The 114,491-nt window shown below is 70.9% G+C and carries 105 protein-coding genes and 1 tRNA gene (2 of these 106 cut by a window edge); 64 read left to right on the top strand and 42 right to left on the bottom strand.

Annotated features, from left to right (window positions below):
* The 5 genes from F4554_RS07925 to F4554_RS07945 all read left to right on the top strand — a co-directional run.
* A protein-coding gene (locus tag F4554_RS07925) for an ATP-binding cassette domain-containing protein (protein ID WP_179786785.1) crosses the window boundary here: on the top strand, nt 1-4,459 show its 3' portion. The gene continues 338 nt to the left of window position 1, outside the view; the window shows 4,459 of its 4,797 coding nt (coding positions 339-4,797); its start codon lies beyond the left edge, outside the window; the stop codon is at nt 4,457-4,459.
* Nucleotides 4,456-5,451, top strand: a complete 996-nt coding sequence (locus F4554_RS07930; RefSeq protein ID WP_179786786.1) for a prenyltransferase/squalene oxidase repeat-containing protein — start codon at nt 4,456-4,458, stop codon at nt 5,449-5,451. Before F4554_RS07925 ends, F4554_RS07930 begins: the two co-directional genes overlap by 4 nt.
* Before the next feature lie 214 nt (nt 5,452-5,665).
* A complete protein-coding gene (locus tag F4554_RS07935) occupies nt 5,666-7,111 on the top strand; it encodes a 3' terminal RNA ribose 2'-O-methyltransferase Hen1 (protein WP_202889200.1) in 1,446 nt (481 codons plus the stop codon).
* On the top strand, nt 7,104-9,626 hold the full coding sequence (locus F4554_RS07940) for a polynucleotide kinase-phosphatase (RefSeq protein WP_179786787.1): 2,523 nt from the start codon (nt 7,104-7,106) through the stop codon (nt 9,624-9,626). Before F4554_RS07935 ends, F4554_RS07940 begins: the two co-directional genes overlap by 8 nt.
* A 133-nt stretch (nt 9,627-9,759) precedes the next feature.
* Nucleotides 9,760-10,389, top strand: a complete 630-nt coding sequence (locus tag F4554_RS07945; protein WP_179786788.1) for a hypothetical protein — start codon at nt 9,760-9,762, stop codon at nt 10,387-10,389.
* A 25-nt stretch (nt 10,390-10,414) separates the two neighbouring features.
* Here F4554_RS07945 and F4554_RS07950 read toward each other — a convergent pair whose 3' ends face one another.
* The gene (locus F4554_RS07950) at nt 10,415-10,936 is read right to left on the bottom strand and encodes a GyrI-like domain-containing protein (protein ID WP_179786789.1); all 522 of its coding nucleotides are present in this window, start codon (nt 10,934-10,936) and stop codon (nt 10,415-10,417) included.
* A gap of 156 nt (nt 10,937-11,092) precedes the next feature.
* On the opposite strand from F4554_RS07950, the gene hutI reads away from it, so the two are divergent.
* Nucleotides 11,093-12,277: an imidazolonepropionase gene (gene hutI, locus F4554_RS07955; protein WP_179786790.1), complete on the top strand. Its 1,185-nt coding sequence runs from the start codon at nt 11,093-11,095 to the stop codon at nt 12,275-12,277.
* Here the strand turns inward: hutI and F4554_RS07960 are convergent.
* From F4554_RS07960 to F4554_RS07970, 3 genes are all read right to left on the bottom strand, one after another.
* Entirely contained in the window at nt 12,259-13,185 is a 927-nt protein-coding gene (locus F4554_RS07960; RefSeq protein ID WP_179786791.1) for a carbohydrate kinase family protein, read from the bottom strand. The genes hutI and F4554_RS07960 overlap by 19 nt on opposite strands.
* 64 nt (nt 13,186-13,249) lie before the next feature.
* Nucleotides 13,250-13,678, bottom strand: a complete 429-nt coding sequence (locus F4554_RS07965) for a CBS domain-containing protein (RefSeq protein WP_179786792.1) — start codon at nt 13,676-13,678, stop codon at nt 13,250-13,252.
* A 251-nt stretch (nt 13,679-13,929) separates the two neighbouring features.
* Nucleotides 13,930-14,724: an inositol monophosphatase family protein gene (locus F4554_RS07970; protein ID WP_179786793.1), complete on the bottom strand. Its 795-nt coding sequence runs from the start codon at nt 14,722-14,724 to the stop codon at nt 13,930-13,932.
* 168 nt (nt 14,725-14,892) lie between these two features.
* On the opposite strand from F4554_RS07970, the gene F4554_RS07975 reads away from it, so the two are divergent.
* The gene (locus F4554_RS07975; RefSeq protein WP_179786794.1) at nt 14,893-15,384 is read left to right on the top strand and encodes a hypothetical protein; all 492 of its coding nucleotides are present in this window, start codon (nt 14,893-14,895) and stop codon (nt 15,382-15,384) included.
* Between the two features lie 39 nt (nt 15,385-15,423).
* Here F4554_RS07975 and rsgA read toward each other — a convergent pair whose 3' ends face one another.
* From rsgA to aspS, 6 genes are all read right to left on the bottom strand, one after another.
* Nucleotides 15,424-16,473, bottom strand: coding sequence for a ribosome small subunit-dependent GTPase A (gene rsgA, locus F4554_RS07980; protein WP_179786795.1), 1,050 nt, complete (start codon nt 16,471-16,473; stop codon nt 15,424-15,426).
* A complete protein-coding gene (aroA, locus tag F4554_RS07985; protein WP_179786796.1) occupies nt 16,470-17,762 on the bottom strand; it encodes a 3-phosphoshikimate 1-carboxyvinyltransferase in 1,293 nt (430 codons plus the stop codon). Before aroA ends, rsgA begins: the two co-directional genes overlap by 4 nt.
* Nucleotides 17,763-17,832: 70 nt before the next feature.
* Nucleotides 17,833-19,158, bottom strand: a complete 1,326-nt coding sequence (locus F4554_RS07990) for an MFS transporter (protein WP_179786797.1) — start codon at nt 19,156-19,158, stop codon at nt 17,833-17,835.
* Between the two features lie 148 nt (nt 19,159-19,306).
* Entirely contained in the window at nt 19,307-19,918 is a 612-nt protein-coding gene (locus F4554_RS07995) for an ArsR/SmtB family transcription factor (protein ID WP_179786798.1), read from the bottom strand.
* A 135-nt stretch (nt 19,919-20,053) separates the two neighbouring features.
* On the bottom strand, nt 20,054-20,782 hold the full coding sequence (locus F4554_RS08000; RefSeq protein WP_179786799.1) for a DoxX family protein: 729 nt from the start codon (nt 20,780-20,782) through the stop codon (nt 20,054-20,056).
* 168 nt (nt 20,783-20,950) lie between these two features.
* Nucleotides 20,951-22,282, bottom strand: a complete 1,332-nt coding sequence (gene aspS, locus F4554_RS08005) for an aspartate--tRNA(Asn) ligase (RefSeq protein ID WP_179786800.1) — start codon at nt 22,280-22,282, stop codon at nt 20,951-20,953.
* A gap of 452 nt (nt 22,283-22,734) precedes the next feature.
* Here aspS and F4554_RS08010 point away from each other — a divergent pair, with 452 nt between their 5' ends.
* The 4 genes from F4554_RS08010 (at nt 22,735) to rsrA (ending at nt 25,374) form a co-directional block, all read left to right on the top strand.
* Nucleotides 22,735-23,484: an SOS response-associated peptidase family protein gene (locus tag F4554_RS08010; RefSeq protein WP_179786801.1), complete on the top strand. Its 750-nt coding sequence runs from the start codon at nt 22,735-22,737 to the stop codon at nt 23,482-23,484.
* 29 nt (nt 23,485-23,513) lie between these two features.
* Complete coding sequence (locus F4554_RS08015; RefSeq protein WP_179786802.1) at nt 23,514-24,176, top strand: alpha/beta hydrolase family protein; 663 nt, start codon at nt 23,514-23,516, stop codon at nt 24,174-24,176.
* Nucleotides 24,177-24,475: 299 nt separating this feature from the next.
* Nucleotides 24,476-25,090, top strand: coding sequence for a sigma-70 family RNA polymerase sigma factor (locus F4554_RS08020; protein ID WP_092656574.1), 615 nt, complete (start codon nt 24,476-24,478; stop codon nt 25,088-25,090).
* The gene (gene rsrA / locus F4554_RS08025) at nt 25,087-25,374 is read left to right on the top strand and encodes a mycothiol system anti-sigma-R factor (protein WP_092656572.1); all 288 of its coding nucleotides are present in this window, start codon (nt 25,087-25,089) and stop codon (nt 25,372-25,374) included. Before F4554_RS08020 ends, rsrA begins: the two co-directional genes overlap by 4 nt.
* Before the next feature lie 171 nt (nt 25,375-25,545).
* Here the strand turns inward: rsrA and F4554_RS33960 are convergent, their stop codons facing one another.
* Nucleotides 25,546-25,620: a 50S ribosomal protein bL37 gene (locus tag F4554_RS33960; RefSeq protein WP_378079813.1), complete on the bottom strand. Its 75-nt coding sequence runs from the start codon at nt 25,618-25,620 to the stop codon at nt 25,546-25,548.
* Between the two features lie 1,051 nt (nt 25,621-26,671).
* On the opposite strand from F4554_RS33960, the gene F4554_RS08030 reads away from it, so the two are divergent.
* From F4554_RS08030 to F4554_RS08040, 3 genes are all read left to right on the top strand, one after another.
* Nucleotides 26,672-28,015 carry an HD-GYP domain-containing protein gene (locus F4554_RS08030; RefSeq protein ID WP_179786803.1) on the top strand — a complete coding sequence of 448 codons (1,344 nt, stop codon included), beginning with the start codon at nt 26,672-26,674 and terminating at the stop codon, nt 28,013-28,015.
* Entirely contained in the window at nt 28,012-29,313 is a 1,302-nt protein-coding gene (locus tag F4554_RS08035) for an HD domain-containing phosphohydrolase (RefSeq protein ID WP_202889201.1), read from the top strand. Before F4554_RS08030 ends, F4554_RS08035 begins: the two co-directional genes overlap by 4 nt.
* Before the next feature lie 80 nt (nt 29,314-29,393).
* Nucleotides 29,394-29,609: a biotin/lipoyl-binding carrier protein gene (locus F4554_RS08040; RefSeq protein ID WP_179786804.1), complete on the top strand. Its 216-nt coding sequence runs from the start codon at nt 29,394-29,396 to the stop codon at nt 29,607-29,609.
* Nucleotides 29,610-29,686: 77 nt separating this feature from the next.
* On the opposite strand, the gene F4554_RS08045 is transcribed toward F4554_RS08040, so the two are convergent.
* The 5 genes from F4554_RS08045 to F4554_RS08065 form a co-directional block, all read right to left on the bottom strand.
* Nucleotides 29,687-30,685, bottom strand: coding sequence for a GNAT family N-acetyltransferase (locus F4554_RS08045; RefSeq protein WP_179786805.1), 999 nt, complete (start codon nt 30,683-30,685; stop codon nt 29,687-29,689).
* A 72-nt stretch (nt 30,686-30,757) separates the two neighbouring features.
* Entirely contained in the window at nt 30,758-32,467 is a 1,710-nt protein-coding gene (locus F4554_RS08050; RefSeq protein WP_179786806.1) for an acetolactate synthase, read from the bottom strand.
* Nucleotides 32,468-32,507: 40 nt separating this feature from the next.
* Complete coding sequence (gene mctP, locus F4554_RS08055) at nt 32,508-34,169, bottom strand: monocarboxylate uptake permease MctP (RefSeq protein WP_179786807.1); 1,662 nt, start codon at nt 34,167-34,169, stop codon at nt 32,508-32,510.
* Complete coding sequence (locus F4554_RS08060) at nt 34,166-34,486, bottom strand: DUF3311 domain-containing protein (RefSeq protein WP_179786808.1); 321 nt, start codon at nt 34,484-34,486, stop codon at nt 34,166-34,168. The genes mctP and F4554_RS08060 overlap by 4 nt, the downstream gene beginning before the upstream one ends.
* Before the next feature lie 254 nt (nt 34,487-34,740).
* The gene (locus F4554_RS08065) at nt 34,741-35,649 is read right to left on the bottom strand and encodes a DUF2785 domain-containing protein (protein WP_179786809.1); all 909 of its coding nucleotides are present in this window, start codon (nt 35,647-35,649) and stop codon (nt 34,741-34,743) included.
* Nucleotides 35,650-35,841: 192 nt separating this feature from the next.
* Between F4554_RS08065 and F4554_RS08070 the strand changes: the two genes are divergently transcribed.
* On the top strand, nt 35,842-37,341 hold the full coding sequence (locus F4554_RS08070; RefSeq protein ID WP_179786810.1) for a histidine kinase N-terminal domain-containing protein: 1,500 nt from the start codon (nt 35,842-35,844) through the stop codon (nt 37,339-37,341).
* A gap of 109 nt (nt 37,342-37,450) precedes the next feature.
* Here F4554_RS08070 and F4554_RS08075 read toward each other — a convergent pair whose 3' ends face one another.
* A complete protein-coding gene (locus F4554_RS08075) occupies nt 37,451-37,702 on the bottom strand; it encodes a WhiB family transcriptional regulator (RefSeq protein ID WP_092656556.1) in 252 nt (83 codons plus the stop codon).
* 421 nt (nt 37,703-38,123) lie between these two features.
* Here F4554_RS08075 and F4554_RS08080 point away from each other — a divergent pair, with 421 nt between their 5' ends.
* Complete coding sequence (locus F4554_RS08080; protein ID WP_179786811.1) at nt 38,124-38,621, top strand: hypothetical protein; 498 nt, start codon at nt 38,124-38,126, stop codon at nt 38,619-38,621.
* Nucleotides 38,622-38,667: 46 nt separating this feature from the next.
* Here the strand turns inward: F4554_RS08080 and F4554_RS08085 are convergent, their stop codons facing one another.
* The 3 genes from F4554_RS08085 to sodN all read right to left on the bottom strand — a co-directional run bounded on the left by F4554_RS08085 (nt 38,668) and on the right by sodN (nt 40,885).
* Nucleotides 38,668-39,492, bottom strand: coding sequence for an RNA polymerase sigma factor SigF (locus F4554_RS08085; protein WP_179786812.1), 825 nt, complete (start codon nt 39,490-39,492; stop codon nt 38,668-38,670).
* A complete protein-coding gene (locus tag F4554_RS33515) occupies nt 39,489-40,085 on the bottom strand; it encodes an ATP-binding protein (RefSeq protein WP_238341240.1) in 597 nt (198 codons plus the stop codon). The genes F4554_RS08085 and F4554_RS33515 overlap by 4 nt, the downstream gene beginning before the upstream one ends.
* A 395-nt stretch (nt 40,086-40,480) precedes the next feature.
* Entirely contained in the window at nt 40,481-40,885 is a 405-nt protein-coding gene (sodN, locus tag F4554_RS08095) for a superoxide dismutase, Ni (RefSeq protein WP_179786813.1), read from the bottom strand.
* A 99-nt stretch (nt 40,886-40,984) separates the two neighbouring features.
* On the opposite strand from sodN, the gene F4554_RS08100 reads away from it, so the two are divergent.
* Nucleotides 40,985-41,377: a S24 family peptidase gene (locus F4554_RS08100; protein ID WP_179786814.1), complete on the top strand. Its 393-nt coding sequence runs from the start codon at nt 40,985-40,987 to the stop codon at nt 41,375-41,377.
* 2 nt (nt 41,378-41,379) lie between these two features.
* Here the strand turns inward: F4554_RS08100 and F4554_RS08105 are convergent, their stop codons facing one another.
* From F4554_RS08105 to F4554_RS08115, 3 genes are read right to left on the bottom strand one after another with little or no spacing between them, the layout of a single operon-like run.
* Nucleotides 41,380-42,225, bottom strand: a complete 846-nt coding sequence (locus F4554_RS08105) for an amino acid ABC transporter ATP-binding protein (RefSeq protein ID WP_425546720.1) — start codon at nt 42,223-42,225, stop codon at nt 41,380-41,382.
* On the bottom strand, nt 42,222-43,193 hold the full coding sequence (locus tag F4554_RS08110; protein WP_179786815.1) for an amino acid ABC transporter permease: 972 nt from the start codon (nt 43,191-43,193) through the stop codon (nt 42,222-42,224). Before F4554_RS08110 ends, F4554_RS08105 begins: the two co-directional genes overlap by 4 nt.
* Nucleotides 43,190-44,104 carry an ABC transporter substrate-binding protein gene (locus F4554_RS08115; RefSeq protein WP_179786816.1) on the bottom strand — a complete coding sequence of 305 codons (915 nt, stop codon included), beginning with the start codon at nt 44,102-44,104 and terminating at the stop codon, nt 43,190-43,192. Before F4554_RS08115 ends, F4554_RS08110 begins: the two co-directional genes overlap by 4 nt.
* Nucleotides 44,105-44,392: 288 nt before the next feature.
* On the opposite strand from F4554_RS08115, the gene F4554_RS08120 reads away from it, so the two are divergent.
* Entirely contained in the window at nt 44,393-45,601 is a 1,209-nt protein-coding gene (locus F4554_RS08120) for an NAD(P)-dependent malic enzyme (protein WP_420360716.1), read from the top strand.
* Nucleotides 45,602-45,656: 55 nt separating this feature from the next.
* Entirely contained in the window at nt 45,657-46,631 is a 975-nt protein-coding gene (locus F4554_RS08125) for a zinc-binding dehydrogenase (RefSeq protein ID WP_179786818.1), read from the top strand.
* A 40-nt stretch (nt 46,632-46,671) separates the two neighbouring features.
* On the opposite strand, the gene F4554_RS08130 is transcribed toward F4554_RS08125, so the two are convergent.
* The 3 genes from F4554_RS08130 to F4554_RS08140 all read right to left on the bottom strand — a co-directional run bounded on the left by F4554_RS08130 (nt 46,672) and on the right by F4554_RS08140 (nt 52,393).
* Nucleotides 46,672-46,848: a DUF6104 family protein gene (locus F4554_RS08130; RefSeq protein WP_179786819.1), complete on the bottom strand. Its 177-nt coding sequence runs from the start codon at nt 46,846-46,848 to the stop codon at nt 46,672-46,674.
* A gap of 50 nt (nt 46,849-46,898) precedes the next feature.
* Nucleotides 46,899-50,705, bottom strand: coding sequence for a multifunctional oxoglutarate decarboxylase/oxoglutarate dehydrogenase thiamine pyrophosphate-binding subunit/dihydrolipoyllysine-residue succinyltransferase subunit (locus F4554_RS08135; protein ID WP_179786820.1), 3,807 nt, complete (start codon nt 50,703-50,705; stop codon nt 46,899-46,901).
* Between the two features lie 191 nt (nt 50,706-50,896).
* Nucleotides 50,897-52,393, bottom strand: coding sequence for a hypothetical protein (locus F4554_RS08140; protein ID WP_179786821.1), 1,497 nt, complete (start codon nt 52,391-52,393; stop codon nt 50,897-50,899).
* A 274-nt stretch (nt 52,394-52,667) separates the two neighbouring features.
* Here F4554_RS08140 and F4554_RS08145 point away from each other — a divergent pair, with 274 nt between their 5' ends.
* The 3 genes from F4554_RS08145 (at nt 52,668) to F4554_RS08155 (ending at nt 59,185) form a co-directional block, all read left to right on the top strand.
* Nucleotides 52,668-53,483, top strand: coding sequence for a hypothetical protein (locus F4554_RS08145; protein ID WP_179786822.1), 816 nt, complete (start codon nt 52,668-52,670; stop codon nt 53,481-53,483).
* Entirely contained in the window at nt 53,480-55,849 is a 2,370-nt protein-coding gene (locus F4554_RS08150) for a chromosomal replication initiator protein DnaA (protein ID WP_179786823.1), read from the top strand. The genes F4554_RS08145 and F4554_RS08150 overlap by 4 nt, the downstream gene beginning before the upstream one ends.
* Before the next feature lie 387 nt (nt 55,850-56,236).
* Entirely contained in the window at nt 56,237-59,185 is a 2,949-nt protein-coding gene (locus tag F4554_RS08155) for a helix-turn-helix transcriptional regulator (protein ID WP_179786824.1), read from the top strand.
* 157 nt (nt 59,186-59,342) lie between these two features.
* On the opposite strand, the gene F4554_RS08160 is transcribed toward F4554_RS08155, so the two are convergent.
* A complete protein-coding gene (locus F4554_RS08160) occupies nt 59,343-60,002 on the bottom strand; it encodes a DUF7144 family membrane protein (RefSeq protein ID WP_179786825.1) in 660 nt (219 codons plus the stop codon).
* A 346-nt stretch (nt 60,003-60,348) separates the two neighbouring features.
* Here F4554_RS08160 and dnaK point away from each other — a divergent pair, with 346 nt between their 5' ends.
* The 6 genes from dnaK to F4554_RS08190 are packed head-to-tail and all read left to right on the top strand — an operon-like array spanning nt 60,349 to nt 67,205.
* Nucleotides 60,349-62,277: a molecular chaperone DnaK gene (gene dnaK, locus F4554_RS08165; RefSeq protein WP_179786826.1), complete on the top strand. Its 1,929-nt coding sequence runs from the start codon at nt 60,349-60,351 to the stop codon at nt 62,275-62,277.
* Nucleotides 62,278-62,285: 8 nt separating this feature from the next.
* Nucleotides 62,286-62,846: a nucleotide exchange factor GrpE gene (locus F4554_RS08170; RefSeq protein WP_179786827.1), complete on the top strand. Its 561-nt coding sequence runs from the start codon at nt 62,286-62,288 to the stop codon at nt 62,844-62,846.
* Nucleotides 62,847-62,853: 7 nt separating this feature from the next.
* Nucleotides 62,854-63,936 (top strand): DnaJ C-terminal domain-containing protein, encoded by a 1,083-nt coding sequence (locus F4554_RS08175; protein ID WP_179786828.1) that lies wholly within the window; start codon nt 62,854-62,856, stop codon nt 63,934-63,936.
* Nucleotides 63,933-64,271 carry a chaperone modulator CbpM gene (locus tag F4554_RS08180; RefSeq protein WP_179786829.1) on the top strand — a complete coding sequence of 113 codons (339 nt, stop codon included), beginning with the start codon at nt 63,933-63,935 and terminating at the stop codon, nt 64,269-64,271. The genes F4554_RS08175 and F4554_RS08180 overlap by 4 nt, the downstream gene beginning before the upstream one ends.
* On the top strand, nt 64,268-66,892 hold the full coding sequence (gene clpB, locus F4554_RS08185) for an ATP-dependent chaperone ClpB (protein WP_202889204.1): 2,625 nt from the start codon (nt 64,268-64,270) through the stop codon (nt 66,890-66,892). The genes F4554_RS08180 and clpB overlap by 4 nt, the downstream gene beginning before the upstream one ends.
* Before the next feature lie 49 nt (nt 66,893-66,941).
* Nucleotides 66,942-67,205, top strand: a complete 264-nt coding sequence (locus F4554_RS08190) for a UBP-type zinc finger domain-containing protein (protein WP_179786831.1) — start codon at nt 66,942-66,944, stop codon at nt 67,203-67,205.
* A gap of 18 nt (nt 67,206-67,223) precedes the next feature.
* On the opposite strand, the gene F4554_RS08195 is transcribed toward F4554_RS08190, so the two are convergent.
* Nucleotides 67,224-68,003, bottom strand: a complete 780-nt coding sequence (locus tag F4554_RS08195; protein ID WP_179786832.1) for an MgtC/SapB family protein — start codon at nt 68,001-68,003, stop codon at nt 67,224-67,226.
* Between the two features lie 28 nt (nt 68,004-68,031).
* Nucleotides 68,032-68,631 carry a hypothetical protein gene (locus F4554_RS08200; RefSeq protein ID WP_179786833.1) on the bottom strand — a complete coding sequence of 200 codons (600 nt, stop codon included), beginning with the start codon at nt 68,629-68,631 and terminating at the stop codon, nt 68,032-68,034.
* 93 nt (nt 68,632-68,724) lie between these two features.
* Between F4554_RS08200 and F4554_RS08205 the strand changes: the two genes are divergently transcribed.
* Nucleotides 68,725-69,303 carry a hypothetical protein gene (locus tag F4554_RS08205; RefSeq protein ID WP_179786834.1) on the top strand — a complete coding sequence of 193 codons (579 nt, stop codon included), beginning with the start codon at nt 68,725-68,727 and terminating at the stop codon, nt 69,301-69,303.
* Nucleotides 69,304-69,322: 19 nt separating this feature from the next.
* Here F4554_RS08205 and F4554_RS08210 read toward each other — a convergent pair whose 3' ends face one another.
* A complete protein-coding gene (locus F4554_RS08210; RefSeq protein WP_179786835.1) occupies nt 69,323-70,564 on the bottom strand; it encodes an MFS transporter in 1,242 nt (413 codons plus the stop codon).
* Between the two features lie 82 nt (nt 70,565-70,646).
* On the opposite strand from F4554_RS08210, the gene F4554_RS08215 reads away from it, so the two are divergent.
* Complete coding sequence (locus F4554_RS08215) at nt 70,647-71,516, top strand: LysR substrate-binding domain-containing protein (protein WP_179786836.1); 870 nt, start codon at nt 70,647-70,649, stop codon at nt 71,514-71,516.
* A 4-nt stretch (nt 71,517-71,520) separates the two neighbouring features.
* Here the strand turns inward: F4554_RS08215 and F4554_RS08220 are convergent, their stop codons facing one another.
* Nucleotides 71,521-72,111 (bottom strand): dihydrofolate reductase family protein, encoded by a 591-nt coding sequence (locus F4554_RS08220; protein WP_179786837.1) that lies wholly within the window; start codon nt 72,109-72,111, stop codon nt 71,521-71,523.
* Between the two features lie 52 nt (nt 72,112-72,163).
* On the bottom strand, nt 72,164-72,526 hold the full coding sequence (locus tag F4554_RS08225; RefSeq protein ID WP_238341241.1) for a serine hydrolase: 363 nt from the start codon (nt 72,524-72,526) through the stop codon (nt 72,164-72,166).
* Here F4554_RS08225 and F4554_RS08230 point away from each other — a divergent pair.
* Both F4554_RS08230 and F4554_RS08235 read left to right on the top strand, forming a co-directional pair.
* A complete protein-coding gene (locus tag F4554_RS08230; RefSeq protein ID WP_179786838.1) occupies nt 72,517-72,735 on the top strand; it encodes a serine hydrolase in 219 nt (72 codons plus the stop codon). The genes F4554_RS08225 and F4554_RS08230 overlap by 10 nt on opposite strands.
* 2 nt (nt 72,736-72,737) lie before the next feature.
* Nucleotides 72,738-73,001: a serine hydrolase gene (locus F4554_RS08235; protein WP_179786839.1), complete on the top strand. Its 264-nt coding sequence runs from the start codon at nt 72,738-72,740 to the stop codon at nt 72,999-73,001.
* 63 nt (nt 73,002-73,064) lie between these two features.
* Here the strand turns inward: F4554_RS08235 and F4554_RS08240 are convergent, their stop codons facing one another.
* Nucleotides 73,065-73,499, bottom strand: coding sequence for a DUF6069 family protein (locus F4554_RS08240; protein ID WP_179786840.1), 435 nt, complete (start codon nt 73,497-73,499; stop codon nt 73,065-73,067).
* Nucleotides 73,496-74,530: an RNA polymerase subunit sigma-70 gene (locus F4554_RS08245; RefSeq protein ID WP_179786841.1), complete on the bottom strand. Its 1,035-nt coding sequence runs from the start codon at nt 74,528-74,530 to the stop codon at nt 73,496-73,498. Before F4554_RS08245 ends, F4554_RS08240 begins: the two co-directional genes overlap by 4 nt.
* A 324-nt stretch (nt 74,531-74,854) precedes the next feature.
* Between F4554_RS08245 and rox the strand changes: the two genes are divergently transcribed.
* Nucleotides 74,855-76,282, top strand: coding sequence for a rifampin monooxygenase (rox, locus tag F4554_RS08250; RefSeq protein ID WP_179786842.1), 1,428 nt, complete (start codon nt 74,855-74,857; stop codon nt 76,280-76,282).
* Nucleotides 76,283-76,317: 35 nt separating this feature from the next.
* On the opposite strand, the gene F4554_RS08255 is transcribed toward rox, so the two are convergent.
* Together F4554_RS08255 and arsB are read right to left on the bottom strand one after the other, a co-directional pair.
* On the bottom strand, nt 76,318-76,755 hold the full coding sequence (locus F4554_RS08255) for an arsenate-mycothiol transferase ArsC (protein ID WP_179786843.1): 438 nt from the start codon (nt 76,753-76,755) through the stop codon (nt 76,318-76,320).
* A 57-nt stretch (nt 76,756-76,812) separates the two neighbouring features.
* Nucleotides 76,813-77,934, bottom strand: coding sequence for an ACR3 family arsenite efflux transporter (arsB, locus tag F4554_RS08260; protein WP_202889206.1), 1,122 nt, complete (start codon nt 77,932-77,934; stop codon nt 76,813-76,815).
* Between the two features lie 52 nt (nt 77,935-77,986).
* On the opposite strand from arsB, the gene F4554_RS08265 reads away from it, so the two are divergent.
* The gene (locus F4554_RS08265) at nt 77,987-78,307 is read left to right on the top strand and encodes an ArsR/SmtB family transcription factor (protein ID WP_179786844.1); all 321 of its coding nucleotides are present in this window, start codon (nt 77,987-77,989) and stop codon (nt 78,305-78,307) included.
* A gap of 8 nt (nt 78,308-78,315) precedes the next feature.
* On the opposite strand, the gene F4554_RS08270 is transcribed toward F4554_RS08265, so the two are convergent.
* Nucleotides 78,316-78,759 carry an ArsI/CadI family heavy metal resistance metalloenzyme gene (locus tag F4554_RS08270; protein ID WP_179786845.1) on the bottom strand — a complete coding sequence of 148 codons (444 nt, stop codon included), beginning with the start codon at nt 78,757-78,759 and terminating at the stop codon, nt 78,316-78,318.
* A gap of 160 nt (nt 78,760-78,919) precedes the next feature.
* On the opposite strand from F4554_RS08270, the gene F4554_RS08275 reads away from it, so the two are divergent.
* A complete protein-coding gene (locus tag F4554_RS08275; protein ID WP_238341242.1) occupies nt 78,920-79,288 on the top strand; it encodes an ArsR/SmtB family transcription factor in 369 nt (122 codons plus the stop codon).
* An 842-nt stretch (nt 79,289-80,130) separates the two neighbouring features.
* On the opposite strand, the gene F4554_RS08280 is transcribed toward F4554_RS08275, so the two are convergent.
* Complete coding sequence (locus tag F4554_RS08280) at nt 80,131-80,694, bottom strand: hypothetical protein (protein ID WP_179786847.1); 564 nt, start codon at nt 80,692-80,694, stop codon at nt 80,131-80,133.
* Nucleotides 80,695-80,759: 65 nt separating this feature from the next.
* Between F4554_RS08280 and F4554_RS08285 the strand changes: the two genes are divergently transcribed.
* Nucleotides 80,760-81,353: a TetR/AcrR family transcriptional regulator gene (locus tag F4554_RS08285; protein WP_179786848.1), complete on the top strand. Its 594-nt coding sequence runs from the start codon at nt 80,760-80,762 to the stop codon at nt 81,351-81,353.
* Nucleotides 81,354-81,499: 146 nt separating this feature from the next.
* Here F4554_RS08285 and F4554_RS08290 read toward each other — a convergent pair.
* A tRNA-Arg gene (locus F4554_RS08290) sits at nt 81,500-81,571 on the bottom strand.
* Nucleotides 81,572-81,620: 49 nt separating this feature from the next.
* Here F4554_RS08290 and F4554_RS08295 point away from each other — a divergent pair.
* Both F4554_RS08295 and F4554_RS08300 read left to right on the top strand, forming a co-directional pair.
* Nucleotides 81,621-82,370 carry a DALR anticodon-binding domain-containing protein gene (locus tag F4554_RS08295; protein WP_179786849.1) on the top strand — a complete coding sequence of 250 codons (750 nt, stop codon included), beginning with the start codon at nt 81,621-81,623 and terminating at the stop codon, nt 82,368-82,370.
* A 236-nt stretch (nt 82,371-82,606) separates the two neighbouring features.
* Nucleotides 82,607-84,853 carry a glycosyltransferase gene (locus tag F4554_RS08300; protein ID WP_179786850.1) on the top strand — a complete coding sequence of 749 codons (2,247 nt, stop codon included), beginning with the start codon at nt 82,607-82,609 and terminating at the stop codon, nt 84,851-84,853.
* On the opposite strand, the gene F4554_RS08305 is transcribed toward F4554_RS08300, so the two are convergent.
* Nucleotides 84,850-87,108 carry a glycosyltransferase gene (locus tag F4554_RS08305; RefSeq protein ID WP_179786851.1) on the bottom strand — a complete coding sequence of 753 codons (2,259 nt, stop codon included), beginning with the start codon at nt 87,106-87,108 and terminating at the stop codon, nt 84,850-84,852. The two genes, F4554_RS08300 and F4554_RS08305, sit on opposite strands and share 4 nt — an antisense overlap.
* A 356-nt stretch (nt 87,109-87,464) precedes the next feature.
* Between F4554_RS08305 and F4554_RS08310 the strand changes: the two genes are divergently transcribed.
* The 25 genes from F4554_RS08310 (at nt 87,465) to F4554_RS08430 (ending at nt 111,039) form a co-directional block, all read left to right on the top strand.
* Nucleotides 87,465-88,181 carry a hypothetical protein gene (locus F4554_RS08310; RefSeq protein WP_179786852.1) on the top strand — a complete coding sequence of 239 codons (717 nt, stop codon included), beginning with the start codon at nt 87,465-87,467 and terminating at the stop codon, nt 88,179-88,181.
* Complete coding sequence (locus F4554_RS08315) at nt 88,178-89,257, top strand: class I SAM-dependent methyltransferase (RefSeq protein ID WP_179786853.1); 1,080 nt, start codon at nt 88,178-88,180, stop codon at nt 89,255-89,257. Before F4554_RS08310 ends, F4554_RS08315 begins: the two co-directional genes overlap by 4 nt.
* Nucleotides 89,258-89,437 carry a hypothetical protein gene (locus F4554_RS08320; RefSeq protein ID WP_179786854.1) on the top strand — a complete coding sequence of 60 codons (180 nt, stop codon included), beginning with the start codon at nt 89,258-89,260 and terminating at the stop codon, nt 89,435-89,437.
* A gap of 103 nt (nt 89,438-89,540) precedes the next feature.
* Nucleotides 89,541-90,941, top strand: a complete 1,401-nt coding sequence (gene lysA / locus F4554_RS08325) for a diaminopimelate decarboxylase (protein WP_337795927.1) — start codon at nt 89,541-89,543, stop codon at nt 90,939-90,941.
* 163 nt (nt 90,942-91,104) lie between these two features.
* Complete coding sequence (locus F4554_RS08330; protein ID WP_179786856.1) at nt 91,105-92,433, top strand: homoserine dehydrogenase; 1,329 nt, start codon at nt 91,105-91,107, stop codon at nt 92,431-92,433.
* 50 nt (nt 92,434-92,483) lie between these two features.
* Nucleotides 92,484-93,563 carry a threonine synthase gene (gene thrC, locus F4554_RS08335; protein WP_179786857.1) on the top strand — a complete coding sequence of 360 codons (1,080 nt, stop codon included), beginning with the start codon at nt 92,484-92,486 and terminating at the stop codon, nt 93,561-93,563.
* Between the two features lie 70 nt (nt 93,564-93,633).
* Nucleotides 93,634-94,671, top strand: coding sequence for a homoserine kinase (thrB, locus tag F4554_RS08340; protein WP_179786858.1), 1,038 nt, complete (start codon nt 93,634-93,636; stop codon nt 94,669-94,671).
* 337 nt (nt 94,672-95,008) lie between these two features.
* On the top strand, nt 95,009-97,120 hold the full coding sequence (gene rho, locus F4554_RS08345) for a transcription termination factor Rho (protein WP_337795928.1): 2,112 nt from the start codon (nt 95,009-95,011) through the stop codon (nt 97,118-97,120).
* A 200-nt stretch (nt 97,121-97,320) separates the two neighbouring features.
* Nucleotides 97,321-97,545, top strand: coding sequence for a 50S ribosomal protein L31 (gene rpmE / locus F4554_RS08350; protein WP_179786860.1), 225 nt, complete (start codon nt 97,321-97,323; stop codon nt 97,543-97,545).
* A gap of 139 nt (nt 97,546-97,684) precedes the next feature.
* The gene (gene prfA / locus F4554_RS08355; RefSeq protein ID WP_179786861.1) at nt 97,685-98,767 is read left to right on the top strand and encodes a peptide chain release factor 1; all 1,083 of its coding nucleotides are present in this window, start codon (nt 97,685-97,687) and stop codon (nt 98,765-98,767) included.
* Nucleotides 98,768-98,802: 35 nt separating this feature from the next.
* Nucleotides 98,803-99,654 carry a peptide chain release factor N(5)-glutamine methyltransferase gene (gene prmC / locus F4554_RS08360; protein ID WP_179786862.1) on the top strand — a complete coding sequence of 284 codons (852 nt, stop codon included), beginning with the start codon at nt 98,803-98,805 and terminating at the stop codon, nt 99,652-99,654.
* 109 nt (nt 99,655-99,763) lie between these two features.
* Nucleotides 99,764-100,411, top strand: a complete 648-nt coding sequence (locus F4554_RS08365) for an L-threonylcarbamoyladenylate synthase (protein ID WP_179786863.1) — start codon at nt 99,764-99,766, stop codon at nt 100,409-100,411.
* Nucleotides 100,412-100,512: 101 nt separating this feature from the next.
* Nucleotides 100,513-101,145, top strand: coding sequence for an arsenate reductase/protein-tyrosine-phosphatase family protein (locus tag F4554_RS08370; protein ID WP_179786864.1), 633 nt, complete (start codon nt 100,513-100,515; stop codon nt 101,143-101,145).
* A gap of 10 nt (nt 101,146-101,155) precedes the next feature.
* Nucleotides 101,156-102,277, top strand: coding sequence for an undecaprenyl/decaprenyl-phosphate alpha-N-acetylglucosaminyl 1-phosphate transferase (locus F4554_RS08375; protein ID WP_179786865.1), 1,122 nt, complete (start codon nt 101,156-101,158; stop codon nt 102,275-102,277).
* Between the two features lie 192 nt (nt 102,278-102,469).
* A complete protein-coding gene (locus tag F4554_RS08380; protein WP_179786866.1) occupies nt 102,470-102,937 on the top strand; it encodes a Cg1360 family ATP-synthase-associated protein in 468 nt (155 codons plus the stop codon).
* Between the two features lie 108 nt (nt 102,938-103,045).
* Nucleotides 103,046-103,267 (top strand): hypothetical protein, encoded by a 222-nt coding sequence (locus F4554_RS08385; protein WP_179786867.1) that lies wholly within the window; start codon nt 103,046-103,048, stop codon nt 103,265-103,267.
* Between the two features lie 49 nt (nt 103,268-103,316).
* Nucleotides 103,317-104,090 (top strand): F0F1 ATP synthase subunit A, encoded by a 774-nt coding sequence (gene atpB / locus F4554_RS08390; protein ID WP_179791372.1) that lies wholly within the window; start codon nt 103,317-103,319, stop codon nt 104,088-104,090.
* A 70-nt stretch (nt 104,091-104,160) separates the two neighbouring features.
* Complete coding sequence (gene atpE / locus F4554_RS08395; RefSeq protein ID WP_179786868.1) at nt 104,161-104,370, top strand: ATP synthase F0 subunit C; 210 nt, start codon at nt 104,161-104,163, stop codon at nt 104,368-104,370.
* Between the two features lie 31 nt (nt 104,371-104,401).
* Nucleotides 104,402-104,935, top strand: a complete 534-nt coding sequence (locus F4554_RS08400; protein ID WP_420360747.1) for a F0F1 ATP synthase subunit B — start codon at nt 104,402-104,404, stop codon at nt 104,933-104,935.
* Nucleotides 104,932-105,753, top strand: coding sequence for a F0F1 ATP synthase subunit delta (locus F4554_RS08405; protein ID WP_179786870.1), 822 nt, complete (start codon nt 104,932-104,934; stop codon nt 105,751-105,753). Before F4554_RS08400 ends, F4554_RS08405 begins: the two co-directional genes overlap by 4 nt.
* Before the next feature lie 47 nt (nt 105,754-105,800).
* Nucleotides 105,801-107,444, top strand: coding sequence for a F0F1 ATP synthase subunit alpha (gene atpA / locus F4554_RS08410; protein WP_179786871.1), 1,644 nt, complete (start codon nt 105,801-105,803; stop codon nt 107,442-107,444).
* Between the two features lie 3 nt (nt 107,445-107,447).
* Nucleotides 107,448-108,359: a F0F1 ATP synthase subunit gamma gene (locus F4554_RS08415; protein ID WP_179786872.1), complete on the top strand. Its 912-nt coding sequence runs from the start codon at nt 107,448-107,450 to the stop codon at nt 108,357-108,359.
* 5 nt (nt 108,360-108,364) lie between these two features.
* On the top strand, nt 108,365-109,822 hold the full coding sequence (atpD, locus tag F4554_RS08420; protein ID WP_179786873.1) for a F0F1 ATP synthase subunit beta: 1,458 nt from the start codon (nt 108,365-108,367) through the stop codon (nt 109,820-109,822).
* A 199-nt stretch (nt 109,823-110,021) separates the two neighbouring features.
* Entirely contained in the window at nt 110,022-110,414 is a 393-nt protein-coding gene (locus F4554_RS08425; protein ID WP_179786874.1) for a F0F1 ATP synthase subunit epsilon, read from the top strand.
* A 184-nt stretch (nt 110,415-110,598) separates the two neighbouring features.
* Complete coding sequence (locus F4554_RS08430) at nt 110,599-111,039, top strand: DUF2550 domain-containing protein (RefSeq protein ID WP_179786875.1); 441 nt, start codon at nt 110,599-110,601, stop codon at nt 111,037-111,039.
* A 29-nt stretch (nt 111,040-111,068) separates the two neighbouring features.
* On the opposite strand, the gene F4554_RS08435 is transcribed toward F4554_RS08430, so the two are convergent.
* A complete protein-coding gene (locus tag F4554_RS08435; RefSeq protein ID WP_179786876.1) occupies nt 111,069-111,665 on the bottom strand; it encodes a cob(I)yrinic acid a,c-diamide adenosyltransferase in 597 nt (198 codons plus the stop codon).
* Between the two features lie 196 nt (nt 111,666-111,861).
* Here F4554_RS08435 and murA (F4554_RS08440) point away from each other — a divergent pair, with 196 nt between their 5' ends.
* On the top strand, nt 111,862-113,142 hold the full coding sequence (murA, locus tag F4554_RS08440) for a UDP-N-acetylglucosamine 1-carboxyvinyltransferase (RefSeq protein ID WP_179786877.1): 1,281 nt from the start codon (nt 111,862-111,864) through the stop codon (nt 113,140-113,142).
* A 42-nt stretch (nt 113,143-113,184) separates the two neighbouring features.
* Here the strand turns inward: murA (F4554_RS08440) and murA (F4554_RS08445) are convergent, their stop codons facing one another.
* Nucleotides 113,185-114,491, bottom strand: the 3' portion of a protein-coding gene (murA, locus tag F4554_RS08445) for a UDP-N-acetylglucosamine 1-carboxyvinyltransferase (protein WP_179791373.1). It continues 16 nt past the right edge of the window; only the last 1,307 of its 1,323 coding nucleotides appear in the window; its start codon lies off the right edge, out of view — the gene reads right to left on this strand; the stop codon is at nt 113,185-113,187.

A 114,491-nucleotide genomic window follows, 5' to 3' on the forward strand; every position in this document is an offset into this window, starting at 1 on the left:
GGCCTCGACGGTTGCCAGTTCGGTCGGGTTGCATCCGTTCCTGCGGATTCTGTACTCACGGTTCGCCGAGGTCGAATGTCCCCGGTGTCACGTGCCGGTCCGCGCACTCTCCAGCGAGGAACGGCTCACCACGGCACTGGATCTGCTGGCCGGCCAGGATGAGGTCGAGGTCGCGATCGTCCGCCACCTGTCAGGCAGTCACGACCGTCTACTCGAGGGTGTCCGCGGCCAATTCGCTCAGGTGATGGTCGACGGCCGCCGGTGGGCGGCGACGCCGAGGAGTCGTGTCCCTCGCCTCGACCCAGCACTGCTGCATGACGTCGTGGTCCGTGTGGCGACGCTGCGAGCCGGCATGTCGGCGGCCGAGGTCCGGGCGGCGTTGGAGCAGGCCGACGGGCTGGGCAGGGCTGAGATCTTGCTCGGCGGGACGCCGGTGCTGCGGGCGCCGATCTGCCCGCAGTGCGGCGCGTGGGTCCGGCCGCTGGCACCGGCGGCCTTCCGTGGCGATACCGACACCTCCTCGCACCGGATCGCCGGCGTCACCCTCCAGCAGCTGCTGGGCCGATCGGTGACTGAGGTCCTCGACTTCGTGGAGCGGCTCCCGGTCGGGCCGCGTGCTCGCCGGGTTCGGGAGGAGTTGTTACGTCGGCTGCGGCCACTGGAGCAGTTGGGTCTTGGCTATCTCACGCTCGACCGGTCGATGCCGACCCTTTCGCGCGGTGAGGCGCAACGCACTCGGCTCGCGGTCGTGCTGTCGGGACGCCTGGAGGATCTGTTGCATGTCCTGGACGAGCCGACGATCGGGTTGCATCACAGCGATCTGAGCCGGCTGCTGGGTGCGATCGCGACGCTGCCCGGCCCGGTGCTGATGGTCGAGCACGACCCGGTGGCGGTCGCGATGGCCGACGATGTCGTGGAGATCGGCCCGGGCGGTGGAGCGAACGGTGGGCGCGTGGTGTTCCAGGGCCCTCCTGCAGACCTGTGGAAGGCCGACACAGCCTCGGGCATTAGCTTCTCGGCGACCAACGGACAGCATCGGCCGCACCGACCGGTATCGGAGGACCGGATCCGCATCACCGGGGCCGGGCTGCGCAATCTCCGCTCGGTCGATTGCGAGATCCCGCTCGGTTCGCTGACGGTGATCACCGGACCGTCCGGGGCCGGCAAGACCACCCTGGCTCATGAGGTGTTGCTGGCATCGCTGCGTGAGCGCGGCCCGGTCGGGTGCGGATCTTTCAAAGCGCCGGTGATGCGGGCTCGGGCGGTCGATCAGTCGCCGCTGGGCAACAACCCCCGATCGAACCCGGCAACCTACACGAAGGTCTTCGACCGGATCCGCGACGTGTTCGCCGACAAGACCGGACGGCCCGCATCGGACTTCACCTTCAACCGGGCTGAGGGTGCGTGCCCAGACTGCGAGGGCATGGGATCGGTGGCGGTCGGCATGGCCTATCTGGCACCGATCTGGCTGCCCTGCGAAACCTGCGCCGGCAGCCGGTATCGGCCGGAGGTCCTCGAAGCGACCTGGGCCGGCCGATCGATCGCCGACGTGTTGGCACTGAGCGTCGACGACGCTACAGACGTGTTCGCCGACCATCTGGCCGTGACCCGAGTCCTACATTCCTTACAGGAGGTCGGTCTGGGCTACCTGACCTTGGGACAGCCGTCGCCGAGCCTTTCCGGTGGCGAGGCTCAACGCGTACGACTGACCCGCGAGCTGGCCAAGGCCTGGGCCGGCGACCTGGTCCTGCTCGACGAGCCCACCACCGGACTGCACCCTGGCGACCTCGATCGATTGCTCTCCGTACTGGACAGGTTGACCGACAAGGGCTGCACGGTGGTCGTCATCGAGCACCAAGCAGACGTGATCGCAGCCGCCGACTGGCGCATCGACCTTGGCCCCGGCGGCGGCCCGGATGGCGGTCGTCTGCAGCACTGCGGGCCTCCCATCGCCGAGACCCTGCCAAAGGTGCGGCCACGCGCCGAGCCGAGCAAACGAGGACGATCCAGCAACGCCATCCGGGTGCAGGGTGCTCGCGCCCACAATCTGCAGGGTGTCGACGCCGACTTCGCCAAGGGCGCGTTCACCGTGGTGACGGGCGTGTCCGGGTCGGGCAAGTCGTCACTGGTACGCGACGTGGTCGCGGCCGAGGCGACCCGCCGCTTGCTGGAGTGCCTGTCGGTCTATGAACGTCAGTCGGTACGCGAAGGGCCAGAAGCCCCGGTCGACTCGCTGACCGGGCTCGGCCCGACGATGGTCATCGACGCCGCCGCCATCCGGGCACCGTCATGGTCCTCGGACGGCAGGGGTGCGACGCGTGGCACGGTTGGGCAGGCCAGCGACCTCGATCGCCTGATCTCCATCGTCCTCGCACGCAGCGGCGTACGCGCATGTCTGACCTGCGGCGGCACCAACGTGCGCAGGACGTCCCCAGTGGTCGACGCGGCGTGGAAGTGCGACGACTGTGACGCCGCCGCAGTGCCGATCGAGCCGCGTCACCTGATGGGATCGCCGGTTGCCATCTGCCCGCAGTGCCTGGGCATGGGCGTGACAAGGAAGTTCAACTTCGACCAGTGGATCGTGGACCCCGATGCGCCGATCTGTGACGGCTGCTTCGGCGGGAGTGGCGGGGGCCCGTCGGCGATGTCCTCGGCATCGATGGCACTGCTCGGCTACTTCTGCAAGGAAGGCACCGGCGGCAACGCCTCCCTGCGCGCGTTGATGGACCGCTACGGGTTCGACCTCGCAACCACGCCCTGGTCGAAACTGACCGAAGAAGCACGCCAGACGATCATGTTCGGCGACCCATCGCCAACCAGCGAGTTCTCCGTGGAGTCCTGGATCGGACTGAACCACTGGGCCCAGTACGACCTGGGCGGCGGACAGACCACGGCGTTCCCCTGCGCGGAGTGCGGCGGCCGACTCCTGCGCGCTCCCTATCTGGCGATCCGGCTCCAAGGCCACGACCGCAACGACTTGTTCTCCGCGTCGTTCGCCGAGCTGGCAGCGATACTGGCGTCGATGGATGAGCCCGAGGACCAGTCAGCGGCCGATGCCCGCGCAGCGGCACTGCAGCGCCTCGGCTTCCTGGGCTCGGTCGGGCTTGGCTACCTCAACATGAACCGGCTGAGCTGGACGTTGTCCGCCGGTGAAGCACAACGGATCAAGCTGGCATCGGTACTCGGCGCCGGCCTGGTCGGCACCACCTTGCTCCTCGATGAACCGACCCGGGGCCTGCATCCCACCGAAGTCGACGCGCTCGCCCGCACCCTGGTCGACCTGCGAGACGCCGGCAACACCGTGATCACGGTCGACCACGACCCCGCACTCATCCGAGCCGCCGACGACGTCATCGAGATCGGCCCCGGCGCCGGCCAGGCCGGCGGCCGAATCGTCGAACTCGACGACCCCCAGTCTGTTACCCGGCCGGTACTCGACGGACAAGTCTCAGTCCCGCGCCGCAGGCACCGGACACCGAATGGCTGGATGCACGTCACCGGTGCACGAGAGAACAACCTGCACGACCTCAACCTGCGCATCCCGCTCGGCGTCCAGGTCGGTTTCTGCGGCGTATCCGGCTCGGGGAAATCCTCACTCGTCGTCGACACCATCGCCCTGGGGTTGGCGCGACCCAAAACCAACATCCCGGGCAGCGGCATGATCCGCGTCCAGCCAGGAGACCACGACGAGATTTCCGGCGCACCCAGCCGGACCGTCGTCGCCGACCAGTCCCGTGCCGAGATCACCTCACCCGGCATGTTCCTCGGGCTCATCGGCGCGGTCCGGAAGGAGTTCGCCGCCACCGAGACCGCCATCGAGCAACACATCACGATCAAGGACCTCAGCTATCGCTGCGACGCCTGCAAAGGCAAAGGCATCTGGCAACAGGACATGGCGTTCCTGCCGACGGTGGCCCAGACCTGCGACGCCTGCCAAGGATCCGGGTACCGCCGTGAGGCCGCCACCCTGCTGAACCGCAACCGGACGCTCGTCGACATCGAAGCCCTCACCATCGCCGAACTCCTCGACAAATGGGGCGACCTCGACGCCGTACGTCGGGTGGGACGGGCCGCCGTCGACCTCGGCGTGGGCTACCTCGTCCTCCGCCAGCCCGGCTGGAGCCTCTCCGGTGGCGAAGCGCAACGACTCAAGCTGGCCAAGGAGCTCGCCCGACCCACCAAGGCAGCAGCCCTCTACGTCTTGGACGAACCCACCGTCGGTCTCCAGGCAACCGACGTCACCGTCCTCGTCCATGCGCTCGACACACTCGTCGACGCCGGCAACAGCGTGCTCGTCGTCGAACACGATCCGGTATTCCTGGCCGCGTGCGACTGGCTCATCGAGCTCGGGCCAGGCGCCGGACCAGACGGCGGCCAGATCATCTTCCAAGGCCCACCCGAGCAAATGACCAAAGCCGACACCCCAAGCGCGCCCTACCTGCCCGAGCCGCTGCCATGAACATCAGCACCCTGCTACTCGGCGACCCGTCCCCATCGCTGCGCTGGCGAGCCGCCCGCGAACTCGAAGGTGCCAGCGGGGAAGACGCCGACATCCGCTCCTGGCGCACCGAGATCGATCAAAGCGCAGAGATCGGCGCACTCCTCACCCAGCTCGCCGCAGCAGAAACCCGGCCCTATCTCGCGGGCTACCTGCTCTGCCAACTCGCGTACCTCGGCTACCGCGGGCCAGCCACCGCAGCCGCGGTCGAAAAGATCTTCAGCCGCCAGCAACCCGACGGCTCCTGGTCAACACCGCCCGCCGGCCTCGGCCCGATCGAGGGCGCGCGCTTCGTCACCATGCACACGGTCGTGCCACTCCGCGGGATCGCAGCCGCCGGCTTCGCGACCGATCCCCGTGCCGAACATGCCTATGAATGGCTCCTCAACGTACGTCTCCCCGATGGATCCTGGCCGGCAGGCCCCAAAGCCGACCTCGGCAAAGATGGACGTCCGACCCAACGGGAAAGGGAATACCGGCGTCTCACCCGAGGCCTCGGCTGCCGATCCGCTACCACCGGCGTTGTCGCCTGTCTGACGCTGCACCCGCAACGACGCCGATCCGACGTCGCACGGGTCGGCGTCGACCACCTCCTCGCCCGCGAGACCCGAGACGCGGCGACCCTCGGTTGGGAAGTCTCACGACTGGTCGGGTTCGAACCACCAACGGGACAGGTCACCTTCTACACCACCTTCGACCTCGTCTTCCTCCTCGACCTCGCCTCCCGATGCGGAGTCTCCCCACAAGATCGCCGAGTCCACGACCTGGTCGACTACCTGCAGACGCTGCGCGGCCCATACGGACTATGGCAACACCCCACCCACCCACAACTCTCCGGCTGGCTCACCCTCGACCTCGAAACCAGCCTTCGCCGGTTGGACGACGGGCACTGGATCGGCAACCAAGAACCAGCTAACTTCACCCCCTACCGGCGCGGCCGGCGACGATACTGACAGGCCCCGAACTGACCGAGATGGCACGACACCACGTGGCGGACATCTCGTGACTGACGGAGGTTCCTCCACAGGGCCGGGCGGTATGGCGTCAGCCAGCCGTGAACCTCGGGCGTCCGTTGACCCCGTCCTGACACGATCAATGGCCCGACGACCCTGTAGCAGTTCGTCGGCTGACACCGCGGCTCGGGACCCGATCGAGGAATTTCCGTCGATGGCGCACCGGCCCGTCGGGCAGACTGGGCGGGTGCTGCTGACCGTCTCGACCACCCACCAGCCGGCGACGGATCTCGGCTACCTCCTGCACAAGCATCCCGACCGCGTGCAGGACTTCAGGCAGTCGTTCGGCACCGTGACGGTCTTCTACCCCGAAGCCACCACGCAACGCTGCACCGTCGCGCTCCTGCTCGACGTCGACCCGGTGCGGCTGGCCCGGTCACAGGCCAGGAACGCTCCCGACTTCAGCCTCGCGCAGTACGTCAACGACCGGTCCTACGCCGCGTCGTCACTGCTGGGTGTGGCGATGGCCGACGTGTTCAGTACCGCCCGGAGCGGACGATGCGCCTCCCGGCAGGAGCTGGCCGACTCGGCGATCCCGCTCGAGATCGTCGTTCCCACGCTTCCGTGCCGAGGTGGTGCCGACATCGCCCACCGGCTGTTCGAACCCCTCGGCTGGGTGGTCGAGGCCGAGCCCATCCCGCTCGACGAGGCGTTCGCCGAGTGGGGCGACTCCCGATACCTCCGCCTTCGGCTGACCGGCGTCGTCAGGCTTGCCGACGCGCTCAACCAGCTGCACGTGCTGTTGCCGGTGCTGGACGAGTCCAAGCACTACTGGCAGGGTCCCGACGAGGTGGACAAGCTGCTGAGGTCGGGGGAGGGCTGGCTCGGCAGCCACCCGGAAGCCGCCCTCATCACCCGCCGCTATCTCGGCCGTCGCAGTGGACTGACCCGGACCGCACTGGCCCGGCTTGCCGAGCTCGGCGACGAGGTCGAGGAGGCCCTCGAGCCGGCCGACGACGAGGACCTCCTGCAGCCGGAGGAGAAGCGGGTTCCGCTCAACGTCCAGCGACACGACGCGGTCCACCAAGCCCTGCTCGACCTGGGAGCGAGGACGGTGATCGACCTCGGCTGCGGCCCGGGCCAGTTCCTGGGCCGGCTCGTGAAGACCCCGGTGTTCACGCGTATCGCGGGCAGCGACGTCTCCACCCGTTCTCTTCAGTACGCCGCCCGGCGCCTGCGTCTGGATCGGATGAGCGAGCGGCAGGCTCAGCGGGTCGAGCTGTTCCAGAGCGCCCTCACCTACGAGGACGACCGGATCGCGGGCTTCGACGCCGCCGTGCTCATGGAGGTCGTCGAGCACGTCGATCCGCCCCGCCTGGAGGCGCTCGAACGCGTGGTGTTCGGGGCGGCCGGGCCGGGGGCCGTCATCGTGACGACCCCCAACGCCGAGTACAACGTGCTCTACGAAGGACTCGCGGGCATGCGGCACCCGGACCACCGGTTCGAGTGGACCCGCGACGAGTTCACCGAGTGGTCCGGCCGCGTCGCCGCGACCTACGGCTACCGGGTCGAGCTGCGAGGCATCGGCGAGATCGACGAGACGCTCGGCGCCCCGACCCAGCTGGCGATCTTCACCCGAAAGGAGGGCAACGATGACTGACGCGGAAACCGGCACGCAGAAGGTCACCGTGCCCGCCATGGGACTCGTCGTCCTGGTCGGCGTCTCCGGCAGCGGGAAGTCCACCTTCGCCCGTACCCACTTCAAGCCCACGGAGGTCCTCTCCAGCGACTTCTGCCGTGGTCTGGTGGCCGACGACGAGAACGAGCAGTCGGCCACCCCGGACGCCTTCGACGTACTCCACTACATCGTCGGCACCCGGCTGCGCCGCGGCCTGCTCACCGTCGTCGACGCCACCAACGTCCAGCAGGCGGCGCGCGCGGGGCTGATCAAACTCGCGAAGAGCCACGACGTGCTGGTCGACGCGATCGTCCTGGACGTCCCCGAGCGGGTCGCGATCGAGCGGAACAGGCAGCGGCCCGACCGCACCTTCGGCAGTCACGTCGTCTCCCGCCAGCACCGTGACCTCAAACGGTCGCTCCGGCGACTGAACAGGGAGGGTTTCCGCCGCGTCCACGTACTCCTCGGTGCCGACCAGATCGGCAGAGTCGAGATAGTCCGGGAGCGTCCGTGGAACGACCGAAAGGAAGTCCACGGCCCGTTCGACCTCATCGGCGACGTCCACGGCTGCGCCTGCGAGCTGCGTACCCTGCTCACCGAACTGGGCTGGAAGCTCGAGTACGACGGCACCGCGGCCGTCGGCGCCACGCACCCCGAGGGCCGGCAGGCCGTCTTCGTCGGCGATCTCGTCGACCGTGGCCCGGACACACCCGGCGTACTCCGCCTCGTGATGGGCATGGTCGCGTCCGGCAACGCCCTCTGCGTTTCCGGCAACCACGAGGCCAAGCTCGTACGTGCCCTCAGGGGCGCCAAGGTGACCGTCTCCCACGGCCTGGCCGAGTCGCTCAGCCAGCTGGAGAGCGAACCGGAGGAGTTCCGTGCCCAGGCGTACCGGTTCATGGACGGCCTCATCAGCCACTACGTCCTCGACGACGGAAAGCTGGTCGTCGCGCACGCCGGGCTGAAGGAGTCCTACCACGGACGTTCGTCCGGCCGGGTGCGTTCGTTCGCGTTGTACGGCGACACGACCGGCGAGACCGACGAGTACGGCCTGCCCGTCCGTTACCCGTGGGCACAGGAGTACCGCGGCCAGGCGATCGTCGTCTACGGCCACACCCCGGTCCCGAAGGCGGAGTGGATCAACAACACCATCTGCCTGGACACCGGAGTCGTCTTCGGTGGGGCGCTCACCGCGCTGCGCTACCCCGAGCGCGGGATCGTCTCGGTCCCGGCCGAACAGCAGTGGTACGAGCCGGTCCGTCCCCTCGTTCCGTCCGCGGCGGACCGGGAGCCCTCGGTCCTTCGGATCGGCGACGTCGCCGGCACCCGCTGGCTGGAGACCACCCACGCCGGCAAGGTCAAGATCCCGGAGGAGAACGCCGCGGCCGCGCTGGAGATCATGAGCCGCTTCGCGGTCGACCCGCGGTGGCTGATCTACCTGCCGCCCACCATGTCACCGGTCGCGACCTCTAAGGCGGACGGATTCCTGGAGCGCCCTGAGCAGGCCTTCGAGGAGTACGCCGGCTGGGGCGTCTCGCGCGTGGTGTGCGAGGAGAAGCACATGGGCTCGCGCGCCATCGCGGTCATCGCCAAGGATGCCGACGCCGCCGAGCGACGCTTCGGTGTCGGGGACGGCACCACCGGAGTGGTCCACACCCGCACCGGCCGGCCGTTCTTCGCCGACACCGCCGAACTCGTCGACCGGCTGCGCCGCGCGGCCGACCCGTTGTTCGAGTCGCTGGACACCGACTGGCTCGCCCTCGACTGCGAGCTCCTGCCCTGGTCGGCCAAGGCCGTCGATCTCATCAAGGCGCAGTACGCGTCGGTGGGCGCGGCTGCCCGCAGCGCGCTGCCCGAGGCACTCGCCGTGCTGGAGCAGGCCGCGACGCGCGGGCTCGACGTCGGCGGCCTCCTCGACAGGTCGCGGCGGCGACTGGAGAACGCCGGGGCGTTCCGGGACGCCTACGCCGCCTACGTCCGGCCCACCGACGGGCTGGAGGGCGTGACTCTCGCGCCGTTCCAGATCCTCGCCTGCGAGGGCCGCGCGCTCGCGCTCACCGAGTCGCACGAGTGGCACCTCGCCGAGCTCGCGAAGCTGGAAGGCGACCTGATCACGCCGACGCGGCACCGGTTCGTCGACCTCGCCTCGCCGGACGAACGCGATGCGGCCACCCAGTGGTGGCTCGACCTCACCGCCGACGGGGGAGAGGGCATGGTGGTCAAGCCCGCGCACCTGGTGGAGGGGCGGGTCCAGCCCGGCATCAAGGTGCGTGGCCGGGAGTACCTCCGGATCATCTACGGCCCCGACTACACCGACTCCCTCGATGTGCTCCGGGAACGCCACCTGGGGAAGAAGCGCCAGCTCGCCCAGCGTGAGCACGGACTGGGGCTGGAGGCACTGACCGCCTTCGTCGGCCACGAGCCCCTCTGGAAGGTGCACCAGTCGGTCTTCGCGGTCCTCGCACTGGAGTCCGAGCCGGTCGATCCGCGGCTGTGACGGTCCGCCGTTCAAGGGTGCGGATCAGGCCGCCCACTGCGTACCCGACGCCCTCCTGGGCTGGTCGGCAGCCCGCAGCCGGACGATACTCACGGTCAGCCGGGCCAGGAGCTTCGGCAGCGGGGGGAGACGCATGGCGACAGCTACGGAGGTCTCGGCGTCGGCGAGTACGACCGGCAGGCGGCGCTGGCGGCGGGTGTGGCCGTTCGTGGCGGTGCTGCTGGCAGCAGCGGCGATGGCTGCGGGCTGGTTCGCGTACTCCTTGTCGTACGCGCCCCTGCACATCGACACCTACGCCGGCACGAAGAGTCGTTCGGTCACCCTGGAGTCCGACGACTGGGGCGCGTCGCGGTTGGTGCTGCATGGGCACCGGGGGCAACGCGGCCAGGTCGCCTACCTGCTGAGAAACGACGGCCGGCACACGGTGCGACTGTCGGGACTGGCGCCCTACGACGGCGACCAACTCCGCGCGGCAGGCTGGACGCCGTTCCTGACCGCGAACCGAGTGGGCGGCGGGCTTCCGAGCGACCTGCGGAACTTCCCCGTCACGATTCCGCCCGGCAAGGCGATCCATCTGTGGATCACCGCCGTCAGGCCGAAGTGCGGGCCGGGCACGACGACCACGGTCTGGTCGGTCCGGCTGCGCTGGTCGGCTCTCGGAGTCGAGCACCGCGACGACATCCCGCTCGGTCTCGTGGACGACCGGTCCGGCACCTACGAGCAGACCGTCATCCCGATCCAGCTCTGCGGCCCGAGGTCCTGAACGACGGGCTTGGTGAACGACGGAATCAGGCCAGGCGGAACGCCAGCTCGGTCTCCCACTTCGCCGGGTCGGGTTCCTCGGCCGGGTTGGTGTGCCAGATCTCCAGCCGCGATCCCCAGCGGTCGCCGCGTTCGGTCTTCTCGACGTCGAACACGAGGTCCCGGTCGGCGGCCCACGCCAGCAGCCTGGCGGTGACCTCGACGAGCTGGTCCGGGTGGCCGACGTGCGTCAGTGTGACGTACTTCCCGGCCGGGAGTACGCCGGCGCGGATCGGTCCGCTGTCGGTGACCGGATCGTCGGTGACCGGAGCGGCCACCGGGACGCCGACCTCGACCTCGAGCTCGCGTTCCATGTCGATGACGTGGTAGCGGAAGAACGGTGCCGACGCCGGCGCGACGCCGCGTTCTGCCAGCCGGGCGAAGATCTCCGGCATCCGGTCGGCGATCTCGTTCATGGTGTTCATCGTGACCCGCGAGGTGATTCCGGCGTAGGGCTGCTCGGGACGCTCGACCACGCGCGGATCGGCCCCGTTCGTCGGTGCGCTCATGAGGGGAAAGACCGGTCGCGCACCGGAAACTCATCGGTAAACGTCGCGGTCGCCGTCGCGACCGGTTCACGACGTCAGCGCGATTTCCGGGACTCCGCGCCCGGTCGGGTCCGGAAATCGCGGGCGGGCCGGGCCGGACTGGGGCAGGCTCGGCGGATGGTCACGGTCCTGCTGGACGACATCGGTCTGCTCGTCACGAACGACCCGGAACGCGACGATGCCCTCGGTGAGCTGCGGAACGCCGCGGTCCTCGTGGAGGGCCGTGTCGTCCGCTGGGTCGGGCCGGCCACGTCGGCGCCGGTCGCGGACAGCCGGATCGGGTGCGGCGGCCGGGCGGTGCTGCCCGGCTTCGTGGACAGCCACGCCCATCTGGTGTTCGCGGGTGAGCGGGCGGAGGAGTTCACCGCCCGGATGAGCGGCCGCCCCTACGACGCGGGCGGGATCGGTGCCACGGTGCGTGAAACGAGGGCGGCGCCGGACGAGGTGCTGCACGCCCGGGCCGGCACGCTGGTCGCGGAGATGCTCGCGGGCGGCACGACCACGGTCGAGATCAAGAGCGGGTACGGCCTGACGGTGCGCGACGAGGCCCGGTCGCTCGCGGTGGCCGCCTCCCTCACCACCGAGACCACCTACCTCGGCGCGCACGTCGTACCACCGGAGTACGCCGGTCGCCGCGACGACTACGTCGACCTCGTACGCGGCGACATGCTGGCAGCCTGCGCGCCGACGGCCCGGTGGGTGGACGTCTTCTGCGACCGGGGCGCGTTCGACGCCGACGAGTCCCGCGCGGTGCTCACCGCCGGCATCACGGCCGGGCTGTCGCCCAGGTTGCACGCCAACCAGCTCGGCCCCGGTCCCGGCGTACGGCTGGGGGTCGATCTCGGCGCCGCCTCGGTGGACCACTGCACGCACCTGTCCGAGGAGGACGTGGCCGCGCTGGCCGGTTCGGCGACGGTGGCGACGTTGCTGCCCGGCGCGGAGTTCTCCACCCGCTCGCCCTACCCGGACGCGCGCCGGCTACTGGACGCGGGAGCGACCGTGGCGCTGGCCACCGACTGCAACCCGGGCTCGTCGTACACCTCGAGCATGGCGTTCTGCGTCGCGCTCGCCGTCCGGGAGATGGGGATGACGCCGGCGGAGGCGGTGTGGGCGGCGACGGCCGGCGGTGCCCGGGCCCTGCGCCGCGACGACGTGGGCGTGCTGCGGCCCGGTGCACGGGCGGACCTGACGGTGCTCGACGCCCCGTCGTACGTGCATCTCGCCTACCGTCCGGGCGTTCCGCTGGTACGCGAGGTGTGGAAGGACGGCCGGCCGGTCTCGGGTCACGCGTGGCCGAGATAGCCCTCGCCGAGCCGGGAGGACTCCTTGTCCAGCAGCGGGCTCAGGTGCACGGTCGTGAGCGCGCGGACGGCCTGCTGCGCCCCTGCGCGCAACGCCTGCGGCGTGCTGGAGCCGGACAGGTGCGCGTGCAGGAAGCCGGCCATGAACGCGTCCCCCGCGCCGTTGGTGTCCACCACCTCGGCCACCGGAGCGGCCGGCACCCGGTGCACCTCGTGGCGGTCGTCGACGGCCACCGCGCCCTGCGCGCCGAGTGTGCACACCGCGAGGTCCGCTCCGTCCGCGACCAGGGTGTGCATGAACGCGAACGGGTCGTCCAGCCCGTCGGCGTTCATGAAGACGTACGACGCGGCGTCGATGAACGGCCGGTGGAACTCGCTGCTGCCGTCGTAGTCGTGGAGGTCGGTCCAGATCGGCACCCCGGTCTGGCGTACGCCGTCGATCAGGTCCCGGGAGTGCTCGGACAGGTCGAGGACGACCGCGCGGGCGCCGGCCAGCTGTTCTCGCAGGCCGGGATCGGGGCAGCCGCCGTCGGGCAGACCTCTGTCCGGAACCTCCGGCACGTCGAGGTAGATCGACAGCCGGCCACCGTGGGGGTCCATGAGATTCAGATGCCGCTCACTGGCGCCGGGCACCCGGCACACCCGCAGGGGGACGTCGGCCGCGGTCAGTGCGGCCCGGATGCGTTCGGCATGGACGTCACCACCGAGCACGGTGTGCAGCGTCACCGACCGGCCGAGGTCTACCAGGTGCAGCGCCTTGCCGGCCGAGGTGCCACCCACCGTCTCGACGTCGCCGTCGGCGAGCACCATGTGCGGGCGCGGCGCGGGGAGTTCGGCCACCCGCACGACGTGGTTCCACGAGGCCGGCCCGCACACGACGACGTCTGAGCCAGGACGATCGGAGTGCATGGGCGCATGGTGGTCACGCGGCCCAGGACGATCGGAATGCATGGGGCCGATGATGGCCCGGCGGTCAGGCCTGGGCGATGTAGTTCTCCAGCTGCTCGCGTTCGAACTCCAGCTCACCGATCCGGGTCTTCACCACGTCACCGATGCTGACCAGTCCGGCGAGCCTGCCGTCGACGACGACCGGGACGTGGCGTATGCGCTGCTCGGTCATCAGGCGCATCAGGGAGTCCACGGTGGCGTGTGGCGCGCAGGTGTGCACCTGGCTGGTCATGATCGTGGACACCGGCTGGTCCAGGAGCCGGGACGGGTCGGCGAGATGGCGAACGATGTCGCGCTCGGAGACGATCCCGGTGATCGTGGCGCCGTCCTCGCTGACCACGACGGCGCCGATGTTGGCGCTGTCCAGGAGTTGGAGGAGGTCGCGTACGGGGGCGTCCGGTCTGATCGTCACGACCTTGGGGCCCTTGCCGCGCAGCACGTCGCTGATCCGCATCACCGGCTCCCTTCGCACCCTGCCGGGCCGACCCGCGACCGGCACCGGCCAACTTTCCGTGCTGCGCACGCTAGCCCGGACCGGGCCGTAGAGGAATCCCCCGCGGTGGCGTATGCGCGTAATTTCCGCGAAGTCCGCCGATCCGCCCGGGGGGAGTGCTCGCCACCGACACCGGCGAGTGCGGCTTGGCGGTCACCCGATCATCGCCGAGGTGATCGCGGGGCCGGCGACCAGGTGCGGTGATCGCCGGGTCAGTCCTTCGGGTCGCCGATCAGGCCGAGGACCTCGTCGTGCAGCAGGCCGTTGGTGGCGAGCGCGTTGCCGCCGTACGGGCCGGGGGTGCCGTCCAGGGAGGTGAACCGTCCGCCGGCCTCGTCCACGATGACACTCAACGCGGCCATGTCGTGCAGTTCGAGCTCGGGTTCGCAGGCGATGTCGACGCTGCCCTCCGCCACCAGCATGTACGACCAGAAGTCGCCGAACGCTCGGGTGCGTCCGCAGGTTTCCAGCAGTCGCCCGAACCCGGCGCCGCGTCCCTCGGTGATCCACTCGCCGGGACCGGAGTACGACAGGAAGGCCTCGGGCAGCGTGGCCACCTTCGACACCTGGCACTGCTGGGCCAGCCGCAGGCTGCGCCCGGCGTGCGCACCGTCGCCCTTCGACGCCCACCAGCGTCGGCCGAGCGCGGGGGCCGACACCACTCCGACGGTGACCTCCTCCTCGACGGCGAGCGCGATCAGGGTGGCCCACACCGGCACGCCGCGTACGTAGTTGGCGGTGCCGTCGATCGGGTCGACGATCCAGCGGCGGGCACTCCAGCCGGTGCGGCCCATCTCCTCGCCCTGGATGCTGTCGCGCGGGCGGGCCCGGCCGAGAGTGCGGCGGACGGCCTCCTCGACTGCGGTGTCGGCCTCGCTCACCGGTGTCTCGTCGGCCTTCGTCGACACCTGCAGGTCCAGCGCACGGAAGCGGCTCATCGTGAGCGCGTCTGCGTCGTCGGCGATCATGTGGGCGAGCCGCAGATCTTCGGTGTGCGTCGAGGCCATGGTGCACACGGTAGTGGGCGGGCGATGATCGCACATTTCGACCCGCTGATCGAACCACCCTCCCTGCCCCCGCGTGTGGGTAGGAAACCGCCGTCGGTCACGTGGCGTCCCGCCCCGACTGTCGCCGCGCGGTGGTGACCGGTAGCAGTACGAACCCTGGAGGGTGGCATGTTCGATCGGGCCTTCGGACTTCCCCTGCACGTCCTCGTCAACCACCTGGTCGTGGTGTTCGTCCCGCTGACGGTGTTCGCTGCTCTGGCGTACGCGCTGGTTCCGCGCTGGCGGTGGCTGCTGCGCTGGCCGCTGCTGGCGGGTGCGGCGATCTCCCTGGTGGCCACGTTCGTCACCGTGCGCAGCGGCTACGCGTTGTTCGACCGGTTGGGCAAGCCGGCGGAAGTGGCGGCGCACGAACACCGCGCCCAGGTGCTGCAGTGGCTGGTGCCGGCGTTCTTCTGCTGGAGCGTGGTCTCGGCCTTCGTCCTCGGCGGGCCGGGCGCGCCGAGCCCGCGCTGGGAGCTGGGCCGGCGTCGCGCCGAGGGGATCGCCCGGCCCGTCCGGGTGGTGGTGGCGGTGGTCCTCGTCGGCCTCGCGGTGGCGACCGGGATCCAGGTCGTACTCACCGGTGACGCGGGCGCCCGCGCGGTGTGGGGCCGCGGATAGAACGGGAAGGGAAGTGCCAGGGCGTGTTCGCAACACGCCCTAATCGCCCGCGCGGAGCTCGCGGGAGTCCAGCAACCGGCGGTACGACTCCACCCGGGCGGCGTCCAGCCGGCCCTCCGCCACCGCATCGTCCAGCGCGCACTCCGGCTCGGTCCGCTGATGGGTACAGCCGCGGGGGCACTCCTCGGCCACGTCGTCCAGGTCGCCGAACGCGCCGATCAGCCGATGTGGGTCGACGTGCGCCAGCCCGAACGACCGAATGCCCGGCGTGTCCACGATCCAGCCCCCGAACGGCAACGGCAGCATCACCGCCTGCGTCGAGGTGTGCCGGCCCCGGCCGGTGACGTCGCTGACCTCGCCGGTCGCCCGGTGCGCGTCCGGGATCAGCGTGTTGACCAGCGTCGACTTGCCCACTCCGGAGTGACCCACCAGGACGCTCACGCGGCCCGCGAGCCGCTCGCGGACCAGGTCGCCGAGCTCCTCGTCGTGCCGGGTCACCACCGAGTGGACGCCCAGCGGGCGGTAGATGTCGAGGAGATCGTCGGGTGAGGCCAGGTCGGCCTTGGTGAGGCACAGCAGCGGCTCGACGTCGGCGTCGTAGGCCGCGACCAGGCACCGGTCGATCAGCCGTGGCCGAGGTGGTGGGTCGGCCAGCGCGGTGACGATCACCAACTGGTCGGCGTTGGCGACGATGGGGCGTTCGATCGGGTCGTCGTCGTCGGCGGTACGCCGGAGCACGGTGGCGCGCTCCTCCACCTCCACGATCCGGGCCAGCGTGCCCGGGTCGCCGGAGACGTCGCCGACCAGCCGCACCCGGTCGCCGACGATGACGCTGGTGCGGCCGAGCGTTCGGGCCCGCATCGCGAGCACCTGGCGGGCGCCGGCATCTGCGGCAGTCCCGGCATCCCCGGTGGTCACCGCACCGGCCTCCACCCGACAGGTGTAGCGGCCGCGGTCCCGGGTCACCACCACGGCCGTGGTGGCGTCGGTGTAGTTCGGGCGCTGCTTGGTGCGCGGGCGGGTCCGCCGGGCCGGTCGGCCGTAGCTCTCGTGGTCGTCGACCTCGAACCGGCGCTGCCGCGAACTCACGCAGCCGCCTCCTGGCCGAGCATGGCCGACCACATCGCCGCGAAGTCCGGCAGGGTCTTGCCGGTGGTGGCGATGTCCTCCACCCGCAGGTCCGGAACGACCAGCCCGAGCACGGCGGCGGCGTGCGCCATCCGGTGGTCGTGGTAGGTGCGGAAGTCGCCGCCGCGCAACGGGCGCGGTGTGATCTCCAGGCCGTCCTCGGTGTCGCGTACGTCACCGCCGAGCCGGTTGAGCTCGGTCGCCAGCGCGGCCAGCCGGTCGGTCTCGTGGCCGCGGATGTGCGCGATCCCGCGCAGCCGGGACGGTCCGGTGGCCAGCACCGCGACGGCGGCGACCACCGGGGTCAGCTCGCTCGCGTCGTGCAGGTCGAGGTCGACGCCGGCGATCCTGTCCGGTCCGCGCAGGGTGAGCCCCTCGCTGTCGAGGCGTACGTGCGCACCCATCAGGGTGAAGATCTCCCGGAGCGCGTCGCCGGCCTGCTCGGTGGTCTCGGGCCAGCCGAGCACCCGGATCCGGCCGCCGGTGACCAGGCCCGCGGCGAGGAACGGCGCGGCGTTGGACAGGTCGGGTTCCACCTCGGTGTCGTACGCCCGGACCGGACCCGGCTCCACCCGCCAGGTGTGCGCGTCACCGTCGTCGACGGCCACGCCGCGTTCGCGGAGCATCGCCACCGTCAGGTCGATGTGGGGGAGCGAGGGAACCTGCTTGCCGACGTGGTGCACCGTGACGCCGGCGTCGTAGCGGGCGCCCGCCAGCAGCAGGGCCGAGACGAACTGGCTGGACGCCGAGGCGTCGATCTCGACCGTGCCGCCCGGCATCGCGCCGGCGCCGCGCACGGTGAACGGCAACGCGTTGCGGCCGGCGTCGTCGACGGTGCCACCGAGGGCACGCAGCGCGGACAGGATGGGTCCCATCGGCCGTTCTCGCGCCCGTGGGTCACCGTCGAAGGCGATGTCGCCGCGGGCGAGCACCGCCACCGGCGGGACGAACCGCATGACCGTTCCGGCCAGCCCGCAGTCGACCCGGCCCGGGCCGCGCAACGGCTCGGGCGTGACGTTCCAACCTCGCGGCGTCTCCTCGATCCCGGTGCCGAGCGTGCGCAGCGCCCCGGCCATCAGGGCGGTGTCCCGGGCCTGGAGCGGGTGCCGGACGACGGAAGGGCCGTCGGCGAGGGCGGCGAGCAGCAGCGCGCGGTTGGTGATCGACTTCGACCCGGGGACGCGGACGTCGGCGTCGACCGCGGCGGCGGCGAGCGGCGCGGTCCACAGGTCGCTGGCGAGACTTCCCATCGAACGCCGAGCGTATCCGACCGGCCGGGATGCGTACGCCGCCGCGTCAGGCCGCGGCGGGACGTCACAGTTACAGCGGCCGCAGGTTTCGTACGCCCTTGGACAGACTGGCCACCACCGCCGCGACCGCGAGAATCCCGGCGAACGCGAGGAACCCGCCGCGGTCGCCCCACCAGGCCACGACGGCACCGCCGAGCAACGGCGCGAGCGGCTGCAGACACTGGGCGAGCAGGCCGATCGCGCTGTCCACCCGGCCCTGCATGCGGTCGGGGGTGACCGCGATCTGGTAGCCGACCAGCGCCGCGTTGAGGGTGGGTGCGGGCAGGATCGCCAGCGCCAGCAGCGCAGCCACCCGATAGCTGCCCGGCACGAACGCCGCCGTGGTGACCAGGCCGGTGACGACCCACAGGAAGCCGATGACGAGTGTCTGGACGCGGATCCGCGGCTGCAGCCACGGCGCGGCCAGCGCGCCGAGCAGACCGCCGACCATGATCGCGGACTGGACCGCTCCGACCGCCGCGGGAGGTGTCCCGCGTTGCAGCAGCACCATCACGAGGACGAACAGCACCCCCGTGAACGCCGCGTTCACCAACGGCGCGAGCACCAGCACCGCCCGCAGGAACGGCTCACCGACCACGAACCGCAGCCCGGACCAGACCGCCCGGCCGAGCGGCTCGGGGCGTTCGGTGGACTCGGCCCGCAGCGGCCGCCGGATAAGCCACACCGCGACGAGTGAGACGACGTACGACACCGCGTCGGCGAGGAACGGCGCCCAGCGGGTGACCGCGAACAACGCGCCACCCAGCGGTGGTCCGGCCAGCTCGGCCGCGTAACCGCGCGCCTCGTTGCGCGCCACAGCGGTCGGGAGTTGCCCGGCCGGGACGATGTTGCGTATCGCGGCGGTTTGCGCCGGACCGAACAACGCGCCGGCCCCGCCCTCGACCACCGCCACCGCGAGGATGAGCGGCAGCGACGCCCGCCCGCCGACGATGGCGGCCACCAGCCCGACGGCCGCGCACGCCCGCAGTGCCTCGCAGCCGATCAGGACGCGGCGCCGGTTCCATCGGTCCACCAGCGCGCCGGCCGGCAGGCTGAACAGCGTGCCCGCCGCCATTCGTACGGCGCCGACCAGCCCGGCCTGGATCGGTGAGCCGGTGAGTGCCAGGACCAGGAGCGGGTACGCCAGACCGGCGGCGCCGGAGCCGAGCTCGGAGCAGGCCTGGCCGACCCACAGCCGCCGGAAGTCGCGGTTGCGGTGCAGTGGGACGGGTGGGCCCGCCGGCGTCTCGCCGGCCCGGTCGGCGTCGTCGTGGTCGTCCTGGCCGAACCGCTCGTCCTGCGCGACTCCCTCGGCTCGCGCGTCCTGCTCGGCGTCATCGGTCGTGCCGCTGGTCATCCCGCCCCCTGGCGCAGTCCGCACCGACGCCGGCGCGACGGTCAGATGTGAAGGTAATGCTTCATATCTGACCAGGGCAAGGGGCGTTTTTCGCCCGAGCCGTGCGGTCGGTGTGGGCGCCGGAACGAGACAAGTCCCAGGGCACCCCCTAGTCGACGATCGGCACCACCAGCAGGGAGGTACGCACCCGCCGGGTTCCCTCACGTCGCCGCCGGCCCAGTCGCTGGAACGGCTCCGCGGCCGCGTGTAGCGCGGTGAGAAGCTGCTCGGTCTCGGCCGCGGTGAGGTAGGCGGTGCCGGTGTCCAGCCCGACCTTGCCGCGCCACTCAGCCTGCAGCGTGGACTCACCGGCGACGTAGGCGTCCAGCTCGGCGCGCTGCGCGTCCAGCAGCGCACCGCTGAGCAGGGTGACCGCCGCCTGCTGGGCGCGGGTGGCGAGGGAGGAGACGTTCAAAGCCTTGGCGGCCGCGCGCCAGGGCCGGGCCCGCCCGTCGGCGGCGGACTCGTCGCGTTCGACGATGCCGAGCTCGGCCAGGGCACGCAGGTGGTAGCTCATCGCGCTCGGAGTCAGGCCGGTGAGCTCGGCGAGTTCGGTGGACGTGGCCACCCGTCCGCCGTACAGCTCGTCGATCACGGTCAGGCGCGCGGGGTGACTGAGTGCCCGGATGGCGCGCGGGTCCTCGAGCGTGAGCTGGGAACGGCGCCGCCGGCCAGGACGACGTGCCGGAGACGTACGGCCTGAAGGAGTGGTGCGAGCCATGAGCCCGACCCTAGGGCAGGCGCTGGAAACTCCGGATGGTCAGCGCCGGGTGGCAGAACCCAACCGGCGCCGACCGGGCGGCGGACAGGGTCCACCGACCGGTCGGCGCCGGAAAGTCGCTCGGCCTCGCCCGGGTCAGTTCCCGATACCGGCCTTCGCCAGCACCGGCTTGGCCGCGTGCGTGGCGCTCGAACCCAGCGCCTTCGCGGCCTTGCCCGCCCGCTTCGCGTCGCGCTTGGTGCCGCGGGTGATCCGGGCCGGCTTGGCCGCCTTGGCCGCGAGCCTGGCCTCCTGACGGGCGAACAGCTTGGCGAGCTTGGCCTCCTGCCGGGCGGTCCGGGCGGCGATCTTCGCCTCCCGGCGGGCACTGCGGGTCACCCGCCTGGTCGCCGCGCGGGTGTGCTCGGCGCTGTGGCTGGCCCGCCAGGCCAGGCCCGGCTTGCCCTCGGTGTCCACCGCGGCGAGGAGCAGTCCGCCGAAGATGCTGACGTTCTTCAGGAAGTGGACCTTCTGGCTGCCGCGCGCCTCCGCGTCGCTCTCCTGCCAGAACGCGTGACCGGCGTACGTCGTCGGCAGGACCGAGGCGGCGAGCGCGAGCGCGCCCCAACGGCGGCCGACGCCGGTGGCGAGCGCGATCCCGCCGACGACCTGGACGGCGCCGTTGATGCGGACGAGGGTGCGCGGGTCCTCGGGAATCCGGTCGGCGATCGCGGGCGGCGCAATTCGCTTGGCGGTCGGCACCAGCTGGTCGGTGACCGACTTCGCGCTCGGCACCAGCGGGTCGGGGTTGCGGATCGCGCGGACCCCGTGGACCACGAAGGTCGACGCGAGCATCGGACGAGCGATCATTCGTACGAGCGTCATGGGATCTTCATACCGCGTCCGGGGGTGGTCCGAACATTCCGCCTCCCTCCGGCCGCCGACTCGCTGGCCGAATCCGGGCGGACGGCCACCCAGCGTGGCGCTCGTGTCCGGGTGCCGCGCCGATCGGCGCGGCACCCGGACACGAGGTGTTGCCGGGCAGGCCCAGCCCTAGGGCGCCAGCCGGTGCAGGTCCCGCGGGAAGAGCGTCACCTGCCGGATGTTCTCCGCGCCGACCAGCCGGGCGACGAACCGCTCCAGCCCGAACGCGAATCCGCCGTGCGGCGGCATGCCGTACCTGAACGTCTCCAGGTACGTCGCGTACGGCTCCGCCGGCTGGCCGGCCGCCTCCAGCGCCGCGACATAGTCGGCGTACCGGTGCAGCCGCTGCCCGCCGGTGACGAGCTCGACACCGCGGAACAGCAGGTCGAAGGAGTTCGACCAGCGCGGGTCGTCCGGCTGCGGGTGGGTGTAGAACGGCCGCTTGCGCATCGGATAGCCGACGACGAACACGAAGTCGCTGCCGTGCTCGCGCAGCGCCCACTCACCGATCGCGCGTTCGTGCGCGGGCGCGAGGTCCGGCTCGTCCGGGTCGGCGCCCACCAGCGCGAGTGCGTCGGAGAAGTGCAGCTCCGGCACGCGCGGTGGCAGCTTCGGCAGCTCCACGCCGAGCCGGTCCAGCGCGCCCGGTGCCCGCTCGCCGACCGCCGCCAGCATCCCGCCGACGACCGAGGAGACGACCTCCATGACGTCGCGGTGGTCCCGGACGAACCCGAACTCCGCGTCCAGCGAGACGTACTCCGCCAAGTGGCGGACCGTGTCGTGCGGCTCGGCCCGGAACACCGGACCCACCTCGAAGACCCGCTCGAACACCCCCACCATCGTCTGCTTGTAGAACTGCGGCGACTGGGCGAGGTAGGCGGGCCGGCCGAAGTAGTCGAGCCGGAAGACGTTCGCGCCGCTCTCGGTGGCCGACGCCACGATCTTCGGCGTCTGGATCTCGGTGAACGCCAGATCCGTCAGCGTCTCCCGGAACCCCGCGACGGCCGCCGCCCCCAGCTCGAACGGCGCCCGCAGCAGCGGATGCCGCAACGTGACCGGCGCGTGGTCGAGCAACGTCGGCAGGCCGGCGTTGACAGCCGGGCGCCACAGCTCGATCGGCGGGGTCGGTGCGGGGTCGGTGAGGGGTGTGAAGGTCGGCTCGTCGACCTCGACCCCTCCTGGTGCCTGCGGGTTGGCCACGGCCTTCCCGGTGACCTCGACGACTGTCTCCTCGGCGTACTCCTCGATGCGTTCCACGGTGGTCGGGTCGCGCACGACGACCTGGGCCAGACCGGAGCGGTCACGGAGTACGACGAACGTGACGGACGCGAGGCGCCGGCGGCGGTGGACCCAGCCCGCGAGCCGGACGTCCTCACCGGTCCGGGCGGGCAGCTCGGCGGCGAGAGTACGGACACCTGTCTGCTCGGAGGTCTGCTCGAAGTCCTGGACAGGTCGCTGCATGGTGGTCACCTCCCACGGGTGCGGGACCCCGGGGCTGCTGGGCAGTCTCTTGGCGGGTCCCTGCCTGGTTGCGTCCCCTGGGGTGTGGGCGAGGGGGACTCGCGGTGCCACCACACCTTCGCCGTCGATCCCGCGGAACGCGGGGCCGAAGGCCTCGTTCGGGCCCGTTGACGGGGGCCGGTCGGCGGGGCTTACTTGCCGGTCGCGAGACCGGCGTTCTTCCCCGCGGCTCGGGAGTGTCTTCGCGCCGGGGTCGGAGGCCGCCTTCTCAGCTACCGGTCGGCTCTCTGGGCTCCGGGGTGCCCGCGCTACTTGTCTCCGTCGTCGCCGTTGGCGCCCAGCGTACGCGTGGCGGCGACCGGCCCGCACCCGGGATTTGGCACCCCGCCGGGGTGTCAGAAGAATGGGGGCCGGCGCCGGTCCACCCGGACCGGTCACGGGAGGTGGTCGGTGTGTGCGGAAGATACTCGCTGAGCCGGGACCCTGAGGATCTCGCCCGCGAGTTCGAGGTCACCCAGGTCGACGTGCGGGAGAAGCTGGCCGACTTCAACGTCGCACCCACCAAGCAGGTGGCGGTCGTGGTGGACCGTCCGCCGGGCAAGGGCGACGACGCCGGGCTCGAACGCCATCTCCGTACGGTCCGCTGGGGCCTGATCCCGTTCTGGGCGAAGGACCCGAAGATCGGCAACCGGCTGATCAACGCTCGGCTGGAGACCGCGGCGGAGAAGCCCGCGTTCCGCAAGGCGTTCGCGTCCCGCCGGTGCCTGGTGCCCGCAGACGGCTACTACGAGTGGTACGGCGAGAAGAAGGGCCACAAGCAGCCGTTCTTCATCCACCGCAGCGACGGCGGCGTGCTGGCAATGGCCGGTCTGTACGAGATCTGGCGCGACCCGGACAAGAACGAGGACGACCCCGACCGGTTCGTGTGGACGTGCACGGTGCTCACCACCACCGCCGAGGACGAGCTGGGCCGGATCCACGACCGGATGCCGCTGCTGGTCGAGCCCGCGGAGTACTCCACCTGGCTGGACCCGCGCCGAGGCGACGCCGACCAACTGCGTTCGGTCCTGGTGCCCGCGGCGCCCGGACGGCTGGACGCGTACCCCGTCTCGACCGCGGTCAACAACGTCCGTAACAACGGCCCGCAGCTGCTCGATCCGCTGCCGGCGGAAGAGGCGGGCGACGTGGCGGACCCCCGTTAGGGTGTGTTCACCCTGCGGATAAGGACGTCATGAACACCGTGAGCGAACGCGTGGTGGAGACCCCGGAAGGTCCCGCCCGCCTGATCTACAACCGGGGCCGCCGGACGGCCGTAACGCTGGTCCTAGGGCACGGCGCCGGCGGCGGGGTGGACGCCTGGGATCTCGCGGTGCTGGCCGAGGCGCTGCCCGAGTACGAAGTGACCGTGATCCGCGTCGAGCAGCCCTGGCGGGTGGCCGGCCGAAAGATCGCGTCTCCGCCGGAGAAGCTGGACGTGGCCTGGATCGCCGCGCTGAACAGCATGCGCACCCGGACACCCCTGATCGTGGGCGGACGCAGCGCGGGCGCCAGGGTCGCCTGCCGGACCGCCCGAAGGCTCGGCGCCGTCGGCTGCCTGGCGCTGGCGTTCCCGCTGCATCCGCCGGGCCGTCCCGACAGGTCCCGCGCCGACGAGCTCCGCCACGCCGGAGTGCCCACGCTCGTCATCCAGGGGGAGCGGGACGCGTTCGGCGGGCCGAGGAACATGCCGAGGGGGCTGAAGGAGCAGAAGGTGGTGGCCGTGCCGGGCGCCGACCACAGCTTCGTGGTGCCGCGCTCGGCCCTGGTCACCCAGGAGGAGGCGCTCACCCTGGTCGCCGAGTCCACGCTGGCCTGGATCGCCAGGACGACCGGGGCCGAGCTGCCGCAGTCGTGAGCCGGGCCGCGGGACGTTCGGCCGAACGGCTTCCGCCGAGCGGGCTTCCGACCCGGGTGTCCGACCCGCGAGGTCTGGGAGGGTTCCTCCCGGCGACCGGGAATTCCGGCGGGCCGGGGAGTGTTTTCGGTCTCGGACGGCGCCGCGCGAGTGACGGGCGCCGTCGCGAAGGAGGCCTTGTGGTTGCCGCGTGCCAGAACCGCCCGTCGCCCTCCGCCCAGCCGCCGGAGGCGGTGGCGGCGTGGCGTGAGTGGACTCCCGAAGACGGCTCCTCCTCGGTGGGGCTATCCTCGCGGGCGATGACAGCTGCCGTGAACGCCGAGACGCCGGAGGAGCGGAGCGCCCGATTCGAGCGGGATGCGCTGCCCTTCCTGGATCAGCTGTACAACGCTGCCCTGCGGATGACCCGCAACCCGGCGGACGCGGATGACCTTGTGCAGGAGACCTTCGCCAAGGCGTACTCCTCGTTCCACCAGTTCAGCGAGGGAACCAACCTCAAGGCGTGGCTGTACCGCATCCTGACCAACACCTTCATCAACAGCTACCGCAAGCGTCAGCGGGAGCCGCAGCGCGCCGCCACCGAGGAGATCGAGGACTGGCAGATCGCGCGCGCGGAGTCGCACACCTCGGCCGGGCTCAAGTCCGCCGAGGCGGAGGCGCTGGAGCACCTGCCCGACTCCGACGTCAAGGAGGCCTTGCAGCAGGTGCCCGACGACTTCCGGATGGCCGTCTATCTCGCCGACGTGGAGGGCTTCTCCTACAAGGAGATCGCCGACATCATGGGAACACCGATCGGCACCGTGATGTCCCGGCTCCACCGGGGCAGGCGCCAGTTGCGTGAGCTGCTGCAGGACTACGCCCGCGGACGCGGGCTGGTGCCGGCGGCGGACGCGAAGGGTGGCGAGGACGCATGAGCTGCGGCAAGCCCCACGAGACCGACTGTTCGGAGGTCCTGGAGCGGGTCTTCCTCTTCCTCGACCGGGAGATGGAGGACGCGGACTGTTCGCAGATCCAGCGGCACCTGGACGAGTGCGCACCGTGTCTGCAGAAGTACGACCTCGAAGGCCTGGTGAAGTCCCTGGTGGCCCGCTCCTGCGGTCAGGACAAGCCGCCGAGCGACCTTAGGCAGAAGGTGCTTCTGCGCATCCGCGCGGTGCACGTGGAGATCAGCGAGGACTCCGGGCCGCCGGCTGGCTGAGTCCCGGCGATCCCGCGCGAGTCCGGTACGCCGGAGAACCCGAGCTCTCCAGGTTTGCCGGAGACGAAGACGGACCCCCCGCCATCGGCGGTGGGGTCCGTTCGCTTTCCAGGGCTGCCGCAGAGGTGCGCCCAGACCCTGGTGGCCTGGCCGGCTCGCTCTGGCGGCGGCTCAGGTGTTGGGGCGCTTGCCGTGGTTGGCGGCCTTCTTGCGCCGGGCCCGACGTCGCCTTCCGTTCTTCGCCATCTCGTCACCCTCTCGTGGTCCATGTGTCGCGTACGGTGCGCCGAGGCGTTCGTACGCCCCGGCATCTTCCCACGAGCCCCGATTCCCTCCGGCAGGGCATCCGGCCGACGGCGCCGAACTGAAGGGGCGGGCGTCAAAAAACCTGTGACTCTGCGTAGAAAATTTTCGCGGCCAGGATGGCTCGCAGGACAGAGATCCACTCACCATCGAACACGCACAGTGATCGACGCTCGATCGTCCGATGGAGCGACACCTGCCGGGCCGACGAGCGGCCCGACGCCGGCCGACTCCGAGCCTGTTGGCACCCGTGTACGCCTCGTGGCGCTGTTGACGCTGTGTGATTTCGGTCGGGTGATCTGCCGGATTCTCGGTCTGACCACGTGAACGAAGCGTGACCAATTCCCTCGTGGGTAGGACGCTTTGGGCGATTCTGCAGCCAAAAGCCTACCCATGAGTACTTACGAAGAGTAATTATCACTCTTCGGAGTTGCGGCTCCAGTACGGAGTTGACCGCGCTGATCTTTCCCCGTTGACTCGTCCTCGCCGGGTTACGAGCGAGCAGCGGAGCCCCGACCGAGGTGATGTTTCGGTGGCAGAAAGTGATCATCTTGCCAGCAGGCATCCGCCCCTGATGTAGCTCTCCGTGTTGGCTTCCCCGGTCCTTGTCGATTCGCCCCACGTCATCACTCGAAGGAAGGCAGGCTTATGAACGTCGTTCACACCAGCACACCGGCTGCCAGGCGCGGCTGGGAGTGGAGCTGACCGTGGGCCCGGCCGAGCAACTCGGTCAGAGGCCACCACGCACGCGTGCATGACCTGAACCTTCGAAGTACGCAAGTGCCTTCGCCAGACGACACGGCCTGTTACCCCGGCCGAAGGAGACCTGCCCGCCGGGGATGACTGCCTGCAACTGGCAGGAGGCGGTTCCGGAAACCTTGCTGATACCTGAGGAGGAGGCGACATCATGAACTGGAGCGGCTGGGAGTGGGCGTGATGATGGTTGCCACTGCGGCTAAGCTGCACCGCAGCCGGTCAGGAAGAGTGGTCATCCATGCCGAGTCGGTCCACCCGGGCTTACGTTCTGGGGTTGTGCGTGGTCGCTGCCTCGGTCTCGGTCATTTCGATCGTCAACGTCTCGCGGCCGACAGACATCGCGTGGTTCGCCGCTCTGGTTCTGCTGACCGTGCAGCTGAAGGCGCCGCTCGGCCGTAATGTCGACGTGTCGCTCACGTCGGTGGTGGCGGTGGCGACCTACCCGGTCCTCGGAATGTGGGGCGCTCCCGCGCTGATCGGCGCCTTGTTCGCCACCAGGCAACAGACCTCCCTCTACAAGCGGACCTACAACGTCGCCCAGAACGTCGTCTGTACCTTCCTCGGCGGTGCCACCTACGTCGCGCTGGGCGGTGAGGTCGGCGCGCTGGCCCGTAGCTCGTTCCCCCAGATCCTGTTTCCGATCACGCTGGCCATCGTCGCCTACCACGTGGCGAATGCCGCCCTGCTGATGGGAGTTCTCTGGCTCGACGGCGGCCGGGCGCCCGTGCGCGTACTCCGCGCCAACTTCCTCGAGGTCTTCCTCTCCTTCCTCGGCTACTCCTACCTCGGCCTGCTGCTCGCCGTGCTGTGGCTCGGCCAGCTCGGCCCGTTCGCCGGTCTGCTGCTGCTGGTGCCGTTGCTGGTCGCGCGGTGGGCGTTCGCGCAGTACGCCGCGGAGCAGAAGTCCCACCAGTCCACGCTGCAGGCACTCGCCCAGGCGATCGAGACCAAGGACCTCTACACCCGTGGCCACGGTGAGCGGGTCGCACGGGCCGCGCGGATGCTCGGCACCCAGGTCGGCTGGGACGGCGACCGTCTGGACGCCGTGGCCGAGGCCGGCCTGCTGCACGACGTCGGCAAGATCGGCGTACCCACCCGGGTTCTGCAGAAGGACGGCCGGCTCACCGAGGAGGAGTTCGAGGCCATCAAGAAGCACCCGCTGCACGGCGTCGAGGTGGTCGGCGACATCGCGTTCCTGGAAGACGCCCGGGCCGGGATCATGCACCACCACGAGCGCTACGACGGGACCGGCTATCCCTCCGGGCTGCGGGCCGGCGACATCCCGGTGTTCGCCCGGGTGCTGTCGATCTCCGACGCCTTCGACTGCATGACCAGCGTGCGTTCCTATCGCGCCGCCCGCCCGGTCCCGGAGGCACTGGACGAGCTTCAGCGCTGTCGCGGGAGCCACTTCGACCCCGAGCTTGTCGACCAGTTCGTCACCGCCGTCGAGCGCGAAGGGTGGCAGCCCGCGCCTGCGCAGCCGGTGCAGCCGGTGCCCGCGGCCGAGCAGAAGGTCGTCTTCGACCACGACGACCCGGTGCATCCGCCCCAGGTCGAGGGCTCGGCCGAGGCGGCCCCGTGAGCGGCACGCTGGCGCCGTACCGCTCCCACCCGCGACTGGACGGCTCGGTCCTGCTGTCGGTGTGCGCCGGTGTCCTGGTGCTGGTCGCGGTGGTCGAGACCGCCATGCGCGGTGTCGCGGCGCCGGCGGTCGCGGGCGTGTTCGGGTGCCTCGTCGCGGTCGGGGAAATGGTGCGGTTGCGGCTGCCCGACGACCGGGTGCAGGCGCCGATCGGGCTGGCCACGGCACTGGGGTACGCCCTGCTCAGTCATCTGCCCACCGAGGGACGGGCGTCCCACTCGATCCTGCAGACCGTCGCGGTGACCTCCGGCGGGATGCTCGCGGGCGCGCTTCCACACGTGCTCGCCGGCCGGTCGGCCGAGCTGGAGGGCATCGCCCGGCGGGTGCTCGTGGTGGCCGGTGTCGCCCTGCTGTTCCGTCCGCTGGTCCTCGACAACGACCTGTTCGCCGCGTTCGACAGCCATGTCCCCTCCGACTACGTCCTGCTCACGGTGATCGTGGGCCTGGTCGCCTGGCCGCTGGAGGCGGTGCTGGCCGCCGGGGTCGCGGCCAGCCAGCAGTGGGGGCCGTTCCGGGCGCTGCTGCGCAACGAGCTCGGCGCGTTCTTCGGCATCGGCGCGGCGATCGCCTCCACCGGTGTACTCATCCCGCTGGCCACCTGGGAGGTCGGCCTGTGGGGTCTGCCGCTGGTCACCATCCCGCTGCTGCTGGCCCAGCTGTCCTTCCGCCGGTACGCCGCGATCAGGCGTACGCAGGTGCAGACCATCCAGGCGCTGTCGCGGGCCACCGAGGTCGGCGGCTACACCGACACCGGCCACGCCCGCCGGGTCACCGAACTCGCCCTCGCCATCGGCCGCGACCTCGGTCTGCCCGAACGCCGGATGCGGGTGCTGCAGTACGCCGCCCTCATGCACGACCTCGGCCAGCTCTCCCTCGTCGACGCGATCCCCGGCGGCGCGACCGTGCTGGTGACCCCGGACGAGCGCCGGCGAATCGCGACCTTCGGCGCGCAGGTCGTCCGACAGGCCGGCGTCCTGGAGGACGTCGCGGAGGTGGTGGAGGCCCAGTCCGAGCCGTACCGCCGCCCGCACCTGCCCGACGACCCGACCGTGCCGCAGGAGAGCCGGATCATCAAGGTCGTCAACGCCTACGACGACATGGTGGGCCGGGCCACCAGCGAGGACGCGCGGCTGGAGGCCCTGGAAGGGCTCAGGCTCGGGATGGCCTACGAGTACGACCCGCGGGTCGTCGCCTCGCTGGCGAGGGTCCTGGACCGGGTGACGCCGGCTCCCCGCTGACGGCGTGGCGACCGGCAGATGACGTTGCCGGCCGCGCTCGGCGTGATTGGATGGCGGGCGGTCCAGGGGAAGGAGAGGCTGTGGCCGAGCAGGTCAGGGCGGAGATGGTCGCCAACGTCTTCGAGGTCGCGGTGCAGTCCGGCGACCCCGTACAGGCGGGGCAGATGCTGCTGGTGCTGGAGTCGATGAAGATGGAGATTCCCGTCCTCGCCGAGCACGCCGGCCGGGTGCGCGAGGTCACCGTGAAGCCGGGCGAGGTCGTCCAGGAAGGCGACCTGCTCGTCGTACTCGACTAGGGCGCAACACGCCCTGGGGCAGGCCAGGCGTTGTCGCGAACCCGCGGCCCTGAGCACGCGGTCCGATGGCCTCCCGGTCAGATCTCGCGGCGGTAGGCGAGCAGGGTGAGACCCGGCACGGGCTGCCAGTCGCGGTCCGGCACCCGGTCGAAGCCGAGGCGTTCGTACAGCCGGTGTGCTCGGTGTGCGCCCGCCGTCGTCGACAGCACCACCGCGTGGTGGCCGTCCGCGTGGGCCCGCCGCAGGATCGTACGGACGAGGAGCTCGCCGACGCCACGGCCCTGGGCGGCCGGCGCCACCGCGAGCATCCGGAACTCTCCCTCACCCGGCCCGCTCAGCTCGTGGTAGGGCGACCCGGGCGGACAGTACGTCGCCGTGCCCAGCACCGTGCCCTCGGCCTCGCCGATGACCACTCCGCCGGACTCGTCGACGGCCACCAGCAGCGACGCCTCGAGCGCCCGCCGCTTGGTGTCGAGCAGCGTCTCGGCGTAGTCGTCGGTGCCGGCCAGCAGGCCGCCGCGCTGGTAGGCCACCAGCGTCACCTGCCCGGCAGCGGAGTATTCCTCCGGACGGGCCTCCCGGATCGCCGGCGCCGACGGCAGTGAGCGGACGTAGCCACGCAGGGGCTCGCCCGACATCGTCACCCAGTCGCGCTCGGGCACCCGCACGAAGCCGAGGCGTGCGTAGCGGCGCTGGGCCTCGACCATGGAATCGGTGGTCGACAACGCGAGGGTGGCCTCCCCGGCCAGCCGGGCTCGCGCGGCGCACTCCTCGATCAGCGCGGTGCCGACGCCTCCGCGACGCGCCTCCGGAGCGACCGCGAGCATCCGCAGCATTGCCTCCTCGGGCGGATCCTCGGTCCAGCGCGTGCCGGGCAGGGTGAGCGTGGCGGTGCCGACCACCCGGCCGGCGTCGACCGCGACGAGCACGTCCGTCGCGGGGTCCTCGGCGCGGCTTCGGGTGTCGCCCAGGGCAGGGAGGTAGTTGGGATGGACCAACTGCTCGCCGCCGTAGACCTCGCCCAGCAGGCGGCTCACGGCGTCGTACTCGCTCGGGCGGGCGTCGCGGACAAGCATCCGTCCGTTATAGCCGAGGCAACCGACAGCCAACCAGACCGGCAGGACCGCCCGGGGTGCCCCGGCGGCCGCTCAGACGCCGAAGGTGGCCCTCGGGTAGACGATCTCGGGGTCGGTGAGCACGTTGAGGAGGTACGGCACACCGGAGTCGAACGCCCGGCGCAGTGCCGGGCCGATGTCGTCCGGGCGGGTGACCGTCTCGCCGGCCCCGCCCAGGGCGCGCGCCACCTCGTCGTAGCGGGTGGCCGGCGCCAGGTCGGTGGCGACGTCGTAGCCGTACAGCATCCGCATGGGGTGCTTCTCCAGCCCCCAGCAGCCGTTGTTGCCGACGACCATCACGACCGGCAGCCGGTGTCGTACGAGCGTGTCGACGTCGAGCAGCGACATCCCGGCGGCGCCGTCGCCGAGCAGCAGCACGACCTGTGAGGACGGCCGGCTCACCCGTGCGGCGATCGCCGCGCCGAGGCCCGCTCCGAGACAGCCGAACGGCCCGGGATCCAGCCAGCATCCTGGGCGGGCCGGCTCGACGTACTTCCCGGCGAACGACACGAAGTCGCCGCCGTCGCCGATGAGCACGGCGTCCTCGGCCAGCTGGCGGCGGAGCTCGCCGTAGACGCGGGCGGGGTGGATCGGGTCGGCGTCCGCGGTCAGCAGCGCGGCGTCGCGGGCCCGGGCCGCCTGGTCACTCGCCCGCAGCTCGGCGGTCCAGGACGTCCAGCCGGGGCGGCGCAGCACCTGCTCCCAGGCGGTGGCCAGGGTCGCCAGCGTGACCCGCAACGGCCCGGCCGCTGCGGCCGCGAGGGGTACGTGCCGGGCCAGCTGGTCCGCTGCGTCGGCGACGTGCACGACCTTCGCCGGCGGCGCGCCGTCGCGGCCACCGAAGGAGCCGTACGCCAACCGGAAGTCCAGCGGCGTACCCACCACGATGGCCAGGTCACAGCGCCCGACGGCGGTCGATCGGGCCCGGGACACCAGCTGCGGGTGCCCGGGCGGGAAGATGCCGCGCCCCATGCCGTTGACGACGACCGGCAGCTCGAGTTCCTCGACCAGCGTGCGAGCGGCGCAGTCGGCACGGTCGAGGTAGACGTCGGAGCCGAGCACCAGCAGCGGACGCTGGGCGGACGCGAGCAGGTTGGCGATCTCGCCGACTGCCTCCGCGTCCGGCTCGCCGAGGTCGGGCTCGGCCACCTCGGGCACCGACGCGGAGGTGCGGCTGTAGAGCTGGTCCATGGGTACGTCGAGGAAGACCGGGCCGCGGTGCCGCGTGCCCGCGAGCCGGAACGCCTGGTCCACCGCCGGGACGATCTCGTCCACGGTGGGTACGGTCGCGGCCAGCTTGGTGACCGGGGCGAGCAACGGCGGATGGTCCAGCTCCTGCAGGCTGCCCGCACCCCACCGCTGGGTCGGCGCGCGGCCACCGAGCAGCACCAACGGCGCCCCCGCCTGGTGGGCCTGGGTCACCGCGCTCACCGCGTTGGTGACACCCGGACCGGCGGTGACCACGGCCAGGCCGGGTGTGCGGGTGAGCTTGCCGACCGCCTCGGCCGCGAACACCGCGGTCTGCTCGTGCCGGACGTCGACCAGGCGCAGCGGGGGAGGGGAGGGCCGCTCGGAGCCGCCGACAGCCGCGTCGTACAGCGGGAAGACGTGGGCGCCGGACAGGGTGAACATCGCGGAGACACCGTGTGCCCGGGCCACCGCGACCGCGAGGTCGCCTCCGTGTCCTTCGCGCACCCCCGAGCTCTCGGAGCCCCCCGAGCCCGCCTGCTCGATCTCGGTCATGTCCGAAAACCTACCGTGCGGTAGTCCTCTCCCGCCCGGGTTACGCCTCCGCGGCCGCGCCGGACTTTCCGGTCGCGCCCGGGGTCACCACGTCCCGCACACCCGCCTCGCCGGCGTCGGCGAGGTAGTCGCCGGGCTCGGTGTGGTCCTGTCCGTTCGGAACCTTCAGCGCCCGCAGGACCAGGGTCGCGACCACGGTCACCACGACGTTGAGCACCCACGCCGTCATCGCGACGTAGCCCTTCTCGCCGAGCAGCGGAATGCTGGCGGTGGACCCGCCGAAGTGCTGCGCGCCGGTGAGCGGGTTGGGGATGTTGTACGCCGTCCAGGTGCCGTAGGCCATGCCGACCGCCCACCCGGCGAACAGCGCCCAGCGGTGGAACCACCGGGTGTAGAGCCCGAAGACGATGGCGGGGAAGGTCTGCAGGATCCAGATGCCGCCGAGCAACTGCAGGTTGATGGCGAAGCTCTTGTCCAGGCCCAGCACGAAGATCAGCGCGCCGAACTTCACCACCAGCGAGACCAGCTTGGCCTGCCGGGCCTCCGCGGCGTGACTGGCACCCGGGCGCAGGAACGCCTTGTAGACGTTGCGGGTCCACAGGTTGGCCGCGGCGATGGACATGATCGCGGCGGGTACCAGCGCGCCGATCGCGACCGCGGCGAAGGCCACCCCGGCGAACCAGCTCGGGAACATCGCGTCGAACAACATCGGCACCGACAGTTGCGCGTTGGGCTTGCCGTTCAGCCCGACGGGCTTGATCCCGGCCGCGATCGCCATGAAGCCGAGCAGGGCGAGCAGGGCGAGCAGGAAGGAGTACGCCGGCAGGATCGCGGCGTTGCGGCGCGGCACGGAACGGTTCTTCGACGACAGGACGGCGGTGATCGCGTGTGGGTACATGAACAACGCCATCGCCGAGCCCAGCGCCAGCGTGGCGTACGGCCAGGCCTGGCCGACCGCGGCGAAGGAGAAGTCCGCCGGATGCCCGGCCGCGCCGTCGGCGGCGGTGAACTTCTTCTCCGCCGCGTCGAAGATGCCGCCCCAACCGCCCAGCCTGGTGGGGATGTAGACGACGGCCACCACGATCACGAGGTAGATCAGGAGGTCCTTGACGAACGCGATCAGCGCGGGCGCGCGCAGGCCGGAGGAGTAGGTGTAGGCGGCCAGGACGGCGAACGCGAGGAAGAGCGGGGCGTCGGCGAGCAGGATGTTGCCCGAGCCGCCCAGGCCCATCACCTCGAACACGGCCTGGATTCCGACCAGCTGCAAGGCGATGTAGGGCATCGTGGCCAGGATGCCGGTGAGCGCGACCGCCAGGGCGAGCGCGCGGGAGCCGAAGCGTCCCTGCACGAAGTCGGCCGGGGTGACGTAGCCGCGCCGGTGCGACACCGACCACAGCCGCGGCAGGAACAGAAACACCAACGGATACACGATGATCGTGTACGGCACCGCGAAGAACCCCTGCGCGCCGGAGGCGAACATCACCGCCGGCACGGCGACGAAGGTGTACGCGGTGTAGAGGTCGCCGCCGAGCAGGAACCACGTCACCCACGTACCGAACCGCCGGCCGCCCAGGCCCCATTCGTCCAGGCTGGCCAGCGAATCACCCCGCTGCCACCGGGCGGCCTTGAAGCCGAGCACCGTCACCGCGACGAACAACACCACGACCACCGCGAGAGCGGTGGCGTCAATCCCGGGTTTCATCGAGTACCGCCTTCGGTCCGGTCGGTCGGCGTGGTCGCGGTGCCGGCGTCACCGGCTGTCATGGTCGACGTCGTGCTGCCGCGCCGGCGGTTCTCCCGTCGCACCAGCAGGTAGGCCGCGATCGTGCACAGGGCGGACATGAAGATCCACAGGATCTGGTACCAGTAGAAGAACGGGAACGCGCCGAGGCGCGGCTCCACCCGGGCGTACGACGTCACCCACAACGTGCCCACGAACGGCGCGGCGAGCAGCACCGCGACCACCACCCGGGTGGGTGTGACCAGTGGTGTGGATCCGCGTGCTGCTGGTGCCACCATGACAACCTCCGTCGGCCTACGACGCCGTCCGTCGACCCCTTCGTGCTGGACAGCCGCGACGAGAGTAGTGCCCGGCCCGGTTCAGGGAAAGGGTTCTGACCGCGACGCGCCCTGACGTCGACCATGAAGTCGCGGGAACGTGAGTGCGAAGGCGTGTGGTTCGCCGACGTTCAGGCAGGTGCGACGCCGACGTGAAGGCAGGTGCGACGCCGACGTGAAGGCAGGTGGGACGTCGACGTGAAGCGCGGGAAACGTCAGCGCGAGGGCGCGGAGAACAACCCCGGCCGGCTGGCCCGCAGCACCCGCAACAGGACCAGCAGCAGGTCGGCGCGTACGTGCGGAGGCGCTCCGAACAACGCCACGTCGCGCGGCGTCTGCTGACCGACGACTCCGAGCGCGAGCTGGAGGTGGAGCGCACGCAGGAAGGAACCGGTGTTGCCGGCGACCGGGGTGGGCCACTCCGGCCTGGGCTCGTCGTCCTCGACCGTCGGCGGAGCCAACGCGGCGGCGAGGCGTTCGACCCACGGCTCCAGCACGTCGACGTCGAGCAGGTTGCGGTGGAGCACGGTCATCACCGCGAACGCCAGCCGGTCGTCCTCACCGTTGCGGAAGTAGTAGCCGGAGGGGGTCAGCAGCCGGTCGGCCACCACGTCGAGCAGCACGGTGAGCTCGAGCTTCTCGAAGTGTTCGGAGCGGGCCAGCGCGGCGAGCAGGTCGGCGCCGTGGGCGACCGCATGCGCCCAGCCGCGCCCGTCGACGTACCCGCGTAGATCGCGTTCGCGGACGAGCCACGACGCCGCCCGGTCGCCCCAGCGGAAGATCGCGTCGGAGTGCAGCACCCGGGCCACCTGGTCGCGCAGCACCGCCTCGGCCAGCAACCTGGCGGAGCCGGCGCGCCGGAACACGGTGTCGGTGCCGTCGTCGCCGAGCCCGGTGTACAGCCCCTCGGCCACCCCGTCGCCGAAACCGGGCAGCAGGTCGTCGTAGACGCCGTCGCCGATCCAGGTGAGGAGCACCGGCCGGGCGATGCCGTCGCGGACCCGCGGGTCGGGGTCGCCGAGCATCTGCACGAGCTCGGCGGTCAGATCGTCGAGGGGGCGGTCGTCAGGCAGCCTGAAACCGCTGGCGCGGATGTGTTCCCAGTAACCTGACCGAACCCCCACGGGGACATCCTTCCAGACATACGCGTACGACGCGTGCTATCGAGGACCGCGCGGGCGTGATCAAACCGCCGCAGGCGGCGAGACTAGCGCATGCCCCGAAACGGGCTGCCCGGCTCGTGTCCTCCCGAGCCGCGCGACCGCCGGCCCGGCTTCGGGAGACGAGCCGGTACACCCGCCGGTTACGCTCTCGGCGTGCCCTCCCTCGATGACGTGGTCCGCCAGTACACCGAGCTCGCCGAGCTCGATCGTGAGTGGCTGCACCGGCTGGTGGCCGAGTGGCAGATGCTCGCGGACCTGTCGTTCGCCGATCTCGTCCTGTGGGTTCCCGACCGGGAGGGGCTGGGTTTCTGGGCATGCGCGCAGATGCGCCCGACGACCGGGCCGACCGCCCACCTCGACGACCTGGTGGGGTCGTTCGTGCCACGGGGCCGCCGGCAGTTGCTGGACACCGCCTACGACGACGGCCGGATCTGCCGGGAGGGCGACCCGGAATGGCGCGACGAGGTGCCGGTCCGGATCGAGAGCATCCCCGTGCGGCGCGCCGGCCGGGTGCTCGGCGTCATCACCCGCAACACGAACTTGCTCTCGGTCCGAACGCCAAGCCGGCTTGAGCTGACGTACCTCAAGACGGCGGCGGATCTCGCGCAGATGATCAGCGAGGGCGGGTTTCCGTTGCCCGGTGAGCGGGCCGACCTCGACGCGGCGCCGCGGGTGGGTGACGGTCTGGTCCGGCTCGACGTGGATGGGGTCGTGACGTACGCGAGTCCCAACGCGCAGTCGGCATATCGCCGGCTCGGCCTGACCGGCGATCTCCTCGGCTGCCACCTGGGAACGATCACCGCCGGGTTGCTGCCGCCGTCGCGCCGCCCGGTGGACGAGGCGATCCCGGTGCTCATCTCCGGTCGCGCGCCCCGCCAGACCGAGGTGGAGAACAACGGCGCGGTGGTCACCATGCGGGTGATCCCGTTGGTGCCGAACGCGACCCAGGTGGGTGCGCTGGTGTTGCTTCGCGACGTCACCGACCTACGCCGGCGCGAACGCGAACTCCTCACCAAGGACGCGACCATTCGAGAGATCCACCACCGTGTCAAGAACAACTTGCAGACGGTGGCGGCCCTGCTCCGCTTGCAGGCTCGCCGCATCGGGGCGGCCGGTGGCCGGGAGGCGCTGGAGGAAGCGGTCCGGCGGGTGGGCACGATCGCGATCGTGCACGAGACTCTGTCGACGGCGTTCGAGGAACGCGTGGAGTTCGACGAGGTGGCCGACCGGGTGCTGGCGATGGTGGCCGAGGTGTCGGTTCCGGAGACCAGGGTCGTGCCCCGGCGGGTCGGGTCGTTCGGTCTGCTCGGCGCGGAGACGGCGACGCCGTTGGCGATGGTGATCACCGAGGTCGCGCAGAACGCCGTCCAGCACGGGGTGGGCCGGCGGGGCGGCCGGGTCGAGGTGATCGCCGACCGGTCCGCGGGCCGGCTGCGGGTCGTCGTCGAGGACGACGGCCAGGGGCTCCCCGCGGACTTCGACGTGGAGCGCTCCGGTCAGCTGGGCCTGCAGATCGTCCGCACCCTGGTGGAGAGCGAACTCGGCGGGGTGCTGTCGATCGGCGGCCGGGAGGAAGGCAGTGGCACGCGGGTGGTGGTCGATCTTCCCGACGAGGGGCAGCCGCGCGGTCGCGGCCGGCACGCACACCTCTGACGCCGAGCGGACCTGGAAGCAGACCCGAAAACAAGCGGACCTGAAAACATGCGGACATGAAACAAGCCCCCGCCCGATGGGGCAGGGGCTGTTCCAACGCGTCGCGAAATCAGATGATGCGGGCCCGGGAGCGGGCGGCGCGGCGCTTGAGCGCCCGTCGCTCCTCTTCGCTCATTCCGCCCCAGACTCCGGCATCCTGGCCGGTTTCAAGGGCCCACTGCAGACAGAGGTCGACGACTTCACAACGACGGCAGACCGCCTTGGCCTCCTCGATCTGCAGGAGCGCGGGCCCGGTGTTCCCGATGGGGAAGAACAGCTCAGGGTCCTCGTCCCGGCAGATGGCCCGGTGGCGCCAGTCCATCAAGGCTTCACTCCTCAGTTCGTTGCGTGCCGGATCCACCGGCCTCGCAGTTGGCTTGAATTCTGCTGTGTGAACACTTTCACGATCTGTTGCGTGACAACGAGCGCACACCAGCGTCCTGGCGTCGGTCACACAAACGTGATCGCTGTACGTCAGCCCCCGGCACACGCACCGATCGGGTGCCTGCGCCTCTCTGCAGGCTCGATAGTTTCAACTCTGCCAGCGATACACAAGACCCTTTCCGCGTTATGCCGCGGAAAAGTCCATGTCGGTTACGTCACAAACCGGGCCCAACGGTCACCCTGTGTGATGTTGATCTACACGCACCGAACATGTCGTCGCAAACCACACAGGATACCGACGGGCCGGCTCGGGTCGTTCGGCGGTATCCGCCAACCGCCTGCTCGGTAACCTTCGCGGTATGTCCCGCCGACGTACCAACCCCTCACCGAAGCCGTCCACACCGGCGAACCGGCCGTCAAACCGGCCGTCAAACCAGCCGGCGAACCCTCCGGCGGAGCCGGTCTCCGGTCCGGTCGGCCGGCCCGCGCGCACGCCGGTCACGTTGATCGCCGCGGCGGTCGTGGTCGGGCTGGAGGCGCTGGGGGCGGTGGTGGCCGGCGGCTGGCTGACCGTCGAGGCGATCATCACCCGCCCGCGCGGCATGGGGATCGCCGCCAGCGCGGGTGTGTTCGTACTCGCCGCCGGGGTCGGGCTCGGTTTCCTGGCGTGGGGTCTGCTGCGTGGCCGCCGGTGGAGTCGCGGTCCGGTGGTCGCGATCCAGTTGCTGATGTTGCCGCTGGGGTACGAACTCCTGTCGGGGAGTACGACCGTCGTCGGCGTGGGCATGCTGGTGGCGGCGATCCTCACGCTGGTGCTCGTCCTGGCGCCGCCGTCGACGATGGTGTTCCGGGAGTAGAGCGCGCGCCGGTTTCGCGTCGGCCGTTCGGCGGGCCGCCGGAGCGTCAGTCCTGCAGCAGGCGTTCGCGAAGTTGCGCGAGCGTACGCGACAACAACCGGGACACGTGCATCTGCGAGATGCCGACCTCGGCCGCAATCTGTGATTGCGTCATCCCCTTGAAGAACCGCAGCAGCAGAATGCGCTTCTCCCGCTCGGGAAGCTGCGACAGCAACGGCCGCAGGGCCTCGCGATACTCCACGCCTTCCAGTGCCTCGTCCTCGGTGCCGAGGGAGTCCACGACCGCGGGTGCGTCGTCCTGCCCCTGGTCGGGTGCGTCGAGGGACAGGGTGCTGTAGGCGTTGGCAGACTCCAGCCCCTCGAGGACCTCTTCCTCCCGCACGCCGAGCTTGCCCGAGAGTTCGCTGACCGTCGGCGCTCTGCCGAGTTCCTGGGTGAGGTCACCAGTCACGGTGGCGAGGGACAGCCGCAGCTCCTGCAGCCGGCGGGGGACCCGGATGGCCCAGCCGCGGTCGCGGAAGTGTCGCTTGAGTTCGCCGACGATGGTGGGTGTGGCGTACGTGGAGAACTCCACGCCGCGTTCGGCGTCGAACCGGTCCACCGACTTGATCAGGCCGATCGTGCCGACCTGCACCAGGTCGTCCAGCGGCTCGCCGCGGTTGCGGAACCGGCGGGCGAGATGTTCGACCAGCGGCAGGTGCATCTCCACCAGCCGGTCGCGGACCTTGCCCCTGCGCGGGTCGTCGCTGTCGATGCGCCCGAGATGGGCGAAGAGTTCGCGGGTCAGCGTCCGGGTGTCGAGCACCCGGTCCCGGCCCGGCAGGTCTTCCGGCGCCGGCCCGAAATCATGCGTCACTGGGTGCTCGATCATTTCTCTGCCGCGCCTCTTCCCCGTGGCGGCAACTCCGCCGAGGTGCCGCCGGACGCGGCGTTGCCCTCGGGCGACGTTCCGGATTCGCCGGTGTGCTTACGGTGACCTCGGCTGCGCTGGCTGCGCGCGTCGTCGAGGGTGCGGACGGCGCCACCCGACGGGTGTGCCAGGCCCGCGGTCTCGCCACGCTTGGTCAGCGTGACGGTTGCCCGCTGGTGTTCGGGCTCGACGAGGGTGTCGACCTGGCCGGCGAGTGCGGTGAGCACTGTCCAGGAGAAGGAGTTTCGGGCGGGCACTCGCGGGTTGCGCGAGTGGACCGTCACCGCGACGGTGAGCTCGTCACCGGCGAGTTCGAACCGGCATCGCAGCTGCGAACCGGCCACCGCCTGGTGGAGCAGGAGTGCGCTCGCCTCGTCGACGGCGATACGCAGGTCCTCGATCTCGTCGAGGGTGAAGTCGAGTCGGGCCGCCAACGCGGCTGCCGTTGTGCGCAGGACCGAGACGTACGCGGTTCGTGCGGGTACGCCGAGCTCCACGACGTCGGTGTCCTGGTCGCCATGTTCCGCCTCGGCGCTGTGCGGTACCTCGGTCACTGGGGGTTCCTCCGCAGGTGGTTGCAGGGGGCCCTCGACGGAAGTGCGCGCGAAGGTCCGGGTGCGCGTCGTCGAGGTGGTCGAACCTGTCGGTCAGGCCTTCGGTCGCAGGCTTCGGTCGCGACAGCCCCACCGTACGCCGGGAGACTACCTGCTGGTGGCAGGTTTGGCGACGGGGAGTGCAAAGCACGTTGCTGCACGTGACAGCGTGATGCGCCCTCTGATGTGCCGGTGCGCTGCGTCTGTGCGGCGTGTCGAAGCGGGGTGTCGGTGTGTCGGTGTGTCGGTGTGCGAACGCTCTGGTGCGCCGGTGGAAAAGCACGAACCGCACCGCTCCCGCGTCGCGGGAGTCGGTGCGGTTCGTGGCCGTGCGCGGTCGCCGGGGCCGGAACGGCTCAGGCTGCCTTCTTGGTCTCCCAGAAGATGTCCGCGATCTCGTCGATCTTGGCGAGCAGCTGGTCGGCTGCCTTGAGGTCGGCCGAGCCCTTGGTGCCCGAGGCGCCGGCGAGCTTGGTGGCCTCGTTGACCAGGGTGTGCAGCTGCGGGTACTTCTCGAAGTGCGGCGGCTTGAAGTAGTCGGTCCACAGCACCCACAGGTGATGCTTGACGAGCTCGGCCCGCTGCTCCTTGATCAGCAGGGCCCGAACCCGGAAGTCGGGGTCGGAGTTGCCCTCGAGCTTCTCGATGATCGCCTTGACGGACTGGGCCTCGATCCGTGCCTGGGCCGGGTCGTACACCCCGCACGGCAGATCACAGTGTGCCGAAACTTCCACTGCCGGTGCGAACAGACGCGAAAACATCCTCGCCCTTCCTTCCCAACCGTGTCTGGGTGGTTATGTTCCCTTGCAACGTCTTGTGACACTACTACCGCATTCAAACACTGGTGAGCGGGGGAGCTTGTGCCGCGGTTCGGAATCGCCGTCGTGCGCGGCCGCTCCATGCAGCCGACGCTACGGGACGGAGACCGGCTGGTGGTGCGCTACAACACCAGCGAAACCGCAGGGGAGCCCGATGTCCCCGTCCGCCCGGGTTCGCTGGTCCTGGTCCGGCTGCCGCACCGGCCGCTGTCGGTGAAACGGCTGGTCCGCCGCGAGCCCGAGGGCTGGTGGGTGGAGCGGGACAACCCGCACGAAGGTGTCGACTCGTGGCAGGTCGGCGCGGTGCCGCCGCAGGATCTGGTCGCCGTCGTGATCAACCGGCTCCGGCTCGTCAACGCCGTCGCCCGCCGAGTACGAGCGGGCCGCGCGGACCTTCGCCGGAACCGCCACGGACACGGAAGCCGAGGGGACTGAGGTCAGCGGCCGGCCCGGTCCTCCTCCGTACGCGTGTGCAGGACCCGCTGGAGGAAGACGCGGGTGCGTTCGTGCCGCGGGTCGGTGAGCACGTCCGACGGCCTGCCGGACTCGACCACGACGCCGTCGTCCATGAACACCACGCTGTCGGCGACGTCGCGGGCGAAGCCCATCTCGTGCGTGACGACGACCATGGTCATGCCGTCCAGCGCGAGTTGACGCATCACCTCCAGCACCTCACCGACGAGTTCGGGGTCCAGCGCCGAGGTCGGCTCGTCGAACAGCATCAGCTTCGGGCGCATGGCAAGGGCGCGGGCGATGGCCACCCGCTGTTGCTGCCCGCCGGACAGCTGGGCGGGGTACTTGCGCAGGTGGTCGCGCAGCCCGACCCGCTCCAGCAGTTGCTCGGCGTGGTCGCGGGCGGCCGACCTGGACTCGCGTCGTACGCGTACCGGCGCCTCCATGACGTTCTCCACCGCGCTCATGTGCGGGAACAGGTTGAACTGCTGGAAGACCATGCCGATCTCGCGGCGTTGCGCCGCCACCTCGCTCGGCTTCAGCTCGTGCAGCCGGTTGCCGCGCTGGCGGTAGCCCACGAGCTCGCCGTCCACCCACAGCCGGCCACCGTCGATCTTCTCCAGGTGGTTGATGCAGCGAAGGAACGTCGACTTGCCCGAGCCGGACGGTCCGATCACGCAGCACACCTGGCCGGTGGCGATGCCGAGGTCGACGCCGCGGAGCACCTCGTGCCTCCCGAAGCGTTTGCGCACCTGTTCGGCCCGCACCATCTCCGCGGTGTTCGGCACGCCCTGGGTGCCGTCGGCGCCGATGCTCGCCGGTGTCGTCATGAGCCACCTGCCCCACCGCGGCCGAGCCGCATCCAGGTCGTGCGCGCCGCACCCGTGGACCGCCCCGACCGGGAGGAAGCTCCGCGGGCGAAGTGTCGTTCGACGAAGTGCTGGAACAGCATCAGGACGCTGCTCATCGCGAGATACCACAGGCAGGCGGCGACCAGCATCGGGAACACCTGGAACGTGCGGCTGCCGATGCCCTGTAACTGGAACCAGAGTTCGTACGCCGGGACGTAGGCGACCAGTGCGGTGTCCTTCAACATCGCGATGGTCTCGTTGCCCGTCGGCGGCACGATCACCCGCATCGCCTGCGGGAGGATGATCCGCCGCAGCGTGAGCGCCCGTGACATGCCGAGTGATCCGGCAGCGTCAAGCTGGCCTTGCGGGATGGACTCGATGCCCGCGCGCACGATCTCGGCCATGTAGGCGGCCTCCGACAACGCCAGGCCCAGGATGGCGGCGACGAAACCGGAGATGACCGTACGGGCGTCGAACCCGAACAGCCGGCCGCCGAGGTCCACGCCCAGCAGGTCCGCCAGCGCCCAGTCGAACGGCACACCGAACTCGAACCGCTTGTAGAGAATGCCGAGGTTGCCGAACAGCACCAGCAGCACGACGCGGGGTACGGCACGGAAGAACCAGATGTACAGCCAGGCGATCCAGGACAGGATCGGGTTGGCCGACAGCCGCATCACCGCGAGCACCACGCCGAGCGCGATCCCGATCGCCATCGCCACGACCGTGAGCACGATCGAGGTGCGGGCGCCGTCGAGGACCGGACCGGAGAACGCGTTGCGGGCCATGAAGTCCCACTGGAACGCCGTGTTCGTGAGCAGCATGTGCACGAACATCGCGGTCAGTACGACGATGACCGCGCTCGCGGCCCACCGCCACGGATGGCGGACCGGCACCGCCTCGATGGCGTCCGCCGGCCCGGACGGGGACTGGGTGCGGGTCTCGCTCATGAGGCGGCGGACTCGACCTTCACCTGGTCGGCGGTGATGGCGCCCTTCTGGTTGCCCCACTTCTTGAGGATCTTGGCGTAGGTGCCGTCGTCGATGACCGCCTTGGTGGCGGCGGCGAGCGCGTCGGCGAACTTCTTCTGGTCGTGGCCGACGATGAAGCCGTACGGCGCCTGGCCGTACGGCTCACCGAGCAGGGCGAGCTTGCCCTGGCTCTGCCGCACGGCGTACACCGCGATCGGTAGGTCCGCCGTCATCGCGTCGTACTTGCCGGTGACGACGTTGCTGGTCACCGTGTCCTGCCCGGGCAGCGCCTGCACGCCGATCTTCGGCTTGCCGGCGGCGACGCACTTCTTCGACCGGGCTTCCAGGTCGGGCACCTCGACGGTGTCCTTCTGCACCCCGACCTGCAGGCCGCAGGCGTTGTCGATGCTGACCTTCTTCGGGTTGCCCTTCTCCGTCACCCACTGGATGGGGGAGTTGAAGTAGGAGATCATCAGCACCTGCTTGGTGCGCTCGGGGTTGATCGTGAACGACGACACGCCCGCTTCGTACTTCCCCGACTGCACCGCCGGCAGGATGTTTCCGAACTCGCTCGGCACCCACTCCACCTGCAAGCCCAGCTTGGCGGCGATCGCGTCGTACAGGTCGACGTCCATGCCGATCACCGTCTTGCCGTCGGCGTCCATGAACTCGTTGGGCGCGTACGACGCGTCGGTGCCGACCCGGATCTTCTTGTCCGACCTGATCTCCGCAGGCACCATCGCGGCGAGCTTGGAGTCGGCCTTGGTGGTGACGGTCGGCTTGGCGGCGGAGCCGGACTGGCTGCTGCTGCCACAGCCGGCGAGCACGGTCGCGGCGGTGACGAGCACCGCGCACGAGGCGGTCGCGAGGCGGGTGAACTGCCTGGGCATGGCACGTCCTTCGGGTGTGAACTGCAGTTGCGGAGTGGTGCGGTCTACTGCGGGCGGCCTGCGACTTCGCGTTGTCTCCCGCGAGGCCGAACATGGTATGACAGACTCATCGGGTACGGGTGATCCCCGTTTGACGCAGCGACCGACCCGGACCCTCCCGTCGCAGCCGCGGTGTCGTCCTTCTCGAGCGCCGGCCGGGCACCGAACGCGTGCCCCCGCGCCGATCCACCCCGTTCCTTCCTCTATCTCAGGGTCCTCATGTCGACAGACTCCTTGACAGACTCGTCCGTGACCGGACTTTCGCCGTCCAACCCGGCTCCGCCGCCTGCCGTGCCGGTGGGAGGTGAGGAGGACCCGGCGTTCCCGTTCCACCGCGGCGGCAAGCTCGAGGTCGCCTCGTCGGTGCCGCTGCGGGGCCGCGACGACCTCTCCCTCGCCTACACGCCGGGCGTCGCCCGCGTCTGTACGGCGATCGCCGACTCGCCCGAACTCGTCCACGACTACACCTGGAAGTCCCGTTCGGTCGCTGTCGTCACCGACGGGACGGCGGTGCTCGGACTGGGCGACATCGGGCCGGAGGCGGCACTCCCGGTGATGGAGGGCAAGGCCCTGCTGTTCAAGAAGTTCGGCGGGGTGGACGCGGTGCCCATCTGCCTGGACTGCACCGATGTCGACGAGCTGGTGGAGACGGTGGCCCGGATCGCGCCGGCGTTCGGCGGCATCAACCTGGAGGACATCTCCGCACCTCGGTGTTTCGAGGTCGAACGACGACTGCGAGACCGGCTGGACATCCCGGTGTTCCACGACGACCAGCACGGGACCGCGATCGTCGTCCTCGCCGCGCTCACCAACGCCCTCGAGCTGACCCGCCGCAAGCCGGTGGACATCCGGGTGGTCATCTCCGGCGCGGGCGCGGCCGGTGTCGCCGTCGCGGCCATCCTGCTCGCGGCCGGTGTGGTCAACATCGTGGTCACCGACCGCGGTGGCGCGCTGCACCCGGGGCGGACCGACCTCAACCCGATCAAGCAGACACTGGCGCTGACGACCAACCCGACCGGCGTCACCGGATCACTGTCGGACGTCCTCGCAGGCGCCGACGTGTTCATCGGCGTGTCGGGCGGACAGGTCCAGGAGGAGCTGGTGGCCGCGATGGCGCCGGACGCGATCGTGTTCGCACTGGCCAACCCGACGCCCGAGGTGCACCCGGAGGTCGCCGCCCGGCATGCAGCGGTGGTGGCCACCGGGCGTTCGGACTATCCCAACCAGATCAACAACGTGCTGGCGTTTCCGGGGGTGTTCCGGGGAGCGCTGGACGTGCGGGCCACCGGGATCAGCGAGGCCATGAAGCTGGCCGCGGCCCAGGCGCTGGCCGGGCTGGTCGGAGGGGACCTCGCGGCCGACCGGATCATCCCGTCGCCGTTCGACGCCCGGGTGGTGCCCGCCGTCGCGGCGGCGGTCGCCGACGCGGCACGTGCCGAGGGGCTGGCCCGGCGCTGAGCCCGCGCCGCCGGGAGTGCCTGACGCCGACCGGCCGGATCGGTAGGGTCGGAGCGTGTTCGCCGCCTACGCCGCACGACTCGATGCCCGTGACCCGCTGTCCGCGCTGGAGTGGGGTGAGCGCCCCGAGCCGGAGCCGGCGCCGGACTGGGTGCGCGTCGACGTACGCGCCACCGCGCTGAACCACCACGACCTGTGGTCCCTGCGCGGGGTCGGCCTGGCCGAGAAGCAGCTCCCGATGATCCTCGGCTGCGACGCCGCCGGCGTGGACGAGGACGGCAACGAGGTCGTCGTGCACGCGGTCGTCGGCGACCCGCACTGGCGCGGTGACGAGACGCTGGACCCGCGGCGCTCGCTGCTGTCCGAGCGGCATCCGGGCACCTTCGCCCAGCAGGTGGCGGTGCCCCGCGCCAACCTGCTGCCCAAGCCCGCCTCGCTGTCCTTCGAGGAGGCGGCCTGCCTGCCCACCTCGTGGCTGACGGCCTACCGCATGCTGTTCACCCAGTCCGGCCTGCGTCCGGGCGACACCGTTCTGGTCCAGGGGGCCGGCGGCGGCGTGTCGACCGCGCTGGTGGTGCTCGGCAAGGCCGCCGGCCTGCGGGTCTGGGTGACCGGGCGGGACGAGGCCAAGCGGACGCGCGCGGTGGACAAGCTGGGCGCGGACGCCGCGTTCGAGTCCGGTGCCCGGCTGCCTGAGCGGGTCGACGCGGTGATGGAGACGGTCGGCGAGGCCACCTGGAGCCACTCGCTGAAGTCGCTGCGACCGGGCGGGACGCTGGTGTGCTCGGGTGCCACCACCGGTCCGAACCCGCCGGCCGAGCTGAACCGGATCTTCTACCTCGGCCTACGCGTGGTCGGCTCGACGATGGGTACGCGGGACGAGCTCGCCGCGCTGCTCCGGCTGTGCGACCAGTCCGGCGTCCGGCCGGTGATCGACCGGGTGCTGCCGTTGTCGCAGGTGAAGGACGGCCTGGCGGCGATGGCCGACGGCGACCTCTTCGGCAAGGTCGTCTTCACCGTCCAGTCCTAGAGCCTGCCCCGCGCCCGCCGGGCGCCTGACAGGCCCGAGTTCACTCGTCCTCGTCGTCCAGGCGAGCCAGCCAGGTGGCCAGTCGCTCGATCGGCGTCTCGAACTCGGGGTTGAGGTCGACGAACTCCTGCAGCCGTCCGGCCAGCCAGGCGAGCGACACCTCGTCGTCGCCCCGGCGGTCGGACAGCTCCTCGATTCCGCGGTCGGTGAAATACATCGTGGCTACGAACTCCGGTCTGCGAACTCCGTGGTCTGATGCCCGGCGGCTCAGCCGAACACGCTGTCGAACAGCGCCGCCTGCTCGGTCTTGTGCACCGCGCCCGAGCCAACGGCCGGTGCCGCGGAGGCGGGCCTGGCGGCGAGGCGTACGGACTGGCCGAGCTGGGGCACGAAGTTGAGCGCCATGTGCGGCCAGGCGCCCTGGTTCGACGGCTCGTCCTGGGCCCAAACCAGTTCGCGCGCACCGTCGAACTTCGTCAGTTCGGCCCGAAGCGCCTCGGCCGGCAGGGGGCTCAGCTGCTCCACCCGGACGATCGCGGTACGCGGCTCGGCGCCCTCGCGCCGCTTGCGCTCCGCGAGCAGCTCCCAGGCGATCTTGCCCGAGCACATGACGACCCGCTCGACGTTGCCCGGGTCCACGGTGTCGTCGCCGATCACCGGGAGGAACCGGCCCCTGGTGAAGTCCTCCGGCCTGCTGGTCGCGGCCTTGCTCCGCAGCATCGACTTCGGGGTGAAGACGACCATCGGCCGGTGCACCGCGCCCAGGCTGTGCCAGCGCAGCAGGTGGAAGTAGTTGACCGGGGAGGACGGCTGGGCGACGGTCATCGAGTCGTCCGAGGCGAGCTGAAGGAACCGCTCGATCCGGCCGGAGGAGTGGTCGGGCCCCTGGCCTTCGTACCCGTGCGGCAGCAGCAGCACGACGCCGGAAAGCTGGCCCCACTTGGCCTCACCGGCGGAGATGAACTCGTCGATGATGGTCTGGGCGCCGTTGTGGAAGTCGCCGAACTGCGCCTCCCACAGCACCAGCGCGTCCGGCCGGGCCACGGAGTAGCCGTACTCGAAGCCCATCGCGGCGAACTCGCTGAGCAGGGAGTCGTAGATGTAGAACGGCCCCTGGTCCTCGTCGAGGTTCTGGAGCGGTGTCCACTCCTCGCTGGTGTGCCGGTCGACGATGGTGGCGAACCGCTGGACGAACGTGCCTCGCCGGCTGTCCTGGCCGGCCAGCCGGACCGGCCGGCCCGCCATGAGCAGGGAGCCGAACGCGATGATCTCCGCGGTGGCCCAGTCGATCGGGCCGTCGGTGATCGCCGCCGCCCGGCGCTGCAGCTGGGGCAGCACCTTCGGGTGGACGGTGAACCCCTCCGGCGTGGACACGTGCGCGTCCGCGATCCGCTTCAGCGTCTCCAGCGACACCGAGGTGTCCGCCCCGGCGGCCGGCTTCTCGGGGTAGTCCGGGGCGGTGAGGTAGTCGTCCGACGGCGCGTTCTTGGCGGCCCGCACCTCGGCGAACACCCGCTCCAGGCGTTCCTGGTAGTCGCGGAGGGCCTGCTCGGCCTCCTCCACGGAGATGTCGCCGCGCCCGATCAGAGCCTCGGTGTAGAGCTTGCGGACCGAGCGCTTGCCCTCGATCAGGTCGTACATCTTCGGCTGCGTGAACGACGGGTCGTCGGTCTCGTTGTGGCCCCGGCGGCGGTAGGAGATGACGTCGATCACGACGTCCTTGTGGAACGTCTGGCGGTATTCGAACGCCAGCCGAGCCACCCGGATGCACGCCTCCGGGTCGTCGCCGTTGACGTGGAAGATCGGCGCCTGGATCATTCGCGCGACGTCGGTGCAGTAGGTCGAGGAGCGCGACGCCGTGGGCGAGGTGGTGAAGCCGACCTGGTTGTTGACGATCACGTGGATCGTCCCGCCGGTGCGGTAACCGCGCAGCTGGGAGAGGTTGAGCGTCTCCGCCACCACGCCCTGGCCGGCGAACGCCGCGTCTCCGTGCACGAGCACCGGAAGGACCGGGAACTCCAGGCCGCGGTTGAGGATGTCCTGCTTGGCCCGGGCGATTCCTTCCAGCACCGGGTCGACCGCCTCCAGGTGGGAGGGGTTCGCGGCCACCGACACCTTGATCTTGGCGCCGCTGTCCGCGGTGAACTCGCCCTCCGCGCCGAGGTGGTACTTCACGTCGCCGGAGCCCTGGATCGTCCGCGGGTCGATGTTGCCCTCGAACTCGCGGAAGATGTGCGCGGCCCGCTTGCCGGCGATGTTGGCCAGGACGTTGAGCCGGCCGCGGTGGGCCATGCCGATGGTGACCTCGTCCAGGCCCGCCATCGCGGCCTGCTCGCACACCTCGTCCAGCAGCGCGATCGCCGACTCGCCGCCCTCCAGGCTGAACCGCCGCTGGCCGACGTACTTCGTCTGCAGGAAGGTCTCGAACGCCTCGGCCTGGTTGAGCTTGGACAGGATGCGCAGCTGCTCCTGCTGCGGCAGCCGGTCCTGGGGACGCTCCACGCGGTCCTGGATCCAGCGCCGCTCGTCCGGCTCCTGCATGTGCATGTACTCGATGCCGATGGTGCGGGAGTATGCGTCGCGGAGCAGTCCGAGGATGTGCCGCAGCATCATGAACCGCTTGCCGCCGCCGAAGCTGCCGGTGGCGAACTCGCGGTCGAGGTCCCACAGCGTCAGGCCGTGGGTCACCACGTCGAGGTCCTCGTGCCGGCGGACCTTGTAGTCGAGCGGGTCGGTGTCGGCGATCAGGTGGCCGCGCACGCGGTAGGCGTGGATGAGCTCCAGCACCCGGGCCTGCTTGCCGATCTCGTCGTCGTGCGAGGTCGGGATGTCGGACACCCAGCGCACCGGCTCGTACGGGATCCGCAGCGCGGCGAAGATCTCGTCGTAGAAGTCCTCGTCACCGAGCAGGAGCTGGTGCACCCGCCGGAGGAACTCACCCGACTGCGCGCCCTGGATCACCCGGTGGTCGTAGGTCGAGGTGAGCGTCATCACCTTGCTCACCGCGAGACGGTTCATCGTCTCCTCGGCGGCGCCCTGGTAGGCGGCGGGGTACTCCATCGCGCCGACACCGATGATCGCGCCCTGCCCGGCCATCAGCCGCGGAACCGAGTGGCTGGTGCCGATCGTCCCCGGGTTGGTGAGGCTGATCGAGGTGCCCCGGAAGTCCTCGACGGTGAGCTTGTTGTTCCGTGCGCGGCGTACGACGTCTTCGTACGCGCTCCAGAACGAGGCGAAGTCGAGGGTCTCGGCGCCCTTGATGTTGGGAACCAGCAGCTGCCGGGTGCCGTCGGGCTTCTGGATGTCGATCGCCAGGCCGAGGGCCAGGTGGGGCGGCTTGACCAGGGTGGGCTTGCCGTCGACCTCGGTGTAGCCGTGGTTCATCTCCGGCATCGAGCGGACCGCCTTGGCGATCGCGTAGCCGATGATGTGGGTGAAGCTGACCTTGCCGCCGCGGGAGCGGGCGAGGTGGTTGTTGATGACGATGCGGTTGTCGATGAGCAGCTTCACCGGCACGTGACGCACGCTGGTCGCGGTCGGGACGGCGAGGCTCTCGTCCATGTTCTTGGCCGTACGGGCGGCGGCGCCGCGCAGCGTGACGAGCTCCGGCTCGGCAGCCTTCGTCTCCTCCGCCGGGGCGGCGCCGGCCCTGCCGGACGCGGGCCTGGCGGGAGCGGCCTTCGCGGGGGCGGCCTTCGCGGGCGCGGGCTTCGCGGGAGTGGCCTTACCGGAGGGAGCCTTGCTCGGCGCGGACCTCTCCGGAGCCGGCTTGGCGGGAGCGGCAGCCTTCGGCCGGTCGGGCGCCTGCCTGTCCGATCCGGACCGACTGGGTGCGGCCGAAGCGCCGTTCGTCCCCGAAGCGCCACCGGACCCCTTGGCCTTGGCCGAGCCGCCGGCCGTGCCCGCGTCGGCGGCACTGCCGTTGCGGTCGGGCTGGTAGTCGCGGAAGAAGGCCAGCCAGGCCTTGTCCACGGAGTCAGGGTCGTTCAGGTAGCGCTGGTACATCTCGTCGACGAGCCACTCGTTCGTCCCGAACTGGGACAGCGGGTCGTTGTGCGAGGACTGGGACGCCACGGCGTTGATCGCCTCTTCCGCTCACCATGATCGTTTGGACCGATTGTTCGGCTTCCGGGAACCAAGCCTAGTCGCCGAGTTCAACTCCGTTGGTCCCGGAGCAGGGGTTTTGGTTACGAGCCGGACCACGGCCGACGACACCGTGTGGGCGAGCGCCCACACGGTGTTGTCGAAGCTGGTCTCGGCCCTGGTCAGCGGCGGTCTTCGGGAAGCTCCGAGGCCGCCAGGACAGACCGGAACAAGCTGCGGTAACGGCGCATGATCGACAGTAGCTCGTCAGTGCCGAGGTCGGCGTCGTCACGCCAGTCGCGCTCGATCCGGTCGCGGTGCTCGGTGAACGTCGAGGTGACGAACACCATGGCCTCGCCGACGAGCAGGCCGGCTTCGTGCGCGGCATCGCGCGGGTCGTCCAGGAGCTTGGCCTGGGCGTCCAGCCACCGCTGCTGGAGGTCGTCGATCCGGCGCCGGCGCTCGGCGCCGTCCCGCTCGGTGTGGTCGGCGTGGCCGGCATGGTCGGTCACCGAGTCGTTCGCGCCCGGTCCGTCGCCGGTGGGCTCCTTGCCCAGGTTGCTGTCACCCAGGTTGCTGTCGCTCTGGACAGCGGCGCGCCGGTCCGACTCGTCCGAGACGTGCGAGGCGTTCGTGACGTCCGAAGTGTCCGGGAGGGCCAGGACGTCGGAGCTGTCCGGCCTGTGCGTGCTCTCCGCGCTCTCCATGCTCTCTGCGCTCTCCATGCTGTCTGGGCTCTCCTGGCCGTCCTGGCGGTTACGGCCCGGCACCGACCCCGCGGCTGCGGAACTGTGATCGTCAGCTGGGCCGGCCCAGCTGTCCCGCTTGCGTCCATCGGCCTCGGGCGAGTCGGCCCGGCCGGTGAAGGGGCGTTCGGACACCGCGCCGACCGGCGCCTCCTGCTCGCGGTCCACCGGCGTCTGCTCCTGCGGCTCGCGGCCGAGTTCGGTGTCCGACCGGTCGCGGTCCTCTCGGTCAAGGTCCGGGCGCTCGACGTCGGCCCGGTCGGTCGCGGGGCGCTCGACCTCGGGGCGCTCGACCTCGGGCCGGTCGGCGTCGGGCCGGTCGGTCTCCGGGCGCGCGACGTCGGCACGTCCGGTCGGAGGCCGCCCGGCGTCGTGCCGGCCGAACGCTCCGCCGGCGGAGCTGTCGGGAGCGTGCGGCGGCTCGCCGCCCCAGGCGGGCTCACCTGCCGAGCCCGGCTGGGTCCGCCGGAACACCGGCCGCTCGACGTCGCCGCCGGACCGGAACGAACCGGGCGCCTGCGCGGGCCGGCCCATGCCGTGCACCCGATCCTGTGGTCCGGTACGGAAGTCGCTCGGGGGAGTACGGAGCCCGCGCGGGGTGAACGCCGCATCGAAGTCGTCCGGCTGCCTGCCCTCACCACCGGTGGCCCGCGCCCCCTGCTGGTGCTGCGACCCGGAACCGAACGCCGGGCGCTCCTGGTCGTGGCCCGACTCGGGACGCCGCCCGTGCTCGGGGGAATAGTCCTGGCCGCCGTCGCCCGGCCGCTCGTCCCCCTCGGCGCCCGCGTCGCCCGGACCGTTGTCCGCAGGGAACGGCTGGAACGCCTGGGTCTGGTCGTCGTACTGCTCGTTGCCCTCGTTGTCCTCGCTGTCCTCAGGCGGCGAGGTGAGCCGCTCCAGCCAGGACTTCCGGCCCTTCTGGACGTCCTTCATCGAACGTTCCTCCCACCTGGGAAAAGCTGTTGGATTGCAGAGGTTTGACCGCTTGGTCCCGGGCAGCCTCCAGCACGGGTGATCCTCTGTCAAGCCGCCTCCGAGGCACCCCGGAGCCGCTTCCGAACCGCTCCCGACAGGCCGGTCATACGCGTCGGGAGGACCGAAATCGGGGTACCTTGTGCGAAAGTTCCTCCTCGTCGGGTCCGGGCGCTTCATCGGCCGGACAGGTCGCCGCCGGCCCGACGGTCGGCTTCGTCACGGGGTGAGGCGGATGGAGACCGGGGTGGCCAACACGTCGGCGCGCGGCCGGTCGGCCGGCATGCCGCGTTCGCTTCGCCCGAACGGCGCCGACGCCGACCGCGAGTCCGATCGCAAGCCGTGGGTCGGCCGTTCGTACGCCCATCTGGTGCTGCCGGTTCCGCACCTGGACGAACGCCGCCGCGAACTCCTCGACCGGGCGGTACGCGGCCCGGCCGGCGGTGTGGGGGACGACGACGGCGGCGGCGCGCCGCGGTCCGGCCGGGGCGTCCGTACCTGGCAGGTGGTCAACGCCGAGGCCGACGCCGAGCCCGGGGTCCCGGTGCTTCGCCGGCAGTGGAGGCATCCGAGCGGTGACTCGCTGCTGCTGGTGGTCCTCGGGTGGTACCCCCTGGTGGTCACCGTGGGGCCGGAGTCGGCGGCCTCGATCCGGGCCCGCCGAGCGCTGCGCCGGGTGGTGGACGCCGCGCGGTCGGCGGGTGGGCGGACGGTGCCCGACGCCGACCTGTCGCGGGTGCTGGCGCAGAGCCGGGAACGCTGGGAGCGCGCGGTCGCTCTCCGGCAGGTGATCGAGGAACGCCGTACCTGGCTGGAGTGCCGGCACTGCCGCGGTTGCGGCGAGTGGTCCGCGTACGGCGTACTGCACTGCCGTGGATGTGCGCGCAGGTTCGCCCCGGCCGACGACGCCGAGCGGGACGAGCGCGGCCGGATCGCGGCGGAGGAGTCGGCCCGCGCCGAACGCGAGCTGGCCGAGCTGGGTTCGGGAACCGGGCTGTTCGCCGACTGGCCGCACCGGTCCGAGAGCGACGAGCGGGGCGCGGACCGGTGACGGGTCGACGGCCCGTACCCCCGGCCGGTGGGACGACCGGAGCACCACGGGAGCCGGGGTCCTCGGCGGGGACCGGCGAGCGCTGGGGGTGGGAGCTGCGGGCACCCGAGGTCACCCCGCCGCAGCCGTTCGCCGACCAGCCACCCGGACTCCCACCCGCCGACGCGCCGTGGCTGACCAGGCTGGCCGGCCGCCGCGACCGCACCCCGCTGGGCTGGTGGTCGCACGTACGCCGGGTCTGCGGGCTCGCCCTGTGCGGCGGTGCGACCTGGATGTCCACGGCGCTGTCCGGCGACGTCGGGCACTGGACGACCGGCACGCTCGGCGCGGGCACGGCGGTCGTCGGCTACTTCACCGTCCGGCCGCTCGTCCTGCCGTGGTGGAGCGACCTGCGCTACCGCCGCTGGCGGCGCTCCGTCCTCGCCGACCAGGGCCCGGTGCTCGCCCAGACCCGCGAGTGGGCGCGCCGGCGGGCGGAGCATGACCGCGTCCGGACGGCCGCCGAGCGCCCCCAGCGCTGGGAGCCGGTGCGTCCGGTGACCACCCATCGTGTCGACGTCTACGGCGGCGATCCCGATGGCGCGGGCGCGCTGCTGCTGAGCGTGGCGGGTTCGCTGCTGGACACCGGTGCGGAGGTCACCCTCGTGGACCTCTCCCAGGACGGGATCTCCCATTCGGTGACGCGGAAGGCGCGCGAGGATCACCGGGCGGTCGAGGCGGTCCTGCTTCCCGACGGCCTGGCCGCCCTCGACCTGCTCGCCGGCCTGTCCGCGGAGGACGTCGGCGGCGTGGTCGCGGAGGCGGTGCACGTGACCGAACGCGAGCGAGCCCCGGGCGGCGACCGCACGCTGGACGCCACCCTGATCGAGCAGCTCTGTGGCTGTCTGAGCGGCCCGCTGACCTTCACCCGGCTGCACGCGTCGGTGCGGGTCGTCGCCTACCAGGAGGCGTGCCCTCCGCAGCTGACGCGGGAGGAGTACGACCGGCTGACCGGCCTGCTGGGCGAGGGTGCCCGGCGGTCCACCGAGGCCCGGTTGTTCCGGTTGGCCGCCGCGTTGCGGCGGCTCGCGGCGCTGGAGTCCGAATCCCGGCCAGGCGCCGGGTCCGAGGGCTCGCCGGCCGAACCGGCCGCGCGCCCCGCCCTGAAGGTGTGGGAGCTGTCCGAACGCGTCGGCGACCTCGCCGGCGACCTGCTCGCCCACGTGGTGTTCCAGGTGCTTCTGTACCGCCTGCGCGGTGAGGAGGACCTGTCGGGCCAGGTGGTGGCACTGGTCGGCGCGGACCGGTTCCGTCGTACGCACATCGAACGCCTGGACCGGCTGGCCCGCCGGCGAGGTGTCCGACTCGTGCTGCTCTTCCGGCATCTGCGCGAGGACGCGGTCGAGGTGCTCGGCGGCGGGGAGGCGGTGATGTTCCTGCGGCTCGGCAACGCGCGCGAGGCCGAGCAGGCGGCGGCGTTCATCGGGCGTGACCACCGGCTGGTGCTCAGCCAGTTCACCGTGTCGCGCAGCGCCAGCCTGGCCACGACGGTGGGCACGTCGCGGGCCGACAGCGTGAGCGACCAGCAGGCGAAGACGAGCGGGCGGCAGTGGTCGCGCAGCCGGGAGTACCACTACGGCGCGCTGATGGACTTCCCGCACGACTCCGGGGCCCGCACCAGGATGGACCAGTCGTCGTCGTCCACCGGGCGGAGTACGTCCGCGACCAGCGGAACCAGCCGGTCAGAACAGTCTGGCAGCACCGAGGGCCAGGCGATGGGCTACCAGCGGGTGTACGAGTTCAGCGTGGAGCCGGCGTTCCTGCAGGCGCTGTCGCCGACGGCGTTCGTGCTCGTCGACCCTCGCGACCCGGGCAGCCCGCGGCTGGGCGACTGCGGACCCGAACTCTCCCAGGAACAACGCGACGCGACGACCTCGCTTCGCCGGCCGGAGTTCGGGGCCGACGAGATCGGTACGCGGGTCGGCGACGAGCTTCGCGCGCGGCTGGCCCGGTCGGCGGGGCTGCCGGACGTGGCGGCGCTCGCCGGTCGCGAGATGCCGGAACCGCCCGGTCTGCCGCGGGCCCCGGCCGGTCCGGGCACCGCCGCCGGCGACCGGGGGCTCCCGGACGTCGAGCGCCTGGGCGAGGCGGGCAACCGGCCGCCGGAACCGTCGGATCGATGGGACGACGAACCTCCCGCGTACGACGAAAGCTCGGGACACGAAGAGCCCCCGAGCCGCGACGGACCTCGACCCGGTGACGAACCCCTTCCGCACGATCCTTCCGTGGCACCCGACGAGCAACCGCTGCGCGAGAGCCGGCTGCCGCGGGAGCGGTGGGAGGGGATGTTCCGACGCCGCCCGGACCGGGACGAGCCCCCCGACTGAGGTTCTGCGACGTTTCGTGCTCCTTTCTAATTTCCGGTCCGACAATTCGGTAGTGCGTATTCCGGTCCGGTTCGACGGGGATTTCCGGACAACCCGACTGCTGTCCTTCCTCTATGTTCGTCTGCCGCTCACCGAGGAGATCGCCTTACAGCAAAGGGAGTTCCGGTCGATCGGAAACCCGGCTGCCGGTCGGCCCCGAATTGTCGTTACCTGTCCTTTGTCGAACAATTGGTGACCGTCTTTTCTATCGGGTCCGCTCCCTGGTCAACAATGTGAAAAAGGTGCGGGACCCGGCGGTCGCGGGCCATAGTCGAAGAAGGTTCGCCGGGCTGCCACTCCCGCACTGTGTGGCAGGCGCTGCGTCCTCAGGGGCGGAAGGGGAGGGGAATGCCTGCGAGGTCCGAGGTGGGCGGTGTGGGCTCCTCGGCACCCTCGCTGATTCCGCAGGCGCGCCGCCCACCGTCCGCACCGCAAGGCTTCCTTGACGCCAAGGTGACGGTGCCCGTGCCCACGGTGCCGGTGCTGCCGCGCCCTCGGCTGTTCGCGGCGCTGACCGCCGCGGTGGAGCACCGGGTGACGGTCGTGAACGCCTCCGCCGGTACCGGCAAGACGATGTTGCTCGCCTCGTGGCTGCGCTGGTCGGCCAACCAGCGGGCGGCCTGGGTTTCGTTCGACAGAGGTGACAACGAGCCGAAGTTCTTCTGGGCGTACGTCGTGGAGTCCCTGCGCCGGGCGTGCGGTGCGCAGGACGCGGCGGTTCTCGCCGATCTCGGCGGGGCGGACCTGGGCGGTGAGGAGTTTCCGCGGCGCTTCCTGGACGCGGTGGGGCAACTGCGCGAACCCGTGGTCCTGATCGTGGACCAGGCGCACGAGATCACCGACTGGCGGCTGCTGGCCGGGCTGGAGACGGTGTTCCGGCACGGTCCGGCGAGCCTGCGGCTCGTGCTCGCCGGGCGCGGGCAGCCGGCGCTTCCGCTGGCCCGGCTGCGGGTGGCGGGTGAGCTCACGGACCTCGGTTCGGCCGACCTGGCCTGCACCCGTGAGGAGGCGCGCGACCTGCTGGCGGCGTACGGCGTGCAGGCGGACGATGCCCAGGTCGCCCAGGTGTGGCGACGTACGGAGGGCTGGACGACCGGGCTGCGGCTGGCCGCTCTGTGGTGGCAGGCGCAGCCGGCCGCGAACCGGGACCTGGTGGCCTTCACCGGCGACGAGCCGCTGGTCGCGGGGTACCTCGACGACGAGATCATGCGCCCGCAACCGCCCCTGGTCCGGGAGTTCCTGCTGGCGACCTGCCTGGTCGAGCCCGTGTGCGGCGACCTCGCCGACGCGATGACGGGTGAGCGCGACGGCGCCCGGACGCTGGAGGCGCTCGACCGGGACAACGCCCTGGTCAACGGCGCCGGCGCGGGCAGGGTGTGGTTCGCGTACGCGCCGCTGCTGCGGGAGTTCCTGGCGTACCGGCTGCGGCGGGAGCGGCCGGCGCAGGAGCCGGACCTCCGGTGCCGCGCGGCACGGTGGTACGCGGGTGCGGGGATGGTGGCCGGCGCGGTGCGCTGTGCGGTGGCCGCACGCGACTGGGTGCTCGCCGGTGAGATCCTCGGCCGGGACGGCAACCGCGTCTTCGCCAACGGCGAGGGCGCCGAGCTCGAGCCGCTGCTGGCGTCGATCCCCGCGGAGGACGTCGCCGCGCACGCAGACCTGGCCGCCGCCTGCGCGCACGTACGGCTGAACGCGGGAGACCCCGACGGTGCCGAGGCCCTGCTCCGGCTGGCCGAGGAGGTGCGGCCCGCGGACGACACCGACGGCTCCCACGACACCGACGAACGGCAGGCGTTCGTCCGGCTGCTGCGCACCGCCCAGTTGCGGCTACGCCAGACCTGCCTGCGTGGCCGGGTGCCCGCGCCGGACGTGGCACGCGGACGCGAACTCCTCGACCGGGCCCGTACGGCCGGGATCGCCACGGACCGTCAGGCCGACGTGGGTGCGCTGGCGTACTGGGTGGGGGTCGCCGAACTCTGGCGCGGCGCCCTGCCCGAGGCGAAGGAGGCGTTCGGGCACGCCCTCGGCCGGTTGACCGCCGGTGGGCTGCGCCGCTGGGAGGGTCGTACGCGCGACTGGCTTGCCCTGCTGAACGCCCTGGAGGGCCGGTTGGCGGCGGCCGAGCAGGCGCTGAGCCCCGGTGCGCACCAAGGTGCGGAAGCGGATGCCGCGCCGGAGGCCCGGCCCGCCGGCGGGGACGCGGGTCCGGCTGATGAACGGGACCGTGTCACCCGCCCCAACTCCTTGCTCGTACGGGATCTGGCCCGCGCCGCGATCGAGCTCGAACGCGACCGGCTGGACCAGGCCTGGACGCTCCTCGAACCTCACCGCCACGGGGAAACGCGGATCGGGACGGCAGCCGCGCTGAGGGCCGCGTCGGACGGCGACGGCACGAACCCGGCCGATCCGGCCAACCGGATCGACTCGGCGGGTTTCGCGGCCGCTGCCGATCCCGCCGACCCGCCGCTGGGCGACCTGCTCGGGGTGCTGCGCGCCCGGGTCCTGCTCCGCCGGGGCGACCTCGGCGCCGCGCGTACCGAACTCGCCGCGACCAGGGACGCCGCCGGCCGGCTGCACCCGGTGGTCGACCAGGCGGCCACGCTGCTCGAGGTGGAGATCTCCACCCACGAGGGAGTCACCGAGCGGGCGACCGAACTCCTCGCCGGGCTGCGCGCCGGCACCGCGCCGACCGAAAGCGCGCCGACCGAAAGCGCCCCGAGTGCCGTACTTGTCGCCGAGGGACGCACCCTGCTGGCAGCCGGCGACCCCTCGGGCGCACTCGCCGCGGTGGCGCCGTGCCTGGACGCCGACCGGTCTCCCACACGCCCGCTGGACACCGTGGCCGCCCTGCTCGTCGCGGCGACCGCGCAGCGCCGGCTGGGTGCGCAGGCGCCCGCGGGTGAGTACCTCGAACGCGCGCTGGCGCTGGCCGAGCGCGACGAACTGGTGCGGGTCTTCCTGGACGCCGGCCGGGGCGTGCGCGCGCTGCTCACGGTGGTGGTGGCGCCGGAGGGACGGCATGCGGCGTTCCGCAGCGCGCTGCTGCACCGGTTCGACGTGGCCCCGGCGGGCGGCTGGAAGGCCAAGTCGAGCGAGCAGGCGATCCGGCTCACCGCGAGCGAGCGCGCCGTCCTGCGCTACCTGCCCTCGCACCTGACCAACGAGGAGATCGCCCAGGACCTGTGCCTGTCGGTGAACACTGTCAAGTCGCACTTGCGCACGCTCTACCGCAAGCTCGGGGTGACCTCGCGGCGGGAGGCGATCGCCCGGGCCCTGCAGATCGACCTGTTGCGCTGACCGCGTTTCGCCTGTGGACACAGGCGAAACGTCACCGGGTCGACCACGGAACACCCACCGAACACCAACCAACACCCACCGAACACACAGCGGCCGGGACGGTCCCGGTCTCCCGGTGCCGCCCCGGCCGCTGGTGTTTGCGGGTGCCTTCTCCGGGTCAGTCACGCATCATGGCGATTTCCCGGCCGTGCACCGTCAGGGCGTAGATGACGAGGATGTCGACCGCGATCATGATGGCCGACCAGATCGGGAACGCTGCCAGCGAAAGGAAGTTCGCGAGCAACGAGACCGACGCGATCACGATACCTGCGTACCGTGCCCAGGTCTGTCCCGCGAGGATCGCGAGACCGGTGACCACGAGCAGGGCGGCCAGCCCGATGTGGAACCATCCCCAGGCGGTGTAGCCCCACGGGATGATCAGTCCGCTGCTGGCGACCAGGAAGTAGGTCGTCTTGAACAGGCTGGTGAATCCCCAGATCGCCTGCAGACAACCCGCGACGATCAGGACGGCTCCGGCGTAGACCATCCAGCCGACGCCGCCTCCCGCGGCCGCGGGCATGGTGCTGGGACGGCCGCCTCGCGCCTCGGCCTCGGCCTCGGCGGACCGGCGGGCCTTGGGCACCGTGGCCTGGGCCTCCGCCTGCTTGGTCTGGCCCGTGTCCCGGCCCATGTCACGCCCGGTGTCACGCCCGGTGTCACGCGCCTGCTGGGCCTGGCCCTGCGCCTGGTCGCGCGTCTGCTCGGCCTGGCCCTGCGCCTGCTGTGCCCGCTGGCGACCTTCCTGCGCCGGCGTGCCCATGTCGCCGTGTTCAGTCATGGCCCATAACCCCCTGGTGGTTCGCGCCCTCCGTTCGACGGAGGGGTCCACACACCACGCTGCGTGCAGACCATGGCCCGCCACCTCACCCGGACCGGGTGAACTCCTGCCCCGCCGCTCGACCTTCGTGCCGGGAGGAGCCGCGTAGGTGCTCCAGCGTGCGGGTGCGGCCTATGCGCCGCGCCACCCCATCCGGGTGAACCCGAAGGTCCCGGTGCACAGGAGCCCAGCAGCCTCCGGGTCCCGGCCCGCCGGGTACTTGGATCCCACTCGGGCCGCTGCATTTGTCGTTGTCCGCGTGCGCGGCGAAGACTGTGGATCGAGACCCCACGTGAGGACGGACACCATGGCGAAAGCGGTTGGTATCGATCTGGGTACGACGAACTCGGTGATTGCCGCGGTGGTCGACGGGACGGCCACGGTGATCGCGAATGCGGAGGGGCAGCGGACGACGCCTTCGGTGGTGGCGTTCACCGAGCAGGGTGAGCGGTTGGTGGGTCAGTTGGCCCGCCGCCAGGCGATTTTGAACCCGAAGGGCACGATCACGTCGGCGAAACGGTTCATCGGCCGGCGTTTTGACGAGGTGGGCAGTGAGATCCACGCGGTGTCGTTCGATGTGGTGTCCGGGCCGGACGGTGCGGTGCGGTTCGATGTGCACGGGAAGTTGTACTCCCCGGAGGAGATTTCCGCGCTGGTGTTGCGCAAGTTGGCCGAGGATGCGGCGAAGTTCCTTGGTGAGAAGGTGAGCGAGGCGGTCGTCACGGTGCCGGCGTACTTCAACGACGCGCAGCGTCAGGCCACCAAGGACGCGGGGCGGATCGCCGGGCTGGAGGTTCTGCGGATCATCAACGAGCCGACGGCGGCGGCGCTGGCGTACGGGCTGGACAAGAAGGGGCATGAGACTGTTCTGGTGTTCGACCTGGGGGGTGGGACGTTCGACGTCAGCCTGCTCGATGTCGGCGACGGTGTGGTGGAGGTGCGCGCCACCGCGGGCGACACCCATCTGGGTGGTGACGACTTCGACCGTCGGGTGGTGGACTACCTGACCGAGGACTTCCAGCGCTCCGACGGCATCGATCTGCGGCGTGACCCGCAGGCGCTGCAGCGGTTGTTCGAGGCGGCGGAGAAGGCGAAGGTGGAGTTGTCGTCGGTTACCCAGACCACGATCAACCTGCCGTTCATCACTGCTGATGCCACCGGTCCGAAGCATCTGAACACGACGTTGATGCGGTCGACGTTTGAGGAGGTCACCCACGATCTGGTCGAACGCTGCCGTGGCCCGGTGGAGCAGGCGATGGCTGATGCGAAGGTGACCGCCGATGACATCGATGAGGTGATCCTGGTCGGTGGGGCGACCCGGATGCCCGCGGTGCAGAACCTTGTCCGGCGGATGACCGGTGGCAAGGACCCGAACATGACGGTCAATCCCGATGAGGTGGTGGCGCTGGGGGCGGCCATCCAGGCGGCGGTGCTGAAGGGGGAGATGAAGGATGTCGTACTGCTCGACGTCACCCCGTTGTCGCTGGGCATCGAGACGTTGGGTGGGGTGATGACGAAGGTGATGGACCGCAACACGACCATCCCGGCCCGGCGTACTGAGACGTTCAGTACGGCGGAGGACAACCAGTCCGCGGTCGATGTGGTGGTGTTGCAGGGTGAACGTGAGCGGGCGAGTGACAACCGTGTGCTCGGGAGGTTCCGGCTGGAGAACGTCCGGCCCGCGCCGCGTGGTGAGCCGCAGGTCGAGGTGACCTACGACGTGGACGCCAACGGCATCTTGAACGTGTCCGCCCGTGACAAGGACACCGGGGCCGAGCAGCGGATCACCATCAGTGAGAGTTCCAATCTGGACAAGTCCGAGGTGGACCGGATGGTGTCCGACGCCGAGCGGTACCGCGCCGACGATGCCCGGATCCGGGAGGTGGTCGACGCCCGCAACGGTCTGGACGCGGCGGCCTATCAGGTCGAACGGCGGCTGGGCGAACTCGGCGACGCCGCGCCCGAGCACGAGCGGGCACGCGCTCAACTGCTGCTGGGGGATGCCCGCCAGGCGGTCAAGGACGACAGTGCTCCGCTGGAGCGGCTGCGGTCGCTGACCGGCGAGCTGCAACAGATCTACCACAGCCTGAGCGCTTCCGGCGGTGGGGACGGTGGGCCCGGACCAGGCGGACCAGGTGGTGAACCCGGCGGTGGACCCGGCGGTCAAGGTGTGCCCGGGCAGCGTGGAGCGACCGAGGACGAGGACGTGATCGACGCGGAGTTCACCACGGACTGAGGCATGCGATGACCGAGCAGAACCACCCGCGAGACCACCCGCGCCACCCGGAAGCGGGCGCGACCGACGATGCCGGCGTACCCGCGGACTTCGAACTCCGGGACGAGCTCGCGCAGGCGCAGGAGCGGGTGGCGCACTTCGAGGACCACTGGCGGCGTGCCGTGGCCGATGCCGACAACCAGCGCAAGCGGTACGCCCGCGAACTGGACCGGCAGCGCGCCGAGGTCGTGGCGACCCAGGCCGCGCGGTGGCTGCCGGTCGTGGACAACCTCGACCGTGCGGTGGCGCATGCGCAGGCGGCGCGACCGGAGGGGGAGCAGGACTCGTTGCTGGAGGGTGTTCGGGCCGTTCTGGAACAGGCGGTGGGGGTGCTTGCCGGCCTCGGTTTCCCGCGTCAGGAGGGCGAGGTGGGCGCGGTGTTCGATCCGGCCCGGCACGAGGCGGTGGCCACCGTGCCCAGTGCCGAGGTGCCGGCCGGGACGGTGCTGGACGTGGTGAGCCCCGGCTACGGCGAGGGGGAGCGGCAGCTGCGGCCGGCGGGCGTGGTGGTGGCGACGAAGGCGGCGTGAGGGTGTGATGGCCGACCGCGACTTCTATCAGGTTCTCGGGGTACCCCGGACGGCCACCCGGGAGGAGATCCAGCGCGCCTACCGGCGGCTGGCGCGGGAGAACCATCCCGACGTCAACAAGGACCCAGGTGCCGAGGACCGGTTCAAGGACGTCTCGGAGGCCTACGACGTGCTGTCCGATCCGGATCTGCGCAAGCGGTACGACGTGTTCGGGGCGGACTTCCGTCGGGTGCCCGACGACGTCGACCCCGACACCTGGATGCAGGCCCAGGCACAGGCGCAGGCGCGGGCCAGGGCGGGTGGTCGTGCGCGGGCGGGTGCGGGTGCTCGCGGTGCCGGCGGGTTCGGCGGGTTCGAGGGGTTCGAGGGGTTCGAGGGGTTCGGTGGTGTCGAGGGGGAGGAGGTCGATCTGGAGGATCTGCTGAGCGGCATGTTCGGCGGGCGGGCAGGTCGCGCCGGACGTGGGCGGGCCGGTCGGGGGGGTCGTGGTTTCGGACCGATCCCGGGTGCGGACCAGGAGGCCGAACTCCCGCTGACGGTCGAGGAGGCTTACCGGGGCGGGCCGCGGTCGGTGACGTTGTCCGGGCCGGGCGGCACCCGGCGCTACGACGTGAACGTTCCGCCCGGTGTCACCGACGGGCAGCGGATCCGGCTGGCCGGGCAGGGCGGGCAGGGTAGCGACGGCGCGCCGCCCGGCGACCTCCATCTCGTCGTCCGGCTCCTTCCGCATCCCCGTTACCGCGTACGTGGTCGCGACATCCACCTGGACCTGCCGCTGGCTGCGTGGGAGGCGGCCCTCGGCGCGACCGTCGCGGTCGACACCCCGGGCGGTGAGGCGAAGGTCAAAGTCCCGCCGGGCACCTCCAGTGGTCGGTCGCTGCGGCTGCGCGGCCGGGGAATGCCGAACCCGAACGGCAACCCCGGCGACCTGTACGCCCAGGTCCGGATCATGGTGCCGCCGCACCCGAGTGAGGAGGAACGCCGGCTGTGGTCGGAACTGGCCCGGGCGTCCGGGTTCGACCCGCGGGCCCGCTCCGGTGGCGGCGCCCACAACCGGTCGTCCGGCACGCCTACGGGGAGGGGCCGATGACGTTCGCACTCGTCCGCGTGCGGGTCCGCCGGGAGGAACAGGAACACCTCGGCCTGGAGGAGTTCGCCGCCCGGGTGGGCCTGCACCCGGACCACGTACGCCGGCTGGTGGTGCTCGGCCTGCTGGACGCGGACGCCGATCCGAGCGGCCGGCTGCACTTCGCGCCCGCCCAGGTCGCCCGCGCTGCCCGGATCCAGCGGCTGCGCGCGGGCTTCTGCCTCAACTACGCCGGCATCGGCGTGGTGCTGGACCTGCTCGATCGGATCGCCGAAATGGAGGCGGCCGAACGCGCCGCCCGACGTTATGGAGGCCACTTGTGGACCCGAACCGGTTGACTCAGAAGAGCCAGGAGGCTTTGCAGGAGGCGCAGTCCGCCGCGTTGCGGTTCGGGCATACCGAGGTCGATGGTGAGCATCTGTTGCTGGCCCTGTTGGACCAGCCGGAGGGTCTGGTGCCGCGGTTGTTGGTGCAGGCGGGTGTGGATCCGGATCTGTTGCGTAAGCAGGTGGAGGATGAGCTGGAACGCCGGCCTCGGGTCGGCGGGCCGGGTGTGGAGCCGGGTCAGGTGTTTGTGACGCAGCGGCTGGCGCGGCTGCTCGACACCGCGGACCGGGAGGCGAAGCGGCTGAAGGATGAGTACGTGTCGGTGGAGCATCTGGTGGTGGCGTTGCTGGAGGAGGGGCCGGCCACGTCGGCGGGCCGGTTGCTGCACGATCTGGGCCTGTCCAGGGACCGGTTCCTGGCGGCGCTGACCCGGATCCGGGGGAACCAGCGGGTCACCTCCGCGCAGCCGGAGGCGGCGTATGAGGCGTTGGAGAAGTATGGCCGGGACCTGGTGGCCGATGCCGCGGCGGGCCGGTTGGATCCGGTGGTCGGGCGGGACGGTGAGATCCGGCGGGTGGTGCAGATCCTGTCGCGGAAGACGAAGAACAACCCGGTTCTGGTGGGTGATCCGGGGGTGGGGAAGACCGCGATCGTGGAGGGCCTGGCGCAGCGGATCGCCAACGGTGACGTGCCGGAGGGGCTGCGGGACAAGGTGGTGTTCGGGTTGGACATGGGTGCGCTGGTGGCGGGTGCGAAGTATCGCGGTGAGTTCGAGGAGCGGCTGAAGGCGGTGCTGAACGAGGTCCGCGCCGCGGCGGGGCGCATCTTGTTGTTCGTCGACGAGTTGCACACGGTGGTGGGTGCGGGTGCGGCTGAGGGTGCGATGGACGCGGGGAACATGCTCAAGCCGATGCTGGCCCGCGGTGAGCTGCACATGATCGGTGCGACGACGTTGGAGGAGTACCGCAAGAACGTGGAGAAGGACGCCGCTTTGGAACGCCGGTTCCAGCCGGTGATGGTGGACGAGCCGTCGGTGGAGGACGCGATCTCGATCCTGCGCGGGCTGCGGGAGCGTCTGGAGGTGTTCCACGGTGTGAGGATCCAGGACGCCGCGCTGGTCGCGGCGGTCGTGCTGAGTCACCGCTACATCTCTGACCGGTTCCTGCCCGACAAGGCGATCGATCTGGTGGATGAGGCGTGCGCGATGCTGCGGACGGAGATCGACTCGATGCCGGCCGAACTGGACGAGTTGACCCGGCGGGTGCGCCGGTTGGAGATCGAGGAGGCCGCGCTGGGCAAGGAGTCCGACGCCGCGAGCAAGGAGCGGTTGACGCAGCTGCGCAGGGAGCTGGCCGACCTGCACGCGCAGGCGGACGCGATGCGGGCGCAGTGGGAGGCCGAACGGCAGGCGTTGCGGCGGGTGCAGGAGCTGCGGCAGGAGATCGAGCAGGTACGCCGTGACGCCGAACAGGCCGAGCGTGACTATGACCTGAACCGTGCCGCGGAGCTTCGTCACGGCCGGCTGCCGGAGCTGGAACGCCGGTTGCATGCGGAGGAGGAGCAGCTGAGTGAGAGGCTCGGTGAGCGGCGGCTGCTGCGTGAGGTGGTCACCGAGGAGGAGATCGCCTCCATCGTGTCCCGGTGGACCGGTATCCCGGTGAGTCGCCTGCAGGAAGGTGAACGGGAGAAGTTGCTGACGCTGGATGAGGTGCTGCACGAGCGGGTGATCGGCCAGGACGAGGCGGTCCAGTTGGTCGCGGACGCGGTGATCCGGGCGCGGTCGGGTATCAAGGACCCGGCCCGTCCGATCGGGTCGTTCATCTTCCTCGGGCCCACCGGGGTCGGGAAGACCGAACTGGCCAAGACGCTCGCGCAGGCGTTGTTCGACACCGAGGACAACATGGTCCGCATCGACATGAGCGAGTACCAGGAACGCCACACGGTGAGCCGGCTGGTGGGTGCCCCGCCCGGGTACGTGGGCTATGAGGAGGGCGGGCAGCTGACCGAGGCGGTCCGCCGTAAGCCGTACTCGGTGGTGCTGTTCGATGAGATCGAGAAGGCCCACACCGACGTGTTCAACCTGCTGCTGCAGGTCCTCGACGACGGGCGCCTCACCGACGCCCAGGGCCGCACGGTCGACTTCCGTAACACGGTCATCATCATGACCTCCAACGTCGGGTCGGAGTACCTCCTGGAGGGCGCGACCACCGGCGGGGAGATCGGCCCGGACGCCCGGGCGCGGGTGATGGCCGACCTGCGGTCACGGTTCCGGCCGGAGTTCCTCAACCGGGTCGATGAGATCGTGTTGTTCAAGCCGCTCACCGAGGCCGAGATCGAACGCATCGTGGACCTGATGTTCGACGAACTACGGGCACGGCTGGCCGACCGGCGGATGAGGCTCGACGTCACCGAACAGGCACGCCGGCTGATCGCGCTGGAAGGCTTCGACCCCGTCTACGGCGCCCGGCCACTGCGCCGGTTCATCTCCCGAGAGGTCGAGACCCGGATCGGCCGCACCCTCCTCGCCGGCGACGTCCACGACGGCGCGCAGATCACCGTCGACGCCCACGACGGAGAGATCGTGGTCTCCTACCACAACCCCACATCGAAGGCCCGTCCCGAGGCGGCCTGAACGGAAGAACAAAGGAACAACGGGGGAACGGAGGATCGGAGGGAACGACATGTCGGAGACGCTGGATCCACACCTGGAACAGATCCATCCGGTCGAGCCCCGCACACCGACCGGGTGTGAGGAGTGCCTGCGGCTGGGGTCGCCGTGGGTGCACCTGCGACTGTGCCTGACCTGCGGCCACGTTGGCTGCTGCGACTCGTCACCGCTGCGGCACGCCCGCGCACACGCCGGCGAGGCCGGGCACCCGATCGTGGCGTCGTACGAGCCGGGCGAGGACTGGCGGTGGTGCTTCGTCGACGAGCGGTTCGTCTGAGTTCGCGGGGGCCGGCGGTCACTCCTCCTCGGTGCCCGCACCGACCAGCACCGACCGCACGCCGGCCACCTCGGTGAGCTGTGCCGCGAGATCTTCGACCGGCGCGCTGCCGTAGAGCTGCAGGGCCACCACGACGTCGCCGGCCCGGGCGTTCGGGTCCTCTCCACCGTCGCGGTCGGCGGGCGTTCCCCGGAGATGACCGTTGCCGCGGCCCTCGTCGACCGGGTCGGCCAGCAGGTCGCCGCGTTCGATCGTCACCTGGCCGACCTCGAAACCTCTGTGCGTACAGGCGACCAGCGCACGCCGGAACGCGCCACTGCCGTTGGTGTAGACGATGCGGAGCTGAACGACGCCACGGGCACTCGGCAGCCGGCCACCGAGCGCGGTGAAGCCGATGATGACCGCGAAGTGCGCCGCCGTTGCCGCGATCGCCACGACCACCATGCCGGCGCCGGCGGCCGCACCCACAGCAGCGGTCACCCAGACCACCGACGCCGTGGTGAGTCCGCGTACGGCATCGCGGCGGACGAAGATCAGCCCACCGCCGATGAACCCGATGCCCGACACGATCTGGGCGGCGATCCGGGAGGGGTCGAGCGAGACGTGCGGGCCGAGTACGTCGGCGAAGCCCCACTTGCTGACCACCATGAACAACGCCGAACCCATGCCCACCAGTGCGTGGGTACGCAGACCCGCCGACTTCTGCCGGATCTGGCGTTCGAGTCCGATCAGCGAGGACAGCGCGAACGCCACCAGGACTAGCAGGACCTGCACCCACACCGTGTGACCGTCGACCATCCGGCCCAACCTATCGGACCGGGCCGTGTCACCCGGTCCGGCGCCGTCGCCAGTACGCGACGGTGACGGCGGCCAGCAGGGGACCCCACAGCAGCAGCGGGGCGTAGCTGCCGACGAAGACGACGAGCCGCCACCCGTGTTCGGCGATCGGGTAACCAGGCGGCACGGGCTCCCGCAGCGAGGCGGGCAGGCCGGCGAACACCCTGGTCCACAAGACGGTGAGTACGGCGGCGCCCAGCGCGGCCGGGACGACCGCGGCGACCGCCGGCACCCGGCGTCCCCGAAGCCCCGGAACCCACCACGGAAAGACCTCACCCCAGCGGGCGACCAGGCCGACGGCGGTGAACGCCAGCAGTTCGGACACGGCCGACAGCACGACGACGTACGCCTCGTCCGGAGTACCCAGGGTGCGCCCGCCACGCGGCGGGTTGGTGACCAGGGGCAGGTGGCAGGTGACCGCGGCGATCCGCCACAGGCACGACGGCAGCACGGTGAACGGCACGGCGTACGCGGCGATCCGGGCCCAGCGGGGGACGCCCGGAACCGGATCGTGGGCAGCGCGCCAGGCGGCGCGCAGCCGTGAGGACAGGGCGGGAGCCTTCGAACGAACTGCGACGGATGTGCTCATGGCCCGAACATCCCAGCCGAGTGGCCGTGCCCGCCCTGCCCGCGCGGAGGAAACCACTCCCTCCGCCGGGGGAGGGTCGGGCATGCTGGACCGGTGAGCGACGTCGCCGACAGCTCGCCCGAACGCCCTCCGACGGGAGCCGCGTCCGGGCCCGCAGTTGTGTTCGACATCGACGTACCGCAATATCAGGTTGACACCGAGCCCGACCACCGAGGCATCGGCCGGGTCGTGGACGCCGAGCTCCGCGGGCGTTTCCTCGGCCGCACAGTGGTGGTGCGCGGGATCGGCGCGCAGCACCACCCGGGCCGGACCGTCGACGAACTGGTCGAGATCGTCAGCCGGCTCGGCACTGATCGCTACGACCCCGACCGGGTCGGCGACCGGTACGACAACCTCCAGAACAAGCGCATCGACCTGTTCGCCTTCCGGCGCAAGGTCACTCCGCGGATGCGGCTGTTCGAGGCGATGAGCTGGGGTTTCTACCACAGTTCGATCGCCGTCCACGGCGAGCCGGTTCGGCTCGACCTGCTGCTCGTCTACGACGCCGCCCAGCTTCGCGAGGTGGTGCACCAGTACGAGGGACGGGAGGACCGCAAGCGGGACGGCTACGTGTTCCGGGACCCCGGCCGCAAGCCGGAAGCGCTGCTGGGCATAGCGAAACTCGCCCGCTGACGGTGCCGCCGACGGGACCTCAGCGGGCTCCGCTCACCAGGGCGGGCGTCCGGCGGAGCAGCAGCGTGAGCGCACCGGTGGCGGCCAGCAGCACGGTGGCCAGGATCACCACACCGGGCCACCCGGCGCCGGTCCAGGCGCGGCCGGCGACGGAGCCGAACACCGACGAGCCCAGGTAGTACGTGAAGAGGTAGAGCGACGCGGCCTGGCCGGTGGACACGCCGCCGGCGTGCGCCCGCGCCGGAACCCACCCGCTGGCCACGCCGTGCACGGCGAAGAATCCGCCGGTGAACACCGCGAGCCCGGCGATCACGACCACCAGCGACGACGGCAACGTGAGCAGCGCGCCGGCGACGGTCAGCAGGCAGGCCAGGGGGAGGACGGTGCGCCGTCCGTACTTGTCGGCCAGCCGCCCGAACGCCGTGGAGCTGATCGAGCCGACCGGGTAGACGAGGAACACCAGCCCGGCGGCACCCAGTCCGAGGCCGAACGCCCCTTGGGTGAGCCGGAAGCCCATCGTGTTGAACACCGCGACCAGCGCGCCCATCGAGCAGCCGCCCACGCCGTACAACGCGAGCAGGCCGGGGTCGGTCACCGCACGCAGGCTCGTCCGGGCCAGCGCGCGCAGCCCGGTCGGCTGGGGAACGAAGTGGCGGGACGGCGGAAGCAGCGATCGAACGGCGAGCGCACACACCAGGCCGAGGCAGGCGGTCGACGCCAGCGCCCACCGCCAGCCGGCGAACTCGGCGACCGACGCGGTCAACAGCCGGCCGACCATCCCTCCGAGCGCCGTGCCGCCGACGTACAGGCCGGCCGCTCGGGCATGCGTGGACGGATGCAGCTCCTCCCGCAGGTAGGCGGTGGCGACGGCGGGGAGCCCGGCGAGCACGGCACCCTCGGCCAGCCGAGACGCCAGCAGCGCCGGCCAGCTCGGTGCCAGCGCGCCGGCCGCCGCCACCACGGCGGAGGCGATCAGGGACAGATGGATCAGCCGGGTACGCCCCACGACGTCGGACAGCGGACCGGCCACCAGCAGCATGACGCCCAGCCCCAGGGTGGTCAGGGAGACGGTGAGAGTGCTGGCCGCGGTGGACACTCCGAACCGGGCGGCGAGTTCGGGGAGGATCGCCTGCGTGCTGTAGATGAGTGCGAAGGTCGCCACCCCGGCCGCGAACAACGCGCCGACGACGCGCCGGTAGCCGGCGGTCCCGGGCCGGTGGCCCTGGTCGGTGGGTGCTGGTGCCTCCACGACAGCGGTCATACGTTCGACTGTGCGCCGCCGCGGGCCATACGTCCAATGTCGTACGTGACAATGATCCATGCGTCGGGCGTATGATGGCGCCGTGCACCTTCGCGATCTGGGCTGGCTCGTCGCCCTCGCCGACCATCAGCACGTCACCGACACCGCCGCGGCCCTGAACACCAGCCAGCCCACGCTGTCGCGCGCGCTGGCCAGGATGGAGGCCGAGCTCGGCACCCGCGTCTTCGAGCGGGCGCCGGACGGAGTGCATCCCACCCCCACCGGTCAGCTCGTCCTCGCCGCCGCGCGCGACCTCACCGCGAGGTACGACCAACTGCTGGCTGACCTCGGCAGTGTGCTGGACCCGGACACCGGCGTTGTGCGGCTGGCGTTCCTCGACTCCATCGCCACCTCGCTGGTGCCGCGGGTGCTGCGTTCCTTCCACGAACACGCGCCCGGTGTGCGGGTCATGCTCAGCCAGGAGCCGGCGCACGAGATCGTCCGCGACCTGGAGGTCGGTGCGGTCGACCTGGCCATCCTGTCCCCGCGCCCGGTCGGCGACTTCGGCTGGCATCCGTTGCAGGAGGAGCGGTTGGTGCTCGTGGTGCCACCGGGCCACCGGCTTCGCCGGCGCAGGCGGATCGCGCTGCGGGAGCTGGCCGGTGAGGAACTCGTCACCACCCCGGTCGGCTTCGGCTTCCGCACCCTGGTGGACACGCTGCTCGACGACGCGGGCGTGTCGCCGGCGATCTCGTTCGTGAGCCAGGACCTCGCCACCATCGAGGGGCTGGTCGCCGCCGGGCTGGGGGTGGCGATCGTTCCCGAACCCTTTGCCGGGCAGTCGGGCACGGTGGGAGTCGCCATCGCCGCCGAAGCCGCCCGGCGCACCATCGGGCTCACCTGGCGTACGGACCGGACGTTGTCCGCGCCCGCGCGACGGTTCCGGGATTTCGTCACGACCTCCCCGCGCTGACGCGTCAGTGGCCGGCCGGCCGGTAGACGCCGACGAACACTCCGGTGTCGGTGGTCAGCGACTCGGCCACCTCGAAGGCGGACAGGTCCGAGCCGGAGCACGCGAACAGCCGCCGGCCCGAGCCGAGTACCAGCGGGTGCACCATCAGGACGAGCTCGTCCACCAGACCATGCGGCAGCAGCGAGCGGACCAGCTCACCGCTGCCGAACACCACGAGGTTGTCGGCCTCCTCGGCCCGCAGGCGGCTCACCGCCTCGACGGCGTCGCCCTTCAGGAGAACGGAGTTCTGCCAGGGAAGCGGGTCATTCAGCGTGGTCGACACGACGTACTTCCGCACCCGGGTCAGCGCCTCGGTGAACGGGTTCGGCTCCTGCGCGGGCCAGTAGGTCGCGAACTGGTCGTACGTTCGCCGCCCGGCCAGCAGCGACCAGGAAGCTCCCATCCGAGCGCCCATCACCTTCTGCATCACCGGGTCCTGGTGCCGGCTCGCCCAGCCGCCACGCACGAACCCGTCCCGCGGGTCCTCGTCCGCGCTGCCCGGTGACTGCATCACGCCGTCGAGGGTGAGGTGTTCGACCGCGATGACCTTGCCCATGCCGTGTCTCCTTCGTCGCCGGCCGACTGGGTGGTTGCGAAGTGCCGGCTCCTCACCCTCCACACGAACGACGAGCGCCCGGATCGACAGCACGAACTCCGGAGGTCGAACGCAACGCCTCGAACGCCGTACGCGCGGCGGCGCCGATGGCCAGGTCGATGTCGGGAGCGATGACCACCCGATCGCCGGACCGCGCCTCGACCACGCCGATCTCGTGCCTTAGGTGCAGGAACGACGCGGTCTTGCCACTCACCCGTACGGTGTCGGTCCGCAGGTCGGCCGACATCCGGAACGTGAACACCTGCTGCGCCATCAGGCGACGCAGCTCGGCCGTCGCCGCCGGCACCGAGATCTCGTCGAGCCACACCCGGCACAGGAAGTCGACGAGCGCCTGGGCGCATCCTGTTGCAGGCAACCGACGGGCCCCGCGGCTTCACCAGGTTCTGCCGCGCCATCGGTGACGAGTACACCCGGCTGGACAGGTACGAGACGGACATGAGCGACGCGGTGCCCGGCGACGACCGGGACACCACCACCCCGGAGGCGATGGGACGCAGCTACGGGCGGCTCGTCCTGGGACGTGCGCTGAAGCGTTCCACCGCGACCAGCTGGTGTCCTGGCTGAAGGTGAACACCACGAGTGGCCCGCGCTTTCGTGCCGGTCTGCCGGACGACTGGGTGCTCGCCGACAAGACGGGCAACGGTGGCTACGGCACCGTGAACGACATCGGCATCGTGTGGACGCCGAAGGGTACGACCCTCCTCGTCTCCGTCCTGTCCACCAAGGAGATGAGGGGCGTCGAGGCCGACCAACGGGTGCTCGCCGACGCCGCCCGCCTGCTCGCCCGCACCCTCGCACCCGGCGAGTCCGGCGAGTCCGGCGCGCGGTGAGGAGCGATCCTCAGCCGGCGAGATCCCGCCGCCCGAGCACACGCGTCGTTCGTTGCGGGATCGTCAACCGGTCCGGGTGCGGAGTCGCTGCGCCAGGGTGGGGATCACCACCGTCGCGGCGACGAGGTGCAGCCCGAGGAGGGCGGCGGTGGTGGCAGGGTGTGCCCCGACGAGGAAGGGCGGGATCAACGAGATCGCGGTCAGCGACACCGCCGTCTGCACGAATCGCTCGGTGGGGCGAGCGCTCCAGCGAAGAAGAGCGGCGGCAATGACGAAGCCCACGATCGAGAAGATGCCGGTCACCACCCCGAACCCGGGCAACGGGATCGTCTCACCACCATCGGGGACCTCGAAGTCGACGCCGGCGGCGTGGGCAAGCGCAGCGGCGAGGGTGGTGGCCACCATCGCCACGAGCATGGCGACGAAGCCGCTGCCGGCGAGCCCGCGGAGTCGGTGGGCGTAGCTCACCCGGATGGTCCCCGGGTCACCGACGCTCATCGGGAAGCTTCCGTGCCGTCCGCCGGCAGCCGCGCCGGAAGCCCGAGCCGCGGGAACTGGTCGTCGTGGAAGGTGACGATCTCGGTGATCGCCCCGCCGGTGATGCGCAGGACGTCGATCGTCAGCGGCAGGTAGGCGCCCTCCTGCTTCCGCCAGAGGTAGAAGGCGACGGCGGGCTGGCGGTTCACGGAGGTCGGGATGGAGCGCAGGCCGGTCATGCCCTCGAAGCCGTCCTCGACCCAGTCGTTCACCACGGCGTCGCGGCCGATGTGCAGACCCGGCGTGGGCGGCATCGAGCAGCGGACGTCGTCGCGCAGCATGGTCGCGATCGTGTCGATGTCCGTGGCCACGCTGGCGTCGGCGAAGCGGCGTACCAGCTCGCGCGTCCCTGTGTCCTCGTCGCCTCCGGTCCAGTCCTGCCGCTCGGCGGGCAGGTGCTCCCGCATGCCGGCGCGGGCCCGCTGCAGCGCGCTGTTCACGGAGTTGACGGAGTCCCCGAGGAACTCCGCGACGTCCTTCGCCGGCCAGCCGAGCACGTCTCGCAGGATCAGTACGGCCCGCGGGCGCGGGGCGAGGTGCTGGACCGCGACCAGGTAGGCCAGCTCGATCGTCTCCCGTGCCACGGCGACGGTTTCCGGCTCGTCCGCGTCGCCCGCGGGCGGCTCGTCGAGCAGCCGGTCCGGGTAGGGCTGCAGCCACGGCACCTCGCCGCCGGTCGCAGGCTCCGGCCGGCACTTGGCGAGCCGGTCCAGGCAGGCGTTGGTGGCGATCCGGTACAGCCAGGCCCGGAACGTCGACCGCCCCTCGAAGGTCTCCCGCCGCCGCCAGGCACGGAGGAACGTCTCCTGCACGGTGTCCTCGGCGTCCTCGAACGACCCGAGCATCCGGTAGCAGTGCACGTGCAGCTCCCGCCGGTGCCGTTCCGCCAGCCCCGAGAACGCCGGCTCGTCGACCTCGCCCAGCCCGCTACTCAGACCGCCCTCGCCCAGCCCGCTCACGCCCAGCCCCTCCAACCGCGTGTCCGCCCTCATCAGGTCATCCTTCCGTCCCGTCGGGTCCCGTCGTAGGTATGACGGGTGCGGGCGCGAGAACTCATCACCAGGGACATCCGGCGGCCCGCTGGGAGGTGAGAAAGGCCAGGTTGACACCGACGGTGCGGCTGGCGGCGAGGCCATGGGCCTGACGCTGCAGCCGTGATCGGTCGACGAGAAGCGCGGACAAAAGAAAGGGCAAGGAGCTTCAGCTCCCTGCCACTACCAAGCTATAGCGCACCCGGGGGCTTGCCGCAAGACCAGGGTCGTGCTGCAGAATCTCCGGCCGAAGCCAGTCTCGTTCGAAAAGCACATGGGGGATTCATGATCGACGTGATCATCGCCGGCGGCGGGCCGACCGGAATGATGCTGGCCGGTGAGTTGCGACTGCGCGGCGTACGCGTCGTCGTGCTGGAAAGAGACGTGGAGCCGACCAGAATCGTTCGCTCGCTCGGCCTTCACGTGCGCAGCATCGAGCTGATGGACCAGCGCGGTTTGCTGGAACGATTCCTCGCGCACGGCAAGACGTACCAGCTGGGTGGCTACTTCGCCGGCATCAGGCAGCCCTGGCCCGGCCGGATGGACAGCGCACATGCGTACATCCTCGGTATCCCGCAGACCATCACCGACCGCATCCTGACCGAGCACGCGACCGAGCTCGGCGCCGAGATCCGGTGGGGCACCGGACTGGTCGGGCTGAGCCAGGACGACCACGGCGTGACGGCCGACCTCGCCGACGGCACGCAGCTACGGTCGCGGTATCTCGTCGGCTGTGACGGCGGCCGCAGCACAGTACGCAAGCTGCTGGGTGTCGGCTTTCCCGGCGAGCCTCCCAAGAACGAGTGGCTGTTGGGGGAGATGGAGGTGACCGCGCCGCTGGAGGAGGTGACGGCGGTGGTGGCGAAGATCCGCGAGTCCCAGCACGGGTTCGGGGTCGGGCCGATCGGGGACGGGGCCTACCGCGCCGTGGTACCCGCCGCCGAGGTGGCCGAGGACCGCCTGGTCCCGCCGACGCTGGAGGAGATCAGGCAGCAGTTGCGGGTGTACGCCGGCACCGATTTCGGGGTGCACTCACCGCGCTGGCTGTCCCGTTTCACCGACGCGACCCGGCTGGCCGAGAAGTACCGCGTCGGCCGGGTGCTGCTGGCCGGTGACGCGGTGCACGTCCATCCGCCGCTCGGTGGTCAGGGGCTCAACCTCGGCATCCAGGACGCGTTCAACCTGGGCTGGAAGCTGGCCGCCGAGATCGACGGCTGGGCACCCGAGGGCCTGCTGGACAGTTACGGCACCGAACGACGCCCGGTGGCCGCTGACGTACTCGACAGCACCCGCGCGCAGTCGGAGCTGATGTCGCAGGATCCGGGACCCCGGGCGCTGCGGCGGCTGATCGCACAGCTGATGGAGATCGAGGAGGTGAACCGCTTCCTGATCGAGAAGATCACCGCGGTCGGGGTGCGTTACGACTTCGGCGAGGGGCACGAGTTGCTCGGCCGCAGGCTGCGGGACGTGGAGCTGAAGCGGGGACGCCTGTACGAGTTGATGCGCGGTGGCCGCGGACTGCTGCTCGACCAGACCGGCCGGTTGTCGGTGGCGGGCTGGGCGGACCGGGTGGATCACGTCGTCGACGTCAGCGAGGAAGTGGACGTGTCCGCGGTTCTGCTGCGGCCGGACGGCCATGTGGCGTGGGTCGGTGCGGACCAGCAGGAACTGCTCGCCCACCTGCCCACGTGGTTCGGCGCCCCCGTCAGCTGAATGCTCGCGGTCGGATGGCCGTGGCTGGCGTCTGGTCAGTCCTGCTCGAGTACGGACGGCGGCAGCTCGATGTCGGGTACGAGTTCGACGAGCAGGCCGCGGACGCGGGTGTCGATGTCGGCGACGATACGGCGGACCGTGACCTCGTCCTGGCCGCCGGGATCGTCCACGGGCCAGTCGACGTACCTCACGCCTGGTACGTAAGGGCATTCCTCCCCGCACCCGAGGGTGATGGCCAGATCGCTGGCGAGGACCGTCTCGCGAGTGAGCAGTTTGGGATGCTCCCCGGAGGTGTCAACCCCGAGTTGCCGCAGGGCCTCGGCGACCTCGGGATGGATGTGCTCACCGGGTTGCGTGCCCGCGGACACGGCGATGACGCGGCCGCCCGCGTAGTGCTCGGTGAGGACGCGGGCCGCCACGGACCTGCCGCCGTTGCGTACGCACGCGAAGACGATCTGGGGCCGGTCGTTCATGCGGACTCCTTCGACGTACGAACACGGCGCCGGTGCCCACTGCGTCGCTCTCCGGTGTCAACGCACACTTGCGCGCCCCTCTCTCGTCGGCTGGTCGGGAAAGAACCGGCGTGCCCACAGGCTCACGTAGACCAGGCCGACAAGTACGGGAACCTCGATCAGCGGTCCGACGACTCCGGCCAGGGCCTGGCCGCTGGTCACGCCGAACACCGCGATCGCGACCGCGATGGCGAGTTCGAAGTTGTTGCCGGCGGCGGTGAACGCGACCGTGGTCGAGCGGCTGTAGCCCAGGCCGACGGTGCGGGAGATCAGCATGGACCCACCCCACATGAGCGCGAAGTACACCACGAGGGGTACGGCGATGCGGGCGACGTCGAGGGGTTCGGAGGTGATCGCCCGGCCCTGGAGCGCGAACAGGATGACGATGGTGAACAGCAGCCCGTACAGCGCCCACGGTCCGAGCCGGGGGAGCAGCCGCGACTCGTACCACTCGCGGCCTCGCCGCCGCTCGCCCAGTCGGCGGGTGAGGTAGCCGACGAGCAGGGGGATGCCGAGGAAGACGACGACACTGCCGGCGATCTGTACCGGGGACACGTCGATGCCGGTGGTGTCCAGGCCGAGCAGCCCGGGGAGCAGTGCGAGGTAGAACCAGCCGAGCAGTCCGAATGCCAGGACCTGGAAGACGGAGTTCAGCGCCACCAGGACCGCGGCGGCCTCGCGGTCACCGCAGGCCAGGTCGTTCCAGATGATCACCATGGCGATGCAGCGGGCGAGGCCGACGACGATCAGCCCGGTGCGGTACTCGGGAAGGTCTGGGAGGAACGTCCAGGCGAGGGCGAACATGAGCGCCGGGCCGACCAGCCAGTTGAGCACCAGCGACAAGATCATGGTGCGTCGGTCGCGGGCGACGTGGCCCACCTCGTCGTAGCGGACCTTCGCGAGGACGGGATACATCATCACCAGCAGCCCAAGGGCGATGGGCAGGGACACGGAGCTGACCTTGATGGCGTCCAGCGCCGCGGCGATGCCGGGCACCCACCGTCCGAGCAGGAGACCCGCGACCATCGCCAGACCGATCCAGACGGGCAGGAACCGGTCCAGACGCGACAGTCCGCCCACCACTCCATGCGGGGCGACGCCCGCCGAGCGCGCGTCGACGACGGTAGGAGGCTGGCTCATCGTTCTCCTCAGCGCTTGGCGAGCCGGTCGGCGGCCGATAACATATCAACTGATGATGACATCACCAAACACTGATACCTCGGTCGGCTCGCTGTTCAAGGTGCTCGCCGATCCGCTCCGCCGCCGCATCGTCGAGTTGCTCGCGCAGGAGCAGTTGTGCACCTGCCACCTGGTCGAGGAGACAGGTGCGGGCCAGACCACGATCAGCAACGCTCTTCGGTTGCTTAGGGAGGCCGGGGTCGTCGAGACCGAACCGTGCGGCCGGTTCACCTACTACCGACTGCGTCCCGAGGTGTTGCGCGCACTCGCCGGCGAGGTGGCGCAACTCGCGGCGGGTGCCGATGCCGCGCAGGGCCGTAAGCGGCCCTGCTGACGTCGACGTCAGTTCGCGCAGCACGCACCAGTGGGGCCGACCGGCTCGACGGCGAGGTCGGCCGTTGTCCTGCCTTCCAGCTCGGCTCCGGCGTCGGCGAGAACGACGTAGTTCTCCCAGCGCTGCCCGTCCGGGCCGGTGATCCAGTGCTTGTCCTGGCGGGCGTAACAGCAAACGACGTCACCTTCGGTTTCCAGGGTCAGGCCCGCAGCCTCGAGCCGGTTGGCCTGCGCCTCGACCTCCTCCATCGACTCCCGTTCGACGCCGAGGTGGTTGAGGGTGCCGGTGGCTTCGGGGTTCTCGAACAGCACCAGCTTCAGCGGCGGGTTGTCGACCGCGAAGTTGGCGTACCCGGGACGGCGCTTGGCCGGCTCGGTGTCGAACAGCGTGGAGTAGAACTCCACGGCCGCGTCGATGTCGGCGACGTTGAGGGCCAGCTGAAGACGGGACATGGCTACTCCTGTGGGTTGGCGGGGGAAGGGCTGGGAGTGCCCGTTGGCCGGACAGGCGGCGACAGGCGACTTCGTGGTCCGTACGGGATAGATACTCGTCTATGTGAAGTGCATTGACAAGTGTCTATTTGAAGTTGCTTCTCGTGGCACTATGGGTGGCATGCCGAAGCCGCTGCCCGTGATCGAGTTGGCGCCTGCCGGAGGCGCCTGCTGCGCCCCTCTCGCTGACGCACCGCTGACCGCCGAGCAGGCTGAGGAACTCGCCGTACGGCTCAAGGCGATCGCGGATCCGACCCGGCTACGGCTGCTGTCCCTGATGCTGGCCAGCCCGGGCATGCAGGCATGCACCTGCGACCTCACCGAACCGCTCGGGCTGACCCAGCCGACCATCACCCACCACCTGCGCAAGCTCGCCGCGGCGGGCCTGGTCGTCCCCGAACGCCGGGTCGGCAACTTCACCTACTACCGAGTGGTGAGCGACGCACTTACGGGTCTCGCCGGCATCTTCGCCCCGGTCACCGCCACCTGACCAAGAACAGCGGCCTGCTCGCTCGATGCTCTGGGGAGCCCGAACTTGAGGTCGGTGTGCCGCTTGAAGTTCCTTTTCCCAGCAGGCGAATCGTGCCCGCATCCCTGCGATTCGGGCTTCGCCGGCGCCGTAGGCCGTGAACTCACGATCGGGGATGCGATGCAGGTAGGACAGGGACTGGGCGCACATCGCCGGGCTGAACCAGGAGTAGCGACCGCTGGCCAAGATGGCGTTCACGTCGCGGAAATCTCGCGGCGCCCAACGACTGGCCGACGGCGACGAGAGTGGCAGGAGTGTGATCGCGGCGCGGCCAGGTAGGTCATCCGCGGGCTGCGCGACGGCTGTCGTGGAGGGGCCGCACGATGACCTTGCGTTCGACCGTCCGGAGATGTCCCGCCATGGTCGTGGCGAACACCGAACCTTTCCGCGGGCCGGGGTCGGCGGGACCGGCAGGCCGGGACCCGGCAAGGACGGACCTGGCGGGGTCGGGCTGCGGGACATGACACGGCCGGGGCACCCAGCGAGTGATACCCCGGCCTGTCAGGAGCGAACGTTCGCCGGAACGTCCCGGTCAGACGTGAAGCATCGGACCAGAAGGGTCCGCAACGTGACCTTGCGTTTCTCACGGTTACGGCGCCGGGCCCGGCGTGCCTCGGCGGCCCGTCGGTGCGCCCGGCCGGCGTCGAGGCGCTCCTGTATCTGCGCTCGGGCGAGATCTTCGTGGAGAAGATTCATGGTGGTTCTCCTTGCGCTGGCGGTGCTGGTGGGTCGACATCAGGTGGTGGAGATCCGTCGCACGTCGTCCTGCGCAAAGGCAGGAGCTGCGGCCGTCGGGTGCGTGCTCAATTGGGCTGCTCAGCCGTCAGGGCGGCCTGGGGCTGGCGGCGGAACAGGTGCAGGGCGTGTCCGTGTGAGCGTGCGTGGCGGGCGCCACCGATCCACAGATAGGCCGGACGGGCCAGGGGCGAGCCGAGTGCGAGGAAGATGAACGCCGCGCGAATGCTGTTCGGAGTGAGCTGGTGGACGGTCATGAAGCGGCCCACGTCGCGCGAGAGCCAGTTCGTGACCGCGTAGACCAGCACAATCTTGAGTCCGCTGACGGTGCTCCACGCGAGCGCGTACTGCCACCCGGCCCGGGTGCGTGGCTGCCGGTCGACAGGCGCGGTTCGAAAGCTCATCAGCCGGCAGGCTCCGTAGCCCAGGCCGAGGCCGAGCGCCAAAGCGGCGGCTTCGAGGAGGAGTCCCCATAGGGAGGAGTCCATTCCTTTGAAGAAGAACGGCACCGCGACGAGTGCGCTGGCCGCGGGGCGCAGCACTCGGAACCAGCGGATCTTCCGGACGCCGAGGTCGCTTTCGAGAGTGATGGCAAGGATCGAAAGGTTCAGCACGAGGAACGCCATCTCCATGATCACGGTCCTAACTTCGAAGTGTATACTTGCGAGTATACACATGAAATTTACAGACTGAGAGCATGGTTCACGAGCAGCCTCCGGACAGGCGAAAACTGATGCGGCGCTCAGATCGCCGCGCACAGATCCTGGCCAGCGCCGTGCCGGTGTTCGCACGGCACGGTTTCCGCGACGCATCCCTGGACGACATCGCCGCCGAGGCGGGGATCACGCGTGCAGTCGTGTACCGACACTTCGACTCCAAGGAAGAGCTCTACCGAGCCGTCCTCGATGACGCACGGGCCGCGATCCGCGACGAACTCCAAGCCGATCGACAGGTGGGGCCCGGCTCAGTGACGGCGTTGATCCACGCCGCCGGCCGGGACCCAGACCGGTTCCGCTTACTGTTCGGCCATGCCCGCCACGAGCCCGACTTCGCGAGCTACTACGAAGAGTTCGCCGAGGCCAGCGCCAACTATGTGCTCGACGCGCTGCCCGACGGGTACAACGTGCCCCGGGTCACGCAGTTCGTTGCCCACCTGACCGCTCGGCAGTTGTTCGAAGCGATCCTGTTGTGGCTCGACCAGGATCAACCGGCAACGCCGGAAGCCCTCGCGGGGGCGATCCGTGGCGCGGCTACCGCACTCACGGCTGCGCTCAGCCGCCCCGCCCGCTGAACCCTCGCACCGCCGGAGCCTGGTCCACATCTGCTCGCGAGAGGTGGGTAAGGGCGAGTGTTCGTGGATTCCCGGGGGATCGCCTCGCCATCGATGTGTGCAATCGCCGCGGGTCGGAAACCCGATCAGGCTAGGTGAGGAAAGTGCGCCCCCGGTAGGATTCGAACCTACGCACACGGCTCCGGAGGCCGTTGCTCTATCCCCTGAGCTACGGGGGCTCGGGGCGGAGACAGATTAGCAGGGTCTGTCGGTGGCTACGCTGGCGCGGTGCTCCCCGACCGCCTGGCCGACCAGATCGGCCGTGTCCTCGACGTGCTCGTACGGTCGGGACGTCTCCCGTCGACCACCCGCATCCCCGGTGAGATCCGGATCGACCGGCCGTTCCGGGACGCGCGCGGAGACTACGCCAGCCCGGTCGCGTTGCGGCTGCCCGCAGCCTCCTGCGCCACGCCGAACGAGGTGGCCCGACTGGTCGCCGCCGGGCTTGGGGAGTCCCCGGTGGTGGCCCACGCCGAGGCCGCCGGCGGGTTCGTGAACGTCGTCGTCACCGACGCGGCGCTGGCGGAAATCGTCCGCGAGATCGTCGCCGCCGGTCCGGCGTACGGCGAACATCCGGTGATCTTCGCGCGGCCGGAGGGTGAACTCGGCCATCGGGCGAGGCTCGCCCACGCCCGGCTCGCCGGTCTCCTCCGCGCCGGTGTGGCGCTGGACGTCCCGTACGACCCCGACCGGCTCGACGCCGCCGTCCTCGCGGCTCCTCCGGCACGCCGCCTGGTGTGTGCGCTGGCCGAGCTTCCCACTGTCGCAGCGCGGGAGAGCCCGCGCGCGTTCCACACGTACCTCACCGAGATCCTTTCCTGCGTTGAGGAATTCGAGGTTTCGGTTGCGGTGTTGCCGCGCGGCGACGAACCGTCCACGCCCGCCCACGGCACCCGGCTCGTCCTGGTCGACGCCGCCCGGATCACGCTGGCGAGCGCGTTGCGCCGTTGCGGCCTGTACGCTCCCGACCGGCTGTGAGGCCCGATCCGCCGGTCTCCGCCGACACCCGCCGGTAGCCGCCGGACGGACTCGGCTGAACACCGCGCGAACCCGGCCCGAACCCCGTGCCAACTCGTTCTGAACCGGCCCCGCGTGACGCCGCCGCGGCGCGCTCTCCGGTCGGCCGCGAATCCGGCCCCCGGCCGTTCTCCGTCGATAGTCTGCGGACGACGGAGCACGTGGCACGAACGACCCCGGGGGATTGTGGACGTTCCATGACAGAGGTCCTGCTCATCGTCGTCTCGTTGGCCGACGTACCCCGACTGCTGGGGCTGGTCGAACGGCTCCGCTCCGCCGGGCTGACCATCCGGGTCGCGCTCGCCGTCCCGGCCTCGGCCGCCGCCGCGGACGTGGAGGAGCAACTCGGCGGCGATGTCGCCGAGGTCCGGGTGGTCCGGATGAGCCTCAGCGGGCGGCGTGGCGGCGTCGCTCCGGCGCGATTCTCCCGCCGCTGGGCGAAGGTGGTCACGCGGAACGTGCTCGTCCGCGGCGGCGTCCGGGTCGCCGACGAGGAACGCCGCGGCTGGCTGATGGTGCGCTACGACCCGTGGATCCGCCGGCGGGCCCGCCTGGCCGACCTGATCCTGGCCGTCGACGAGGACGCCGAACGAGCCGCCGAGCTCGCGGCCCGGCACAACCCTGACGCCGTACGCCTGACCGCCACCGACCCCGCCCTGGACGGCGTACTCGCCCAGCTCGCCACCACCGTCCCCCTGCGCCGCGTGGTCAGGCAGGGCCTGGCCCGCACCACCGCCGAGGAGGTCGTGCTCGCCTGGAAGCGGGTGGTCGCCGACCCGGCCGAACCGTACCTGAGCGACTTCGTCGGCGAGGCGGTCCGCGTCGTGCACGCGTTGCGGCGCGGCAACGCCTTCGAGGAGGCGGAGGTGGTGGCCCGGACCGCACAGGGCCTGGACCTGCCGCCGGTGGAGAAGGCCGCGCTGCGGGTGGAGCTGGTCACCAACCAGATCGCCGCGGGAGGGCGTCCCGCACGGGAACTGGCCGAGGCGGTCCGGGAGCTGCTGGGATTCGCCGACGACGCGCTGCGCGAGGGCGACCTGGAGGCTGCCGGCCGGATGGCGGTCCAGTCGACCGACGCGGTCCTGCACCGCGAGCTGCACGCCGACGTCCTGGCCAGCCCGCTCCTCGCCGACCCGGAGGGATTCCTCGCGCCGCTGCGGGACTCGTCGACCTTCCAGGCGCTGCGGGCGCCGGCGGGGTCGATGGCCTGGGTGCTGCCCGGCCGGAGCCCCGCGGAGTCCGCCGCGCCCGCGAAGTCCTCGGCCACCTCGGCCACCTCGGCACCTCCGGAGCGACCGGCCTCCCTCGCGCCGGCGACCAGCCTCACCGGTCCGGCGCCGAGACTGCCCGGGACGCCGGCGCCGCACCGCGTGCTCGTCGTACCCGGCGACTATCCGCACTTCACGCAGGGCATCATCAGCGCCTTGGCCGAGGAGCCCGACCTCGAGGTGCGGGTGCTGAACCTCCGCGAGCCGGGCGTACGCCGGCGCTACCAGCGGGACGCCCTCGTCCTCGACCGGTTGCGCGACGCCGTCGGCCGTCCGGTCCCGGCGCCCGCCCAGCCCGACGCGGACCTGCTGGAGTGGGCGGACACGATCTTCGTCGACTGGTGCGACAACGCCGCCCAGTGGGTCACCATCCACGCGCCGCGTACGACCCGGCTGGTGGTCCGTTTCCACAGCCTGGAAGCGATCTCACCCCAGCCGCACATGGTCGACTGGTCCCAGGTGTCGGAGGTGATCTTCGTCGGCCGGCACGTTCGCGAACTCGTCGAACGCGCGGTGCCCGAACTCACCCAGGTACCCGGCCGGCACGTGGTGCCCAACGAGATGCGGCTGGAACGCTTCGGCCGGCCCAAGTGGGCCGGTGCCGAACGCACGCTGGCCATGGTGGGCTGGGCGCAGCGGGTGAAGGATCCGCTGTGGGCGCTGGAGGTGCTGGCGCGGCTGCGGGCGTCGGACCCGATGTGGCGGCTGCTGCTGATCGGCCGCGACTTCTCGCCACACCAGCACGCCGGTGCGTTGCGCTACCAGGACGAGTTCCGCGAGCGCGCGGCCGCCGACGACGTACGCGACGGCCTGGTCTACGTCGGCTACACCACCGAACTCCCCGAGGTGCTGCGCGAGGCGGGGTTCGTGCTCAGCGCCAGCCGCCGGGAGGGATTCCCGGTCGGGCCCACCGAGGGTGCCGCCTCCGGTGCGGTGCCGGTCGTGCGCGACTGGCCGATGTACGCCGACTACTCGGGCGCGGGCGGGATCTTCCCGGCCGAGTGGGTGGTCCGCAGCCCGGAGGAGGCGGCGGAGCGGATCTCGGCCCACGCCGACCCGGAGCGGCGCGCGGAGGCAGGAGCCGCCGCCCGGGAGTACGTCGTGGAGCACTTCGACTGGCGGGTCGTGGAGCCGCGGTTCCGCGAGGTGTTGCTCGGCCCACAGGATCTGGCCTAGAGGCGCGGCGTACGGGACTCGCTCGCGGCCGCGGCGAGCTTGCGCAGCACGTCCTGAGCGGTGCCCACGTCACCTACGGGTGACAGGTGGTCCAGCGGCCTGGTGCTCATCGGGCTGCCCTCCTCGACCAGTCCCCACACCGGCCGTCCGCTGCCGGCGTAGTCGCTCCACTTCGACGGCAGGTAAGGGTTCCTGGCGTGGGTGTCCGACGTCAAGGCGTCGTTGACGACGAGGCAGTCGAACTTCGAGGCCAGGTTGAGGAACGCGAGGTAGCGCACGTACGGGTTGATGCGTACCAGCTCCGCGATCCCCAGCTCCGCCACGTGGGCACGCAGCGCGTCGGCCTTGCCGGTGAAGACGTGCAGCCGGAGCTTCTCGCGGGTCGCCGGGTCCAGCTCCGCCAGGGCGGTGAGCACGTCGCCCAGGCCGCGGGTGGCGTAGAAGTTGCCGAAGTAGCCGACGTGTGCGACGCCCGGCTCCAGGGAGTACGTCTGGTCGGCCATGGCGTAGAAGGCCGGGGGGAGGGTGGGGTGTGGCGAGATGACGGCCTTCTCCCGAACCGTCGCGGCGATCTGCGGCACGGGTGTGTAGCTCAGCATGTAGTCGAGCTGGTTGGGGTTGGTGAAGACCAGCCGGTCGGCGAGGGCGTACGCGAGGTACTCACACCAGTCCAGCACGTTGTCCGACTCCAGCACCGGCAGCCCGAGCTCCCGGATCCGCTCGCCCGCCCGGATGAGCAGGTCGCTGTGGCCGAGCGGGGAAACCCGCGGCTGCCCCTGCACGTCGCGGGCCGCCGGGTCGGAGAACTCCGCGGTCCACGTCGTCGCCGGGTTGTGCAGCTTGTACGCCGCGGCGAGGAAGTGCGAGGCGGGCCACATCGCCCGGCTGTAGACGCGTTCGTACGGGCCCTTCCGGCGTTCGAGCTCGACGATGCGTTCCAGGCCGGCGGCGCAGTAGGCCTCGATCGCACCCCAGTGGGAGAAGTACGTCGGCGTGTCCGTCGCGATCTCGTTCTCGACGTACGGTCCGCTGATCCGCCGGATGGTCGGGTCCTGCTCGCGGTTGCCGTCCATCGCGTTGAACACCGCGTCAACGATGTCCTGACGCTCGCGTACCCGCTTGGCCATCACCACCGCACTGGTGTCGTTGTAGGGCGCGAAGCAGTAGGCGACGGCGAGCGCTCGGGCGCGCCCGCGGTTGAGCCGGTGGTACGGGAAGTGGTCGAAGTCGTGACGGTCCAGTGCCGCCACCACCTCGGCATGGTCGTCCGGGTGCGCCCGCAGGTGGGCGTTGAGCCGGTCGACCTCGGTGTCCAGGTGGCCCCGGACCAGCGCGAGAGCCTCGGGCGCGGCGCCCCGGGCGAGCACGTCCAGGCGGCGCAGCAACTCCATCTGGACGGCGACGTCGAGGGCAGGATCGGTCCGTGGGTGGTCGGCTTCGCCGGCGCCGGGGCCGGGCCATGGTCCGGTGGCGGGCGCAGGGCGGAGTTGGCAGTCGTACGTCGCGACCAGCGTGGCGAAGAACAACACGTCCGCGTGGGCGGTGAGCCCCGGGTGGACGTCGGTGTCCTGGACGCGGGCCGCGGCCCGCCGTGCGGTGGCGGTTGGCACGAGGGTGCCCGCGACGGACGTGGGCAGCCGGGACTCCTCGTCGGCCCGCTCCACCGCGACGCCCGCGACGACCACGGCTGCCGGGCCGGCGGCGGTCAACAGGCAGGAGCAGAAGTCCGGCCCCGGCCGGTCGGTGGCGTCGAGGAAACAGGTGAACGTCGTACGGGCGGCGGCCAGGCCGACGTCACGTGCGGACAGCATGCCCGTCCGGGCGGAGTCGACCACCCGGGCGGCAGATTCGTGACCGGCCTCGGTGAACCGCCGCACCGTCTCGATGACGCCGGGCGAGGCCGGCCCGTCGACCACCACCAGCACGTCGCGGGGGTCTCCGTCCGCCGCGCGCTCCTGTCCGGCCAGTGCGTCCAGAAGGCCGGCGACGTCATCGCCCGCGTCGGCCCGCACCACCACGGTCAGGCCGGGGGAGAGGTCGCCGACACCCGGCGCCGACGAACCGGTCGCCCGGACGTCCGGCCCGTCGTTCGGGCCGGCCTTGGACGGCACGACCGGTCGGACGTCCCGCAAAGCACGGGTCCAGTCGGCGACCACCGACTCGTCGACCGGCCGGGTGTCGGAATGCGCGACCCACGGCCGGTCACCCGCATTCTTCGGGCTTTCTTCTCGGTCCGTCGCCCTGTTGTTCACCACGTGTTTTCCCTTTTCTTCGTCGACGGCGCGGACAATTGACCCCGGCGCCGTTCGTCGACCACACTCTGCGGTGCCTGCCGGAGCGGGAGCGCCCACTCCGCAAGCCTGCCAGGCGTTGTGACGTAGCGCGCGTACGGTATCAACGTGTGGATGAATACATTGCCCGCATTCCGCAGGGTGCGTGCTCGATGTCTGGCGCGGTGGTCGCGTCAATTGGCGGCAGGAGGACGGCGGTGCCACATTCCGCTCCCAACTCGAGGGATCTGATCTCCGACGATCGCGAATTCCCGGATCCGGAATCAACGGACCTCGCCGATATCGCGGCCCGGCACTGGGCCACCGGTCGGCTGCTGCTCGTGACGACCGGTACGACGACCCCGGAGTTCGGCCTTCCGTTCCAGCGGGCGACGGTCGCCGGGCCGGACGACCTCGACCTCCTCGACCGCGAGTCCTACGACGCGGTCGTGATCGACGGCCCGGCGATCGGAGCCGGCCGCACCACCGAGGTGCTGGCGCCCACGGCCCGCTGTCTGCGTCCGGGAGGCCACCTCGTCGTCGTGCCCGCCGACCACCGCGACGCCTCACCACCACCACCACCGCCCCCCGCCGAACTCGGCGTGCGCTGGGTCGGTCTCGCCCTGCTCGCAGAGCGGCCGTGCGCTCTGCTCCGCAAGGACGCCGGCCTGCCTCGCCGGCAGCCCGACGACGCCGAAGCCGAAGCCGAAGCCGAAGCCGACGACTCCGCCGACGTCCCCGGCCGGCTGGCGACCATGGCCCGGACTCTCGACCTCGCCGAGTGGGGGCAGCGCGCCGGTCGGGAAGCCGCACTCGCCGACCGCGCCGACAGCGAGTCCGCCCTGCTGCGGCACCTGGCCAGGCTCAGCGCCGACCTTGCCGCCGAGCAGGCCGCCCGGTCCCGGCTGGAACGCGACCACGCCGACCTCCAGCGCCGGTTCGAGACGCTCGACCGGCAGCACAGGCGGCTGCGGTCGTCGAAGCTGGGCGCGCTCGCCCTGCGCTACTGGCAGGCACGTAGCGGCCTGCGTCGCCGTCTTCGCCGGACCTCCCGATGAAGCCCACCAGAACGTGGGTCCTGCTGGCGTTGGTCGGCTGGACCTGTGCGGTCGCGGCGTACGCCATCCTCGCCCGGCCCTCGTCCGGCACCACCGTCATCCTGGTCGCACTCGGCCCCCTCGTCGCCGGGCTCGTGCAGTCACACCGCCAGCACCTCACCGTGCTGGCCCGGCTGGACCGGCAGAAGGCGCTCCTCGACCGTCAGACCGCGATCCTGGAAAGCCACGTCCACCGGGCCGAAGGCGTCGCCCGAGTCGGCGAGCGCGTCGAGGACCTCGCCGACCTCGGCCCCTCGATCGCCACCGACCTCGACGCGCTGCGTACGACCGTCGACGCGCTGCCGCACCGGGAGGAGTTCGACGCGAAGGTCCGGGCGGCGGCGGCCGACGTCATCACCCGCACTCGCAAGGGCGTTGCCGTCGACCTGCTGCTGACGTTCCGGCAACTGGAGGCGCTGCACAACCTGTACGCGCTCGGCGATGTCGACCGGCCGATGCCGCCGACGCGCGGCTGGGCGTCGTCCCCGGACCTCCTGCTCCTGCTGGCCACCCTGGTCGAACGCGAGGAGCCGGGCCTGATCGTCGAGTGCGGCAGCGGCACGTCGACGCTGTGGCTGGCCATGCTGCTGCGCCGTTTCGAGATCAAGGGCCGGGTGGTCTCGCTCGAACACCAGCAGGCGTTCGTGGAGTCGGCGTGGGCGGCAGTGCTGCGTCACGACCTCGCGGAGTACGTCGAGGTGCGGTACGCGCCGCTGGAGCCGGTGGAGCTCGACGGTACGACGTACCAGTGGTACTCCCGGCAGGCGTGGGGTGAGCTGGACGGCATCGGGTTGCTGTTCGTCGACGGGCCACCCGGCGAGCTGGGCCCGCACGCCCGGTTCCCGGCGTTCCCGCTGCTGGCGGACAAGCTGAGCCCGGACGCCGTGGTCGTGCTGGACGACCTGATCCGGCAGGACGAGGAAGAGGTGCTCGAACGCTGGCTGGCTGCGCGCCCCGACTACCACGCCGAACGCGTGAGCCTGGAGAAGAACGCCGCGTTGCTGCGCAGGACGAGCCGGCCGGCGAGCGCGGTGTGAGTGACGGACGGGCTGACAGGACGGGCTGACCGGCCAGGCAACGGCGACTTCCACCTCGCCTGCCTGCGGGCTGCCAACCCCGCCTTGGCAGTGCTGCGGCCCACCAACGACGCGCCCACGCGCTGGCCGATCTCGCCGTACGCCGGGAGCTGCCGGCCCACCCGGCGCCCGACCCGGTGACGATGGTCCGCCGCCGTCGGCTGCCTGCGCGGATGCCGGTGAACGTGACGAACCGCCCGCCCCGGTCTCACCCGGCGCGGGCGCAGCCGTCAGGATGGTCTGTGTGAGTAGAGCCCACGAAGCCGGTGCGCTGCACGCCGGCGCCGGCCACCGTGGTCCGGCCTGGCTGGTGGCGCCGGACGACCCCAACGCGCTGACGCCCTCCCTGTGGCCGGCCAACGTGACGAAGGGCGCCAACGGTGTCCTGTCCGTCGCGGGTGTCGAGGTCACGAAACTTGCGGAGGAGTACGGCACCCCGGCCTACGTCGTGGACGAGGACGACTTCCGCGCGCGGTGCCGCGACTTCCGCGACGGCTTCGCCGGCTGGGACGTCTACTACGCCGGCAAGGCGTTCCTGTGCGCCGAGGTCGCCCGGTGGGTCGCCCAGGAGGGGCTGCGCCTGGACGTGTGCACCGGCGGCGAGCTCGCGGTCGCGCTGCGGGCGGGCTTCCCGGCTGACCGGATCGCCTTCCACGGCAACAACAAGTCCGAGTCCGAGCTCACCCGCGCGCTGGACGCCGGCGTGGCCCGGATCGTGGTCGACTCCCACGAGGAGATCGGCCGGCTGGCGAAGCTGGCCGCCGACCGAGGGGTCACCGCGCCGGTGCTCGTACGCGTGACCGTGGGCGTCGAGGCACACACCCACGAATACATCGCGACCGCGCACGAGGACCAGAAGTTCGGCTTCTCCCTGACCGGTGGTGACGCCGCCGCGGCCGTCGACCGGGTGCTGGCCGAGCCGTCCCTGGAACTACGCGGCCTGCACTCCCACATCGGCTCGCAGATCTTCGACAGCGCGGGGTTCGAGATCGCCGCGCGCCGGGTGGTCGGGCTGCACGCGCAGGTCCGCGACCGGCACGGCGTCGACCTGCCCGAACTCTGCCTGGGTGGGGGTTTCGGCATCGCCTACACCACCCAGGACGACCCGGAGTCGCCCGCCCAGCTGGCCGGCGAACTCGCCGCGATCGTCGAGCACGAGTGCCACGGGTACGGCGTCGTCAAGCCGCGGTTGTCAGTGGAGCCGGGGCGCGCGATCGCCGGTCCCGCCGTCCTCACTCTCTACGAGGTGGGCACGGTGAAGCGGGTTGAGCTCGACGCCGGAGCGGTGCGCACCTACATCGCCGTCGACGGCGGGATGAGCGACAACGTACGCACCGCGTTGTACGACGCCGACTTCTCCTGCACGCTGGCCTCCCGGCGTTCGTCGGCGCCGCCGGCCCTGAGCAGGGTGGTCGGCAAGCACTGCGAGTCCGGCGACATCGTCGTCAAGGACGAGTTTCTGCCCGCGGACGTCCGGCCGGGCGACCTGGTGGCGGTGCCGGCGACCGGTGCCTACTGCCGTTCGCTGGCGAGCACCTACAACCACGTGCCGCGCCCGCCGGTGGTCGCGGTGCGGGCCGGGGAGGCCCGGTTGATCGTCCGGCGGGAGACCGAGGAGGATCTCATGCGCCTGGACGTGTGGTGACCGAGGTGACCGGGTGATCGCGACGGCGGGGCTTTCGTACTGACCGTCGCGACCGTGCAGTGAGACGACGTCTCGAATCCTGGACGTCGCGCGCAAGGATCTGCGGCGTCTTCGACACTGGACGGGCAGAATGCCGACAAGGGAGACGAGGGGCCGACGACAGATGGTGGAGCAGTCCGCGGAGCCGCCGAAGCCGGACCGGCCCCTGAAGGTCGCCCTGCTCGGATGCGGTGTGGTCGGCAGCGAGGTCGTCCGCCTGCTCGTCGAGCACCAGGCCGACTTCGCCGCCCGGGTCGGGGCGCCGCTGGAGCTGGCCGGGATCGCCGTGCGCAGGGGCGGGCGGCACCGCGACGTACCGGTCGACCCGGCCCTGTTCACCACCGACGCGCACGCCCTGGTGCGGCGTGCCGACATCGACCTCGTGGTCGAGGTGATCGGCGGCATCGAGCCGGCGCGTTCACTGATCCTCGCCGCTCTGGACAACGGCGCGTCCGTGGTCACCGCCAACAAGGCGCTGCTCGCCGAGGACGGCGCGACGCTGTTCGCCGCGGCGGAGAAGCGGGGCACCGACCTCTACTACGAGGCGTCCGTGGGCGGGGCCATCCCGCTGATCCGCCCGCTGCGGGAGTCCCTCGCCGGCGACCGGGTACGCCGGGTGCTCGGCATCGTCAACGGCACCACCAACTTCGTCCTGGACCGGATGGACACCGAGGGCACCAGCTTCGCCGAGGCGCTGGAGGAGGCGCAGGAGCTGGGCTACGCCGAGGCCGACCCGACCGCCGACGTGGAGGGCTTCGACGCGGCGGCCAAGGCCGCGATCCTCGCCAGCCTGGCGTTCCACACCCGGGTGCTGGCCTCCGACGTCCACCGGGAGGGCATCACCCAGGTCAGCTCGGTCGACGTGGAGAGCGCGCGGGCGATGGGCTGCGTGGTCAAGCTGCTCGCCATCGCCGAGCTCGCCGCCGACGGCGCCGGTGTGGGGGTGCGCGTACACCCCGCGATGATTCCGCGCGAGCACCCGCTGGCCAGCGTGCGCGGGGCGTACAACGCGGTGTTCGTGGAGAGTGCGGCCGCCGGGCAGCTGATGTTCTACGGCGCGGGGGCCGGTGGCTCGCCGACCGCCAGCGCGGTGCTCGGCGACCTGGTGACCGTGGCCCGCAACCGCGTGCAGGGGGTGCGCGGCGCGGCCGCCTCGACGTACGCCCAGCTCGAGGTGCACCCGATGGGGGAGACGCCGACGCGCTACCACATCTCCCTCGACGTGTACGACCGCGCGGGCGTGCTGGCCAGCGTGGCCAACGCGTTCTCCCGCCACGGCGTGTCGATCCAGACCGTACGCCAGGAAGGACGCGGCGCCGACGCGCAGCTCGTGGTCGTCACCCACCAGGCGCCCGACCGTGCCCTCACCGCTACGGTCGAGGAGCTCGAGGACCTGGACAGCGTGCGCGACGTGACCAGCGTCATGCGGGTGGAGGGGCTCGGCGACCGGTGAGCCGGGACGGCACAGCAGGTCATCCAGCAGGTCATCGAACAGAAGGCGTGGTGGTTACGGTGCCTCGGCCCTGGCGAGGTGTCATCGAGGAGTACCGCTCCTGGCTTCCGGTGGGTCCGGACACGCCGGTGGTCACCCTCGGCGAAGGGGGCACGCCGCTGGTGCCCTCGGCGTGGCTGGCCGAGGTCACCGGCTGCGAGGTGTGGATCAAGGTCGAGGGCGACAACCCCACCGGGTCCTTCAAGGACCGCGGCATGACGGTCGCGGTCTCCAAGGCCGCCGAGGCCGGAGTGAAGATGGTGGTCTGCGCCTCCACCGGCAACACCAGCGCCTCGGCCGCGGCGTACGCCTCGCGCGCCGGCCTGCAGCCGGTCGTGCTGGTCCCGGAGGGCCGGATCGCGCAGGGAAAGCTGGCCCAGGCCATCGTGCACGGCGCCCGGCTGCTGCAGGTGCGCGGCAACTTCGACGACTGCCTGCGGCTCGCCCGCGGCCTCGCCGAGGAGTACCCCGTCGTCCTGGTCAACTCCGCCAACGAGGACAACTACCGGCTGGCCGGGCAGAAGACCGCGGCGTATGAGGTGGTGGACGTCCTCGGCGACGCGCCCGACCTTCACCTCCTGCCGGTGGGCAACGCCGGGAACGTCACCGCCTACTGGGCGGGCTACCAGGAGTACGCCGCGGCCGGGCACGCCACCCGGCTCCCGCGGATGTGGGGTTTCCAGGCGGCCGGTGCCGCCCCGATCGTCGCCGGTGAGCCGGTCGAGCACCCGGAGACGGTCGCCACCGCGATCCGGGTCGGTCGCCCCGCCCGCTGGACCCAGGCGGTCGCCGCTCGGGACGAGTCCGGCGGCCGGATCGACGCCGTACCCGACGAGGAGATCCTCGCCGCGCAGGCCAAGCTGGCCGCCCGCGAGGGCGTCTTCGTCGAGCCGGCCTCCGCGGTCGGCGTGGCGGGCCTGCTGCGCGCCCAGGCCGACGGGCTGGTCGATCCCGGGCAACGGATCGTGATCACGGTGACCGGGCACGGCCTGAAGGACGTCGACACCGCGCTGGCGGCGGCAGGGGACCTGGTCAAGCTCGTCGTCCCCCCGGACCCGGAGGCCACCGCGCGGGCGCTGGAGCTGCGCTGACCGGGTGGGAGGTCGGGCGGCAAGCCGGACCGGAAGGCGGACGGGAAGTCCGGTGGGAGGAGAGGCGCTGATGGGCGCGCCGACGTTCGTGTCCGGGCGGGTCCGCGTCCGGGTGCCCGCGACCAGCGCCAACCTCGGTCCGGGCTTCGACGCGCTGGGCCTCGCGCTCGGCCTGTACGACGAGGTGGAGATCGGGGTCGCGCCCGGCGGCCTCTCGGTCACCGTCCGTGGCGAGGGTGCCGATGAGGTACCCACCGACGAGAACCATCTGGTCGTACGAGCCCTTCGGGCGACCCTCGACCGGCTCGGCGGCCAGCCGCCCGGGCTCACTCTGTCGTGCACCAACCGCGTTCCGCACGGACGTGGGCTGGGGTCGTCCGCGGCCGCGATCGTGGCGGGCGTGCTGGCCGGGCGGGCACTGGCCGAGTCCGGCGTCTCCGCGATGGACGACGCCGGGGTACTGGCGCTGGCGACCGAACTCGAAGGTCATCCGGACAATGTCGCCGCCTGCCTGCGTGGCGGCTTGACGATCGCGTGGATGACGGATTCGAACATACGGGGTAGCTCTGGGCAGGCAGCGGGAAAGCCGGCCGGACGGGCGGTGCGCCTCGAACCCGCGCGGGTGCAGCCCGTGGTGTTCGTGCCCCGTACCGAACTCTCCACCCGGACCGCGCGCGGCCTGCTGCCCGAGGTCGTTCCGCACGCGGACGCCGCCGCCAACGCGGGCCGGGCCGCGCTCCTCGTGGCCGCACTCACCGGAACCCAGGGCGAGACCGGCCGATCCGCAGGCGTTCCAGGTGCCCCGGACGTCCCCGGCAGTCCGCCCGCCGGTGAGGTCGACCTGGCCCTGCTGCTGGCCGCGACCGAGGACCGGCTGCACCAGGACTACCGGGCCCCGGCCATGCCCGATTCCGCCCAACTGGTCGCTGACCTGCGTAGACACGGCCACCCGGCGGTGATCTCCGGTGCCGGGCCGACGGTGCTGGCGTTCGTTCGCCCCGGTGGTGAGCAGGAGTTACGCGCCGACACGCCCGACGGCTGGGCCGTCCACGTGCTTCCGGTGGATCTGGCGGGCGCGCGGGTGACCTCCGCCTCGACCGGGGAATGAGAACGCCGGGAGGGATGTTCACAGGGGGGAGCAGCCAGAACCCAGAGATTCTGTTAGGCTCCGTGACGAGCCCGAGCCCATGTTATGGCTTGGCGCCATCTCGCCACGAATCCGGGAAGCGTTTCTTCGCTGTCAACAGTTTCTGTGGCGTCCCCTCTGTGGTTTTGTGCACTGTTTGTGCGGACAAAGGCACAGCCGGCGGACCCGGAGTCGTCGAGAAGATCCACCTCGTGCGCACAGCGCGCGAACTCCACCAGGGAGGACCCGGCATTCGCCGGCAATCGACAGGTTGGCACGCGATCACCACGGCCGACATCACGCGTGGGAAGGACCTCACGTGACCGAAACCACTGATCTCACCACCTCGCAGGCTCCCGACGTCGTCTCCGGTCAGCCGTCCCAGGAGGACGGAACGACCCGGACGCGGCGCCGCGCGAGTGGCCTGTCGGGGATGGTGCTCGCCGAACTGCAGCAGGTCGCGCAGGGCCTCGGCATCACCGGGACCGCGCGGATGCGGAAGTCCCAGCTGATCGACGCCATCAAGGCGGCGCAGGCCGGCGGCGCTCCGACACCTGCCGGTTCGGACGAGTCTGCCGCGCGTCCCGCTGCGAAGCGGGCGGCCCGCGCCAGAGGGCGCGGTGAGCAGACCCAGATCGACATCGCCGGCGGGGACACCCCGGCCGGTGACCACACCGCGGCTGGGACCGACTCCCAGCCCGAGCCCACGGCCAACGGCAATGGGCAGCGCCGCCGGACCCGTGCCCAGGTGGCGGCAAGCGAGCAGCAGTCCGCCGGCGCGACCTCCGAGCGGGTACGCGACGAGCGGGAGACCGACCGCGACAGCGGCCGGGACAACCGGCGCGACGCGGGCCGCGAGTCCGGCCGCGACGCAGGTCAGGAGAGCAGCCGCGACGGCCGTGACTCCAACCGGGACAACCGCGAGTCCCGCGACAACCGCGACAACCGCGAAGGTGACCGGGAAGGCGGTCGCGGCAACCGCGACAGCCGCGAGTCCCGCGACAACCGGGACCGGGACGGCCGCGACAACAACCGCGAGCGCGACAACCGCGACAACCGCGACAGCCGCGACTCCAACCGCGACGGCGGGCGGGGCAACCGCAACGACGACGACGAGGACGGCAGCGGCCGGCGTCGCCGGCGGCGTTCGCGCGACCGGTTCCGCGACCGGGACGGCGGTGGCCGCGACAGTGGTGGCCGCGACCGCGACGGCGGTGGCCGGCGCGGCGGCCGGGACCGGTTCGACCCGGAGCCGCAGCTGTCCGAGGACGACGTGCTCATCCCGGTGGCGGGCATCCTGGACGTCCTCGACAACTACGCGTTCGTCCGCACCAGCGGCTTCCTGCCCGGGCCGAACGACGTCTACGTCTCCCTGGCCATGGTCAAGAAGTACGGCCTGCGCAAGGGCGACGCCATCATCGGCGCCATCCGCCAGCCCCGCGAGGGCGAGCGGCGGGAGAAGTTCAACCCGCTGATCCGGGTGGACACCGTGAACGGCGCGGACCCCGAGCTGTCCAAGCAGCGGGCGGAGTTCAACAAGCTCACCCCCCTGTACCCGCAGGAGCGGCTGCGGCTCGAGGTCGACGCCAACAACCCCACGACGCGGATCATGGATCTCGTCACGCCGATCGGCAAGGGGCAGCGCGGTCTGATCGTCTCCCCGCCGAAGGCCGGTAAGACGCTCATCCTGCAGGCGATCGCCAACGCGATCACGGCGAACAACCCCGAGGCCCACCTCATGGTCGTGCTCGTCGACGAGCGTCCTGAGGAAGTCACCGACATGCAGCGGACGGTCAAGGGTGAGGTCATCGCCTCGACCTTCGACCGCCCGGCCGACGACCACACCACGGTCGCCGAGCTGGCGATCGAGCGGGCCAAGCGCCTGGTCGAGCTCGGTCACGACGTGGTGGTCCTGCTGGACTCGATCACCCGCCTGGGCCGTGCGTACAACATCGCGGCTCCGGCCAGCGGGCGGATCCTGTCCGGTGGTGTGGACTCCAGCGCGTTGTACCCGCCCAAGCGGTTCTTCGGCGCGGCCCGCAACATCGAGAACGGCGGCTCGCTGACGATTCTCGCGACGGCCCTGATCGAGACCGGCTCGAAGATGGACGAGGTCATCTTCGAGGAGTTCAAGGGCACCGGAAACATGGAGCTGCGGCTGCGGCGGGAGTTCTCCGAGAAGCGCATCTTCCCGGCGATCGACGTGGTGGCCTCCGGCACCCGGCGCGAGGAACTCCTCATGGGCAAGGAGGAGCTCGGCATCGTCTGGAAGCTCCGCCGGGTCCTGTCCGGGCTCGACGGGCAGCAGGCACTCGAACTCGTCCTGGAGAAGCTGCGGCAGACCCGGAGCAACGTCGAGTTCCTCATGCAGATCAACAAGACGATGCCGACGGCGCCGTCCTCCTCCCGCGACCGCCGCGACGAGGACTGACCCCGGCCGAGCTCGACCGAAGTTCGACCAAAGTTTGACCCGGTTCGACCCAGGCTCCGCCCGCACCTCCCACGGGAATGCGGGCGGAGCCGGGTCGGTTGAGCAGTCGTGGCGCCGAGATGGCACACTAATTCGCTGGCCCCGGTTCACGTCCCGCCCCAAGGTGTGACGACCCGGTGCCCAGAGAGCGGAGGAAAGCCGTGAAGTCTGACATCCACCCGAAGTACACCGAGACGTCCGTGACCTGCACGTGTGGCAACGAGTTCACCACGCGCAGCACGTCGACCTCCGGCAGCATCCACACCGACGTGTGCTCCAACTGCCACCCCTTCTACACGGGCAAGCAGAAGCTGCTCGACACCGGTGGCCGGGTGGCCAGGTTCGAGAAGCGCTACGCGCAGGCCCAGGGCAAGAAGAGCAAGTAGCGAGCGTTCAGCGCCGGCCGGCGGACCTTTCCGGGTCCGCATGGCCGGCGCTGTTTGCGTCCGCGCGACCCACCGCCGTACGCCGACACTCCAGATCGCTTCGCCCGCTCCGTCCGTACCCGCCCCTGAGGAGGCCTCCGTGTTCGAATCCGTCGAGACGCTGCTCGCCGAGCACGCCGACCTCGAGCGCCGCCTCGCCGACCCCGCGATCCACGCCGACCAGGCGACCGCGCGCAAGGTCGGCCGCCGGTACGCCGAGCTGGGCCGGGTCGTGGCCGCGCACACCACCTGGCGGCAGCTGGTCGACGACGCGGCGGCCGCCCGGGAGCTCGCGGGGGAGGACGCCGGCTTCGCCGAGGAGGCCGAACGCCTGGCCGGTGAGGAGGAGGCGGCGGCCGAGCGGCTGCGGCTGCTGTTGCTGCCCCGCGACCCCCACGAGGACAAGAACGTCCTGCTGGAGATCAAGGCCGGCGAGGGCGGTGCGGAGTCCGCGCTGTTCGCCGGCGACCTGGTGCGGATGTACCTCCGCTTCGCCGAGCGCCACGGCTGGAAGACCGAGACGCTCGACGTGGCCGAGTCCGACCTCGGCGGCGTCAAGAACCTCACCCTGGCGGTGAAGGGACGCAACGGCGCCGAGCCGGGGGAGACGCCGTACGCCCAGCTGAAGTTCGAGGGCGGCGTCCACCGGGTGCAGCGGGTGCCCGTCACCGAGTCCCAGGGGCGCATCCACACCTCCGCCGCGGGGGTCCTTGTGCTGCCCGAGGCCGAGGACGTCGACGTGGAGATCGAGGAGAAGGACCTGCGCGTCGACGTGTTCCGTTCGTCCGGACCCGGCGGGCAGAGCGTCAACACCACCGACTCCGCCGTCCGGATCACCCACCTCCCCACCGGAATCGTGGTCTCCTGCCAGAACGAGAAGAGCCAGCTGCAGAACAAGGAGCAGGCCCTGCGCATCCTGCGGTCCCGGCTGCTGGCCGTCGCCCAGGAGGCCGCCGACCAGGAGGCCGCCGCGGCCCGCCGCAGCCAGGTGCGCACCGTCGACCGGTCCGAGCGGGTCCGTACGTACAACTTCCCGCAGAACCGCATCACCGACCACCGGGTCGGCTACACCGCCTACAACCTCGACCACGTGCTCGACGGCGAGCTCGACGGGGTGATCGCGGCCCTGCAGGAGGCCGACCAGCGCGAGCGCCTGGGCGCGCTGGAGGGCCAGGCCGGCTGAGCCTGTCTGCCGACGACCCGGTGAACTGAACGTCGATGACCACCGCCCGAACGGTTCTGGAACCCGCGGCCCGCCGCCTCGCCGAGGCCGGGGTGGCCTCGCCGCGGCACGACGCCGAGGCGCTGCTGGCCCATCTGCTGGGGGTGCCGAGGTCCCGGCTGGCGTGGGGATCGGTCGACCTCAGCCCGGACCAGGAACGCCGGTACGCCGAACTCGTCGGCCGCCGCGCCGACCGCGAACCCCTGCAGCACCTCACCGGCACCGCACCGTTCCGCTACCTGGAGCTCCACGTAGGGCCCGGTGTCTTCGTCCCGCGGCCGGAGACCGAAGTGGTGGTCGACTGGGCGATCGGCGCCCTCGCGGCCTTCGCCGACGCGCCGGTGGTGGTCGACCTGTGCACGGGCTCCGGCGCGATCGCCGGGTCGATCGCGGGGGAGGTGCCCGGGGCGCGGGTGTACGCGGTCGAGCTCGACCCGGACGCGCACGCCTGGGCCGCACGCAACCTCGCCGGCACCGACGTCACGCTGGTCCACGGCGACGCGGCGACGGCGTTCCCCGAACTCGACGGCGCGGTCGACCTGGTGATCGCCAACCCGCCGTACATCCCGCTGGAGGCCTACGAGTCGGTCGAGCGCGAGGTACGTGATCACGACCCCGCGCTGGCGCTGTGGTCCGGGCCGGACGGCCTGGACGCCATCCGGATGGTCGAGCGGACGGCCGCCCGGCTGCTGCGTACCGGGGGCGTCACCGTCGTCGAACACGCCGACGTGCAGGGGGAGAGCGCGCCCGCGGTGTTCGCCGGGACCGGCCGCTGGGACCGCGTACGCGACCACCTGGACCTGGCCGGGCGGCACCGGTTCGTCACCGCGTGGCGGGTCGCTCGCTGACGGCGACCGGGGGCGGCGTGTCCCAGGCCGACGCACAGCCCGACCCACCGCCCGACGCCCCGGCGGCTGCCCGGTGGGTTCCCACGTGGGCATGGCACGATGAGCGACTGTGAGCGAACGCTATTCCTGCGCGGATCGGGACGAACGCACGATCGGGTTGGAAATCGCCGCCTCCGCCATCCTGGCCGGCGATCTCGTGGTGCTGCCGACCGACACCGTCTACGGCATCGCCGCCGACGCGTTCGTGCCGTCGGCGGTCGACGCCCTGCTGGCGGCCAAGGGCCGCGGCCACTCGATGCCCCCGCCGGTGCTGGTCGGGTCGGTGGCCACCCTCGACGGCATCGCCGCCGACATCCCCGACGCCGGCCGGGCGCTGGTCAAGGAGTTCTGGCCGGGCGCCCTCACCATCATCTGCCGCCAGCAGCCCAGCCTGGTGTGGAACATCGGCGAGACCGGTGAGACGGTCGCGGTGCGGATGCCCGACGAGGAGATCTCGCTGGCGCTGCTGGAGAAGACCGGGCCGCTCGCGGTGAGCAGCGCCAACAAGTCCGGGGTCCCCGCGGCGACCACCTGCGACGACGCCGAGGAGCAGCTCGGTGACGCGGTGTCGGTCTACCTCGACGGCGGCTCGACCCCGGGCTCGGTGGCGTCCACCATCGTCGACCTGACCGGCGGCACGCCGCGGATCCTGCGGGCCGGAGCGATCTCCCTCGCCCGGCTGCGCGCGGTGGTCCCCGAGATCGAGGACCTCGGCTGACGGCGGCCGGACGGCACGCGGGGTCCGGGCAGGTCGGGGGACGCGGTGCGGGGTAGTGAGTGGAACGTGAGCGAGGAGTACGACCGGTGAGGAGCGGCGCGATGGGCGACACGTTCGCGATCCTGTACGTCTGCACCGGCAACATGTGCCGATCGCCGATGGCCGAGCGGATGACCCGGGCGGCCCTCGCGGCCCGGCTCGGACCGGACGCGGACCGGTTCACCGTCTACAGCGCGGGGACGGGCACCGTCGACGGCCGGGCGATGACCGCCGAGGCGGCCGCGCAGGTCAAGGCGTACGCCGCCGACCCGACCCAGTTCGTCTCCGCCGAGCTCACCGGGTCCCACGTGGGCGGCGCCGACCTGGTGCTGGCCGCCACCCGCGCCCACCGCAGCGACGTGGTGACCCTGGACCCAGGCGCGTTGCGGCGTACGTTCACCATCACCGAGTTCGCCCGGCTCGCCGCTGCCCTGACCAACCGCACCCCGACCGACCGGGCACGCACGGACCAGGCTCCCGTGGACACTCCGCCGGAGCTGCCCGCCGAGCCGGTCGAGCGGGCGCGGGCGCTGGTCGCGGCCGCCGCCCGCGCGCGGGGCACAGTGAGACCCCCGCGCCTGGACGACGACGACATCCCCGACCCCATCGGGCGGTCGGCGGAGGTGTACGAACACGTCGGCGCGATCATCGCCGAGGCCGTCGGGGTGTCGGTCACCGCGCTGGTCGGCTCGTAGGGGCTGCTGCGTGCGCGAATACCTGCTCGTCCTCCTCGTCGCCGCCGGTACGACCTACCTCCTCGGTGGGCTCGCCCGGCGCTTCGCGGCGCGGATCGGCGCGGTCAGGGAGATCCGGGACCGGGACATCAACTCGGTGCCGATCCCGCGGCTGGGCGGTCTCGCCGTGCTCGGCGGGCTGCTGGCGGCGTTCGTGGTCTCCACCCATCTGCCGTTCCTGGGACTGTTGCCCGAGTTGCGGTCGGACGTCTGGGCCCTCCTGCTCGCCGGGTTCGTGATCGCGGTGGTCGGTGCCGTCGACGACGTGGTCGACCTGGACCCGATCACCAAGCTCGCCGGCCAGGTCGTCGCGGCGGGAATCCTGGTGGTGTCCGGCATCCAGCTGAACTGGCTGCCGCTGCCCGACGGCACCACCCTGTCGCTGTCGCCGTCGCAGAGCGCGATCGTGTCCGCGGTGGTGATCGTGGCGATGGCGAACGCCGTCAACTTCGTGGACGGGCTGGACGGGCTGGCCGCCGGGGTGGTGTGCGTCGGCGCCGCCGCGTTCTTCACGTACTCCTACGGCCTGACGGTCGGGCTGTCCCTCAACCGCGCGACCACGGCGACGCTGGTCACCGTGGTGGTCGCGGGCGCGTGCCTGGGCTTCCTGCCGCACAACTTCTTCCCGGCCCGGGTGTTCCTCGGCGACTGCGGTGCCTACCTGCTGGGGCTGATGCTGGCCGCCTCGACGATCAGCCTCACCGGCTGGCTGGATCCGAGTGTCACGGCGGCGTCGAGCGTACGGCAGAGCCTGCTGCCTGCTCTGCTGCCGCTGGTCCTGCCGATCGCGGTGATGGCGCTGCCGTTCATCGACCTGATGCTGGCGGTGATCCGGCGCACCCGCGCGGGGCGTTCCCCCTTCGACGCGGACAAGAAGCACCTGCACCACCGGCTGCACCTGGAGCTCGGGCACTCCCATCCGGGTGCGGTGCTGGTGATGTACCTGTGGGCCGGCGTGCTGTCGTTCGGGGTGGTCGCCATCGGCCTGTGGACGAGCTGGGTCACCGCCGCGGTGGTGGGTGCGGTGGTCGTGGTGGCCATCCTGTGTACCGCCGTCCTGCCCCGGCGTCGTAAGCTGCCACATCCGCTGTAGCCGGGTGATCCTCGGCGGACCGAGGCGGCTCCGGCCGGCGTCCGGACGGACCCGCGGGGCCCGGCGGGCGGCCGGGGACCGGAACCGGCCGGGGCGCAGAGCACGGTCATCGGGCGCGGATTCGGTTTTTGCCCGGACCTTGTGCTAAGTTTCACAAACCTTGATGGACTTCTCCCGAGGACGGCCGCCGTCATGACGACCGACAGAGTGACCCCCCTGCTGCGCGGTGCGCTGCTCCCGACCCTTGTGGTCGCGGTGCTCACCGTCGTGGTGAGCACGGTGGTCGCCGGCAGTCGCGGTCTGGTCGGTGCATCCGTCGGCGCGGCCGTGGTCCTCGTCTTCTCCGGTGTCGGACTGCTCGCCATGCGGGCGGTACGCACGATGTATCCCGAAGTGGTCCTGCTGGTCGCGGTGGGCAGCTACTTCGTGCGCGTGGCGATCTTCGGCGGCCTGCTGGCCATTCTCGGCACGGTCGACGGGATCGACGACGTGCTCAACCGCACCGCCACCGCGCTCGCGGTGCTGGCCTGCGTTGCCGCCTGGCTGGCCGGTGAGTTGCGGGCGTTCGTCCGCATGCGGCAGCCGATCTACGACTTCGACGACCGGCCCAGCTCGTCCAGCACAGCCGGCGGCGCCGGCGCCTCCGGTGGTGCGTCGTGACCGCCGGGAGGGGGCGCGGGTGGGTGCCGGTCACATGCCGGGCGCCATTACCGTCTCTTTACCCCGCCGGGGCTCACAACCGCGTCAACTGCTACCGTTCGGTGCGCGATGAGGCAGAACGAGCCGCTCCCGCACCGCGGGCAGGATCCCTGGGGTGCCTTCGGCTACCTCGTGGCCGGAGTAGGACTCTACGGCGGACTCGGCTGGCTCGGCGACCACTACTTCCGAACTTCCTTCCTGGTGCCCGTGGGAATCCTGCTCGGCTTTGCGCTCTCGCTGTACCTCATCTTCAAGCGGTACGGCCACCACGAGCCCAAGGACGACCAGTGACCCCGGTCACCATCACTCGACCAGTACGAGAGGAGAGCGTGTGAGCGCGATGATCCTCGCTGCGGACGGGGGCTTCACGCCACCAGGGCCGAGCGTCTTCGACCTGCCGCCCTACGTCGCCGGCATCACCAAGCCGATGACCTTGCTGGTGCTGGCCGCGGTGGTCGTCGGGGTCTTCTTCGTCATGTCGGCGCGCCGCGCGGCCATGGTGCCGGGCCGGCTGCAGTACGGCGGCGAGATGGCCTACGGCTTCGTGCGCAACTCGATCGCGCGCGACGTGATCGGGTCGCACGACTTCATGAGGTTCGTGCCGTACCTCGTGACGTTGTTCTTCTTCATCCTGGTCAACAACGTCTTCGGCATCGTGCCGTTCCTTCAGTTTCCGACGCTGGCACACATCGGCTTCGTCTACCCGCTGGCGCTGATCAGCTGGGTCGTCTACAACGCGGTGGGCATCGGGCGGAAGGGCTTCCTGGGCTACCTCAAGCACCAGACGGTGCCCGCCGGGGTCGCTCCGGCCATGCTGGTGCTGCTGGTCCCGCTGGAGTTCATCTCCAACATCGTCGTCCGGCCGATCACGTTGTCGTTGCGGCTCTTCGCCAACATGTTCGCCGGCCACCTCGTGCTGATCCTGTTCGCGGTCGGCGGCGAGTACCTCCTGCTCCACTCCGACGTGTTGTTCTTCAAGCCCGTCGGCGTGGTGTCGCTGCTCCTGGACATCGTGCTCTTCTTCCTCGAGCTCCTGGTCCAGGTGCTGCAGGCCTACATCTTCACGCTCCTGACGGCCAACTACATCTCCGGCGCCCTCGCCGAAGAACACTGATCTGCTCCACCGTGCAATCCGAGTTCCATCCGCAACGAACGACCGAAGTAACCAAGGAAAGGACTGGCCCATGAGAGGCTCGCTCGCCATCATCGGCTACGGCCTGTCGGCCATCGGCCCCGGCGTCGGCATCGGCCTGATCTTCGCGGCGTACATCAACGGTGTCGCCCGCCAGCCCGAGGCGCAGGCGCGCCTGCAGACGATCGCGATTCTCGGCTTCGGTCTGGCCGAAGCACTCGCGATCATCGGTATCGCCCTCGCCTTCGTGTTCGCAAACTGACCACCCGCAAGGGGCACTAGCCATGACATCGATCCTCGCAGCGGAGGGAGCGGTCAACCCGCTCATCCCGCATCCGATCGAGATCATCATGAGCCTGATCGTCTTCGGCATCCTGTTCTACGTCGTCCGTACGTGGGTCGCGCCGAGGTTCGAGAAGGCGTTCGCCGAGCGCGCTGAGGCCATCGAGGGTGGGCTCAAGCGGGCCGAGGAGACGCAGGCCGAGGCCAAGGCGGCCCTCGAGCGGTACCAGCAGCAGCTGTCGGAGGCTCGGCACGAGGCGTCCCGCATCCGCGAGGAAGCCAAGGAGCAGGGCGCCGCGATCGTGGCGGAGATGCGGGAGCAGGCCCAGGCCGAGGCCCAGCGGATCGTCGCGCACGCGCACACCCAACTCGAGGCGGAGCGGCAGCAGGCACTGCTGCAGCTGCGCAGCGAGATCGGTGACCTGTCCACCCAGCTCGCCGGCCGGATCGTCGGTGAGGCGCTCGAGGACGAGGGCCGCCAGCGGCGCATCGTCGAACGCTTCATCGCCGAGCTGGAGCAGCAGCCCGTCGGAGAGGCGCGATGACCGACTTCCACGGCACTTCGCGAGAGGCGGTGGCGTCCCTGCGGCAGCTGCTGCGGGGCGTCACCGGCACGCCCGCGGAGCTCCTCGAGGCCGGGCAGCAGCTGTTCTCCGTCGTACGGCTGCTGGACGCCCAACCGGCGTTGCGGCGGGCCCTCACCGACTCCACCCGGACCCCGGACGACCGGGCCGCGCTCGCCGGCAACCTGCTGGGTGCGCGGATCGGCGCCCGGGCGCTGGACCTCGTGACCGCCGCGGTCCGCCTTTCCTGGCCGCGGACGCGCCAGCTCACCGACGCCGTCGAACACGTCGGCGCGCTGGCGCTGGTGCGGTCGGCAGAGGAGGAGGGGCGCCTCGACGACCTCGAGGACGCCCTGTTCCGCTTCGCCCGGCTGCTGGAGCGCGAGGACGGCCTGCAGCTGGCGCTGACCGACCGGGGGATCCCGGCGGACAACCGGGCCAGGCTCGTCCGCGAGCTGCTCGCCGGGAAGGCCCCCGAGGGGGCCGTACCCTTGGTGGAGCAGGCCGTGGTGGCCCCGCGCGGGCTCTCGCTCACCGAGGCGCTCGACAGCTACGCCAGACTCGCCGCCGGTTGGCGGGAACGGCTGGTGGCCACGGTCCGTACGGCGACGCCGCTGAGCGCCGCCGACCAGGATCGGCTGGCGGGCGCGCTGCGTCGCCAGTACGGCCACGACGTACACCTCAACATCCTGGTAGACCCCGGGGTTCTCGGCGGCTTGCGCGTCGAGCTGGGCGCCGAGGTCATCGACGGCACGATCGCCAGTCGACTGGATGACGCGCGGCGCCGGCTGGCCGGCTGACCGCCCCGCACACACCTGAGATTGCCGAGAGAGCAGGGACCACGAAGATGTCGGAGCTGACGATTCGCCCGGAGGAGATCCGGGAAGCGTTGGAGCGTTTCGTCTCGAGCTACCAGCCCGCGGAGCTGGCCGCCGAAGAGGTCGGCACGGTCGTCGACGCCGGTGACGGCATCGCGCACATCGAGGGCCTGCCGTCCGCGATGGCCAACGAACTGCTGGAGTTCGAGGACGGCACGCTGGGGATGGCGCTGAACCTCGACGTCCGCGATATCGGTGCGGTCGTCCTCGGTGAGTTCACCGGGATCGAGGAGGGCCAGACGGTCCGCCGTACCGGCCAGGTGCTGTCGGTGCCGGTGGGCGAGGGCTACCTCGGCCGCGTGGTGGACGCGCTCGGCAAGCCGATCGACGGCCTGGGCGAGATCACCGGCCTGGATGGCAACCGCGCGCTGGAGCTGCAGGCTCCCGGCGTCATGGCGCGCCAGCCGGTGAAGGAGCCGCTGCAGACCGGCATCAAGGCGATCGACGCGATGATCCCGATCGGCCGCGGCCAGCGCGAGCTGCTGATCGGTGACCGCAAGACCGGCAAGACGACGGTCGCGATCGACACGATCATCAACCAGAAGGCCAACTGGGACAGCGGCGACCCGACCAAGCAGGTCCGCTGCATCTACGTCGCGATCGGCCAGAAGGGCACCACGATCGCGGAGGTCAAGCGCACGCTGGAGGAGTCCGGCGCGATGGACTACACCACCATCGTCGCGGCCCCCGCCTCCGAGCCCGCGGGCTTCAAGTACATCGCCCCCTACACCGGTTCGGCCATCGGCCAGCACTGGATGTACGGCGGCAAGCACGTCCTGATCGTCTTCGACGACCTGTCCAAGCAGGCCGAGGCCTACCGCGCGATGTCGCTGCTGCTGCGCCGCCCGCCGGGCCGCGAGGCCTATCCCGGCGACGTGTTCTACCTCCACAGCCGGCTGCTGGAGCGTTGCGCGAAGCTGTCGAAGGAGCTCGGTGGCGGTTCGATGACCGGCTTCCCGGTGATCGAGACCAAGGCCAACGACATCTCGGCGTACATCCCGACCAACGTGATCTCCATCACCGACGGTCAGATCTTCTTCCAGTCCGACCTGTTCAACGCCAACCAGCGCCCGGCGGTCGACGTCGGCCAGTCGGTGTCCCGGGTCGGTACGTCCGCGCAGACGAAGGCGATGAAGGCGGTCGGCGCCCAGCTCAAGCTGGAGCTCGCACAGTTCCGTGAGATGCAGGCGTTCGCGATGTTCGCCTCCGACCTCGACGCCGCCTCCCGCCGTCAGCTCGAGCGCGGCCAGCGGCTGACCGAGCTGCTCAAGCAGCCGCAGTCCTCGCCGTACCCCGTCGAGGACCAGGTGGTCTCCATCTGGCTCGGCACCACCGGGAAGCTCGACGACGTTCCGGTCGACGACGTGCGGCGGTTCGAGGGCGAGTTCCTCGAGTTCCTGCGGCGTGACCGGTCCGGCATCCTGAACGGCATCCGGGAGACGCTCAACTTCACCGACGACACGGTGAGCACGCTGGAAGAGGCGGTCACCGACTTCAAGCAGACGTTCGAGACCTCCGACGGCCAGCTGCTCAAGCCGGGCCGGGAAGAGGTCGAGGCGCTGGACGAGGAGAGCGTCGAGCAGGAGAAGATCGTCCGGCAGAAGCGGGGCTGAGCCATGGCAGGCAAAATCCGCATCTATCGTCAGCGCATCCGTGCGGTGACGACGATCAAGAAGAGCACCCGGGCGATGGAGCTGGTCGCCGCGTCGCGCATCCGCCGCGCGCAGGAGCGCTCGCGGGCGGCCACGCCGTACGCCCGGGAGCTCACCCGCGCGGTGTCCGCGCTGGCGACGTTCTCCCACGTCGACCACCCGATCACCACCGAGCGGAAGAACCCGCGCCGGGCGGCCGTGCTGGTCATCTCCAGCGACCGCGGGCTGGCCGGGGCGTACTCCTCCAGCGTGCTGCGGGAGGGCGAGCGGCTCGGTGAGCTGCTGCGCGGCGAGGGCAAGGAAGTCGTTCCGTACCTCTGCGGCCGCAAGGCGGTGGCCTACTACCGCTTCCGCAACCGCGAGATCGCCGGGCAGTGGACCGGTTTCTCCGACGGTCCGAGCTACGACGACGCCCGCACGGTCGGCCAGGAGCTGACCCAGGCATTCCTGGCCGGCTCCGAAGAGGGCGGGGTGGACGAGATCCACATCGTCTACACCCAGTTCGTCAGCATGATGACGCAGCGGCCGGAGGTCATCCGGTTGATGCCGCTGGAGGTCGTCGAGGGCGAGGAGCCCCCGGCGGAGGAGGACGTGCTGCCGCTGTACGAGTTCGAGCCCTCGGCCGCCGAGGTGCTGGACGCGTTGCTGCCGCGCTACGTCGACAACCGCATCTTCCACTGCATGCTGCAGGCGGCGGCGAGTGAGCTCGCGGCCCGCCAGCGTGCGATGAAGTCGGCCACCGACAACGCGGAGGAGCTGATCCGTACGCTCACCCGCGAAGCAAACCAGGCCCGCCAGGCCGAGATCACCCAAGAAATCAGCGAGATCGTCGGTGGCGCGAGCGCGCTCGCCGAGACAAGCGCTGGGAGTGAGTGAGAGAGATGACTGCCACGATTGGCGAGAACACCGCCGAGAAGTCGGCTGCCGGCGTCGGCCGTGTCGCACGCGTGATCGGCACGGTCGTCGACGTCGAGTTCCCCGCCGGCGCGATCCCCGACATCTACAACGCGCTGAAGACCGAGATCACCCTCGGCGACGTGCGCCAGACACTGACCTTCGAGGTGCAGCAGCACCTGGGTGAGAACCTCGTCCGGGCGATCTCCCTGCAGCCGACCGACGGTCTGGTGCGCGGCCAGGAGGTGCGCGACACCGGAGGCCAGATCACGGTACCCGTCGGTGACGTGGCCAAGGGGCACGTCTGGAACGTCGCCGGTGAGTGCCTGAACGCCGTGGAGGGCGAGGAGCTCGAGATCACCGAGCGCTGGCCGATCCACCGGCAGGCCCCGCCGTTCGACCAGCTCGAGGGCAAGACCGAGATGCTGGTCACCGGTATCAAGGTGATCGACCTGCTCACGCCGTACGTCCAGGGCGGAAAGATCGGCCTGTTCGGTGGCGCGGGCGTGGGCAAGACGGTGCTCATCCAGGAGATGATCATCCGGGTCGCCCGCAACTTCGGTGGCACCTCCGTCTTCGCGGGCGTCGGTGAGCGCACCCGTGAGGGCAACGACCTCATCCTCGAGTTCGACGAGAGCGGCGTCATCAAGGACACCGCGCTCGTGTACGGCCAGATGGACGAGCCGCCGGGCACCCGGCTGCGGGTCGCGCTGGCCGGCCTCACGATGGCGGAGTACTTCCGCGACGTGCAGCGTCAGGACGTGCTGCTCTTCATCGACAACATCTTCCGCTTCACCCAGGCGGGTGCGGAGGTGTCGACCCTGCTCGGCCGGATGCCGTCGGCGGTGGGTTACCAGCCCACGCTGGCCGACGAGATGGGCCTCCTGCAGGAGCGGATCACCTCCACCCGTGGGCACTCGATCACCTCGATGCAGGCGGTCTACGTGCCGGCGGACGACTACACCGACCCGGCTCCGGCGACGGCGTTCACGCACTTCGACGCCACCACCGAACTCTCCCGGGACCTCGCCGCGCAGGCGATCTACCCGGCCATCGACCCGCTGACCTCGACGTCGCGCATCCTGGACCCGCGCTACATCTCCCAGGAGCACTACGACACGGCCATCCGGGTCAAGCAGATCCTGCAGCGCAACCGCGAACTGCAGGACATCATCGCCATCCTCGGTATCGACGAGCTTCCCGAAGAAGACAAGATCACCGTGGCCCGGGCGCGCAAGCTGCAGCGGTTCCTGTCCCAGAACACCTTCGCGGCCACGCAGTTCACCGGCATCGAGGGATCGTTCGTCCCGCTGGAGGACACCATCGAGGCCTTCAAGAAGGTCTGCGACGGCGAGTACGACCACGTGGGTGAGCAGGCGTTCTACTCCGTCGGTGGTCTGGACGACGTGGAGCGCAAGTGGGCGGAGATCCAGAAGGACCTCTGACCGGCTCGCAGAGCGCGGCACAGATGTGACGATTGGGGCCTCCCGGGCGCAGGTCGCCTGGGAGGCCTTATCGGCGGATCCAGCACCGAATCGGCACAGGTTCGACGGTGCGGGGTAGCCGGAAGTGGAATGCCCGGGAGCGGGTATTCTCCACAGAACGAATTCAGGCAAGAACGAATTCAGGCCAGGAGGATTCACGGTGGCAGAGCCCCTGCACGTCGAGCTGGTCGCACCGGACCGCACGGTCTGGTCGGGCGAAGCGACGACTGTCATCGCCCGTACGTCCGAAGGTGACATCGGGATCCTGCCCGGGCACGCACCGGTCCTCGGTCTCCTGGTCGACGGCGTGGTCGAGGTACGCACGCCGGGGTCGGAGATCTACGTGGCCGCGGTCCAGGGCGGTTTCCTCTCGGTCGCGAACGACCGGGTGTCCATCCTCGCCGAATACGCCGAGATGTCCCACGAGATCGATCTCGAGGAGGCGCGGCGGGAGCTGGAACGGGCCCGTACGGCCGGCGAGAACGACCAGGAAGCTCTCGAACACGTACGCCGCGCCGAGGCCCGCGTACGTGCTGTCGAGATGGCTTCCTGACGGCCGGGACGGGGGTGGGTGTGCCAGCGACAGGTCATGCGGCCGCGCCGCGCACGCCCTCCTGTGAGCCCTACCTTCGTACCGGAGGACTCCGTCTCTCCGGTACGCCCCGCTTCGCCGATTCGCACCGCTTCGCTGCTTCCTGCCGTCCCGCCCGAAGGCGTCGCTGTCCGGGCGGTTGCAGATGGTGATCGAGATCATCCTCGACATCGCCGGGCTGAGCCTCGCGCTCGTCCTCGTGTGTCTCGCCGGTCTGGCATTTCGCCGCCGCCTGCTGCAACGCGGCGGCGGCACTTTCGACTCCAGCCTCAGGTTGCACAAGCAGGCCAACGGCAAGGGCTGGTCACTCGGCATCGCCCGGTACGCCGGGGACAGCGTGGACTGGTTTCCGGTGTTCTCGTACGGTTTCCGGCCCCGTCGGTCGTTCTCCCGCAACGACCTGATCGTCCAGGCCCGCCGCGACCCGGCCGCCAACGAGGCCCTCGGCCTCTACGCCGGTCACGTCGTGGTCGAGTGTGAGCAGGCAGGCCGGACGATCGAGCTGGCGATGGCCGAGGACGCGCTGACCGGCTTCCTGGTCTGGCTGGAGGCGGCCCCGCCGGGCCGCCGGCCCGCACCGCTCTGAGGCCGCGGGACAGACCCGCGGGAACGACCCTAGGAGCGCCCCGGCTGGTCGGCCTGCCCGCCGCCGGGCTGCCACAGCACGTCTCCCCGGTCGGCGTTGGCCACCCGGGCCAGGATGAACAGCAGGTCCGACAGCCGGTTGAGGTACTTGATCGTGGCCGCGTTCATCGTGTCCGCGTGCTCCTCCCAGGCCGCCCACGCGGTGCGCTCGGCCCTCCGGGTCACCGTGCGGGCCGTGTGCAGCAGGGCTGCGCCGGGCGTCCCGCCCGGGAGCACGAAGGAGCGCAGCGGCTCGACCCGCTCGTTGAACGCGTCGCAGTGCGCCTCGAGCCGTTCGACGTACTCCGGGGTGATCCGCAGGGCCGCGCCGGCTTCGGCGTCCGGATCGACCGGGTTGCCGAGGTCGGCGCCCACGTCGAACAGGTCGTTCTGCACCTCCACCAGCACGGCCGCGATGTCCTCGGCCAGGTGGCCGAGGGCGAGCGCGGTGCCGATGCTCGCGTTGGCCTCGTCCACGTCGGCGTACGCCGCCAGCCGACGGTCGGTCTTGGTGACCTGGCTGTTGTCGACCAGCCTGGTCCGCCCGCCGTCTCCGGCGCGGGTGTAGATCCGAGTGAGGTTGACCATGTCCGCAGCCTAGGACGTGTCGTACGGATCGGGAGGCCAGGGCGCCGACACCCGCCCGGCGCGTCGCGGGGGGCCGGGTGCCGGGCCCGGTCACGGTCACGGTCGGTGTCGCAGCACCTCACCCCCGGGGGGTGGTCTCGTCCCGAAGCACGAGTGTGCCGCGCGGCGCCCGGGCGGGGGCTCATAGCATGCACGGGTGGAACGGCTGAGAATTCGCGGTGGCAACCGGCTCGAGGGCGAGGTGCCGGTCAGCGGCGCCAAGAACAGCGCGCTGAAACTGATGGCGGCGTCGCTGCTCACCCAGGGGCGTACGGTCCTGCACAACGTGCCCGACATCCTGGACGTGAAGTTCATGGGTGCCCTGCTCAAACGGATGGGCTGCGAGCTCGACACCTCGGGGTTCGACAACGGGACGTTCGTCATCGACGTCCCGGAGTCCATCCACCACGAGGCCGACTACGACCTCGTACGCCGGCTGCGGGCCTCGATCACGGTGCTCGGCCCCCTGGTGGCCCGTTGTGGCCGGGCGAAGGTGGCGTTGCCGGGCGGTGACAGTATCGGCTCCCGAGGCCTGGGCATGCACGTGTCCGGGCTGGAGCGGATGGGCGCCCAGATCGGCGTGGAGCACGGCTTCGTGGTGGCCGAGGCGCCCGCGGGTCTGCACGGCGCGAGCATCCTGCTGGACTTCCCGAGCGTCGGTGCCACCGAGAACCTCCTGCTGGCCGCCACCCTCGCCCGCGGTACGACGTTGATCGACAACGCCGCCCGCGAGCCGGAGATCGTCGACATCGCCGACATGCTCACCAAGATGGGCGCGAAGATCGGCGGGATCGGCACCTCCACGCTGGAGGTGGAGGGGCCGGCCGATCTGTCGGCGGTCGAGCACACGGTGGTGCCGGACCGGATGGTCGCCGGCACCTGGGCGATCGGCGCCGTCGTGACCGGTGGGGAGGTCACCCTGCGGGACGCGCGCTCCGACCACCTCGACATCGTGCTGGACAAGCTGGTCCGGGCCGGCGCGTCCGTGCGGACCGGGCCGGTGAGCTTTACGGTGGCGATGGACGGACGGCCGCGGGCCGTCAACATCGTGACGCTGCCGTACCCCGGCTTCCCGACCGACCTGCAGGCGATGATGGTGGCCCTGGCCGCGATCAGCGAGGGCACCTCGATGGTGACCGAGAACCTCTTCGACGGGCGGTTTCGGTTCGTCCAGGAGCTGGCCCGGCTGGGCGCGGACGTACGCACCGACGGGCACCACGCGGTGATCCGGGGACGCCCGGCGCTGTCCGGCGCACCGGTGGAGGCGACCGACATCCGGGCGGGCGCGGGCCTGCTGCTGGCCGGGCTGGTCGCCGAGGGGGAGACGCTGGTGTCCGGCGTACACCACCTCGACCGCGGCTACCCCCGCCTGGTGGAGATACTCCAGGGCCTGGGTGCCGAAGTGCTGCGCGAGCCGGACAACGTCGACCTCGGCTGAACGACCGGACCGGCGGTCACCGGCCCGGCGGTCACCGGACGGTCAGTGGACGTCCACCTGGGCGCCGAGTCCCTCCAGCTTGGGCAGGAAGTTCTCGTACCCCCTGGCGAAGATGTCGATCCCGCGCAGCGTCGACCTGCCCTGCGCGGCCAGCGCCGCGATCATGTACGAGAAGCCGCCCCGCAGGTCGGGCACGGTGAGGTCGGCGCCGCGCAGCGAGGTGGGGCCGGAGATCACCGCCGAGTGGGTGTAGTTGCGCCGGCCGAACCTGCACGGCGTCGCGCCCAGGCAGTCGGTGAACGCCTGGATGTGCGCGCCCAGCCGGACCAGCGCCTCGGTGAAGCCCAGGCGGTTCTCGTACACCGTCTCGTGCAGGATCGACAGCCCGGTCGCCTGGGTCAGTGCGACCAGCAGGGGCTGCTGCCAGTCGGTCATGAAGCCGGGGTGTACGTCGGTCTCCAGCGCCACGGCGTTGAGCTTGCCGCCCGGGTGCCAGAACCGGATGCCCTCGTGGGTGACCATGAACTCCCCGCCGGCCCGGCGGTAGACGTTCAGGAACGTCATCAGGTCGACCTGGCGGGCATTGCGGACGAACACCTCGCCACCGGTGGCCAGGGCCGCGCAGGCCCAGGACGCCGTCTCCATCCGGTCGGGCAGCGCCTCGTGGATGTAGCCGCCGAGCCGGCGTACGCCGGTGATGCGGATGACCCGATCGGTGTCGAGGTTGATGATCGCGCCCATCTTCTGCAGGACGCAGATCAGGTCGATGATCTCCGGCTCGACCGCGGCGTTGCGCAGCTCGGTGACCCCCTGGGCGCGGACGGCGGTGAGGAGCACCTGCTCGGTGCCGCCGACGCTGGGGTACGGGAGTTCGAGCTGGGTCCCGGTGAGGCCGTTCGGCGCGGTGATCTGCAGGCCCTCGGGCCGCTTGTCCACGACGGCGCCGAACTGCCGGAGGGCGTCCAGGTGGAAGTTGATCGGCCGGTCGCCGATCTTGCAGCCGCCGAGGTCGGGGATGAACGCGTGCCCGATGCGGTGCAGCAGCGGCCCGCAGAGCAGGATCGGGATCCGGCTGGAACCCGCGTGCACCTCGATGTCGCCCATCGTCGCCTGCTCGACGCGGGAGGGGTCGAGGACCAGCGAGTGCGGCCCGTCGGCCCCGTCGCGCACGGTCACCCCGTGCAGCTCGAGCAGCTCGCGGACGATCGTGACGTCACTGATCCGGGGGACGTTGGTCAGGGTCGACGGCTGGTCGCCGAGCACGGCCGCCACCATCGCCTTGGGGACGAGGTTCTTGGCCCCGCGTACGGGGATCTCTCCGGCCAGTGGCGTGCCACCCGACACCACCA

The organism is Actinopolymorpha rutila (assembly GCF_013407855.1).
GTDB lineage: Bacteria > Actinomycetota > Actinomycetes > Propionibacteriales > Actinopolymorphaceae > Actinopolymorpha > Actinopolymorpha rutila.

Coding starts and splice junctions, on each gene's coding strand:
- F4554_RS07940 (WP_179786787.1), top strand. CDS start 7,104: ATGACTGACGCGGAAACCGGCACGCAGAAGGTCACCGTGCCCGCCATG.
- F4554_RS08265 (WP_179786844.1), top strand. CDS start 77,987: ATGATGACATCACCAAACACTGATACCTCGGTCGGCTCGCTGTTCAAG.
- mctP (WP_179786807.1), bottom strand. CDS start 34,169: ATGAAACCCGGGATTGACGCCACCGCTCTCGCGGTGGTCGTGGTGTTG.
- F4554_RS08415 (WP_179786872.1), top strand. CDS start 107,448: ATGGCAGGCAAAATCCGCATCTATCGTCAGCGCATCCGTGCGGTGACG.
- F4554_RS08220 (WP_179786837.1), bottom strand. CDS start 72,111: ATGGGCAAGGTCATCGCGGTCGAACACCTCACCCTCGACGGCGTGATG.
- rsrA (WP_092656572.1), top strand. CDS start 25,087: ATGAGCTGCGGCAAGCCCCACGAGACCGACTGTTCGGAGGTCCTGGAG.
- F4554_RS07950 (WP_179786789.1), bottom strand. CDS start 10,936: ATGAGCGCACCGACGAACGGGGCCGATCCGCGCGTGGTCGAGCGTCCC.
- F4554_RS08160 (WP_179786825.1), bottom strand. CDS start 60,002: ATGACTGAACACGGCGACATGGGCACGCCGGCGCAGGAAGGTCGCCAG.
- F4554_RS08000 (WP_179786799.1), bottom strand. CDS start 20,782: ATGACGCTCGTACGAATGATCGCTCGTCCGATGCTCGCGTCGACCTTC.
- hutI (WP_179786790.1), top strand. CDS start 11,093: ATGGTCACGGTCCTGCTGGACGACATCGGTCTGCTCGTCACGAACGAC.
- rox (WP_179786842.1), top strand. CDS start 74,855: ATGATCGACGTGATCATCGCCGGCGGCGGGCCGACCGGAATGATGCTG.
- F4554_RS08075 (WP_092656556.1), bottom strand. CDS start 37,702: ATGGACTGGCGCCACCGGGCCATCTGCCGGGACGAGGACCCTGAGCTG.
- F4554_RS08435 (WP_179786876.1), bottom strand. CDS start 111,665: ATGGTCAACCTCACTCGGATCTACACCCGCGCCGGAGACGGCGGGCGG.
- F4554_RS08105 (WP_425546720.1), bottom strand. CDS start 42,225: ATGACGACACCGGCGAGCATCGGCGCCGACGGCACCCAGGGCGTGCCG.
- atpA (WP_179786871.1), top strand. CDS start 105,801: ATGTCGGAGCTGACGATTCGCCCGGAGGAGATCCGGGAAGCGTTGGAG.
- F4554_RS08130 (WP_179786819.1), bottom strand. CDS start 46,848: ATGTATTTCACCGACCGCGGAATCGAGGAGCTGTCCGACCGCCGGGGC.
- F4554_RS08385 (WP_179786867.1), top strand. CDS start 103,046: ATGAGGCAGAACGAGCCGCTCCCGCACCGCGGGCAGGATCCCTGGGGT.
- F4554_RS07990 (WP_179786797.1), bottom strand. CDS start 19,158: ATGACCAGCGGCACGACCGATGACGCCGAGCAGGACGCGCGAGCCGAG.
- F4554_RS08180 (WP_179786829.1), top strand. CDS start 63,933: ATGACGTTCGCACTCGTCCGCGTGCGGGTCCGCCGGGAGGAACAGGAA.
- F4554_RS08110 (WP_179786815.1), bottom strand. CDS start 43,193: ATGAGCGAGACCCGCACCCAGTCCCCGTCCGGGCCGGCGGACGCCATC.
- aroA (WP_179786796.1), bottom strand. CDS start 17,762: ATGGGAAGTCTCGCCAGCGACCTGTGGACCGCGCCGCTCGCCGCCGCC.
- sodN (WP_179786813.1), bottom strand. CDS start 40,885: ATGTTTTCGCGTCTGTTCGCACCGGCAGTGGAAGTTTCGGCACACTGT.
- F4554_RS08030 (WP_179786803.1), top strand. CDS start 26,672: ATGCCGAGTCGGTCCACCCGGGCTTACGTTCTGGGGTTGTGCGTGGTC.
- F4554_RS08285 (WP_179786848.1), top strand. CDS start 80,760: ATGGTTCACGAGCAGCCTCCGGACAGGCGAAAACTGATGCGGCGCTCA.
- dnaK (WP_179786826.1), top strand. CDS start 60,349: ATGGCGAAAGCGGTTGGTATCGATCTGGGTACGACGAACTCGGTGATT.
- atpE (WP_179786868.1), top strand. CDS start 104,161: ATGAGAGGCTCGCTCGCCATCATCGGCTACGGCCTGTCGGCCATCGGC.
- F4554_RS07945 (WP_179786788.1), top strand. CDS start 9,760: ATGGCGACAGCTACGGAGGTCTCGGCGTCGGCGAGTACGACCGGCAGG.
- F4554_RS08145 (WP_179786822.1), top strand. CDS start 52,668: ATGGAGACCGGGGTGGCCAACACGTCGGCGCGCGGCCGGTCGGCCGGC.
- F4554_RS08275 (WP_238341242.1), top strand. CDS start 78,920: ATGCCGAAGCCGCTGCCCGTGATCGAGTTGGCGCCTGCCGGAGGCGCC.
- F4554_RS08175 (WP_179786828.1), top strand. CDS start 62,854: ATGGCCGACCGCGACTTCTATCAGGTTCTCGGGGTACCCCGGACGGCC.
- thrB (WP_179786858.1), top strand. CDS start 93,634: ATGGGCGCGCCGACGTTCGTGTCCGGGCGGGTCCGCGTCCGGGTGCCC.
- F4554_RS08050 (WP_179786806.1), bottom strand. CDS start 32,467: ATGACCGAGATCGAGCAGGCGGGCTCGGGGGGCTCCGAGAGCTCGGGG.
- F4554_RS08140 (WP_179786821.1), bottom strand. CDS start 52,393: ATGAAGGACGTCCAGAAGGGCCGGAAGTCCTGGCTGGAGCGGCTCACC.
- F4554_RS07965 (WP_179786792.1), bottom strand. CDS start 13,678: ATGCGGATCAGCGACGTGCTGCGCGGCAAGGGCCCCAAGGTCGTGACG.
- F4554_RS08190 (WP_179786831.1), top strand. CDS start 66,942: ATGTCGGAGACGCTGGATCCACACCTGGAACAGATCCATCCGGTCGAG.
- F4554_RS08370 (WP_179786864.1), top strand. CDS start 100,513: ATGGGCGACACGTTCGCGATCCTGTACGTCTGCACCGGCAACATGTGC.
- F4554_RS07975 (WP_179786794.1), top strand. CDS start 14,893: ATGTTCGATCGGGCCTTCGGACTTCCCCTGCACGTCCTCGTCAACCAC.
- F4554_RS08085 (WP_179786812.1), bottom strand. CDS start 39,492: ATGATCGAGCACCCAGTGACGCATGATTTCGGGCCGGCGCCGGAAGAC.
- arsB (WP_202889206.1), bottom strand. CDS start 77,934: ATGAGCCAGCCTCCTACCGTCGTCGACGCGCGCTCGGCGGGCGTCGCC.
- F4554_RS07960 (WP_179786791.1), bottom strand. CDS start 13,185: ATGCACTCCGATCGTCCTGGCTCAGACGTCGTCGTGTGCGGGCCGGCC.
- F4554_RS08240 (WP_179786840.1), bottom strand. CDS start 73,499: ATGAGCGTCGGTGACCCGGGGACCATCCGGGTGAGCTACGCCCACCGA.
- F4554_RS07930 (WP_179786786.1), top strand. CDS start 4,456: ATGAACATCAGCACCCTGCTACTCGGCGACCCGTCCCCATCGCTGCGC.
- F4554_RS08045 (WP_179786805.1), bottom strand. CDS start 30,685: ATGCTTGTCCGCGACGCCCGCCCGAGCGAGTACGACGCCGTGAGCCGC.
- F4554_RS08280 (WP_179786847.1), bottom strand. CDS start 80,694: ATGGAGATGGCGTTCCTCGTGCTGAACCTTTCGATCCTTGCCATCACT.
- F4554_RS08255 (WP_179786843.1), bottom strand. CDS start 76,755: ATGAACGACCGGCCCCAGATCGTCTTCGCGTGCGTACGCAACGGCGGC.
- F4554_RS08170 (WP_179786827.1), top strand. CDS start 62,286: ATGACCGAGCAGAACCACCCGCGAGACCACCCGCGCCACCCGGAAGCG.
- F4554_RS08200 (WP_179786833.1), bottom strand. CDS start 68,631: ATGAGCACATCCGTCGCAGTTCGTTCGAAGGCTCCCGCCCTGTCCTCA.
- aspS (WP_179786800.1), bottom strand. CDS start 22,282: ATGCAGCGACCTGTCCAGGACTTCGAGCAGACCTCCGAGCAGACAGGT.
- F4554_RS08210 (WP_179786835.1), bottom strand. CDS start 70,564: ATGACCGCTGTCGTGGAGGCACCAGCACCCACCGACCAGGGCCACCGG.
- F4554_RS08080 (WP_179786811.1), top strand. CDS start 38,124: ATGTCCCGCCGACGTACCAACCCCTCACCGAAGCCGTCCACACCGGCG.
- F4554_RS08300 (WP_179786850.1), top strand. CDS start 82,607: ATGACAGAGGTCCTGCTCATCGTCGTCTCGTTGGCCGACGTACCCCGA.
- F4554_RS08155 (WP_179786824.1), top strand. CDS start 56,237: ATGCCTGCGAGGTCCGAGGTGGGCGGTGTGGGCTCCTCGGCACCCTCG.
- F4554_RS07995 (WP_179786798.1), bottom strand. CDS start 19,918: ATGGCTCGCACCACTCCTTCAGGCCGTACGTCTCCGGCACGTCGTCCT.
- F4554_RS07935 (WP_202889200.1), top strand. CDS start 5,666: ATGGCGCACCGGCCCGTCGGGCAGACTGGGCGGGTGCTGCTGACCGTC.
- prmC (WP_179786862.1), top strand. CDS start 98,803: ATGACCACCGCCCGAACGGTTCTGGAACCCGCGGCCCGCCGCCTCGCC.
- F4554_RS08330 (WP_179786856.1), top strand. CDS start 91,105: ATGGTGGAGCAGTCCGCGGAGCCGCCGAAGCCGGACCGGCCCCTGAAG.
- F4554_RS08405 (WP_179786870.1), top strand. CDS start 104,932: ATGACCGACTTCCACGGCACTTCGCGAGAGGCGGTGGCGTCCCTGCGG.
- F4554_RS08270 (WP_179786845.1), bottom strand. CDS start 78,759: ATGTCCCGTCTTCAGCTGGCCCTCAACGTCGCCGACATCGACGCGGCC.
- F4554_RS08195 (WP_179786832.1), bottom strand. CDS start 68,003: ATGGTCGACGGTCACACGGTGTGGGTGCAGGTCCTGCTAGTCCTGGTG.
- F4554_RS08015 (WP_179786802.1), top strand. CDS start 23,514: ATGAACACCGTGAGCGAACGCGTGGTGGAGACCCCGGAAGGTCCCGCC.
- F4554_RS08245 (WP_179786841.1), bottom strand. CDS start 74,530: ATGAGGGCGGACACGCGGTTGGAGGGGCTGGGCGTGAGCGGGCTGGGC.
- F4554_RS08380 (WP_179786866.1), top strand. CDS start 102,470: ATGACGACCGACAGAGTGACCCCCCTGCTGCGCGGTGCGCTGCTCCCG.
- F4554_RS08020 (WP_092656574.1), top strand. CDS start 24,476: ATGACAGCTGCCGTGAACGCCGAGACGCCGGAGGAGCGGAGCGCCCGA.
- F4554_RS08430 (WP_179786875.1), top strand. CDS start 110,599: ATGGTGATCGAGATCATCCTCGACATCGCCGGGCTGAGCCTCGCGCTC.
- F4554_RS07970 (WP_179786793.1), bottom strand. CDS start 14,724: ATGGCCTCGACGCACACCGAAGATCTGCGGCTCGCCCACATGATCGCC.
- F4554_RS08060 (WP_179786808.1), bottom strand. CDS start 34,486: ATGGTGGCACCAGCAGCACGCGGATCCACACCACTGGTCACACCCACC.
- F4554_RS08315 (WP_179786853.1), top strand. CDS start 88,178: ATGAAGCCCACCAGAACGTGGGTCCTGCTGGCGTTGGTCGGCTGGACC.
- F4554_RS08115 (WP_179786816.1), bottom strand. CDS start 44,104: ATGCCCAGGCAGTTCACCCGCCTCGCGACCGCCTCGTGCGCGGTGCTC.
- atpB (WP_179791372.1), top strand. CDS start 103,317: ATGATCCTCGCTGCGGACGGGGGCTTCACGCCACCAGGGCCGAGCGTC.
- atpD (WP_179786873.1), top strand. CDS start 108,365: ATGACTGCCACGATTGGCGAGAACACCGCCGAGAAGTCGGCTGCCGGC.